Origin of the sequence: Nocardioides sp. InS609-2, from assembly GCF_023208195.1 — a bacterium.
Classification (GTDB): domain Bacteria; phylum Actinomycetota; class Actinomycetes; order Propionibacteriales; family Nocardioidaceae; genus Nocardioides.
Genome location: NZ_CP060034.1, coordinates 394,663 through 505,945, shown reverse-complemented (window position 1 = coordinate 505,945; position 111,283 = coordinate 394,663). Strand labels below are relative to the sequence as shown.

At 68.7% G+C, this 111,283-nt stretch carries 117 protein-coding genes, 1 tRNA gene and 2 pseudogenes (1 of these 120 cut by a window edge); 79 read left to right on the top strand and 41 right to left on the bottom strand.

The window, feature by feature from the left end:
- The 10 genes from H4Q84_RS02735 to H4Q84_RS02690 all read left to right on the top strand — a co-directional run.
- On the top strand, nt 1-774 hold the 3' portion of the coding sequence (locus H4Q84_RS02735; RefSeq protein WP_248581871.1) for an LLM class flavin-dependent oxidoreductase. Its footprint begins 309 nt before the window's first position; only the last 774 of its 1,083 coding nucleotides appear in the window; its start codon lies off the left edge, out of view; its stop codon occupies nt 772-774.
- The gene (locus H4Q84_RS02730; protein WP_248581870.1) at nt 771-1,376 is read left to right on the top strand and encodes an FMN reductase; all 606 of its coding nucleotides are present in this window, start codon (nt 771-773) and stop codon (nt 1,374-1,376) included. The genes H4Q84_RS02735 and H4Q84_RS02730 overlap by 4 nt, the downstream gene beginning before the upstream one ends.
- Before the next feature lie 651 nt (nt 1,377-2,027).
- Complete coding sequence (locus H4Q84_RS02725; protein WP_248581869.1) at nt 2,028-2,255, top strand: hypothetical protein; 228 nt, start codon at nt 2,028-2,030, stop codon at nt 2,253-2,255.
- Nucleotides 2,256-2,469: 214 nt separating this feature from the next.
- Nucleotides 2,470-3,306 carry a prolipoprotein diacylglyceryl transferase gene (locus H4Q84_RS02720; RefSeq protein WP_248581868.1) on the top strand — a complete coding sequence of 279 codons (837 nt, stop codon included), beginning with the start codon at nt 2,470-2,472 and terminating at the stop codon, nt 3,304-3,306.
- 2 nt (nt 3,307-3,308) lie between these two features.
- Nucleotides 3,309-3,503, top strand: a complete 195-nt coding sequence (locus H4Q84_RS02715) for a hypothetical protein (protein WP_248581867.1) — start codon at nt 3,309-3,311, stop codon at nt 3,501-3,503.
- Nucleotides 3,434-4,006 carry a response regulator transcription factor gene (locus tag H4Q84_RS02710; protein WP_349238401.1) on the top strand — a complete coding sequence of 191 codons (573 nt, stop codon included), beginning with the start codon at nt 3,434-3,436 and terminating at the stop codon, nt 4,004-4,006. The genes H4Q84_RS02715 and H4Q84_RS02710 overlap by 70 nt, the downstream gene beginning before the upstream one ends.
- Nucleotides 3,999-5,375, top strand: coding sequence for an ATP-binding protein (locus H4Q84_RS02705; protein ID WP_248581865.1), 1,377 nt, complete (start codon nt 3,999-4,001; stop codon nt 5,373-5,375). Before H4Q84_RS02710 ends, H4Q84_RS02705 begins: the two co-directional genes overlap by 8 nt.
- 816 nt (nt 5,376-6,191) lie before the next feature.
- Nucleotides 6,192-7,127, top strand: a complete 936-nt coding sequence (locus tag H4Q84_RS02700) for a cytochrome c biogenesis protein CcdA (RefSeq protein ID WP_248581864.1) — start codon at nt 6,192-6,194, stop codon at nt 7,125-7,127.
- The gene (locus H4Q84_RS02695) at nt 7,124-7,837 is read left to right on the top strand and encodes a redoxin domain-containing protein (RefSeq protein ID WP_248581863.1); all 714 of its coding nucleotides are present in this window, start codon (nt 7,124-7,126) and stop codon (nt 7,835-7,837) included. Before H4Q84_RS02700 ends, H4Q84_RS02695 begins: the two co-directional genes overlap by 4 nt.
- Nucleotides 7,834-8,115 (top strand): glutaredoxin family protein, encoded by a 282-nt coding sequence (locus H4Q84_RS02690; RefSeq protein WP_248581862.1) that lies wholly within the window; start codon nt 7,834-7,836, stop codon nt 8,113-8,115. The genes H4Q84_RS02695 and H4Q84_RS02690 overlap by 4 nt, the downstream gene beginning before the upstream one ends.
- A 36-nt stretch (nt 8,116-8,151) precedes the next feature.
- Here the strand turns inward: H4Q84_RS02690 and H4Q84_RS02685 are convergent, their stop codons facing one another.
- Complete coding sequence (locus H4Q84_RS02685; RefSeq protein ID WP_349238418.1) at nt 8,152-8,901, bottom strand: cytochrome c biogenesis protein CcdA; 750 nt, start codon at nt 8,899-8,901, stop codon at nt 8,152-8,154.
- Between the two features lie 244 nt (nt 8,902-9,145).
- Here H4Q84_RS02685 and H4Q84_RS02680 point away from each other — a divergent pair, with 244 nt between their 5' ends.
- On the top strand, nt 9,146-9,520 hold the full coding sequence (locus H4Q84_RS02680) for a BlaI/MecI/CopY family transcriptional regulator (RefSeq protein WP_248581861.1): 375 nt from the start codon (nt 9,146-9,148) through the stop codon (nt 9,518-9,520).
- Nucleotides 9,517-10,479 (top strand): M56 family metallopeptidase, encoded by a 963-nt coding sequence (locus H4Q84_RS02675; protein WP_248581860.1) that lies wholly within the window; start codon nt 9,517-9,519, stop codon nt 10,477-10,479. Before H4Q84_RS02680 ends, H4Q84_RS02675 begins: the two co-directional genes overlap by 4 nt.
- A 233-nt stretch (nt 10,480-10,712) precedes the next feature.
- Here H4Q84_RS02675 and H4Q84_RS02670 read toward each other — a convergent pair whose 3' ends face one another.
- The 3 genes from H4Q84_RS02670 to H4Q84_RS02660 form a co-directional block, all read right to left on the bottom strand.
- Nucleotides 10,713-10,886: a hypothetical protein gene (locus H4Q84_RS02670; RefSeq protein WP_248581859.1), complete on the bottom strand. Its 174-nt coding sequence runs from the start codon at nt 10,884-10,886 to the stop codon at nt 10,713-10,715.
- A 71-nt stretch (nt 10,887-10,957) separates the two neighbouring features.
- Nucleotides 10,958-11,182 (bottom strand): hypothetical protein, encoded by a 225-nt coding sequence (locus tag H4Q84_RS02665; RefSeq protein ID WP_248581858.1) that lies wholly within the window; start codon nt 11,180-11,182, stop codon nt 10,958-10,960.
- Between the two features lie 81 nt (nt 11,183-11,263).
- Complete coding sequence (locus tag H4Q84_RS02660) at nt 11,264-11,791, bottom strand: TlpA disulfide reductase family protein (RefSeq protein ID WP_248581857.1); 528 nt, start codon at nt 11,789-11,791, stop codon at nt 11,264-11,266.
- A 304-nt stretch (nt 11,792-12,095) separates the two neighbouring features.
- Here H4Q84_RS02660 and H4Q84_RS02655 point away from each other — a divergent pair, with 304 nt between their 5' ends.
- Nucleotides 12,096-12,698, top strand: a complete 603-nt coding sequence (locus H4Q84_RS02655; RefSeq protein WP_248581856.1) for a TlpA disulfide reductase family protein — start codon at nt 12,096-12,098, stop codon at nt 12,696-12,698.
- A gap of 118 nt (nt 12,699-12,816) precedes the next feature.
- Here H4Q84_RS02655 and H4Q84_RS02650 read toward each other — a convergent pair whose 3' ends face one another.
- Both H4Q84_RS02650 and H4Q84_RS02645 read right to left on the bottom strand, forming a co-directional pair.
- Complete coding sequence (locus H4Q84_RS02650) at nt 12,817-14,793, bottom strand: copper resistance protein CopC (RefSeq protein WP_248581855.1); 1,977 nt, start codon at nt 14,791-14,793, stop codon at nt 12,817-12,819.
- Nucleotides 14,794-15,089: 296 nt separating this feature from the next.
- Nucleotides 15,090-15,312 (bottom strand): annotated as a pseudogene (locus H4Q84_RS02645) (hypothetical protein); the annotation flags it as partial.
- A 77-nt stretch (nt 15,313-15,389) separates the two neighbouring features.
- Here H4Q84_RS02645 and H4Q84_RS02640 point away from each other — a divergent pair.
- Nucleotides 15,390-15,548 carry a hypothetical protein gene (locus H4Q84_RS02640; protein ID WP_248581854.1) on the top strand — a complete coding sequence of 53 codons (159 nt, stop codon included), beginning with the start codon at nt 15,390-15,392 and terminating at the stop codon, nt 15,546-15,548.
- 24 nt (nt 15,549-15,572) lie between these two features.
- Here H4Q84_RS02640 and H4Q84_RS02635 read toward each other — a convergent pair whose 3' ends face one another.
- Nucleotides 15,573-15,734: a hypothetical protein gene (locus H4Q84_RS02635; RefSeq protein ID WP_248581853.1), complete on the bottom strand. Its 162-nt coding sequence runs from the start codon at nt 15,732-15,734 to the stop codon at nt 15,573-15,575.
- 147 nt (nt 15,735-15,881) lie between these two features.
- On the opposite strand from H4Q84_RS02635, the gene cobA reads away from it, so the two are divergent.
- Together cobA and H4Q84_RS02625 are read left to right on the top strand one after the other, a co-directional pair.
- Complete coding sequence (gene cobA / locus H4Q84_RS02630; RefSeq protein ID WP_248581852.1) at nt 15,882-17,126, top strand: uroporphyrinogen-III C-methyltransferase; 1,245 nt, start codon at nt 15,882-15,884, stop codon at nt 17,124-17,126.
- A complete protein-coding gene (locus H4Q84_RS02625; protein ID WP_248581851.1) occupies nt 17,101-17,913 on the top strand; it encodes an RNA methyltransferase in 813 nt (270 codons plus the stop codon). The genes cobA and H4Q84_RS02625 overlap by 26 nt, the downstream gene beginning before the upstream one ends.
- Nucleotides 17,914-17,920: 7 nt before the next feature.
- Here the strand turns inward: H4Q84_RS02625 and H4Q84_RS02620 are convergent, their stop codons facing one another.
- Genes H4Q84_RS02620 through def form a run of 3 tightly spaced genes read right to left on the bottom strand, consistent with a single transcriptional unit; the run spans nt 17,921 to nt 20,145 of the window.
- Nucleotides 17,921-18,670 carry a hypothetical protein gene (locus H4Q84_RS02620; protein ID WP_248581850.1) on the bottom strand — a complete coding sequence of 250 codons (750 nt, stop codon included), beginning with the start codon at nt 18,668-18,670 and terminating at the stop codon, nt 17,921-17,923.
- Between the two features lie 54 nt (nt 18,671-18,724).
- Entirely contained in the window at nt 18,725-19,531 is an 807-nt protein-coding gene (locus H4Q84_RS02615; protein ID WP_248581849.1) for a TrmH family RNA methyltransferase, read from the bottom strand.
- Nucleotides 19,528-20,145 carry a peptide deformylase gene (gene def, locus H4Q84_RS02610; protein WP_248581848.1) on the bottom strand — a complete coding sequence of 206 codons (618 nt, stop codon included), beginning with the start codon at nt 20,143-20,145 and terminating at the stop codon, nt 19,528-19,530. The genes H4Q84_RS02615 and def overlap by 4 nt, the downstream gene beginning before the upstream one ends.
- Nucleotides 20,146-20,236: 91 nt before the next feature.
- Here def and H4Q84_RS02605 point away from each other — a divergent pair, with 91 nt between their 5' ends.
- Together H4Q84_RS02605 and H4Q84_RS02600 are read left to right on the top strand one after the other, a co-directional pair.
- Nucleotides 20,237-21,604, top strand: a complete 1,368-nt coding sequence (locus H4Q84_RS02605; protein ID WP_248581847.1) for an acyl-CoA dehydrogenase family protein — start codon at nt 20,237-20,239, stop codon at nt 21,602-21,604.
- Nucleotides 21,604-22,815: an acyl-CoA dehydrogenase family protein gene (locus H4Q84_RS02600; protein ID WP_248581846.1), complete on the top strand. Its 1,212-nt coding sequence runs from the start codon at nt 21,604-21,606 to the stop codon at nt 22,813-22,815. Before H4Q84_RS02605 ends, H4Q84_RS02600 begins: the two co-directional genes overlap by 1 nt.
- Before the next feature lie 95 nt (nt 22,816-22,910).
- Here the strand turns inward: H4Q84_RS02600 and H4Q84_RS02595 are convergent, their stop codons facing one another.
- Nucleotides 22,911-23,198: a YiaA/YiaB family inner membrane protein gene (locus tag H4Q84_RS02595; protein WP_248581845.1), complete on the bottom strand. Its 288-nt coding sequence runs from the start codon at nt 23,196-23,198 to the stop codon at nt 22,911-22,913.
- 97 nt (nt 23,199-23,295) lie between these two features.
- Between H4Q84_RS02595 and H4Q84_RS02590 the strand changes: the two genes are divergently transcribed.
- From H4Q84_RS02590 to H4Q84_RS02580, 3 genes are all read left to right on the top strand, one after another.
- Entirely contained in the window at nt 23,296-23,910 is a 615-nt protein-coding gene (locus H4Q84_RS02590) for a hypothetical protein (RefSeq protein ID WP_248581844.1), read from the top strand.
- A 61-nt stretch (nt 23,911-23,971) separates the two neighbouring features.
- Nucleotides 23,972-25,438, top strand: coding sequence for a S8 family peptidase (locus H4Q84_RS02585; protein WP_248581843.1), 1,467 nt, complete (start codon nt 23,972-23,974; stop codon nt 25,436-25,438).
- Nucleotides 25,439-25,509: 71 nt separating this feature from the next.
- Nucleotides 25,510-26,946, top strand: coding sequence for a GuaB1 family IMP dehydrogenase-related protein (locus H4Q84_RS02580; protein ID WP_248581842.1), 1,437 nt, complete (start codon nt 25,510-25,512; stop codon nt 26,944-26,946).
- A gap of 4 nt (nt 26,947-26,950) precedes the next feature.
- On the opposite strand, the gene H4Q84_RS02575 is transcribed toward H4Q84_RS02580, so the two are convergent.
- Nucleotides 26,951-27,529: a LysR substrate-binding domain-containing protein gene (locus H4Q84_RS02575; protein WP_248581841.1), complete on the bottom strand. Its 579-nt coding sequence runs from the start codon at nt 27,527-27,529 to the stop codon at nt 26,951-26,953.
- A gap of 104 nt (nt 27,530-27,633) precedes the next feature.
- Between H4Q84_RS02575 and H4Q84_RS02570 the strand changes: the two genes are divergently transcribed.
- The 5 genes from H4Q84_RS02570 to H4Q84_RS02550 all read left to right on the top strand — a co-directional run bounded on the left by H4Q84_RS02570 (nt 27,634) and on the right by H4Q84_RS02550 (nt 32,464).
- A tRNA-Leu gene (locus H4Q84_RS02570) sits at nt 27,634-27,718 on the top strand.
- Nucleotides 27,719-27,778: 60 nt separating this feature from the next.
- Entirely contained in the window at nt 27,779-28,369 is a 591-nt protein-coding gene (locus H4Q84_RS02565; protein WP_248581840.1) for a class I SAM-dependent methyltransferase, read from the top strand.
- 100 nt (nt 28,370-28,469) lie between these two features.
- The gene (locus H4Q84_RS02560) at nt 28,470-29,228 is read left to right on the top strand and encodes a GAF and ANTAR domain-containing protein (protein ID WP_248581839.1); all 759 of its coding nucleotides are present in this window, start codon (nt 28,470-28,472) and stop codon (nt 29,226-29,228) included.
- 1,114 nt (nt 29,229-30,342) lie between these two features.
- Nucleotides 30,343-31,137 carry a hypothetical protein gene (locus H4Q84_RS02555; protein ID WP_248581838.1) on the top strand — a complete coding sequence of 265 codons (795 nt, stop codon included), beginning with the start codon at nt 30,343-30,345 and terminating at the stop codon, nt 31,135-31,137.
- Nucleotides 31,138-31,141: 4 nt separating this feature from the next.
- Nucleotides 31,142-32,464, top strand: coding sequence for a M20/M25/M40 family metallo-hydrolase (locus tag H4Q84_RS02550; RefSeq protein WP_248581837.1), 1,323 nt, complete (start codon nt 31,142-31,144; stop codon nt 32,462-32,464).
- Between the two features lie 197 nt (nt 32,465-32,661).
- Here the strand turns inward: H4Q84_RS02550 and H4Q84_RS02545 are convergent, their stop codons facing one another.
- Both H4Q84_RS02545 and H4Q84_RS02540 read right to left on the bottom strand, forming a co-directional pair.
- Nucleotides 32,662-32,889, bottom strand: coding sequence for a DUF5703 family protein (locus H4Q84_RS02545; RefSeq protein ID WP_248581836.1), 228 nt, complete (start codon nt 32,887-32,889; stop codon nt 32,662-32,664).
- A gap of 4 nt (nt 32,890-32,893) precedes the next feature.
- Complete coding sequence (locus tag H4Q84_RS02540; RefSeq protein WP_248581835.1) at nt 32,894-33,841, bottom strand: aldo/keto reductase; 948 nt, start codon at nt 33,839-33,841, stop codon at nt 32,894-32,896.
- 115 nt (nt 33,842-33,956) lie between these two features.
- Between H4Q84_RS02540 and H4Q84_RS02535 the strand changes: the two genes are divergently transcribed.
- Nucleotides 33,957-34,781, top strand: coding sequence for an undecaprenyl-diphosphate phosphatase (locus tag H4Q84_RS02535; RefSeq protein WP_248581834.1), 825 nt, complete (start codon nt 33,957-33,959; stop codon nt 34,779-34,781).
- A 4-nt stretch (nt 34,782-34,785) separates the two neighbouring features.
- On the opposite strand, the gene corA is transcribed toward H4Q84_RS02535, so the two are convergent.
- The gene (corA, locus tag H4Q84_RS02530) at nt 34,786-35,763 is read right to left on the bottom strand and encodes a magnesium/cobalt transporter CorA (protein ID WP_248581833.1); all 978 of its coding nucleotides are present in this window, start codon (nt 35,761-35,763) and stop codon (nt 34,786-34,788) included.
- Between the two features lie 45 nt (nt 35,764-35,808).
- On the opposite strand from corA, the gene H4Q84_RS02525 reads away from it, so the two are divergent.
- Genes H4Q84_RS02525 through mshC form a run of 4 tightly spaced genes read left to right on the top strand, consistent with a single transcriptional unit; the run spans nt 35,809 to nt 39,167 of the window.
- A complete protein-coding gene (locus H4Q84_RS02525) occupies nt 35,809-36,537 on the top strand; it encodes a histidine phosphatase family protein (protein ID WP_248581832.1) in 729 nt (242 codons plus the stop codon).
- A 10-nt stretch (nt 36,538-36,547) separates the two neighbouring features.
- A complete protein-coding gene (locus tag H4Q84_RS02520) occupies nt 36,548-37,123 on the top strand; it encodes a DUF3090 domain-containing protein (protein WP_248581831.1) in 576 nt (191 codons plus the stop codon).
- Between the two features lie 10 nt (nt 37,124-37,133).
- A complete protein-coding gene (locus H4Q84_RS02515; protein WP_248581830.1) occupies nt 37,134-37,904 on the top strand; it encodes an SCO1664 family protein in 771 nt (256 codons plus the stop codon).
- A gap of 27 nt (nt 37,905-37,931) precedes the next feature.
- Entirely contained in the window at nt 37,932-39,167 is a 1,236-nt protein-coding gene (gene mshC / locus H4Q84_RS02510; RefSeq protein ID WP_248581829.1) for a cysteine--1-D-myo-inosityl 2-amino-2-deoxy-alpha-D-glucopyranoside ligase, read from the top strand.
- 132 nt (nt 39,168-39,299) lie between these two features.
- Here the strand turns inward: mshC and H4Q84_RS02505 are convergent, their stop codons facing one another.
- Nucleotides 39,300-40,154 carry a PAC2 family protein gene (locus H4Q84_RS02505; RefSeq protein WP_248581828.1) on the bottom strand — a complete coding sequence of 285 codons (855 nt, stop codon included), beginning with the start codon at nt 40,152-40,154 and terminating at the stop codon, nt 39,300-39,302.
- Between the two features lie 138 nt (nt 40,155-40,292).
- Between H4Q84_RS02505 and metH the strand changes: the two genes are divergently transcribed.
- Nucleotides 40,293-44,015, top strand: coding sequence for a methionine synthase (gene metH / locus H4Q84_RS02500; protein ID WP_248581827.1), 3,723 nt, complete (start codon nt 40,293-40,295; stop codon nt 44,013-44,015).
- Nucleotides 44,015-44,665, top strand: coding sequence for an HAD family phosphatase (locus H4Q84_RS02495; protein WP_248581826.1), 651 nt, complete (start codon nt 44,015-44,017; stop codon nt 44,663-44,665). The genes metH and H4Q84_RS02495 overlap by 1 nt, the downstream gene beginning before the upstream one ends.
- A gap of 105 nt (nt 44,666-44,770) precedes the next feature.
- Here the strand turns inward: H4Q84_RS02495 and H4Q84_RS02490 are convergent, their stop codons facing one another.
- Nucleotides 44,771-45,715: a PD-(D/E)XK nuclease family protein gene (locus H4Q84_RS02490; RefSeq protein WP_248581825.1), complete on the bottom strand. Its 945-nt coding sequence runs from the start codon at nt 45,713-45,715 to the stop codon at nt 44,771-44,773.
- A 68-nt stretch (nt 45,716-45,783) separates the two neighbouring features.
- Here H4Q84_RS02490 and H4Q84_RS02485 point away from each other — a divergent pair, with 68 nt between their 5' ends.
- The 3 genes from H4Q84_RS02485 (at nt 45,784) to arc (ending at nt 49,793) form a co-directional block, all read left to right on the top strand.
- Nucleotides 45,784-46,929: a site-2 protease family protein gene (locus tag H4Q84_RS02485; RefSeq protein WP_248581824.1), complete on the top strand. Its 1,146-nt coding sequence runs from the start codon at nt 45,784-45,786 to the stop codon at nt 46,927-46,929.
- 10 nt (nt 46,930-46,939) lie between these two features.
- The gene (locus tag H4Q84_RS02480; protein ID WP_248581823.1) at nt 46,940-47,920 is read left to right on the top strand and encodes a tRNA (adenine-N1)-methyltransferase; all 981 of its coding nucleotides are present in this window, start codon (nt 46,940-46,942) and stop codon (nt 47,918-47,920) included.
- Between the two features lie 109 nt (nt 47,921-48,029).
- On the top strand, nt 48,030-49,793 hold the full coding sequence (arc, locus tag H4Q84_RS02475; RefSeq protein ID WP_248581822.1) for a proteasome ATPase: 1,764 nt from the start codon (nt 48,030-48,032) through the stop codon (nt 49,791-49,793).
- Nucleotides 49,794-50,277: 484 nt separating this feature from the next.
- Here arc and H4Q84_RS02470 read toward each other — a convergent pair whose 3' ends face one another.
- Nucleotides 50,278-50,904 (bottom strand): class I SAM-dependent methyltransferase, encoded by a 627-nt coding sequence (locus H4Q84_RS02470; protein WP_248581821.1) that lies wholly within the window; start codon nt 50,902-50,904, stop codon nt 50,278-50,280.
- 62 nt (nt 50,905-50,966) lie between these two features.
- On the opposite strand from H4Q84_RS02470, the gene dop reads away from it, so the two are divergent.
- The 15 genes from dop to H4Q84_RS02395 all read left to right on the top strand — a co-directional run bounded on the left by dop (nt 50,967) and on the right by H4Q84_RS02395 (nt 66,075).
- Nucleotides 50,967-52,475: a depupylase/deamidase Dop gene (gene dop / locus H4Q84_RS02465; RefSeq protein ID WP_282580303.1), complete on the top strand. Its 1,509-nt coding sequence runs from the start codon at nt 50,967-50,969 to the stop codon at nt 52,473-52,475.
- Nucleotides 52,476-52,519: 44 nt separating this feature from the next.
- Nucleotides 52,520-52,729: a ubiquitin-like protein Pup gene (locus H4Q84_RS02460; RefSeq protein WP_248581820.1), complete on the top strand. Its 210-nt coding sequence runs from the start codon at nt 52,520-52,522 to the stop codon at nt 52,727-52,729.
- The gene (gene prcB / locus H4Q84_RS02455; protein ID WP_248581819.1) at nt 52,729-53,559 is read left to right on the top strand and encodes a proteasome subunit beta; all 831 of its coding nucleotides are present in this window, start codon (nt 52,729-52,731) and stop codon (nt 53,557-53,559) included. The genes H4Q84_RS02460 and prcB overlap by 1 nt, the downstream gene beginning before the upstream one ends.
- A 38-nt stretch (nt 53,560-53,597) precedes the next feature.
- Nucleotides 53,598-54,557 carry a proteasome subunit alpha gene (gene prcA, locus H4Q84_RS02450; RefSeq protein WP_248581818.1) on the top strand — a complete coding sequence of 320 codons (960 nt, stop codon included), beginning with the start codon at nt 53,598-53,600 and terminating at the stop codon, nt 54,555-54,557.
- The gene (locus H4Q84_RS02445) at nt 54,554-55,096 is read left to right on the top strand and encodes an NUDIX hydrolase (RefSeq protein ID WP_248581817.1); all 543 of its coding nucleotides are present in this window, start codon (nt 54,554-54,556) and stop codon (nt 55,094-55,096) included. Before prcA ends, H4Q84_RS02445 begins: the two co-directional genes overlap by 4 nt.
- Nucleotides 55,097-55,497: 401 nt before the next feature.
- On the top strand, nt 55,498-56,235 hold the full coding sequence (locus H4Q84_RS02440; protein WP_248581816.1) for a hypothetical protein: 738 nt from the start codon (nt 55,498-55,500) through the stop codon (nt 56,233-56,235).
- 94 nt (nt 56,236-56,329) lie between these two features.
- The gene (gene pafA, locus H4Q84_RS02435; protein ID WP_248581815.1) at nt 56,330-57,691 is read left to right on the top strand and encodes a Pup--protein ligase; all 1,362 of its coding nucleotides are present in this window, start codon (nt 56,330-56,332) and stop codon (nt 57,689-57,691) included.
- Nucleotides 57,692-57,778: 87 nt separating this feature from the next.
- On the top strand, nt 57,779-58,732 hold the full coding sequence (locus tag H4Q84_RS02430; RefSeq protein ID WP_248581814.1) for an FKBP-type peptidyl-prolyl cis-trans isomerase: 954 nt from the start codon (nt 57,779-57,781) through the stop codon (nt 58,730-58,732).
- Between the two features lie 48 nt (nt 58,733-58,780).
- Nucleotides 58,781-59,755, top strand: coding sequence for a WYL domain-containing protein (locus H4Q84_RS02425; protein WP_248581813.1), 975 nt, complete (start codon nt 58,781-58,783; stop codon nt 59,753-59,755).
- The gene (locus H4Q84_RS02420; RefSeq protein WP_248581812.1) at nt 59,752-60,765 is read left to right on the top strand and encodes a WYL domain-containing protein; all 1,014 of its coding nucleotides are present in this window, start codon (nt 59,752-59,754) and stop codon (nt 60,763-60,765) included. Before H4Q84_RS02425 ends, H4Q84_RS02420 begins: the two co-directional genes overlap by 4 nt.
- 22 nt (nt 60,766-60,787) lie before the next feature.
- The gene (gene tatA / locus H4Q84_RS02415) at nt 60,788-61,063 is read left to right on the top strand and encodes a twin-arginine translocase TatA/TatE family subunit (RefSeq protein WP_248581811.1); all 276 of its coding nucleotides are present in this window, start codon (nt 60,788-60,790) and stop codon (nt 61,061-61,063) included.
- 23 nt (nt 61,064-61,086) lie between these two features.
- The gene (gene tatC / locus H4Q84_RS02410; RefSeq protein WP_248581810.1) at nt 61,087-61,929 is read left to right on the top strand and encodes a twin-arginine translocase subunit TatC; all 843 of its coding nucleotides are present in this window, start codon (nt 61,087-61,089) and stop codon (nt 61,927-61,929) included.
- A gap of 12 nt (nt 61,930-61,941) precedes the next feature.
- A complete protein-coding gene (locus tag H4Q84_RS02405) occupies nt 61,942-62,373 on the top strand; it encodes a hypothetical protein (RefSeq protein ID WP_248581809.1) in 432 nt (143 codons plus the stop codon).
- A gap of 19 nt (nt 62,374-62,392) precedes the next feature.
- Nucleotides 62,393-63,274, top strand: a complete 882-nt coding sequence (locus H4Q84_RS02400) for a diacylglycerol kinase (protein ID WP_248581808.1) — start codon at nt 62,393-62,395, stop codon at nt 63,272-63,274.
- On the top strand, nt 63,271-66,075 hold the full coding sequence (locus tag H4Q84_RS02395) for a DEAD/DEAH box helicase (RefSeq protein ID WP_248581807.1): 2,805 nt from the start codon (nt 63,271-63,273) through the stop codon (nt 66,073-66,075). Before H4Q84_RS02400 ends, H4Q84_RS02395 begins: the two co-directional genes overlap by 4 nt.
- On the opposite strand, the gene H4Q84_RS02390 is transcribed toward H4Q84_RS02395, so the two are convergent.
- Both H4Q84_RS02390 and H4Q84_RS02385 read right to left on the bottom strand, forming a co-directional pair.
- Nucleotides 66,065-66,721, bottom strand: a complete 657-nt coding sequence (locus tag H4Q84_RS02390) for an SDR family oxidoreductase (protein ID WP_248581806.1) — start codon at nt 66,719-66,721, stop codon at nt 66,065-66,067. The genes H4Q84_RS02395 and H4Q84_RS02390 overlap by 11 nt on opposite strands.
- 16 nt (nt 66,722-66,737) lie before the next feature.
- Nucleotides 66,738-67,682: a 5'-3' exonuclease gene (locus H4Q84_RS02385; protein ID WP_349238400.1), complete on the bottom strand. Its 945-nt coding sequence runs from the start codon at nt 67,680-67,682 to the stop codon at nt 66,738-66,740.
- 35 nt (nt 67,683-67,717) lie between these two features.
- Between H4Q84_RS02385 and H4Q84_RS02380 the strand changes: the two genes are divergently transcribed.
- A complete protein-coding gene (locus H4Q84_RS02380) occupies nt 67,718-68,170 on the top strand; it encodes an Lrp/AsnC family transcriptional regulator (protein WP_248581805.1) in 453 nt (150 codons plus the stop codon).
- A gap of 99 nt (nt 68,171-68,269) precedes the next feature.
- Here the strand turns inward: H4Q84_RS02380 and H4Q84_RS02375 are convergent, their stop codons facing one another.
- Together H4Q84_RS02375 and H4Q84_RS02370 are read right to left on the bottom strand one after the other, a co-directional pair.
- On the bottom strand, nt 68,270-69,217 hold the full coding sequence (locus H4Q84_RS02375; RefSeq protein ID WP_248581804.1) for a type IV toxin-antitoxin system AbiEi family antitoxin domain-containing protein: 948 nt from the start codon (nt 69,215-69,217) through the stop codon (nt 68,270-68,272).
- A 217-nt stretch (nt 69,218-69,434) separates the two neighbouring features.
- Nucleotides 69,435-70,904 (bottom strand): lysine 2,3-aminomutase, encoded by a 1,470-nt coding sequence (locus H4Q84_RS02370; RefSeq protein ID WP_248581803.1) that lies wholly within the window; start codon nt 70,902-70,904, stop codon nt 69,435-69,437.
- 153 nt (nt 70,905-71,057) lie between these two features.
- Here H4Q84_RS02370 and H4Q84_RS02365 point away from each other — a divergent pair, with 153 nt between their 5' ends.
- From H4Q84_RS02365 to H4Q84_RS02330, 8 genes are all read left to right on the top strand, one after another.
- The gene (locus H4Q84_RS02365) at nt 71,058-72,080 is read left to right on the top strand and encodes an L-erythro-3,5-diaminohexanoate dehydrogenase (RefSeq protein WP_248581802.1); all 1,023 of its coding nucleotides are present in this window, start codon (nt 71,058-71,060) and stop codon (nt 72,078-72,080) included.
- Complete coding sequence (locus tag H4Q84_RS02360; protein ID WP_248581801.1) at nt 72,077-73,591, top strand: amidohydrolase family protein; 1,515 nt, start codon at nt 72,077-72,079, stop codon at nt 73,589-73,591. Before H4Q84_RS02365 ends, H4Q84_RS02360 begins: the two co-directional genes overlap by 4 nt.
- A gap of 67 nt (nt 73,592-73,658) precedes the next feature.
- Nucleotides 73,659-75,233 carry a lysine 5,6-aminomutase subunit alpha gene (locus H4Q84_RS02355; RefSeq protein ID WP_248581800.1) on the top strand — a complete coding sequence of 525 codons (1,575 nt, stop codon included), beginning with the start codon at nt 73,659-73,661 and terminating at the stop codon, nt 75,231-75,233.
- Nucleotides 75,230-76,033: an OAM dimerization domain-containing protein gene (locus H4Q84_RS02350; RefSeq protein WP_248581799.1), complete on the top strand. Its 804-nt coding sequence runs from the start codon at nt 75,230-75,232 to the stop codon at nt 76,031-76,033. Before H4Q84_RS02355 ends, H4Q84_RS02350 begins: the two co-directional genes overlap by 4 nt.
- On the top strand, nt 76,033-76,428 hold the full coding sequence (locus H4Q84_RS02345; protein ID WP_248581798.1) for a hotdog domain-containing protein: 396 nt from the start codon (nt 76,033-76,035) through the stop codon (nt 76,426-76,428). Before H4Q84_RS02350 ends, H4Q84_RS02345 begins: the two co-directional genes overlap by 1 nt.
- Nucleotides 76,429-76,848: 420 nt before the next feature.
- Nucleotides 76,849-78,369: an apolipoprotein N-acyltransferase gene (lnt, locus tag H4Q84_RS02340; RefSeq protein ID WP_248581797.1), complete on the top strand. Its 1,521-nt coding sequence runs from the start codon at nt 76,849-76,851 to the stop codon at nt 78,367-78,369.
- 26 nt (nt 78,370-78,395) lie between these two features.
- Nucleotides 78,396-79,139: a polyprenol monophosphomannose synthase gene (locus H4Q84_RS02335; RefSeq protein WP_248583594.1), complete on the top strand. Its 744-nt coding sequence runs from the start codon at nt 78,396-78,398 to the stop codon at nt 79,137-79,139.
- Between the two features lie 7 nt (nt 79,140-79,146).
- Complete coding sequence (locus H4Q84_RS02330) at nt 79,147-79,632, top strand: FxsA family protein (RefSeq protein WP_248581796.1); 486 nt, start codon at nt 79,147-79,149, stop codon at nt 79,630-79,632.
- Between the two features lie 45 nt (nt 79,633-79,677).
- On the opposite strand, the gene H4Q84_RS02325 is transcribed toward H4Q84_RS02330, so the two are convergent.
- From H4Q84_RS02325 to H4Q84_RS02315, 3 genes are all read right to left on the bottom strand, one after another.
- Nucleotides 79,678-80,064, bottom strand: coding sequence for an RNA polymerase-binding protein RbpA (locus H4Q84_RS02325; RefSeq protein WP_248581795.1), 387 nt, complete (start codon nt 80,062-80,064; stop codon nt 79,678-79,680).
- A 178-nt stretch (nt 80,065-80,242) separates the two neighbouring features.
- Nucleotides 80,243-81,604: an MFS transporter gene (locus H4Q84_RS02320; RefSeq protein WP_248581794.1), complete on the bottom strand. Its 1,362-nt coding sequence runs from the start codon at nt 81,602-81,604 to the stop codon at nt 80,243-80,245.
- Nucleotides 81,601-82,401 carry a glycerophosphodiester phosphodiesterase gene (locus H4Q84_RS02315; RefSeq protein WP_248581793.1) on the bottom strand — a complete coding sequence of 267 codons (801 nt, stop codon included), beginning with the start codon at nt 82,399-82,401 and terminating at the stop codon, nt 81,601-81,603. Before H4Q84_RS02315 ends, H4Q84_RS02320 begins: the two co-directional genes overlap by 4 nt.
- A gap of 34 nt (nt 82,402-82,435) precedes the next feature.
- On the opposite strand from H4Q84_RS02315, the gene H4Q84_RS02310 reads away from it, so the two are divergent.
- Nucleotides 82,436-82,696 (top strand): zf-TFIIB domain-containing protein, encoded by a 261-nt coding sequence (locus tag H4Q84_RS02310; protein ID WP_248581792.1) that lies wholly within the window; start codon nt 82,436-82,438, stop codon nt 82,694-82,696.
- 147 nt (nt 82,697-82,843) lie between these two features.
- On the opposite strand, the gene H4Q84_RS02305 is transcribed toward H4Q84_RS02310, so the two are convergent.
- The gene (locus H4Q84_RS02305; protein ID WP_248581791.1) at nt 82,844-84,382 is read right to left on the bottom strand and encodes a UDP-N-acetylglucosamine 1-carboxyvinyltransferase; all 1,539 of its coding nucleotides are present in this window, start codon (nt 84,380-84,382) and stop codon (nt 82,844-82,846) included.
- A 92-nt stretch (nt 84,383-84,474) separates the two neighbouring features.
- On the opposite strand from H4Q84_RS02305, the gene H4Q84_RS02300 reads away from it, so the two are divergent.
- Both H4Q84_RS02300 and H4Q84_RS02295 read left to right on the top strand, forming a co-directional pair.
- Nucleotides 84,475-85,494 (top strand): zinc-dependent alcohol dehydrogenase family protein, encoded by a 1,020-nt coding sequence (locus tag H4Q84_RS02300; RefSeq protein ID WP_248581790.1) that lies wholly within the window; start codon nt 84,475-84,477, stop codon nt 85,492-85,494.
- Complete coding sequence (locus H4Q84_RS02295; protein ID WP_248581789.1) at nt 85,491-86,099, top strand: HAD-IA family hydrolase; 609 nt, start codon at nt 85,491-85,493, stop codon at nt 86,097-86,099. Before H4Q84_RS02300 ends, H4Q84_RS02295 begins: the two co-directional genes overlap by 4 nt.
- Before the next feature lie 6 nt (nt 86,100-86,105).
- Here the strand turns inward: H4Q84_RS02295 and H4Q84_RS02290 are convergent, their stop codons facing one another.
- The 4 genes from H4Q84_RS02290 to H4Q84_RS02275 all read right to left on the bottom strand — a co-directional run bounded on the left by H4Q84_RS02290 (nt 86,106) and on the right by H4Q84_RS02275 (nt 89,422).
- The gene (locus H4Q84_RS02290) at nt 86,106-86,588 is read right to left on the bottom strand and encodes a pyridoxamine 5'-phosphate oxidase family protein (RefSeq protein ID WP_248581788.1); all 483 of its coding nucleotides are present in this window, start codon (nt 86,586-86,588) and stop codon (nt 86,106-86,108) included.
- A 76-nt stretch (nt 86,589-86,664) separates the two neighbouring features.
- A complete protein-coding gene (locus tag H4Q84_RS02285; RefSeq protein ID WP_282580302.1) occupies nt 86,665-87,435 on the bottom strand; it encodes an amino acid ABC transporter ATP-binding protein in 771 nt (256 codons plus the stop codon).
- Nucleotides 87,432-88,919 carry an ABC transporter substrate-binding protein/permease gene (locus H4Q84_RS02280; protein WP_248581787.1) on the bottom strand — a complete coding sequence of 496 codons (1,488 nt, stop codon included), beginning with the start codon at nt 88,917-88,919 and terminating at the stop codon, nt 87,432-87,434. Before H4Q84_RS02280 ends, H4Q84_RS02285 begins: the two co-directional genes overlap by 4 nt.
- 71 nt (nt 88,920-88,990) lie before the next feature.
- Nucleotides 88,991-89,422, bottom strand: a complete 432-nt coding sequence (locus tag H4Q84_RS02275) for an SRPBCC family protein (protein ID WP_248581786.1) — start codon at nt 89,420-89,422, stop codon at nt 88,991-88,993.
- A gap of 102 nt (nt 89,423-89,524) precedes the next feature.
- Between H4Q84_RS02275 and H4Q84_RS02270 the strand changes: the two genes are divergently transcribed.
- The 7 genes from H4Q84_RS02270 to H4Q84_RS02240 all read left to right on the top strand — a co-directional run bounded on the left by H4Q84_RS02270 (nt 89,525) and on the right by H4Q84_RS02240 (nt 95,939).
- Entirely contained in the window at nt 89,525-89,872 is a 348-nt protein-coding gene (locus tag H4Q84_RS02270) for a YciI family protein (protein ID WP_248581785.1), read from the top strand.
- A 7-nt stretch (nt 89,873-89,879) separates the two neighbouring features.
- On the top strand, nt 89,880-91,157 hold the full coding sequence (locus H4Q84_RS02265; RefSeq protein ID WP_248581784.1) for a DUF6596 domain-containing protein: 1,278 nt from the start codon (nt 89,880-89,882) through the stop codon (nt 91,155-91,157).
- 73 nt (nt 91,158-91,230) lie between these two features.
- On the top strand, nt 91,231-91,680 hold the full coding sequence (locus H4Q84_RS02260; protein ID WP_248581783.1) for a helix-turn-helix transcriptional regulator: 450 nt from the start codon (nt 91,231-91,233) through the stop codon (nt 91,678-91,680).
- A gap of 5 nt (nt 91,681-91,685) precedes the next feature.
- The gene (locus H4Q84_RS02255) at nt 91,686-92,093 is read left to right on the top strand and encodes a VOC family protein (protein ID WP_248581782.1); all 408 of its coding nucleotides are present in this window, start codon (nt 91,686-91,688) and stop codon (nt 92,091-92,093) included.
- Nucleotides 92,093-92,731 carry a glyoxalase gene (locus H4Q84_RS02250; protein ID WP_248581781.1) on the top strand — a complete coding sequence of 213 codons (639 nt, stop codon included), beginning with the start codon at nt 92,093-92,095 and terminating at the stop codon, nt 92,729-92,731. The genes H4Q84_RS02255 and H4Q84_RS02250 overlap by 1 nt, the downstream gene beginning before the upstream one ends.
- A 2-nt stretch (nt 92,732-92,733) precedes the next feature.
- Nucleotides 92,734-95,121, top strand: coding sequence for an excinuclease ABC subunit UvrA (locus H4Q84_RS02245; RefSeq protein ID WP_248581780.1), 2,388 nt, complete (start codon nt 92,734-92,736; stop codon nt 95,119-95,121).
- 2 nt (nt 95,122-95,123) lie between these two features.
- Nucleotides 95,124-95,939 carry an aminoglycoside phosphotransferase family protein gene (locus tag H4Q84_RS02240; protein ID WP_248581779.1) on the top strand — a complete coding sequence of 272 codons (816 nt, stop codon included), beginning with the start codon at nt 95,124-95,126 and terminating at the stop codon, nt 95,937-95,939.
- Here H4Q84_RS02240 and H4Q84_RS02235 read toward each other — a convergent pair.
- Both H4Q84_RS02235 and H4Q84_RS02230 read right to left on the bottom strand, forming a co-directional pair.
- A complete protein-coding gene (locus H4Q84_RS02235) occupies nt 95,932-96,051 on the bottom strand; it encodes a cation transporter (RefSeq protein ID WP_248581778.1) in 120 nt (39 codons plus the stop codon). The genes H4Q84_RS02240 and H4Q84_RS02235 overlap by 8 nt on opposite strands.
- Nucleotides 96,052-96,110: 59 nt before the next feature.
- Nucleotides 96,111-96,443: a metal-sensitive transcriptional regulator gene (locus tag H4Q84_RS02230; protein WP_248581777.1), complete on the bottom strand. Its 333-nt coding sequence runs from the start codon at nt 96,441-96,443 to the stop codon at nt 96,111-96,113.
- 203 nt (nt 96,444-96,646) lie between these two features.
- Between H4Q84_RS02230 and H4Q84_RS02225 the strand changes: the two genes are divergently transcribed.
- The 4 genes from H4Q84_RS02225 (at nt 96,647) to H4Q84_RS02210 (ending at nt 100,427) form a co-directional block, all read left to right on the top strand.
- Entirely contained in the window at nt 96,647-98,050 is a 1,404-nt protein-coding gene (locus tag H4Q84_RS02225) for an MFS transporter (protein ID WP_248581776.1), read from the top strand.
- 92 nt (nt 98,051-98,142) lie between these two features.
- Nucleotides 98,143-98,310: a heavy metal-associated domain-containing protein gene (locus H4Q84_RS02220; RefSeq protein WP_248581775.1), complete on the top strand. Its 168-nt coding sequence runs from the start codon at nt 98,143-98,145 to the stop codon at nt 98,308-98,310.
- A gap of 464 nt (nt 98,311-98,774) precedes the next feature.
- Nucleotides 98,775-99,743: a GNAT family N-acetyltransferase gene (locus H4Q84_RS02215; protein WP_248581774.1), complete on the top strand. Its 969-nt coding sequence runs from the start codon at nt 98,775-98,777 to the stop codon at nt 99,741-99,743.
- Between the two features lie 39 nt (nt 99,744-99,782).
- The gene (locus H4Q84_RS02210; RefSeq protein WP_248581773.1) at nt 99,783-100,427 is read left to right on the top strand and encodes a GNAT family protein; all 645 of its coding nucleotides are present in this window, start codon (nt 99,783-99,785) and stop codon (nt 100,425-100,427) included.
- Nucleotides 100,428-100,607: 180 nt separating this feature from the next.
- Here H4Q84_RS02210 and H4Q84_RS02205 read toward each other — a convergent pair whose 3' ends face one another.
- The gene (locus H4Q84_RS02205; RefSeq protein WP_248581772.1) at nt 100,608-101,060 is read right to left on the bottom strand and encodes an Lrp/AsnC family transcriptional regulator; all 453 of its coding nucleotides are present in this window, start codon (nt 101,058-101,060) and stop codon (nt 100,608-100,610) included.
- A gap of 132 nt (nt 101,061-101,192) precedes the next feature.
- On the opposite strand from H4Q84_RS02205, the gene H4Q84_RS02200 reads away from it, so the two are divergent.
- Nucleotides 101,193-101,807 carry a LysE family translocator gene (locus H4Q84_RS02200; RefSeq protein ID WP_248581771.1) on the top strand — a complete coding sequence of 205 codons (615 nt, stop codon included), beginning with the start codon at nt 101,193-101,195 and terminating at the stop codon, nt 101,805-101,807.
- A 635-nt stretch (nt 101,808-102,442) separates the two neighbouring features.
- On the opposite strand, the gene H4Q84_RS02195 is transcribed toward H4Q84_RS02200, so the two are convergent.
- The 7 genes and pseudogenes from H4Q84_RS02195 to H4Q84_RS02165 form a co-directional block, all read right to left on the bottom strand.
- Nucleotides 102,443-103,861: an IS1380 family transposase gene (locus H4Q84_RS02195; protein ID WP_248583585.1), complete on the bottom strand. Its 1,419-nt coding sequence runs from the start codon at nt 103,859-103,861 to the stop codon at nt 102,443-102,445.
- A gap of 61 nt (nt 103,862-103,922) precedes the next feature.
- Entirely contained in the window at nt 103,923-104,261 is a 339-nt protein-coding gene (locus H4Q84_RS02190) for a hypothetical protein (RefSeq protein ID WP_248581770.1), read from the bottom strand.
- A 90-nt stretch (nt 104,262-104,351) separates the two neighbouring features.
- Entirely contained in the window at nt 104,352-104,702 is a 351-nt protein-coding gene (locus H4Q84_RS02185; RefSeq protein WP_248581769.1) for a PRC-barrel domain-containing protein, read from the bottom strand.
- 264 nt (nt 104,703-104,966) lie between these two features.
- The gene (locus H4Q84_RS02180; RefSeq protein ID WP_248583592.1) at nt 104,967-105,815 is read right to left on the bottom strand and encodes an RNA polymerase sigma factor; all 849 of its coding nucleotides are present in this window, start codon (nt 105,813-105,815) and stop codon (nt 104,967-104,969) included.
- A 1-nt stretch (nt 105,816) separates the two neighbouring features.
- On the bottom strand, nt 105,817-106,134 hold the full coding sequence (locus H4Q84_RS02175) for an antibiotic biosynthesis monooxygenase (RefSeq protein ID WP_248581768.1): 318 nt from the start codon (nt 106,132-106,134) through the stop codon (nt 105,817-105,819).
- Nucleotides 106,135-106,362: 228 nt separating this feature from the next.
- Nucleotides 106,363-106,500 (bottom strand): annotated as a pseudogene (locus H4Q84_RS02170) (IS3 family transposase); the annotation flags it as partial.
- A gap of 342 nt (nt 106,501-106,842) precedes the next feature.
- Complete coding sequence (locus tag H4Q84_RS02165; protein WP_248581767.1) at nt 106,843-107,262, bottom strand: ester cyclase; 420 nt, start codon at nt 107,260-107,262, stop codon at nt 106,843-106,845.
- 457 nt (nt 107,263-107,719) lie between these two features.
- Here H4Q84_RS02165 and H4Q84_RS02160 point away from each other — a divergent pair, with 457 nt between their 5' ends.
- Nucleotides 107,720-108,235, top strand: a complete 516-nt coding sequence (locus tag H4Q84_RS02160; RefSeq protein ID WP_248581766.1) for a putative immunity protein — start codon at nt 107,720-107,722, stop codon at nt 108,233-108,235.
- 244 nt (nt 108,236-108,479) lie between these two features.
- Here H4Q84_RS02160 and H4Q84_RS02155 read toward each other — a convergent pair whose 3' ends face one another.
- The gene (locus H4Q84_RS02155) at nt 108,480-109,118 is read right to left on the bottom strand and encodes a TetR/AcrR family transcriptional regulator (protein ID WP_248581765.1); all 639 of its coding nucleotides are present in this window, start codon (nt 109,116-109,118) and stop codon (nt 108,480-108,482) included.
- Between the two features lie 39 nt (nt 109,119-109,157).
- Between H4Q84_RS02155 and H4Q84_RS02150 the strand changes: the two genes are divergently transcribed.
- The 3 genes from H4Q84_RS02150 (at nt 109,158) to H4Q84_RS02140 (ending at nt 111,078) form a co-directional block, all read left to right on the top strand.
- The gene (locus H4Q84_RS02150) at nt 109,158-109,571 is read left to right on the top strand and encodes a nuclear transport factor 2 family protein (protein ID WP_248581764.1); all 414 of its coding nucleotides are present in this window, start codon (nt 109,158-109,160) and stop codon (nt 109,569-109,571) included.
- Nucleotides 109,568-110,419: an SDR family oxidoreductase gene (locus H4Q84_RS02145; RefSeq protein WP_248581763.1), complete on the top strand. Its 852-nt coding sequence runs from the start codon at nt 109,568-109,570 to the stop codon at nt 110,417-110,419. Before H4Q84_RS02150 ends, H4Q84_RS02145 begins: the two co-directional genes overlap by 4 nt.
- A gap of 260 nt (nt 110,420-110,679) precedes the next feature.
- Nucleotides 110,680-111,078, top strand: a complete 399-nt coding sequence (locus H4Q84_RS02140; protein ID WP_248581762.1) for a nuclear transport factor 2 family protein — start codon at nt 110,680-110,682, stop codon at nt 111,076-111,078.
- Nucleotides 111,079-111,283 lie beyond the last annotated feature (205 nt).

The window sequence follows — 111,283 nt, the reverse complement described above, 5'->3', positions numbered from 1 at the left end:
GGCCGTGTCGACCTGACGCTGGGCCGCGGCAACACCGGCCCGGTCTACCCGTGGTTCGGCAAGGACATTCGCGACGGCATCGAGCTCGCCGTCGAGAACTACGCCCTCCTCCACCGGCTCTGGCGTGAGGACGTCGTGACCTGGGAGGGCACGCACCGCACGCCGCTCCAGGGGTTCACGGCCACGCCGCGCCCGCTCGACGGCGTACCCCCGTTCGTCTGGCACGGCTCGATCCGCAGCCCCGAGATCGCGGAGCAGGCGGCGATCTACGGTGACGGCTTCTTCTCCAACCACATCTTCTGGCCGGCGTCGCACACCCGGCAGATGGTCGCGCTCTACCGCCGCCGCTTCGAGCACTACGGCCACGGCACCGCCGACCAGGCGATCGTGGGGCTCGGCGGCCAGGCGTTCATGCGCAGGAACAGCCAGGACGCCATCAACGAGTTCCGGCCCTACTTCGACAGCGCGCCCGTCTACGGACACGGCCCGGCCCTCGAGGACTTCGTGAAGGCGACTCCGCTCACCGTGGGCTCGCCGCAGCAGGTCGTCGAGCGCACGCTCGGTTTCCGCGAGTACGTCGGCGACTACCAGCGCCAGCTCTTCTTGATGGATCACGCCGGACTGCCTCTCAAGACCGTCCTGGAGCAGCTCGACCTGCTCGGCGAGATTCTCCCCGACCTGCGCGCCGGCTTCGTCGAGGGCCGCCCCGCTCACGTCCCCGACGCGCCCACCCACCCATCGCTCCTCAACGCCCGCCAGGAGGTCCTCGCATGACCACCCGCATCGCCGTCGTCACCGCCGGTCTCGGCAACCCGTCATCGACCCGGCTGCTCGCCGACCAGCTCGCCGCAGCGGCCTCGAAGTCCCTGCGGACTGCGGGGGAGCAGGTCGAGGTCGACGTCATCGACCTCCGGCCGCTGGCCCACGGGCTGGCCGACCGGATGGTCACCGGCTTCGCGACCGGTGAGCTCGAGGAGGCGCTCGAGTCCGTACGCCGCGCCAACGGGCTGATCGCCGTCACGCCGGTGTTCTCCGCGTCGTACTCCGGGCTCTTCAAGATGTTCTTCGACGTGCTCGAGCCCGACGCGCTGCACGGCATCCCGGTGCTGCTCGGCGCCACCGCCGGCACCGCCCGGCACAGCCTGGTGCTGGAGCACGCGATGCGGCCGCTGTTCGCCTATCTCAAGGCGATCGTGGCGCCGACCGCGGTGTTCGCGGCCACCGAGGACTTCGGTGGCACCCGTGCCACCGCGCTCAACGACCGGATCGAGGGGGCGGGTGCCGAGCTCGCCGCGCTGGTCAGGTCCGCGCCGGCCCGCGAGGTCGACGACCCCTATGCGGACGTCGTCGACTTCGCGACCCTGCTGGCCCGCTGACGCACGACGGCTCCGGTCGAGGAGGTCCGTCCGAGCTGCGGAACGCGCTGTGAAGCGGAGGCTGTTTCGTCCCGGCCGCGCTCGGTCGGCCGAGCTCACCCCGGCCGAGGTCGCACTGCATGAGCGGGGTGCAGCCCGGGCGGCCGCCGAGAAGCAGCTCGGCGCCACCGCGCCTCTGCCGGGCCGCCGCGGCTGGGGCGGACGCAAGCGGACGCCTCTGGCATGGCGGCCCGCCGCTCGTGATCGGCGGCAGGTGGGGCAGGCGTTGTGGGCCGAGGCGGACCGCAAGGAGTGCGGTCGCCGTGGCATCGAGGGTGATGTAGGTGTCGTCGAGGTTGATGTCGGTTTGTATCCAGGGACTGGCGGCAGCAACGAGGTCCCGCCCGGGGTGGAGGAACCGACTGCGGGATACCCCTCGGAAGCGCACAGCAATCGCACGGGTTCTTCACATCGGCTCGTCAGGATCGGGGTGTTCAGCAGAATTCGAGAACGACAACCCGCGATGCGATTCGCGCCTGGAGGAAGATTTAGATGGTAGTCCGTTCGATAGTGCAGGTTGTGGCAGGAGTCGCGGCGGGGGCAGTACTGGTCGGGGTCCCGACCTGGGCGGTGGCCGGCCAGCAGGACGACAGTCCGAGTTCGAGTTCGGACATGACGGCGATGATGAGCAGCCCGGAGTCACAGCACCAGATGATGGGCTCGATGTCGAAGATGATGGACGACCCGGAGATCCGCAAGCAGATGAGTTCCCTGATGTCGGACTCGATGGACGAGATGTCCGGGATGCAGGGCGGGATGTCTGGGCGCCGCAAGTCCGGGATGGGCCAGATGCGTGACATGGGCCGGAGTTCGATGTCCGGTCGGTCAGCCAACCATTAGGCGCGCATGGCGCCCAGTCAAACAAGGCGCGTTCGGCCCGCTCGCACCGGTCATCGCCGGAGCCGCCGTGGGAGTCTCCAGCGTCAGCGTGGTCGCCAACAGCCTGCGCCTGCGCCGGTTCCACCGACGCTGACCCCCGGCGCATGTAGCGGCTGTACCCGGGCGCAGCAACGACTTCTCCACCTCTACCCACCGACCCCAAAGGGAGCACCACGTGAGACCCGTCCTGTTCGAGATCTTCGGTCTCTCGATCAACAGCTACGGGGTCAGCAAAGCGCTGGCCGCACTCGTGGCGGGATACCTCCTGGCCCGGGAGTTCAGACGCTTGGGATGGGACCCCGACCGAGCCTGGAACATCGTGATCGTCGCGACCGTGTTGGGATTCGCCGGCGGCAAGCTGTACTACCTGGCCGAGCGTGCGAGTGACCTGACGCCTCATGACTTCCGCTCAGCGGGGTTCACCTGGTATGGCGGCCTGATCGCGGGTGTTGCGACCGCCGGCGCGATGGCTCGGCGCTACCGGCTGCCCCTGGGACAGTTCGCTGGCACTGCCGCGGCGCCGCTCTCGCTGGCCTACGGGATCGGACGGGTCGGTTGCTTTCTCGCCGGTGACGGCACCTACGGCAAGCCGTCGGATCTTCCCTGGGCCATGGCCTTCCCGAACGGCACGATGCCGACAACGGTGCCAGTCCATCCCACCGCGCTGTATGAGGCGGTGGTCGCCTTCGCGTTGGCCGGGGTGCTCTGGGGGTTGCGTAAGCGACTCGCACCCTTGGCGATCTTTGGGCTGTACGCCGTCATCTCCGGTCTGGCGCGGTTCCTTGTCGAGGAGATCCGGATCAACCCGGAGGTCCTGCTGCGCCTGACTCAGCCTCAGGTGTGGTCCCTGACGCTGGTCGTGATCGGTGTGGGGCTGCTCGTCAGCAACCGTCTGCGTAGGCCCGCCGACGACGCGACGTATGACGCCGGGAGAGCCGACACACGGCCGCCCCTGGGCCCGCCCGAGATCCAGGAACCTTTCCGATCCGTGCCTGTGACGAGAGAATCGTAGGCATGGCGAGCGGAACGATCATTGTCGTCGACGACGAGCCCAAGATCCGCGACCTGGTGCGCACCTACCTCGAGCGCGAGGGCTATCAGGTTTTCGACACGGAAGCGGGGATGACGCTGTCCGGATCGTGCAGCGGATCCATCCCGATCTTGTTGTGCTCGACCTCGGACTGCCCGACCTACCGGGGGAGGAGGTGATCCGGACCGTGCGCCGCGCGTCGGACGTGCCCGTCGTCATGTTGACGGCGCGGGCGAGCGAAGGAGACCGCATCGCTGGCCTGAAGCTCGGCGCGGACGACTACGTCACCAAGCCGTTCAGCCCCCGGGAGCTCGTTGCCCGGGTCGAGGCGGTCCTGCGCCGCTCGCGCGGCTTGCGGGCCGAACGGGCCACGACGTACGCCCAGGGACGGCTCGAGGTTGCCTCCGAGCGCCGTGAAGTGTCACTCGACGCTGCAGTCGTCGAACTGACGCGCAGTGAGTTCGACCTGCTCGTTGCGCTCGCCTCTCGGCCCGGGCGCGCCTGGTCGCGCCTCGAGCTCGTGAGCCGGATCCAAGGTGATGACTACGACGGCTACGAGCGCACCGTGGACGCGCATGTGAAGAATCTGCGTCGCAAGCTCGGCGACGACCCACGCCATCCGGTGTTCGTCATGACCGTTCCCGGCATCGGTTACAAGTTCGGTCAGGCCGCGGATGGCTGAGAGTCTGCGTCGACGGTTGACCTTGTCGTTCGTCGTCATCGCGCTGGGTTCGGCGCTGTTGACGGCGATTCTCGTCAACGCAGCGTTCGGAGGCCGGTTCGACACCTACCTCGGCCAGCAACGATCTGCTCGAGTGAGTCAGCTCGCCAACGCCTTCACCGCGGCCTACGAACCGGACCAAGGATGGCAGAAGGACAGGCTCGACCGGCTCGCGCCACTGGTCGCGATGTCGGGGGCCCAGGTTCGACTCGTCGACGCCTCGGGAAAGAGCGTCTGGTCGCTCCGGGACAGCCAGATGGGACCGGAGATGGTGCAGATGCACCGTGACATGGGCTCGGCCGGTGCCCTGAGCCCCCAGCAGCGAATTTCGTTGACGATGGGCGGACGCCGGATCGGTGACCTGTATGTGGCCTTGCCGGAAGGCACGGTTCCGTTGGCCGACCGGGAGTTCCGCAGATCCGTCAACTGGTTGCTTCTCCTGGGTGGACTGGCTGCTGGGTCGATCGGCGTCGGGGCGGGCGTGATCGCCTCCCGGCGTACCGTGCGACCGATCACAGAGCTCACCAGCGCTGCGCGCGACCTTCAGGCTGGTGACCGCCATCGACGGGCCGCTGTGGCGGGGAATGATGAGATCGCGCAGCTGGCCCGGGCCTTCAACGACCTCGTTGACTCCGTCGACCGAGAGGACGCCGTACGCCGGGCCTTCGCCGCCGACGTGGCACACGAGCTGCGCACCCCCCTGACGGTGTTGCGTAGCCAGCTCGAGGCAGTCCAAGACGGCGTCGTCGAGCCAACTCCGGCACTCTTCCGCTCCCTGCACGACGAGACGCTGCGCCTCGGTCGGCTCACCGCAGACCTGGAGACCATGACGTCAGCGGACAGCGTCGAATTCGACCTGCACCGTCGGCCCGTCGACTTGGCCGACGTCGTCGCGAGGGCGGGTGCCGCCCTGAGCCACCGGTTCGCCGAGGGGCAGCTGCGCCTGATCCTGAGTACCGATCCGGCAGCGGTCTCCGGCGATGAGGTCAGACTCCAGCAGGTCGTGACAAACCTGCTGACCAATACCTTGAAGTTCGTTCCTCCAGGGGGGTCCGTGACTGTCTCCACCCGAACAGTCGATGGTCGGGCCGAGCTTGACGTGCACGACGACGGGCCGGGAATCTCCCCCGACGACTTGGCCCACGTGTTCGAACGCTTCTACCGCGGACACCAGGTGCGCACCGGCGGGTCAGGCATCGGACTGGCCGTGGTCGCCGCTCTCGTGCACGCCCACGGAGGTGAGGTCACCGTCGTGAACCTCCCCGACGGGGGAGCATCCTTCCGGATTCGCCTCACGTCCATCGACTCTGACCAAGCGGCGATCAAGTGAACGGTCAACGGACTGCGGGGCCGTGCTCGTTGGACTCCGTGGAAGGACCCGGCGCCACTGACTACTATATTTTATAGTAGTGAGAAACCGACGGGCCTCTCGGCCCACTCGGCTCAGTGGCTGGAGAGGGGCACGCATGCTCGGATCGAAACTCCCCGAGGTCAGGATCACCTAGTGAGTGATCCGGGTGCGGAGCGCCGGCTTGGCCCGAGTCAGTGGAAGGCCCGTACGGCATCGGTCTTTTACAGCGGGCGCAGTCCTGGTCGCCGAAGGTCGCAAGTCCACCGATCTCGAGGAGCTCGTTGCCCAAGCCTTGGGCGGGGTGCTGTTCGATGTCTTCGGTTTGGCCGAGCAGTACCAGGCCGACTTGGACGTCCAGTACGGCGACCAGCTTGCCCAGCTCGCCGCGCGACGGGCGTCCCGTGGGTCAGTGGCTCAGGGCGTGGAGTCGGCGGGACGCCCGCGCGCCTGAGAGCCCCGGCTGCGGTGCGGGAGAGGTATTCTACTATGACGGATAGTATTGGTCAGTCCGGGCAGGACGACAGATGGGGACGAAGGGAATGGGCTGCATGGGAAACGGATCGGGAGCGTTCATGATGGGCTGGATGGTCTTGTGGGGCTTGGTGGCGTTGGCCTTGTTGGCTTTGTCGGTCGCAGGGACCGTGTGGCTGATCCGCGGTGCGCGTTCGGGCGACACCCGTCCGGCCGTTGGAGTCCCCACAGCTGAGGAACTCCTCCGGAGCCGGTACGCAGCGGGGGAGATCGAGGAGGACGAGTTCCTCCGCCGACTGTCGAGCCTCAGTCGGTAATCCAGCCGTGGGAGACCTGCTGTTCTCGACGACGATTCTCGCTGCCTTCCTGGGGGGCGTCGTCGCGCTTCTCGCCCCGTGTTGTGTGTCGGTCATGCTGCCGGCCTACTTCGCCTCCAGCTTCAAGAGCCGCACCCATATCCTGGCGATGACGCTCGTCTTCGCGGCCGGGGTCGCGACGGTCATCCTGCCGATCGGTCTCGGCGCGACCGCATTGAGCCGGCTCATCTCCGGACACCACACCCTGGTCTTCTCGGTGATGGGCGCGGCGATGATGCTGGGCGGCCTGGCGATGCTGGCCGGGCGCAAGTTCATGCTGCCAATGCCCGGGCTTCGCTCGCACGGAGGTACCGGCACCGGGTCGGTGTACACACTGGGGGTCTTCTCGGGAGCCGCGAGCTCGTGCTGTGCGCCGGTACTGGTGGGTGTGGCGGCGTTGTCTGCCGCGACTGCGTCGTTCGTTCCCAGCCTGATCGTGGGCGTGACCTATGTGTTCGGGATGGTGGCTCCGTTGGCGGCACTCGCCCTGGTGTGGGATCGACGCGACTGGGGCAGGAGCCGGCTGTTGACCGGACGCGAGGTCACCTTTGGTGTTGGCCGCTGGCGGCATCGCCTCCCGTTGGCCAGCCTGCTCTCAGGTGGCCTCCTGGTGGGCATGGGGGTCCTGACTGTCTTCCTGGCTGCCCGCGGACCCTCGATGCCGACCGACGGCTGGCAGGTGCGGTTCACCGCCTGGTTGGGGCACAGCGCCGCCACCGTCGAAGTTGCCCTGTCCTGGTTGCCGCCCTGGGTTCCGGGGCTTGCGATCATCGGGGTCCTGTCCTGGCTCATCTGGCACGCCGTACACCACCCCGCCGGCACCACCCGGCCCGACTCCGACAGCGCGCCCGTCGCGACCGGCCAGGCGGCCGGCGGGACCCCACCCATGGAGGATCGACAGTGACGCCGAAGAGCAACGCCCCCCACTCCGCCCAAGAGAAGCGCGCGGCGCGCGCCCAGGACGCGGTCACTGCGAAGGCCACTACCCGCAGGAGGCAGGCCCTGCTCCGAGTCGGTGTCACTCTGACTGTCCTGATCGTGATCGGCGTCCTGTTCACGATCTTCCGATCCGCCAACCAGAACCCAGAGGCCGGTGTGTCGGGCGGCTCGGGCAAGTACGTCTATCAGACCGGCAAGCCCGGAGTGGGGCAGGCGGCCATCGACTTCTCACTGCCCTCGACCCGGGGCGGGACGGCGGGCCTGTCCGATTTCAAGGGCAAGACTGTCCTGACCTATTGGCACGAGGGGCTGGGCTGCCAACCGTGCTGGGACCAGATCCGTGCCTTCGAGGACGACCCCGACGTGCTGAAGGCGGCGGGGATCGACGAGTTCGTCTCCATCACCTCTGGTCCGGTCGACGCGCTGGCGCAGAAAATGGCCGATGACGGACTGACCTCGACGACCCTGGCCGACACAGACCTAGCGGTGTCTCGGCAGTATCAGATGAACCAGTTCGGCATGATGGGCGACTCCCGTGACGGTCACTCCTTCGCGCTTATCGGGCCGGACGGGCAGATCCTCTGGCGAGCCGACTACGGCGGCGCCCCGAACTACACCATGTTCGTCCCCGTGGACACGCTGCTGGAACAGCTGAAGGCCGGCCTCCGATCGTGACCGTCGTGCCGGTGCGGGTCACGCTCCTGACCCAGCGTGCATGTACCTACTGCGAGCATGCCAAGGTGGTCCTCGCGCGCGTCGGCCAGGACTTCGACATCAGCATCGACGAGGTCAGCCTCCAGTCGGACGAAGGGCGTTCGTTGGCCAGCCGCCACGGGGTGATGTTCGCACCAGGGGTGCTGCTCGACGGGCGCGCCTTCAGCTACGGACGTCTCTCGGAGCGGAAGCTGCGCAAGGAACTCTCACGGTTCCGCGTGGCGCACGACCCGAGATGAGCCTTCCGGGTCGGACGCTCACCCCTCGGCGAACAGTCACAACGGAAGTGTCCAGCCCGCGATCAGTCCCTGCATCCGGGCGATCAGTGCCGTCCACAGGCCGGTCAGCTGGAGCAGGCCGAGCAGGATCAGGGTCGCGCCCCCGACCTGCGTGATGGCCTTGGCGTGCCGGCGAGCCCAGGCCACCGAGCCCATGAACCGGTGCACGGAGAACGCCGCAAGGATGAACGGTATCCCGAGCCCGGCGCTGTAGGCGAAGGACAGCAGCGCCCCGCGGCCCGCCCCGGCACTGCTGGTGGCCAGCGTCAGGACCGCGGCCAGGGTCGGGCCGATACAGGGGGTCCACCCCAGGCCGAACAGAACTCCCACCACCGGAGCGCCGGCCAGGCCGGCTCTGGGTCGATACCTGAGCCGAAGGGTGCGGCCCGCGAACGGGAGCCGCCAGAGCACGCCCGTGAAGATCAGACCGACTGCGATCGTCACCACGCCGAGGATGCGCACGAGCGTCTCCTGGTACTGGACCAGGATCGCCCCGAGAGAGCCGAACAGGGCGCCGTAGCTCGTGAAGACGGCGGCGAAGCCGGCAACGAAGAGCACAGCACCCCACACCGTCCGTCCTCGCGTCTTCCGCCGGCTACTAACCAGAGTGTCTCCGGGGGGCGCGTCCCGCGTGCTCGCGGTCTGCACCTCGCCACCCGCGAGGCCGGCCACGTAGGAGAGGTAGCCAGGGACCAGAGGCAGGCAGCAGGGCGAGAAGAAGGACAGGGCTCCTGCCGCGAGTGCCACCAGCCCAGCCAGCAGGAGCGGACCGTCGAGCACAACGTCCTGGGCGCCTTGTCCCACGGACTCTAGGACGGTCACAGCTGCCTGCCTCTTCTGGATTGCCACGCGCCGGGGGCATGGCGACGTGCGCGTGATCGATCACTTGATTCCCACGTAGCACCTGGTGCTCTACTATCCATCATAGGAGATATTGGTGGTGACCGTACCTGCAGATGGGCGGGGCCCGGACACTGAAGGGGACACGCCGATGCGTCAGCTCGGACAGCTGGAGGCCGTCGTGATGGCGCGGGTGTGGGCGACGGACAGGCCAGTGCTCGTGCGCGAGGTGCTCGAGCAGATCCAGCGCGAGCGGGACATCGCCTATACGACGGTGATGACCGTGATGGTCAACCTGCACCGCAAGGGCATCCTGAGCCGAGAGCAGGAAGGGCGCGCCTACCGCTACCGGGCAGTGCGGTCGCGTGAGGAGCACACGGCAGACCTGATGGAAGGGGTGCTCGCGACCAGTGGGGACAGGGCCGCCACCTTGATGCACTTCGTCCAGCAGATCGATGACGGGGAGCTGGAGGCCTTGCGAAAGGCGCTCGCTCCGCCGTCGTCCTCAAAGCGGTCGCGCCCGTGAGAGCGTCGGTCGCACTCCTGCTCTACGCGTTGACCATGGCCACGCTGGGTGGCGCCTGGCTACGTCGCGCACATTGGCCGGAGCGGGCCCCTCGTCTCGGCGTCCTGGCTTGGCAGTCGCTGAGCTGGTCGATTCTCGCCGCCGTGACGCTTGCTGGACTGGTGCTCGCCGTCCCCGTCTCGCCTGTCGGCCCGGATCTGGCCACCGTCCTGGACACCTGTGCCATGTTGCTGCGCCAGCAGTACTCGACCCCGGGCGGCGTCACTGCCGGCGTGGTCGGCGTGGTCCTGACCCTGGGGGTCACGGCCCGCGTCGCCCTGGTCCTGGCTCAGTCGTTCTGGGCCGCGCGAAACGTCCGGGTCCATCAGCACCAACGCCTGGGTCTGGTGGCCAGAGCGGACACCGTGCTGGGTGTACTCGTTCTCGACCACTCCGCCTGTGTGGCCTACTGCCTCCCCGGTGGGGGGCGCGGTCGAGTGGTCGTGACCACGGCGGCACTTGCCGTTCTCGACGACGCCCAGATCGCTGCGGTCCTTGCACATGAGCGGGCGCACCTGAGCGGGAGGCACCACTTGGTCAACCAGGTCGCCGCCGGGCTGCGGGCCGCTCTCCCGTTCGTCCCCACGTTGCGGTTCGCCAATGTCGAGATCGCGCAGTTGACCGAGATGATCGCGGACGACACCGCGGTACGACGTGGCGCGGACCGACTCGGGTTGGCGACGGCGCTGGTCCGGTTGGCCGAGTCCCAGGCGCCGGCGGGCGCACTTGGGGCGGGCGGCTCGACGGCGATCGCCCGGGTTCGACGGCTGGTCCGGGCCGACCGTCCAGTCGCCGGCCCCGAGAGGCTGCTCGCGCTGGTAGGCGTGGTTCTCCTCGCCACGGCCCCGCTGGCGGTTGCCGCGGCCCCGGCCGTTGCCGTCGCCTCGTCGGGCTACTGTCCGGTTTCGCTGGCTGGCTGACCGAGGGGTCGTGGGGCTCAGCTGACCCTCTCCCACGCAGGGTGTCGATCTCGGTGCGCAGGCGGCGCATCTCGTTCTCGTCGCGGGTGTCGGTCTCTGGGCAACAACCGGGTAGGCCCGCGTCATGGCGCCACCGCCTCGGCGCGTGGGCCGGATGGACATCACGTAGGTCAGTGCGACGGATGCGATCGCGACGCCTGCAGCGCCGCTGGTGCTCAGTTCTCAACTGCGGCTCAGCCGTCCGTGTTGACCGGCGGCCTTCCTGCACCTGCGGTCGGACCCGTCTCGAGGCGCTGTTGCTCACGGAACTGGGTCACCTCGGCGCGGAGGCGCGCGATCTCCGCGTTGCTGTCGGTGGCCCCCGTGGCCCGCTGCTGGGGCAGCATGGCGCAGTGTCCGCGTCGCATCGGCCGGATGCAGGCAAAGTAAGTGAGGCCAAGTGAGGCAGCGATGATCGCCAGGGGAAGCGCCCAGTCCATCAGCGGCGCCCCCTGGCCTCGAGGCCGGTGAAGGACTCGTGCGGCACCGGGTTCGGCTGCCCGGCGCGGAGCTGGTCCACCTCAGCGCGCAGCTGGGTGAGCTCGTCGGCCGCCGCTGGGGGGTGCGGGGGCTCGTTCTTGTTGCCGCGCATCATGAAGAACATCATCAGGCCCATGCCGATGGGACAGGCCAGCAGGGCCAATGGGTAGAGCAGTTCCGCCACGGACTTCACCTTTCGGGTCGGGAGGCCGGTCCAGCCCGGCACTAACTACTAAGACACATCGTAGACCACTTGGGGGCCACATCAACCTCGATTGGCTTCGGCTAGGACGTCGTCCACGAGATCGCGCAGGGTGAGGTAGGTGGTGCCCCCGATGACACGAGCCGCCACCTTGCCGTCCCGGTCGACGACCACCGTGCTGGGGATGGCATTGGCCGGCAGTATCGATCCGAGCGCCAGCAGCGCGGGCCCGGAGTCGGCGGTGGTGATGCTGGGGTAGGTGATCTTGAATCGGCGCTCGTAGGCGATCGCGGCTGCGTCGTTGTCCCGCACGTCGATTCCGACGAACTGGACCCCTTGGTTGCGGGTCTCCTCCCAGCCTCGACGCAGTCCTGGGGCCTCCTTGCGGCACGGGGGACACCACGACCCCCACACGTTGACCACCAGCAACGTGCCGGCGTGGTCACGGCTGTCGAAGCTCCCGCCATCCAGCGTGGCGCCCTGGAGGGTCGGCAGCGGCACGCGGTCGGCGACCGGGATCTGCTCGACCACCCCCTCGCCCGTGATGTAGCCGGGTCCTCCTCCTTGGTGGGTGTCGGAGCATGCGGACACAATGAGCGCCAACGTCGAGACGGCGACGAGGCGTCTCGTGGGGCGAAACGCCGTGGGCTGACGGGGGACCACGCGATTCCTCTCTTCGCGCCTTGACTGGGTGTGAGCGAGATGCGGGGTCGCGCCTGAATCGGAATCTACTAAGGCATATAGTAGAACGCGGGTGCCGGGCCGGTGAAGGGACATCAGGGTGCGGAATGGGGCGATGATGCTGGGCAGGGTCGACCTCGGCGGGCCTTGCCCGCGGGAGGCCGCCCGACCGGAGATGCAGTGGCTGCCAGGGCCACGGGGCTCCGTGTATCCCGTGATCGCTTTGATCATGCTCGCCGTGATGGTCCTGAGCGGGTGCGGGGGACCAGTCGTTGATGGGCCAACCAGCGCGTCGCCCCGCGGCACCACCGACTATCGGTGGGAACCGGTGAAGGTGGCAGGGCTGGAAGGATGCGGCGTGCTTGAGCGCCTAGCCGTTCACGGATCGACCAGCCCGGACGACGGGCTGGAGTCACTTCGGTTGCCTTGCCTCACCCGTGGCCCCGCGGTCGACCTGGCACAACTGCGCGGGAGACCGGTGCTGATCAACCTGTGGGCGTCTTGGTGCGGACCCTGCCGCAAAGAGATGCCGCTGCTGACCGCGGCATATGAGAAGCTCGGCGGTCAGGTGCAGTTCGTCGGGGTCGACACCGCCGACGCACCCGCGCCCGCAGCTAACTTTCTCGACGAGTTTGACGTCACGTATCCGCAGTTGGCGGATCCGAACTCGGTGCTGCTCGGGCGCCTGCGCATCCCTGGCATTCCGGTCACGCTCGTCCTAGGCCCCGACGGAGGCGTGCTTGAGAAGCACATCGGGCCCTTCGAGGACGACGATCTGATCCAGCTCCTCGAAAGCGTGATCGCCGAGAACAGCTGAACCAGTCGCAGGTCTCTCTGGCCGTGCAGTGCGCCGCGAGACCGGCGCGGGCCCCTGTGTGGCGCCGATGCGCCGATGCTCGGGACCGTCGCACGCGCCCCAGCGCCGACTGCCGGGCTCATTGCCGGTGGAGGTCGTGCTCGTCGTTGGGCTGGGGGTAGACCAGAGTGCGTGAGATCAGGTGATTGGGCGGCGCCAGGGCCTCGCGCACGATCCGGTCTCGTTCATCGAACGTCAGGCGAATGTAGGTGCCCTCGCCCGGGTAGCCCAGCGCCAGCGTGGTTTCGGTGCGGCTGCGGCTCAGCACCACCACCGTGGGCGCCACTCCGGAACCGTAAGGCCCGACGCCGAGGTACTTGCGGCCGCTCATCTTCAGAGGTTGCTCGATACCGAGCCCGGCGTTGGTGTCGCTCGTGACCTGCTCATGCACGACCAGTCGGGGAACTCCGCGCATCGCGCGGACCACCCGTTGCAGCAATGCGGGGCGTTGTCGGGCGGGCCACGCCACGGGGAGGGCGGTGGTGCCGCCCTCGAAGTGCTGGGAAGAGGCTTCAAGGGTCACCGTATGGTCCCCCCTTGTCCACGCCACGGGGGCGACAAAGCAGCCTGTCCCGCAGCGTCGGAACTCCAGCTTCACGGCCTCTTGGGTGGCCATGTCCGTGATGTTGCCGACCAGCTCGTAGTCTTCGTTGTCTTGTGGGGCGACCGCGCTGCTGATGTCGGGGGTGGTCAGGCGGACCAGCAGCTGCCCCGAGCTCGCAATGGCCCCTACGCCGATCCAGCCCGCGCGGCTGCCCACTCCCTCCACCGGGCCGACGGCCGGCGGCGGGAACGGCAGCGGCAGGTCGCTTGCTGCCGGCGGTGCTCGAGCCGTGAGTACCCCCGAGAACGCCAGGATCGCGGCGAGCAGCACCACCTCCACCCGGGCCGTGGCCGCGGGTTGGCGGCGATCGGGACGCCTGGCCAGGTGCCATCTGGCCCACAACGCCAGACCCGCCACCACGATCACAAAGGTGAGCTTGACCAGTAGCCAGCGTCCGTAGCCGGTGTCCCGAAGCGTGGGGACGAGGTCGTCGAGACCAATGAGGAGCAGTCCACTGATGGTCCCCGTGGCAAGGACCGCGAGGAACAGCGCGAGAGCAAGCCGGGCGTAGGCGCGGACCAGCGGTCCGGCCGACTGGCCGCGCCTGTTGCGCCACCGCGAAACCCGCAGCACATGGATCAACGCGCCGACCCAGACCGCCGCAGCCAGCAGGTGAACCGAGATCAACGTCGCCCCCCATCCCGGTGCCGCAGCCTGCGGGTGCGCCCGGAATCCCTCGGCCACCGCCACCCCAGCGGCCACGAGGCCCGCCGCCCACGCATCTCGTCGAACACCCGCGAGTGCTACCGCGACGACCAGCGCGACCACTTCCAGGCCGGCCAAGCGGCCCGGCCCTGAGGCCAGGAAGGGCGCGACCGACAGCGTGCCGAGACTCGTACGGAGCGAGCCGTCTCCCAGATACAGGACTGCGAGTCCGGCCGCCGCCGCAAGGCTCAGCCACAATCCCGGACGCACCCAAGGGGCTGGCTCTCCTCCGCGCTCGGGGGGCGAGGAGCCCGGCCGCCGGGTTCGCTTCGCGAGCCGGGTGCCGACGAGGCCGCCCAGGGCCAGGGCCAACCCGAGGAACAGCGCCCAGCGCAGCCCCGTGATCGCTGGCGCGCCGCGGGTCGCCACCGACCCGCCGCTACCCAGGCTCAGCCCGGCGGTCGAACCCACCGCGAACCGGAACCCGCCGATCATCGTGTCGCCGTCCGCGGCCGTCACCTGCCACCCCACCAGGTACTCGCCCTCTTCGAGGGTGCCGGCCACCGGAACGCTGACGGTCTGGCCGTTGGATCCCGAGGTTGCCGCACCCACCGGCACCTGGCCGCGGCCTGGCCCGGTCAGCGTCAGTGTGGACCGAGCCGGCACGACGGCCTGGTCGAACACCAGCAGGATCTGTTCGGGCGAGGTGGGGACAGCGCCGTCGACGGTGGGGCTGGTGAACAACAACGTGGCATGAGCCTGCGCCGCAGGCGCGGGAGCCGCGAGGATCGCCAGTCCGACCGCCACGATGAGGCCGAATGTCCGGGCCAGAACAACAACGCGTGCGCACCCCACCGCACCGCGCGTCCGCCTGCCGGACCCCACGCCAGCCAGGTCGGCGCGCGGTACCGGGGTGGCAGGGTCCGCTGAGACGGGGACCGTCGCCAGTGGGGAGGGGCTCAACGCGTCATCCTCGATCGGTCACTGAGGCCAGGGCGGCGATCCCTGGCGGGGGCAACGTCACACTACTATCCGGCATCGTAGAACAATGAACGAAGTTGAGGTCAACCAGCTGAGCCAACCGGGAACTAACCAACCGTGAGCTAGGCGCGCGCGGGCGTTCGCATGTTCCGGAACGAGGCGCCAGTGCGGTCCGCCGCGGCCATGGTCTGGGTCAATCGTCCAAGCGTCTTGGCGTCGTCGGCGGTGGTAGGTCCTTTCGATCCAGGTCACGATCGCGATCCGCAGGTGCTGGCGGGTGGCCCAGGTGCGTTGGTTGAGGACGTTCTTCTGCAGCAGCGCGAAGGACGACTCCATTGCGCTCGAGCTTCAGCCGAAGCTCGACCAGAGCACCTACCAGGACCCGGTTGTGCCACAGTGCGCGCCCGGCCTCGACCTCGGCCATGACCACCCCGGCGTCGCAGAGCCCGCACGCCGGCGGGCGACGTCTGGAGCATGGCGGTGGCTTCGTCGTACTCCACCCACAGATCGCGCCGCTCTCGCGAGACCAGGACCTCAGCGTCTCGCTCGAGCGGTTTGACTCCGCGGGTCAATCGGTCTGACTGTCGTTCGGCGTACCGGGTCGCTCACTCGATCACGCTGGCCCGGTTCGCCGAGGGCCGGCGGCCGCGCTGGGGTCGCGTCTTGATGCGTCCACTGCGGGTGTGCCAGTCGATGGTCGGCACGGGGACCCGGGCCAGGGCTACTGCGTCTGGCCAGGTGATCCACTCGCCGCCGTGGTTGCTCAACGTTCGATGTGCTTGGCTCGGTTCGTCTTCGCTCCAGAGGCCTGGCCCTTTCCCCGGTAGGCACACGGCTTGGGTGCGACAGGGCGCCTGATGCTCATGACTCGGACTGTCGCCAGGGCCTGGGGCGCGACGACGAACAATGGGTGCGTGACCGACCATCCGCCGTACCCCACCGGCCTTCGACTCAGCGGCAAGAAGGTCGTCGTTGTCGGCGGCGGCCACGTGGCCCAGCGACGGGTCCCGTCGCTGATCGCGGCGGGTGCGGTGGTGACGGTGGTGTCTCCCGAGGTCACGCCGGCACTCGAGGGCATGGCTGCCGAGATCACCCTCGTGCTGCGCCGTTTCGAGGCCGCCGACCTGGACGGCGCCTGGTACGTCATCGCCGCCACCAACGACCCGCACGCCAACGCCGCGATCACGGTGGCAGCCGACGCACGCCGCATCTTCTGCGTCCGGAGCGACGACGCCACCCTGGCCACCGCCTGGACGCCGGCCACCGGTCGGCACGGCTCGGTGACCGTGGCCGTGCTGGGCAACCGCGAGCCGAAACAGTCGGCTGCCCTGCGCGACGACATCCTCACCGCGCTGCGCGACGGCCAGCTGAGCGCGACCGGTGCCCTCGACACGACGGCAGGCGTCGTACTCGTCGGCGGCGGACCCGGCGATCCCGAGCTCGTCACCGTCGCCGCACGCCATGCGCTGGCCAGTGCCGACGTGGTGGTGGCCGACCGGCTGGCTCCCCGCGAGCTGCTCGACCAGCTGGCTCCCGAAGTCGAGCTGATCGACGTCGCCAAGCTGCCGCGCGGCCGGTCGGCGCGCCAAGAGCAGATCAACGAGCTGCTCATCGACCGCGCCCGCAAGGGCAAGCGGGTCATCCGTTTCAAGGGCGGCGACAACTTCGTGTTCGGCCGCGGCTACGAGGAGCTGCTGGCCTGCCAGGAGGCGGGCGTGCCGGTGACGGTGATCCCCGGTTTGTCGTCCGCGCTGACCGTGCCCGGTGTCGCACAGATCCCGGTCACCCATCGCGGCGTCGCCCACGACTTCACCGTCATCTCCGGCCACCTGCCGCCCGGTCACGCCGAGTCGCTCGTCGAGTGGCCCGCGGTCGCGCGACTTCGCGGCACGGTCGTGCTCCTGATGGCGGTCGAGAACGCCCCGGCCATCGCCGACGCCCTGCTAGAAGGTGGCCGGGACCCAGGCACGCCGGTTGCCGTGATCGTCGACGGCACGATGCCCTCGGAGCGCACCGTGCTTGCGACCCTCGGCACCCTGGCCGAGCGGATGGCGACCGAAAAGGTCGCGCCGCCGGCGATCATCGTGATCGGCGAAGTGGTGCGCGTCGCCCGTGCTGGATACTTTGCCGACGATGGCCACCCTCACCCCGATCACTGACGCCGCCGACCCGCGGCTGGCCGACTACCGCGACCTCCGAGACGTCGAGCTCCGCAAGCACATCGAGTCCGAGCACGGGTTGTTCCTGGCCGAGGGCGAGAAAGTCGTACGCCGCGCGGTGGAGGCGGGCCTGACCACGCGCTCGTTCCTGATGGCAGAGCGCTGGCTCGACGGCCTCGACGACGTGCTCGCCACCACCGACGCGCCGTGCTTCGTGCTCACCGAGGCGCTGGCCGAGGAGGTCACCGGCTTCCACGTGCACCGCGGCGCGCTGGCCTCACTCGAACGCCGCGCCCTCCCGTCGGTCGACGACGTGCTCGCCGGCGCGCGGTCCGTGCTGGTGCTCGAGGACATCGTCGACCACACCAACGTCGGCGCCATCTTCCGTTCGGGAGCGGCCCTCGGCTTCGACGCCGTACTCCTCGCGCCGCGCTGCGCAGACCCGCTCTACCGCCGGGCGATCAAGGTCGGGATGGGCGCGGTCTTCACGATGCCCTGGACCCGCCTCCCCGACTGGTATGACGCCTTGCCGGCGCTCAGGGACGCGGGCTTCACCACGGTGGCGCTGACCCTCGCGCCCGACGCGGTGCCCGTCGAGGACGCCGTGGCCGCTGTCGACCGGCTGGCCCTGGTCCTCGGCTCCGAGGGCCATGGCCTCAGCAGTCGCTGGGAGCAGAGCGCCGACCGCCGGGCGATCATCCCGATGCGCGCGGGCATCGACTCCCTCAACGTCGCCGCTGCGACCGCCGTCGCCTGCTACGTCGCCGCCCGCCGCTCCGCTGGGTGAGCTGCGGTCACTCCAAAAGCAGCAGGTCGTCGCGCAACGCTACGAACGCCAGCACCGGGATCACGAAGAACGCCGCGCGCAACACGAACATCACCACGGGTGACTCGCGGATCGGCCCGAGCAGCCCCCGTCGCAACGGCAGCAACACGGCCACCGCAAGCGCGACCGGTATGCCCACGAACAGCACGGGTGCGACGACGACCAGCAGGATGCCAGGAACCAGCCACCGGCGCTCGTCCCGGGCTGCCCAGTGCCCGGGACGAGCAGCTCTGTCGACGGCGTACACGAGCAGGACGCCGAACACCGCGGGCAGCGTCACGAAGAGCGCCGCAGCCAGCCAGGTGGGCTCGAGCAGCGTGAAGTCGCGGCCGGTCGGGTGGATGATCAGGGCACCCACGAGTGCGCCGGCCGTGACGCCCACGGTGACGGACCGGAACCACTCCGGGCCGATCAGCCACGGGCTGACCGCGACGTAGGCAGCCGCCCCGATCAGGCCCATCGCCGCGCCGAGCACCAGCAGGTTGTACGTGCCGCCGACCGTGAGCTCACCGACCACGAACTCGTCGTCGGTCAGCGTGCCCCGGAGGTTGTCGGGCGAGGTGAATCGCAGCAGCAGCATCGCCAGCCGGCTCCCGATGCCTCCGACCACTATCCCGAGCGGCACTCCCGCGACCACGATCACGCGCACCAGCTCCGCCAGCTCTTCGCCGTACGACGGAGCCTCACCGGCGTTGCGACCATGAACGATCGTGCTCACCAGTCCATTGGGCTCGCGTTCCGGCCGGCTCCGCAAGCCCACTCTGGGTGAAGCTCAGGAGGGGGTGCGCTGCCTCATCGCGGTGTACAGCACCAGCGAGCCGGCGGTCGCGGCGTTGAGCGAGCTGGCGCTGCCGGCCATCGGGATCTTGACGATCTCGTCGCAGGCCTCGAGCCAGCCCTGGCTGAGCCCGTGCGTCTCGTTGCCGACGACCAGCACCACCCGACCCGAGAGGTCGGACGTGTCGACGTCGACCGTGCCGGACTCGTCGGTGCCGACGATGCGGTAGCCGTGCTCCTGCGCCCACTCGACGACCGGCGCGTGGCCGGGAGACCGGACCACCGTCAGCGCGAAGAGTGATCCGGTGCTGGCCCGCACGCACTGCGGGTCGTAGGGGTCGGCCGCATGTCCGGTGATGACCAGACCGGCCGCACCGAACGCGTCGGCCGAGCGTGCCAGGGTGCCGATGTTGCCGGGGCTGGCGGGCCGGTCGAACACCACGACCGGGCCGTGCTGCGTATGGTGACCCAGGCGTTCCAGGTCGTCCTCGGGCATCTCCACGACGGCCACCAGCTCCGGTGACTCGTCCTTGCCGCCGAGCTCGGCCAGCAGTTCGGGAGCCACGAAGAACCGCTCGGCGTCGAGGGTCTCCCACAGGTTGTCCGCCCACGCCGAGGTCTGGCTGCGTCCGTCGTGGAGCAGCGTCCTCACTCGCCAGCCGTGCTCGACAGCGAGCGTGATCGGGCGGACGCCCTGCACCAGGAACTCACCGAGGCGGTGCCGCTTCGAGCGGTTGGTGAGCTGCGCCTCCCACTGCTGGAAGCGGGCGTTGCGGGTGGTGACGCGCTGCGGTGCGCTCACGCGTCTGCGCCGGTCTCGCCGACGGGCCACTCGGGCGGAAAGTCGTCAGCCGTCTTGTCCTGCGCCTTCTGGAGCTTCTTGCGGGCCTTGGCCGAGATGCGGTCGGCGAACACTGTTCCGTAGGTGTGGTCGGTCTCGTGCTGGAGGCAGCGCGCGAGCAGGCCCTCGCCCTCGAATGTCACGGGATCGCCGTCGAGCCCGAACCCGTCGACGCGGGCCGAGTCGGGCCGCGGGCACTCAACGAACGCACCCGGGAACGACAGGCAGCCCTCGTCGTCGTCGTCGAGTCGGCGGTCCTTGCCCTCGGGCAGGGTGATGACCGGGTTGCACACCACACCGATCCAGCGCTCGCCGTCGTCATCGGGGCAGTCGAAGACGAACATCGCTACGTCCTCGCCGATCTGGCACGCGGCCAGGCCGACCCCGTCGGCGGCGTACATCGTGGCGACCATGTCGGCGGCCAGCGACCTCAGCGCGTCGTCGTACGCCGTCACCTGCGCCTGCGGGCTGTGCATGACGGGGGTGCCCCAGCGGGTCATCGGGCGGACGGTGCCACCCTCGGGCAGCGGGCCGTACGGCGCCCGCAGGGTGGGTTCGGCGTTCTTGCGCGGCATGGGCGGCATCCTATGAGCCCCGACGCAGCAGTGAGCAGCGACACCGGGAGGCACGGTGGCGCTATGTGTAACTCAGAGTTACATTGAGCGCATGCCCAACCTCTTCAAGCTGCGTCCCCCTGGCCGCACCGGCGCTCGTTTCGGGCTCTCCTCGAGCGAGAGCCGTGATCCGATCGGCTTCGCCGTGGCCGCCCTCAACAGGCTGGCCCAGAGCGAGCTGATCGACCGCGTCGGCCTCCGCAAGCAGGCCGAGCAGGTCGTCTACTCCGCCACCCGCAACGGGTTCAGGACGGCCACCGCCGCGGGCCGGGCCTTCTCTCGGCAGGGCAAGCGCGGTGCCGACGGGGTCCGCGTGCCCGTGGCGAAGGCGACCGGCCTGTTCGACCTGACGCCGTCCGAGGACGAGCAGATGCTGGTCGGCGTGGTCACCGAGTTCGCTGCCGATGTCATCCGCCCGGCCGCGTCCGAAGCAAACGAGGCGTGTGCCGCGCCCGAAGAGCTCCTCGCCGCCAGCCTCGAGATCGGGCTGCCGATCCTGGGCGTGCCCGAAAGTCTGGGTGGCATCTCCGATGAGCGATCTGCCGTAGCCGGCGCGCTCGTCGCCGAGGCCCTGGCCCACGGCGACATGGGGCTCGCCGTCGCCACCCTCGCACCGGGCGCCGTCGCCACCGCGCTCGGCCTGTGGGGCACCGACGAGCAGCAGCAGACCTACCTGCCGGCCTTCACCGGCGACGACGTACCGGCCGCGGCCCTGGCGTTGTCCGAGCCCACCGTGCTCTTCGACGTCATGACGCCGGCGACCACCGCCACCCGCACCGACGACGGCTACTCGATCACCGGCGTGAAGTCGATGGTTCCTCGCGGTGCCGAAGCCGAGCTCTTCGTGGTCGGCGCGCTGCTCGACGGGCGGCCCACGCTCTTCCTCGTTGAGTCCGGCGGCGACAGCCTCCAGGTGGAGGCCGACCCGTCGATGGGAGTGCGCGCCGCCTCGCTCGCCACCCTTACGTTGACGGATGCCAAAGCCGAGGTGCTCGGCGCGACCGACGGCACGACGTACGCCGAGTGCGTGCGGCTCTCGCGCCTGGCCTGGTGCGCCCTCGCCGTCGGCACCGGCCAGGCCGTGCTCGACTACGTCACGCCCTACGTGAAGCAGCGCGAGGCGTTCGGCGAGCCCATCGCCCATCGACAGTCGGTGGCGTTCATGGTCGCCAACATCGCGATCGAGCTGCAGTCGATGCGGCTGCTCACCTGGCGTGCCGCCAGCCGGGCCGCGCAGGGCAAGGACATCGCCCGCGACGTGGCGCTGGCCCGCAACCTCTGCGCCAGCAAGGGCATGCAGATCGGCCTCGACGGCGTACAGCTGCTCGGCGGTCACGGCTTCGTCAAGGAGCACCCGGTCGAGCGCTGGTACCGCGACCTCCGGGCCATCGGATTCATGGAAGGCGGGGTGCTCCTCTGATGATCAACCTCGAGACCCCCAAGAAGCACCGCGGGCTGATCGACAACGCCCACCAGGTCGCGATGAACATGCTGCGCCCGATCTCCCGCAAGTACGACCATGCCGAGCACGAGTACCCCAAGGAGCTCGACATGCTCGCGGCGATGATCGACGGGCTCTCCGAGTCCGGGTCGTCCGAGGGCGCCGGCGCTTCCGGCGTACGCCGTGACGACAAGGCCGATGACGGCGCGGTGAAGAACGGCGCCAACCTCGCGTCGATGCTGTCGATCGCCGAGATGTGCTGGGGCGACACCGCGCTGTTGCTCTCGATGCCGCGCCAGGGGCTGGGCAACTCCGCCATCGCCTCGGTCGCCAACGACGAGCAGATCAAGCGCTTCGGCGGCACCTGGGCGGCGATGGCGATCACCGAGCCCGGCACCGGCTCCGACTCCGCCAACATCCGCACGACCGCCGTACGCGACGGTGACGAGTACGTCATCAACGGCGAGAAGATCTACGTCACCTCCGGCGAGCGTGCAGACAGCGTGGTCGTGTGGGCGACCCTCGACCGCTCTCAGGGCCGGGCCGCTATCAAGTCGTTCATCGTCGAGAAGGGCACCCCCGGCATGAACGTCGAGCGGCTCGAGCACAAGCTCGGCATCCGGGCCTCCGACACCGCGGCGATCACGTTCACCGACTGCAGGATTCCGGCCGGCAACCTGCTCGGCAGCCCCGACATCGACGACAAGCAGGGCTTCGCCGGCGCCATGGCGACGTTCGACAACACCCGTCCGTTGGTCGCCGGCATGGCAATCGGCTGTGCCAAGGCCGCCCTCGACCTGACGCACGACCTGCTCAAGGAGGCCGGCGTCGAGGTCGACTACGACCGGCCGGCCCAGGTGCAGAGCGCCGCGGCGGCAAAGTTCCTGCAGCTCGAGGCCGACTGGGAAGCCGCCCGGCTGCTCGCGATGCAGGCCGCGTGGATGGCCGACAACCGCAAGCCCAACTCGCTCGAAGCCTCGATGGCCAAGGCCAAGGCCGGCCGGGTCGGCTCCGACGTCACGCTCTCGTGCGTCGAGCTGTGCGGCTCAGTTGGCTACAGCGAGAGCGAGCTGCTCGAGAAGTGGGCGCGCGACTCCAAGATCCTCGACATCTTCGAGGGCACCCAGCAGATCCAGCAGCTGATCATCGCCCGACGGCTCCTCGGGCTCTCGTCCGCCGAGCTGAAGTAGCCCAGGGCATGACGATGGCCCACCCGCTGCTGCGGGTGGGCCTTCGTTGTTGCTGGTTGAGGAGGGACGATTTCCCGTCTCGAAACCAGGGTCGGTTACGAGACGACCTTGAACGGGTCGTGGTCGGCGAGGATCTTGTCGACGCGGGCCTGGTCGAGGCGTGACACGACGTACTGGTTCTCCTGGGCGTCACGCACGCACTTGGCGAGGGTGAAGGCCGAGGTCGTCAGGTAGAGGGTGCCGATGCCCAGGAACGCGCGGATCCACGGGTCGACGGGCAGGTAGATGATCGCGAAGACCATCGTCAGCAGGGCGATGCCGAAGGAGATGCCGGCCTGCATGTAGAAGGCGTTGGTGTTCCTGGACTGGTTCGGTGTGCTCATGGGTCAACCCTGTCCGCGATCCGGCGGGCCGTGACCCGGCCCGGTACGCACCCGCGGGTGAGTACACCTACCCAACTCCTCATGGTCGGATGGAGTCATGAAGCTGTACGCCGACACACCCGCGCGCCGCACCCGCCAGCTCCTCACCGACCTGCTGTTCCTGCTGTGGCTGGTCGGCTGGGTGTGGATCGGATCGACCGTCCACGACGGCACGATGGCGCTCGCCGCGCCGGGGCGGCAGGCGGCCGAGTCCGCGGCGTCGATGGCGTCCGGGCTGCGTGACGCCGGGGCAAGGCTGGACGACGTACCGCTGATCGGTGACGGGATCGCGGCGCCGTTCGACCAGGCATCGGGCGCGTCCGACGACCTGGCTGCTGCCGGACTCGCGGAGGTGCGTGCGGTGGAGAAGCTGGCGCTCTGGCTGGGAGTCTCGATCGCGCTCATCCCGATCCTGGTGGTCGGTGCGTTCTACCTGCCGAGACGCTGGCGGTTCGCCCGCGACGCCGGTGCCGGAGCACGCTTCATCGACGCCAGCGAGGACCTCGACCTGTTCGCCCTGCGGGCGCTGGCCAACCAGCCGATGCACGTCCTCGGGCGGATCAGCGACGACCCGGCCGGGGCGTGGCGCCGGGGCGAGCAGGGCGTCGTCCGCGCGCTGGCCGAGCTCGAGCTGCGTGACGTCGGGCTGCGGGTGCCGCCGATCTCGGCGTGACCTCCTTGCTACTGGCGCGTTGTGCGGGCGTCCGATCGCCCCGAGCGCAGGAGTTGAACACATGCGTAGAACAGCGCGACTGCTGGCCGCAGCTCTCACCACTGGTGTTGCCGCCGCCGCCCTGCTCGTCCCCGCCTCGCCGTCCGTCAGCGCCACCCAGACCGGCCTCCTCGGCTCGGCCCGCGCGCCGGTCCAGGGCTTCCTGGCCAGCCAGCTCGCCGACCTGACCAGCGGCAAGCTGACCGTGCTGGTGCACGGCCGCACCCTGCAGGATGCTCGCTCCGCGATCACCCGCACCGGGATGACAGAGACGACCAGCTTCGACAAGATCGCTGTCGTTGCGGCCCGCGGCACCAAGGCGCAGATCGCCGCCGCGCGACTGCAGCCCGGTGTGACTTACCTCGAGGGCAACCAGGAGATCGAGTTCACCCAGTTCACCTCGAACAAGGCGACCCGGGGCGATGAGGCCCTCGCCACGCTCAGCGGTGCTGACGGCACCGCGCTGGACGGCAAGGGCGTCAGCGTCGGCCTGATCGACTCCGGTGTCGACCCGACCCACCCCTACCTCCGGGACGCCGACGGCACCTCGGCCGTCGTCAGCAACCAGAAGGTGCTGTGCGACCCGCTCGAGGCCGCCTGCCAGGTGCTGACGGTTCCGAACTCGGTCGACACCGACACGCTGTCGGTCGGCGGCCATGGCACGCACGTCGCGGGCATCATCGCCGGTCGCCCGACCACGCTCGCGGACGGTCGCCAGCTCCACGGTGCCGCTCCCGGCGCCAACATCGTGTCGCTCTCCACCGGCGCGGCCCTGGTCATCCTCGGTGCCGACACCGCTCTCAACTGGGTGCTCGAGAACCACGCCGCACCGTGCGGCCCCGGTGTCTCGGCCGCCACGTGCCCGCCGATCAAGGTCACCAACAACTCCTACGGCCCAACCGGTGGTGGCGCGTTCGACCCGAACTCCGCGACCGTCAAGCTCCAGCGCGCTCTCGCCGCTGAGGGTGTCGCGACCGTGTGGGCCAACGGCAACGACGGTGGCGACGGCTCCGAGAGCTTCTCCAACCCGCCCGGCCAGGACCCGACCGGCGGCGTGATCTCGGTGGCGTCGTACAACGACCTCGAGACCGGCACCCGTGACGGTGAGGTCAGCGAGTTCTCCTCGCGCGGCCGGAGCGGCGACCGGTCGACGTACCCCGACATCTCGGCTCCCGGCGACACGATCACGTCGTCCTGCCGGATCTACCTGGTGATCTGCTCGACCGGGATGGACCCGATCGACGCGGGCAACTACAACACGATCAGCGGTACGTCCATGGCTGCGCCGCACATCGCCGGCATCGTCGCGCAACTCTTCCAGAAGTCGCCGGGCTCGACGCCCGGTCAGGTCGAGTCGGCGATGAAGTCGACGGCCTACAAGTACACCTTCGGCGCGCCGTACGAGTCCGGAAGCGGGGGAGTCACGACGTCCTTCGACAAGGGCACCGGACTGGTCGACGTGGTCGCTGCGGCGAACTCGCTGCCCTGACCCACGCCCGACCCGGCACCACGGTTGTGCAGCCACGGGCGCCTTCCTCCCTAGCGGGTAGGTTGGCGCCCGTGCGCTTTCTACATGACCAGGCTCCGCCCCATGACCTGACCTACGACGACGTCTTCATGGTGCCGCGGCACTCCGCGATCGCCAGCAGGTACGACGTCGACCTCGCGACCGCCGACGGCACCGGTGCCACGCTGCCGCTCGTCGTCGCCAACATGACCGCCATCGCCGGCAAGCGGATGGCAGAGACAATCGCGCGACGCGGTGGTCTGACGGTGATCCCGCAGGACATCCCGATCGCCGTCGTCTCCGACGTGGTGGCGTGGGTGAAGGGTCGGCACCTCGTCTTCGACACTCCCATCGAGCTGGCGCCCGACCAGACCGTGGCGGAGGCGCTGTCGCTAATGCCGAAGCGCTCCCACCACGCAGCCGTCGTCGTGGAGGACGGCCGCCCGATCGGCGTTGTGGCCGAGTCCGACTGCGCCGACGTCGACCGCTTCGCGCAGGTGCGCGACGTGATGAACCCGTCCTTCGTGCGCATCGACGACGACACCGACCCGCGGGAGGCGTTCGACCGCATCGACTCGGCCCGTACGCCGATGGCCGTGGCCGTCACGTCGGACGGCTCGCTCGCCGGAGTGCTCACGCGGCTGGGCGCCCTCCGGGCGACGCTGTACACGCCAGCCGTGGACGCCTCCGGTGGTCTGCGCATCGCGGCCGCGGTGGGCGTCACCGGAGACGTCGGGGTGAAGGCCAAGGCGCTCCTCGACGCAGGCGTCGACTGCCTGGTCGTCGACACGGCGCACGGTCACCAGGACCGGATGATCGACGCGCTCCGTGAGGTGCGCGCGCTCGACCCGGCCGTGCCCGTTGCTGCCGGCAACGTCGTCTCCGCCGAGGGCGCCGACGCCCTGATCGACGCCGGTGCCGACATCGTCAAGGTGGGCGTCGGGCCGGGCGCGATGTGCACCACCCGGATGATGACGGGTGTCGGACGGCCCCAGTTCTCCGCCGTACTCGAGTGCGCGGCGGCGGCGCGGGCCCGCGGCAAGCACGTGTGGGCCGACGGGGGAGTGCGGCACCCGCGCGACGTGGCGCTCGCCCTCGCCGCGGGCGCTTCGGCGGTGATGATCGGGTCGTGGTTCGCCGGCACCCACGAGTCACCTGGTGACCTGCTCCAGGATGCCGACGGGCGGCTGTTCAAGCAGAGCTTCGGGATGGCCTCGGCGCGAGCCGTGGCCAACAGGACCGCCGCCGAGTCGGCGTACGACCGGGCGCGCAAGGGGCTCTACGAGGAAGGCATCTCGTCGTCGCGGATGTACCTCGACCCGGCTCGCCCCGGCGTGGAAGACCTGATCGACGAGATCTGCTCGGGCGTGCGATCGGCATGCACGTACGCCGGCGCCGCGACATTGGAGGAGCTGCACGAGCGGGCCGTGGTCGGAGTGCAGAGTGCGGCCGGCTTCCACGAGGGCCGCCCGCTGTCGACGTCCTGGTAGCGGCTCAGCGCGAGCTGCGCGACGTACGACCCTTGGCGACGCCGACGAACGCCTGGGTCTCCGCGTCGTCCCGGTCCTTCTTCCACACGAGCGCCATCTGCGTGGACGGCAGGTCCGTCAGCAGCACGTGGGCGACGTCCTTGCGCTGGTAGAGCCGCGCGATCGACATCGGCAGCACGACCACGCCGGTGCCGCTGGCGGCCACCTCGACTGCGTCCTGCTGGCTCATCGGCGGGTAGTCGAGCTGGTCGACCGTCGGCGTGACGCCGGCAGGGGGACCGAGCACGAACTGCTCGTCGAGCAGCTCGGCGATCGTCAGCTCGTCGTACGCCGCGGCCGGGTGCTCCACCGAGACGACCGCCACCGGCAGTTCCTCGTAGAGGCGTACGACGTGCAGGTCGGCGTCGTCGATCGGGAGGCGTGCGATGACCATGTCGGCGGTGCCGTCGTCTATCACTCGGCGTTGCTCGGACTCCTCGATCATTGTCAGCGTGAGGCGGGTACGCGAGCGCTCGCGCCAGCGGGACGCCCACTTGTCGGGGGCCGCTCCCGTCACGAATGCCACCCGCAGACCGTCAGTCACGCCGCCACCGTATCCGTCGTCGTGAACCGGGCGCGGCGACCGTTCTCGGGCTCGCCCCCGATTCAGAACTCGGGGTGTTGCTTTGCTACTGTTCACCCGCACTCGTCCGGGTGGCGGAATTGGCAGACGCGCTAGCTTGAGGTGCTAGTGCCCGTATAGGGCGTGGGGGTTCAAGTCCCCCCTCGGACACTCAGAAGGCCCCGGCTCCACGGGGCCTTTTGTTCATTTCACAGGCGGGAGAATGGGCCGATGAGCGATCGACCACGCTGGTTCACCGACACCAAGGACGGCCACTCGCAGTGGTACGTCGAGCGGTTCCGCACCCTGGCCGCCGAGGGCGTTGACCTCGAGGGCGAGGCCCGGCTGGTCGACGCGATGCTGCAGCCCGGGTCCCGGGTGCTCGACGCGGGCTGCGGCACGGGCCGGCTGGCAGGCGCACTGCAGCGTCGCGGACACCAGGTCGTGGGCGTGGACGTCGACCCCGTCCTGATCGAGGCGGCAGAGGCCGATCACCCCGGACCGAGCTACCACGTGTCCGACCTCGCGAGCCTGTCGCTCGACGCGGAGCCCTTCGATCTCGTGGTCTCCGCGGGGAACGTGATGGTGTTCCTGGCTCCGGGGAGCGAGCGTGCCGTGCTTGAACGGCTGCGCAATCACGTGCGACCGGGTGGACGCCTGGTCTTCGGCTTCCGGCGCGACCCCGAGATCTACCCCTATGCACGATTCGACGAGGACGTCGAAGCCACCGGGCTGGTGCTGGAGCAGAGGTTTGCCACCTGGCACCTCGATCCCTTCACCGATGCCTCGGACTTCGCGGTGAGCGTCCTGCGCGTCTCCTAGGTCGGATGGTCCAGTTCCCTGTTGCGAACCGGCCGCGGCGTGGCACCATCTCACGATGGGAGGGTGCGTCCGGGCGCCTTGAGGCATTGGGAGCAGGCTCATGGCAGACGAGCATGGGCGCGACGCGACTGCGTCGGAACTCACAGCGAGTCTTGCTGCGCTGGGTCAGTTCGTCGTCTCCGAACAGTCCTTGCACGAGTCGTTGCAGCGGGTGGCCGAGCTGTCAGTGCGCGTGGTGTACGGCGCGGACGGCGCCGGCGTGACCTGGGTAGTCACGGGCAAGCCGAGCACCGTGACCGTCGCCGGAGACTTCGTACGTCGGATCGACGAGATCCAGTACGCCCTGGACGAGGGACCCTGCCTCCAGGCCTTTCGGACCCAGCAGCTGGTGCTGATCGAGAGCCTCGAACTCGAGAAGCGCTGGCCGCGGTTCACGGCTGCGGCACTCGGTCACGGACTGAGGGGAGTCGTCGCGGTCCCGTTGACCGCCCACGGTGCCCAGCTGGGTGCCCTGAACATCTACGCACTGCAGGCGTGGGCCTTCGACGAGGCGTCGGCCGGGACGGCGGCGTTGTTCGGCGAGCAGGCCGCGATCGTGCTGGCGAACGCCGAGGCGTTCACCCGGGCTCGGACGGCCGCTGTCAATCTCAGGGAGGCGCTCACGTCACGGGCCGTCATCGACATGGCCAAGGGCATCGTGATGGCGCAGCGCGGCTGCGATCCGGATGAGGCGTTCGACCACCTGAGGCAGCTGTCGCAGACGCAGCATCGGAAGCTGCGAGACGCCAGCGACCTTGTGGACGAGATGTCGTGTGGCAGTCGGGAGGCAAGCAGCCAGCCGGCAAGTGAGTTGGATTGACAGCACCGCGCGGGTTCTCGTGTCCCGCGGAAGTGGCTATGCTGACCGTGGCTGAAACCACAGCCGCCCATGGCGCTCGCTGACGAGTGCCGCAGCCAGCGCTGAGCATCTGCGCATCGGTTGGGCTCCGCGTGCATCCCGCAAGCTCGGACGCGAGACGGGTAGAGCGATGAGTGCCGATGCTGCTGCTGCGCCACACCTGATGTGGCCGCTCCGCCACGACCGCGGTCGCTCGACCGTCCTGTCGTTGTCTGGCGAGGGTGATCTCTCCACGCGCTTCCAGCTGCAGGTCGCGCTGACGCGCGCAGTCTCGAGTAGTGATGAGGACGTCCTGATCATTGACCTCAGCCGGCTCGAGTTCTGTGACGTGAGCTGCGCCCGACTGATCTGCGACGCGAGTCGAGCCGGCCACGTTGTGGTGACCGGGATGTCGGCCAGCGTGGGCAGGATGTTCGACCTACTCGACCCCGGCCGCAGGCTTTCCCGCAGCGGCGCCGTACACGACAACCTTCACCTCGTGGTCCCCGCCCAGCGTCGAGGCCTCAGCACCTCGACCACCTCGACCAGCCCCTCCCAAGACACCGTTGGAGCTCGCCCCGAGAGCACCGGTGAAGTCCGCCTATCCCACCCTGATCTGGCGGACTTCATCGGCCTCAACCCCCCAAGAGGGCGGGCTTCATCGGCACAACGAGGAGAAGCACCCCTGGTGTGACGTCCGTCGCGGTTAGTCTCAACCGCATGTCTGTCGTCGCGGGCCGACGTCGCAGGCGCCGCACCGCTTCGTCGCACCAGATGCCGCTGCCGACCCACGTGGGTGTGGTGATGGATGGCAACCGGATTCTTCCCGTGGCAGACCGCCAAGGCGTAGTTCTTCTTCAGCCCGAAGATGTGGCCCGCGTTCACCGCCGACGACTTCGGGCAGGCGCTGCGGCACTTCTCGGCGCGGCGCACCCGCACCGACTGAAGTTGCTGCCCGCGTGACCCGGGAGGGTGATGCGATGCCTTCCGCGACAGTGACTCTGCAGCAGCCGGCCCGAACGGCGCACGCCAGCGAGTGGGGTAGGGAGAAGGTCGTCGGTGCCACCAGGTGACGTGGTCATGATGGACTGACCTCATGATGATCAGACCCGCCGAGCTGGCGGCCATCGTGCGAGGCGAGATCGACCTGGCGTTCCGGCGCTGGGCACGGCCGAGGCTCAAGGTCGGCACCCAGATGCGCACCAGCGTGGGCCTGGTGGAGGTGACGTCGGTCGACGAGGTGGAGCCGGAGTCGCTGACCGAGGACGACGCTCGCCGAGCCGGGGCTGCGTCGCTGGCTGAGCTGTTCGGTGCCCTGGCGGCGCGCCCGGACGACCTGGTCTTCCGGGTCGGGCTGCGACACGGCGGTCGGGACCCGCGTGAGGTGCTGCGCGAGACGGTGCCTGACGATGAGGAGATCGCGACCCTGAAGGCGTGGCTGGATCGGCTCGACGCGTCGTCCTCCGAAGGTCCGTGGACCCGCACGACTCTGGACCTCATCGACCTGAACCCGGGTCGCCGCGCGCCGGAGTTGGCCGAGCAGGTCGGTCGGCAGACCGCGAACTTCAAGCGCGACGTACGCAAGCTCAAGGAGCGCGGGCTGACCCAGTCGCTCGACATCGGCTACCGGCTGTCACCGCGAGGAATCGCCGTGGTCGACCACGGCCGGCCGCCTCGAGACCGGCCCGCTCCGCCGACGGGCACTCCACTGCCGCGCACCGGGGCGCCCGCATCCCGCGCGCTGACCGCTGCCGGGCTCACCACGCTCGAGTCACTGACGGGCGTCACCGAGCGCGACGTGGCGGACCTGCACGGGGTAGGGCCATTCGCGATGGACCGGCTGCGGGAGGCCCTCGCCAGGGCGGGTCTGTCATTTCGTCGTGTTGGATGAACCCATGACGACGCCTGAGGGGACCACGCAGTCCGCGCCCGACCCGGCCGGGGAAGTGGTGGACATCTGCCACCGGCTGATCCGGATGGACACGTCCAACTACGGCGACGCCGAGGGGCCCGGTGAGCGGCAGGCTGCGGAGTACGTCGCGGGGTTGCTCGACGAGGTCGGGATCTCCGCCAAGCTGCACGAGCGCGACAAGGGCCGTACCTCGCTCGTCGCTCGCTGGGGATCCGGCGACGGCGCGCCGCTGCTGCTGCACGGCCACCTGGACGTCGTACCGGCTGCTGCGGAGGACTGGCAGGTGCACCCGTTCTCGGGTGAGGTGCGCGACGGCTACGTCTGGGGACGCGGCGCGGTCGACATGAAGGACTTCGACGCGATGCTGCTTTCGGTCGTGAGGGCCAGGGCGCGTGCGGGCCGGGTGCCCGACCGGCCGATCGTGCTGGCGTTCACCGCCGATGAGGAGGCCGGGGGCCACAACGGCGCCGAGGCACTGATCGAGGACCTGGCCGACGAACTGGCGGACTGTACTGAGGCGGTCGGCGAGGTGGGCGGCTTCAGCACCACCGTGCGTGGCAAACGCGTCTACCTGATCGAGGCCGCCGAGAAGGGCATGGCCTGGATGAAGCTGACCGCACGCGGCCGGGCGGGCCACGGCTCCATGATCAACCGCGACAACGCCGTGACCGAGCTCGCCGGCGCGGTCGCGCGGATCGGCGCCTACCAGTGGCCGGTGCGGCTCACCCCCACCATGGAGGTGCTGCTGGCGTCGGTGGCGTCGCTCGCCGGAACGACCGCCACGCCCGAGAACGCCGAGGCGCTGATCGAGGAGTTCGGCGACGCCTCCCGGATGCTCGGCGCGGTCATCCGCAACACCGCCAACCCGACCCAGCTCGACGCCGGCTACAAGGTCAACGTCATCCCGACCGAGGCCAGCGCGCACGTCGACGGCCGGTTCCTGCCGGGCTACGAGGACGAGTTCTTCGCGACCCTGGCCGAGCTGTGCGGCGAGAACATCTCGATCGACTTCCTCTCGCACCAGCCGCCCTGGGAGACGCCGTACGACGGCAGCCTGGTCGATGCGATGACCCGCTCGATCATCGCCGAAGACCCCGACGCCATCGTTGCGCCGTACACGATGAGCGGTGGCACCGACGCCAAGCACTTCAACAAGCTGGGCATGCGGTCCTACGGGTTCGCGCCGCTGCGGCTGCCGTCAGATCTCGACTTCACCGCGCTGTTCCACGGCGTCGACGAGCGGGTGCCCGTAGATGCGCTGGAGTTCGGCGCACGGGTCTTCGACCGGTTCCTCGACGACGTCTGAGGGTTGCGGTTTGGCCACAAACCGCATGCCTGATCCCGCTCGACTTGCGGTTTGGGACCAAACCGCAGCATGCAGTCGTCAGGGCCAGGGTGCTCGGCACCCTCCAGGATTGGTCACAAACCGCATGCTCTGAACCGTTTCGGTTGCGGTTTGGGACCAAACCGCAACCGCGCCGCAACTCCTGAGGCAGATGTGACTCACATCGACAGCGTCAGCCGCTGCCGGATGATCTTGCGTCGCAACACCACGCGCCGGGTGCCGTCGGGGCCGATGCGCACGCGGTCGAGTTCCCAGCCACCGTGCTCGGCCCGTTCTCCGAGCAACTTGGTCACGACGCCGCGCGGGAACTCACGGGAGAACGTCACCTTCTGGAACTCCCACTCCACCCCACGGGTCGTGGGCGGGCGGCGGTGGGCGCGGCTCATGGCCTCATTCTCCAGAGACGTCGTCGAGTGCGTCGACGATCTCGGTGGGCAGGACCAGCTCCTCCGCTCCCAGGGCGCCTGACAGTTGGCTGGCGGTGCGGGCACCGACGATGGGCGCGGTGACCCCTGGTCGGTCCCGCACCCACACCAGCGCGACCTCGAGTGGGCTCCAACCGAGTCCTTCGGCGGCGCGACAGACCGCTTCGACGATGCTGCGGCCACGCTCGTCGAGGTAGTTGCCGACGAAGTTCGCGAAGTGCGGCGAGGCGCCGCGCGAGTCAGACGGCGTGCCGTTGCGGTACTTGCCGGTGAGCACGCCGCGTCCCAACGGCGACCAGGGGAGTACGCCGAGGCCCAGGGCCGCAGCGGCGGGGACGACCTCGTGCTCGATGGCCCGGTTGAGCAGGGAGTACTCCACCTGCGTCGACGCCAGCGGAGTGCGCCCCGGCACCGCGCGCTGCCAGGTGGCCGCCTGCGCAGTCTGCCAGCCGGAGTAGTTCGAGATCCCGACGTACGACGCGCGGCCGGTGGCCACCGCGAGGTCGAGCGCGCTCAGCGTCTCCTCGACCGGCGTCTCGTCGGTCCAGACGTGCACCTGCCACAGGTCCACGTGGTCGACCTTGAGCCGACGCAGCGACGCGTCGAGGCAGGTGAGCAGATGGCCCCGCGAGGTGTCGGTGACCCGCTCGCCGGTGCGCCGGGAGATGCCGGCCTTGGTGGCCAGCACGATCTCGTCGCGGGCGACCACGTCGCCGATGAGGGTGCCGATCAGCTCCTCCGACGCGCCGTCGCCGTAGCCCGCCGCGGTGTCGACCAGGGTGCCGCCCGCCTCGGCGAAGGAGATCAGCTGGTCGCGGGCCTCGTGCTCGTCGGTGTCACGTCCCCAGGTCATCGTGCCGAGGCCGAGCCGGGAGACCTTGAGCCCTGTCGAGCCCATTGAGCGCTGTTGCATGGCGCCACGCTAGCGACCCGTTCGCCGACCACCGAGCACCCGGCCCGGCGCCACGCCGATGCCCGCGCGCTGCCGATTCGTCAGACCGGGCGGGAGCCCCCGTAGGCTTTGCGCCGTGTTCGATCTCCTCAAGGCCGTGGTGCTCGGTGTCATCCAGGGCCTGACCGAGTTCCTGCCCATCTCCAGCAGCGCCCACCTGCGGATCTTCCCCGAGCTCTTCGGCTGGGGCGACCCGGGCGCGGCGTTCACGGCAGTGATCCAGATCGGCACCGAGCTGGCCGTGCTCATCTACTTCCGCAAGGACATCTGGCGGATCGGGTCGACGTGGGTGGTCTCGCTCTTCAAGCCGGAGTACCGCGGCCACTTCGACGCCCGGATGGGCTGGTTCATCATCATCGGCTCGCTGCCGATCGTCGTACTCGGTGTGCTCCTCAAGGACGTCATCGAGCGCGACTTCCGCAACCTTTGGATCATCGGCTGCACGCTGATCGTGCTCGGCATCGTGCTCGGCATCGCCGACCGCACGAGCGCCGACGACAAGCAGATGAAGGACCTGACGCTGCGCGACGCGATCCTGATGGGCGCGGCCCAGGCGCTGGCGCTCATCCCCGGCGTGTCCCGCAGCGGCGCGACGATCTCGATGGGCCGGTTCCTCGGCTTCGAGCGCGAGGCGGCGACCCGCTACGCGTTCCTACTGGCGATCCCCGCGGTCGTCGGGGCGGGGCTCTTCGAGCTCAAGGAGATCCCGAACGGCGACAACACCTATGGCTGGGGACCGACCATCGTCGCGACGGTCGTGTCGTTCGTCGTGGGCTACGCGGCGATCGCCTGGCTGCTGCGCTACGTCTCGACGAAGTCCTACACGCCGTTCGTCCTCTACCGGATCGCGCTCGGCGCGGCCACGCTGATCCTGCTGGCGACCGGCGTGCTGACGGCCTGAGCCGTTACAACCACCCGGAGCGCTTGAACAGCCAGAGCAGGCCGGCGGAGCTACCCAGCATCAGGGCGACGGCGAACGCGTAGCCGTAGGTCCAGTGCAGCTCGGGCATATGGTCGAAGTTCATGCCGTAGACGCCCGCGATGAGTGTCGGCACGACGATCAGCGCGGCGCCCGCCGAGATCTTGCGCATGTCGTCGTTCTGCTGCACCGAGATCTGCGCGAGGTGCGCGTCGAAGGCAGTCGACAGCAGCAGGTCGAGCGCGTCGATCGTGTCGGAGACCCGCGAGAGGTGGTCGCCAACGTCACGGAAGTACGGACCAGCCTCGGGGTCCATGCCGCGCACCATGCCGCCGGTGAAGCGGCCGATCGGGTCACGCAGCGGCAGTACGGCGCGCCGTACCTCTGCGAGCTCGCGCTTCAGCACGTAGATGCGGGCGGCGTCCTTTGTGCGGTCGGTGCTGAACACGGACTCCTCGACCTCGTCGACGTCCTCGGTGAGGCACTCGGCGACCTCTTCGTAGTGGTCGACCACCTGGTCGCACACCGCGTAGACGACCGCCGACGGACCGTGCATCAGCACCTTCTGCCGTTGTTCCAGCCCCAGCCGGGCGGCGTGGAGGTCACCGCCCGTGCCGTGCCGCACGGAGACCACGAAGTCGTCACCGACGAACAGGCTGATCTCGCCGGTCTCGACGGCGTCGTCCTCGTCGACGTACCAGAGCGTCTTGAGGATGAGGAACAGGCTGTCGTCGTAGCGCTCGAGCTTGGGCCGCTGGTGGGCGTTCAGCGCGTCCTCGACCGAAAGCGGGTGGAGGTCGAACGCCGCAGCGACTTCCTGCATCTCGTCGGCGGTGGGCTCGTGCAGGCCGACCCACACGAAGTCTCCCGGGCTGATGCGCTCGCGCATTGCGGCCAGGTCGGCGATCTCGCAGTCGACCGGGACCCGGACTCCGTCGCGGTACAGGGCGTTGTCGACGATCACAGCACGCAGGCTAGCCCCCGTGCTCTCCCGGCTACAGTCGCCGCCATGGCAACCGTGATCCTCGTCCGACACGGCCGTACGACGGCCAACGCCAGCGGGGTGCTGGCGGGCCGCACGCCCGGCGTACTCCTCGACGAGGCCGGCGAGGAGCAGGCGCGCACGACTGGCGAGCGGCTGGCCGCCGTGCCGTTGCGGGCGGTGGTGACCAGCCCACTCGAGCGCTGCCGCCAGACGGCTGCCGCGATCGTGAAGGCCCACCCGGACGCGTTGAAGGCCAGCCGCGAGTCGAAGCTGACCGAGTGTGACTACGGGGACTGGCAGGGCCGCGCCCTGAAGGACCTCGTCAAGGAACCGCTGTGGAAGCTCGTCCAGCAGCAGCCCTCGGCCGCGGCCTTCCCGGGTGGCGAGTCGATGCGAGCCATGCAGGACCGGGCCGTAGCCGCCGTACGACGTCGCGACGCGCAGATCCGTGACGAGCACGGGGACGACGCCGTCTGGGTCGCCGTGAGCCATGGCGACATCATCAAGTCGATCCTGGCCGACGCCCTCGGCACGCACCTCGACCAGTTCCAGCGGATCGTCGTCGACCCCGCGTCGGTCAGCATCATCAGGTACACCGACGCCCGGCCCTACGTCCTGGCCAGCAACACCCACGCCGGAGACCTCTCGTGGCTCAAGCCACCGAAGCCAACGAAGCGCTCCCGGCGCAAGGTGAGCACAGACGCCACCGTCGGTGGGGGAGCGGGCCCGACCCCGGCTGGGACACAGTCATAGGGTGGGCGACATGCCTGTCGTGCACTCCTTCGACCCACCCGACCGCTTCGTCGTGGGCACGGTCGGCCTGCCCGGCCAGCGCACGTTCTTCCTGCAGGCGCGCACCGGACCGAAGCTGGTCACAGTCGCCCTCGAGAAGCAGCAGGTCGCCGCGCTCGTCGAACGCGTCGACGAGCTGCTCGACGAGCTGATGACGACCGAGGACACCCAGGGGCTCATCCCCGCGGTCGCGCCGCTCGACCTCGACGACGACCACCCGCTCGAGCAGCCGATCGAGGAGGAGTTCCGCGCCGGCACCATGACGCTGTCGTGGGACCCCAACGACGAGCGGATCGTGATCGAGGTCTTCCCCTACACCGAGGCCGCCGTCGTCTCGCCCGAGCAACTCGACGAGGACCTGGAGGAGCCCGAGCCCGAGGAGATCTTCCTGGTCCGGCTGGGCGCCGGCATGGCCCGTGCGTTCGTGCAGCGCTCGGCCCGGGTCATCGAGGCCGGCCGCCCGCCATGTCCGTTCTGCGGCAACCCTCTCGACCCCGACGGACACCTGTGCGTGCGCGCCAACGGCTTCCGTCGACGCGACCCCTAGACCCGACGCCATGGCAGAGCTGACGGTGGGCGTCGAGGACCTGCTCGAGGGTGACCTCAAGCTGCACGGTCGGGTGATGCCCGCCTCCAACGCAACGTTCATCGGCGCGCTGGGCGACCTCAAGATCGTCTACAAGCCGATCGCGGGGGAGCGACCCCTGTGGGACTTCCCCGACGGCACGCTGGCCGCCCGTGAAGTGGCGGCGTATGCCGTCTCCGAGGTGCTCGGCTGGGGCGTCGTACCGCCCACGGTGCTGCGCGACGGTCCGCACGGCCCCGGCATGGTGCAGGCGTGGATGGAGCCCGACCCGGAGCAGACCTCCGTCGACATCGTCCGCACTGGACGCCAACCCGACGGCTACCTGCACGTGTTCGACGGCGTCGACGAGCGCGACCGGGCGGTTTCACTGGTGCACGAGGACTCCGCTGCGCTGCGTCGAATGGCCGTCTTCGACATCCTGGTCAACAACGCCGACCGCAAGGGCGGGCACGTGCTCCCAATGGCCGACGGACACCGGTACGGCGTCGACCACGGCGTGAGCTTCCACGTTGAGCCCAAGCTGCGCACAGTGCTGTGGGGTTGGCTCGGCGAGCCGCTTTCGGACGACGACGTCAACGGCGTCGCCATGGTGCTGTCGCAGGTGCGCGACAGCGCACTAGGTCAGCTGCTCGATGACGACGAGGTCGACGCCCTCGAGGCGCGATGCCGCAGGCTCCTCGCCGACCCGGTGATGCCCGCGCCGCACGGGCACGGACCGGCCATCCCCTGGCCACCGTTCTGACACCGAGCGCTGGGTAGGCTGCCCGCCATGCGTGCCTGGTCAACCCCCGATGTCCCCACCCTCCCCGAGACCGGTCCGCCGGTGCGGATCCACGACACGGCCACGGGGACGCTCGTCGAGACCAGCCCGGAGGGGCCGGCTCGGCTCTACGTCTGCGGGATCACGCCGTACGACGCCACCCACATCGGGCACGCCGCTACGTACGTCGGGTTCGACCTGCTCAACCGTGCCTGGCGGGTCGCCGGGCACGAGGTCAGCTACGTGCAGAACGTCACCGACGTCGACGACCCGCTGCTCGAGCGTGCCCTGAAGGTCAACCTCGACTGGGTGGCGCTCGCCGAGCGCGAGACCGAGCTCTTCCGCCAGGACATGGAGGCGCTGCGGGTGCTCCCGCCTGCGCACTACGTCGGCGCGGTCGAGTCGATCCCGCTCGTGATCGCGCTGATCCAGCGGCTGGAGGAGGCCGGTTCGATCTACCGGGTCGACGACGACCTCTACTTCTCCGTGACGTCGGACCCGCGGTTCGGTGAGATCTCGCGCATGGAGCGCGACGAGATGCTCCTCGTCTTCGCCGAGCGCGGTGGAGACCCCGACCGCGAGGGCAAGCGCGACCCCCTCGACTGCGTGGTCTGGCGGGGCGAGCGACCCGACGAGCCGGCCTGGGACAGCCCCTTCGGGCCGGGCCGCCCCGGCTGGCACATCGAGTGCACGGCCATCGCGCAGGAGTACCTCGGTGAGGCGTTCGACGTACAGGGTGGCGGCTCCGATCTCGTCTTCCCGCACCACGAGATGAGTGCTGGTGAGGGCCAGGTGGCCAGTGGCTCCGACTTCGCGCTGGCCTACGCCCACGCCGGGATGGTCGGCTACGACGGCGAGAAGATGTCGAAGTCGCGCGGCAACCTGGTCTTCGTGTCCGCCCTGCGCAACAGCGATATCGACCCGATGGCGATCCGGCTGGTGCTGCTGAGCCACCACTACCGCGACGATTGGGAGTGGACCGACAACGGGCTCTTCGACGCCGTCGACACGCTCGAGCGCTGGCGCTCGGCGCTGGCCCTGGGCGCGGGGGCTCCCGCTGGTCCTGTGGTCGCCGCCGTAGTGGCCGCGCTGGCCGACGACCTCGACGCCCCGACCGCCGTGGCGGTGGTGGAGCGGTGGGTCGACGCGACGCTGGGTACGTCGGGGCTCGCGGACACATCAGACAAGACCGCGGCGAGCGTCGTACGCGATCTGCTCGATGCGTCGTTGGGGCTGGCGCTCTGACGGATGTTGCTTGCGGTTTGGGACCAAACGTCGTGCATCCGCGCCCGGGACTTGCGGTTTGGGACCAATCCGCAACCATCCGGATCCGAAGTCTGCGGTTTGTGACCAAACCGCAGCCAGACGAGCCGGGGACTACTCCGGCTCTTCTCCGCGGCTCCGCTTGAGGTAGCGCTCGAACTCCCGGGCGATTGCCTCGCCGGACGCCTCGGGTAGGTCGGTGGTGTCGCGGGTCTCCTCGAGGGCCTGGACGTACTCCGCGATGTCCTCGTCCTCCTCGGCGAGTTCGTCGACACCGCGCTCCCACGCCCGGGACTCCTCGGGCAGGTCGCCGAGCGGGATGCTGGCGCCGAGCAGTTCCTCGATCTGGCCGATCAGGGCGAGCGTTGCCTTCGGGCACGGCGGCTGCGCGACGTAGTGGGGTACGGCGGCCCAGTAGGACACCGAAGGGATGTCGAGCCGCACGCAGGCGTCCTGGAAGACCCCGACGATGCCGGTGGGGCCTTCGTAGGTGGACTGCTCGAGCTTGAGGCGGTCGACCAGCTCGGGCTCGGTCGCCGTACCCGTCACCGGGATCGGCCGGGTGTGCGGGGTGTCGGCGAGCAGGGCACCGAGGGTGACGACCATCTCGCCACCTAGGTCGTCGCAGGCGGCGAGCAGCTCGGCGCAGAACTGTCGCCAGCGCATGTTGGGTTCGATGCCGCGGATCAGGATGACGTCGCGGTCGAGGTTGGGCGGCGACGCGACCGCGATCTGGGTGGTCGGCCAGATCAGCCGGCGGTAGCCGTTGTCGTCGGTGGAGACCAGCGGCCGGTTGACCTGGAAGTCGTAGAACTCCTCCGGATCGATAGCGCCCACCACCTTCGCGCCCCACACGTCGAAGAGGTGGCCAACCACCTGGGAGGCGGACTCCGCGGCGTCGTTCCAGCCCTCGAAGGCGGCAATCACCACGGGGTTCACCAGGTCGGTGAGGTCATCGATCTCGATCACCCCGTAACCCTAGTGCGGACGTGGATTTCGTCGCGGTCTTTGGGCGGTGTCACGATGCGGGAACGCCGTCCGTTCCCTGGACTGCCTCCCTAGGCTGGGATGACCCGCACCCTTTGCGGCCGCCCGAGAGGATGCCCCGTGACCGACCACCGTCCCGATGCCACCGAGCAGCTGACCGCTCTGTTGAACGAGCGCGTGCTGGTCATCGACGGTGCGATGGGTACGGCGATCCAGCGGGACCGCCCCGACGAGGAGGGCTATCGCGGGGAGCGGTTCGCCGACTGGCCGAGCGACCTGGTAGGCAACAACGACCTGCTGACGCTCACCCAGCCCGACATCATCCGGAGCATCCACGAGGAGTACCTCGAGGCCGGCGCCGACATCATCGAGACCAACACGTTCAACGCGACCGCGATCTCGCTCTCCGACTACGGGATGGCTGAGCTGTCCTACGAGCTCAACCTCGAGTCGGCCAGGCTGGCGCGTGTCGCCTGCGAAGCAGTGTCCACGCCCGACCACCCGCGCTTCGTAGCTGGAGCACTCGGCCCGACGACCCGCACGGCGTCGATCTCGCCCGACGTCAACGATCCCGGCGCCCGTAACGTGAGTTACGACCAGCTCGTGGCGGCGTACATGGAGGCGGCCCGCGGGCTTGTCGACGGCGGCTCGGACCTGCTGATCATCGAGACGATCTTCGACACCCTCAACGCCAAGGCGGCGATCTTCGCCGTCGAGCAGCTCTTCGAGGACCTCGGCCGCCGCTGGCCGGTCATCATCTCGGGAACGATCACCGACGCGTCCGGCCGCACGCTCTCTGGCCAGGTCACGGAGGCCTTCTGGGACTCCATCCGCCACGCCCGACCTCTCGCCGTCGGTCTCAACTGCGCGCTGGGCGCCAAGGACATGCGGCCCTACCTCGCGGAGCTGTCTCGCCTGGCCGACTCCTTCATCTCCTGCTATCCCAACGCGGGCCTTCCCAATGCCTTCGGTGAGTACGACGAGGCGCCTGAGGAGACCGCGGCGGTGCTCTCCGAGTTCGCCGACGCCGGCTTCCTCAACCTCGTCGGCGGCTGCTGCGGCACGACTCCCGAGCACATTGCGGCCATCGCCAACGCGATGGCCGGCAAGGAGCGGCGTACACCGGTAGAGACCGCGCCGGTGATGCGGCTCTCGGGTCTCGAGCCGCTGAACATCACCGAGGAGAGCCTGTTCGTCAACATCGGCGAGCGCACCAACATCACCGGCTCCGCGCGCTTCCGGAAGCTCATCAAGGACGGCGACTACGACGCGGCCCTCTCGGTGGCCGTCCAGCAGGTCGAGAACGGCGCACAGGTCATCGACGTCAACATGGACGAGGGCATGATCGACGGCGTCGCGGCGATGGATCGCTTCACCAAGCTGATCGCCTCCGAGCCCGACATCAGCCGGGTGCCGGTGATGGTCGACTCCTCCAAGTGGGAGGTCATCGAGGCCGGCCTCAAGAATGTCCAGGGCAAGCCGATCGTCAACTCGATCTCCATGAAGGAGGGCGAGGACAAGTTCCGCGAGCAGGCCCGGCTGTGCCGCAAGTACGGCGCTGCCGCCGTGGTCATGGCCTTCGACGAGGACGGTCAGGCCGACAACCTCGAGCGCCGCAAGGCCATCTGCCAGCGTGCCTACAACATCCTGGTCGACGAGGTCGGCTTCCCGCGCGAGGACATCATCTTCGACCCGAACGTCTTCGCGCTCGCGACCGGCATCGAGGAGCACGCGGTGTACGGCCTGGACTTCATCGAGGCCACCCGCTGGATCAAGGAGAACCTCCCCGGCGCCAAGGTCAGTGGCGGCATCTCCAACGTGAGCTTCTCGTTCCGGGGCAACAACCCGGTGCGCGAGGCGATCCACGCCGTCTTCCTCTTCCACGCGATCCGCGCGGGTCTCGACATGGGCATCGTCAACGCCGGCGCGCTCGTGGTCTACGACCAGGTCGAGCCCGAGCTCCGCGAGCGCATCGAGGACGTCGTACTCAACCGGCGACCCGACGCCGCCGAGCGGCTCCTCGAGATCGCCGAGACCCACAACCGCGTGGGAGAGGTCGACGAGGCCACCGAGGCCGAGTGGCGCTCGCTGCCCATCGGTGAGCGGATCACGCACGCCCTCGTCAAGGGCATCGACGCCCACGTCACCGACGACACCGAGATCCTGCGTCAGGAGATCGCCGACCGCGGTGGCCGCCCGATCGAGGTCATCGAGGGCCCGCTCATGGACGGCATGAACGTCGTCGGCGACCTCTTCGGTGCCGGCAAGATGTTCCTCCCGCAGGTGGTCAAGAGCGCCCGGGTCATGAAGAAGGCCGTCGCCTATCTCATCCCGTTCATCGAGCAGGAGAAGCTCGACAACCCGGAGTTCGCCACGGTGAAGGACACCAACGGCACCATCGTGATGGCGACCGTCAAGGGCGACGTCCACGACATCGGCAAGAACATCGTCGGCGTCGTACTCCAGTGCAACAACTACGAGGTCATCGACCTCGGCGTGATGGTGCCGGCGCAGAAGATCCTCGACACCGCCGCCGAGGTGGGCGCCGACATTATCGGCCTGTCCGGACTGATCACGCCCTCGCTCGACGAGATGGTCAACTTCGCCACCGAGATGCAGCGCCAGGGGCTCACCATCCCCCTGCTCATCGGTGGCGCCACCACCTCGCGTGCCCACACGGCAGTGAAGGTCGACCCGAAGTACGACGGCCCGGTGGTCTGGGTCAAGGACGCCTCCCGCTCCGTGCCCACCGCGGCGGCCCTGCTGCACGACACCGGCCGCGAGAAGCTGATGGCCGACGTCAAGGCCGACTACGACTCGCTACGCACCCGCCACGCCACGAAGCACGACCGGCCGATGGCCACCCTCGAACAGGCCAGGGCCAACGCAACGCCGGTCGAGTGGGAGGGCTACGAGCCTCCGGTGCCTGTCCAGATGGGCGTGCACGTGCTCGAGGACTACGACATCGGCGAGCTGCGCGACTACATCGACTGGCAGCCGTTCTTCAACGCCTGGGAGATGAAGGGCAAGTTCCCCGACATCCTCAACAACCCGGCGACGGGCGAGGTCGCCCGCAAGCTGTACGACGACGCGCAGGAGATGCTCGACAAGATCGTCGGCGAGAAGTGGCTCACCGCCAACGGGGTCTACGGGTTCTTCCCAGCCAGCGCGGTGGGTGACGACGTGGAGGTGTACGCCGACGACACACGCGCCGAGGTCCGCACCACGCTGCACCACCTCCGCCAGCAGGGACAGCACCGCGAGGGGGTGCCCAACCGGGCGCTCTCCGACTACGTGGCCCCGCGTGACACCGGCCTGGCCGACCACGTCGGCGGATTCGCGGTGACGGCCGGAATCGGCATCGAGGAGCGCATCAAGGCGTTCAAGGCCGACATGGACGACTACTCCGCGATCCTGCTCGAGTCGCTGGCCGACCGGCTGGCCGAGGCGTTCGCCGAGCGCCTCCACCAGCGGGTGCGCACGGACTTCTGGGGGCACCAGCCGGCAGAGTCGCTAAGCAACGAGGACTTGATTGCCGAGCGCTACAACGGCATCCGCCCGGCACCGGGCTACCCGGCCTGTCCCGACCACACCGAGAAGGCACTGCTCTGGGACCTGCTCGACGTGGAGAAGAACACCTGCATCCAGCTGACCGAGTCCATGGCCATGTGGCCGGGCGCCGCCGTCTCCGGTTGGTACTTCTCGCATCCGAAGTCGCAGTACTTCGTCGTCGGACGCCTCGCCCGCGACCAGGTCGCGGAGTACGCCGACCGCAAGGGCTGGACGCTCAAGGAGACGGAGCGCTGGCTCTCACCCAACCTCGGTTACGACCCGGAGGACTGATGAAGGCCGCCCTCTGGGACATGGACGGCACTCTTGTCGACACCGAGCCCTACTGGATCGAGACGGAGTTCGCCCTCGCCGACAAGTACGGCGGCACGTGGAGCGAGGAGCATGCCCTCAACCTCGTGGGCAACGACCTGCTCGACTCCGGTCTGTACATGCGCCAGCACATGGGCATCGACCTGGAGCCGGCCGAGATCGTCGAGGAACTCCTCGACGGTGTGGTCGCCCGGGTCGAGGAGTCGGTGCCGTGGCGCCCCGGAGCGCTCGAGCTCCTCGAGGATTTGGCCTCGCAGTCGGTGCCGTGCGCTCTGGTCACGATGTCCTACCGGCGTTTCGTGGCGCCGATCCTGGCCACCCTGCCCGCGGACACATTTGCGACCATCGTGACCGGCGACTCGGTCTCACACGGCAAGCCCCATCCAGCGCCGTACCTCAAGGCCGCCGCCGAGCTCGGCCTCGACACCGCCGACTGCTTGGCGATCGAGGACTCCAACACCGGCGCCCGGTCGGCGGAGTCCGCCGGCTGCGTGGTGCTGTGCGTACCCAACCACGTCCCTCTGCTCGACGGTGACCGACGGGTCTTCGCTCACACCCTGGCCGGCATGACTACCAACGGGTTGCGGGCGGCGTACGCGTCGATCGGCTGATTCTGAGCCTGCGGTTTGGTCACAAACCGCAAGATTCGCGGCCTGGAACCTGCGGTTTGGGACCAAACCGCAGCATCATCCTCGTGACGATGGTCCGACGACCCGTCAGAGCTGCCCGGTGACACCTTCGTCGCTGTGGACGTCACCGGCCGGATCAGCCTCGGGCGCCGGCACCCTCGGCTCCCGCACCGGGAGCGGCGGGGGAGTGCCGCCGTACGCCGGACAGATCGCCTGGTGGCTGCACCACGAGCACAGCCGGCTGGGGCTGGGCTGCCAGTCGCCCGTCTCCTCGGCCAGCCGGATCGCACGCCAGACGGCCTCGACCTTGCGCTCGGTGGCCAGCAGGTCAGCTTCATCGGGGACGTAGCGCAGGATCTCGCCGTTGCCGAGGTAGACCAGCTGGAGCATGGAGGGTACGACGCCGCGGGTGCGCCAGATGACGAGCGCGTAGAACCTCATCTGGAAGAGCGCCTTGGCCTCGAACTTCTCCCCAGGGCTGCGGCCGGTCTTGTAGTCGACCACCCGGATCATCCCGTTGGGCGCGACGTCTAACCGGTCGACGAACCCGCGCAGCAACAGCTTGGACTCGAGCACGGCCTCGACGTAGAGCTCGCGCTCGGCTGGCTCGAGGCATCGGGGGTCTTCGAGGGCGAAGTACTTCTCCAGCACCTTCTCGCACGAGGCCAGCCACGAGTCGAAGTCGACCCCTACGCCACCTGAGCCCTCGTCGACCGGGGCGAACAGGTCGGACAGCAGCGGCTCCTGCTCGAGCACCTGATGCCACGCTGCGGGCAGCATCGTGCGTGCCTGGTCGGGGGTGCGCTCGACCGCCGGCAGGTCGAAGAGGTCTTCAAGCACCTTGTGCACGACCGTGCCACGGACGGCGTCGGGCGAGATCTCCTCGGGCAGCTTGTCGATGGTGCGGAACCGATAGAGCAGCGGGCAGGTCATGAAGTCGCCCGCGCGGCTGGGGGAGAGCGCCCCGAGCACGTCGACGCCGTCGACCGGCGTCGAGCGGAGCTCGGCCGGTGAAGGATCGGTGCTGGTCATGACTTCACCCTAAGTGTGGTCACCGACAGCCTGCGGGCACGGTGGGCCGGACCGGCTACTGTCGGAGCGTGTCCGAGAATGCCGCCGAACCTGTTCCGCCCCGGCCTCCCGGGACGATCAGGGTCGGCTCCATCGGCGGAGTCGACGTGCTCGTCACGACGTCGTGGTTCCTCGTGGCCGCTCTCATCTCCTACCTGGTGGCACCCCGCATCGAGCAGGTCGAGCCTGGCCTCGGCGTCTGGAAGTACGTCGCCGGCGTGGTCTTCGCGATGGTGCTCTACGGCTCCGTGCTACTCCACGAGGTCTCGCACGCGCTGATGGCCCGGCGCTACGGCTACCCGGTCGCCTCCATCACCCTTCACTTCCTCGGCGGGATGACCGCCATCGAGGGCGAGTCGCGACGCCCGCGCCACGAGTTCTTCATCGCGGTGGTGGGCCCGATCACCTCCCTGGTCGTCGGCGGGGCTGCCCTCGCGCTCTGGTTCGTCACCCCCGACGGCCTGTTGCGCGTCGCCGTCGAGGGCCTGGCCGGCGCCAACCTGCTCGTCGGTGTGCTCAACCTCGTGCCCGGGCTGCCGCTCGACGGGGGCCGGGTGCTCAAGTCGGCGGTCTGGGGTGCCACCGGCAACCCGCATCGCGGCACCATCGTCGCCGGCTGGGGCGGCCGGGTCACCGCGATCGCCGTGCTGGCCTGGCCCCTGGTGCTCATGAGCGTCTTCGCGGTCGACCCCGACCTTGTCGACTACCTGCTGGTCTTCGTGCTGGCGATGTTCCTCTGGACCGGCGCCACAGCCGCGATGACGCACGCGCGCCTCCGGCAGCGTCTCCCGAGCCTGGTCGCGCGGCCCCTCGCGCGTCGTACACTCACCGTGCCCGAGGACCTCCCGCTGGCCGAAGCAGTACGACGTGCACAGGAGGCACACGCCGGCAGCATCGTCACGGTGACGTCGTCCGGCACACCCCTCGGCATCGTCAACGAGGCCGCCCTGCTCGCCACCCCCGAGGAGCGCCGCCCGTGGCTAACGACGTCGATGGTGGCCCGCAGTATCGAGCAAGGCCTCACACTGCCTGCTGACATCGCGGGCGAGGAGCTCGTGGTGGCCCTCAGCCGGCGGCCCGCCGAGGAGTACCTGCTCGTCGAGTCCGACGGCACCATCCACGGTGTGCTCACGACCGCCGACGTCGATCGCGCGTTCAGGGAGGGCGGGCACTAGGGTTCCGCGCATGTCTGAGCCGACCCTTCCCGACAGCAGTGACGACGTACCGGCCGAGGCCTGGTCCGGCGTCCACCGCGGCGTCCTGCGCGAGGGCGAGTGGGTGCGTCTGGTCGACCAGAAGGGCCGACGCCACAACTTCGAGCTGGTCGCCGGCAAGCGCTTCTTCTCCAACCGTGGCCACCTCGAGCACGATGAGCTGATCGGCCGCGAAGAGGGCTTCACCGTCGCCTCGTCGGCTGGTGGCGAGTACCTCGTGTTCCGGCCGCTGCTCTCGGAGTTCGTGGTGTCCATGCCGCGCGGTGCAGCCGTGGTCTACCCCAAGGATGCCGCCCAGATCGTGTCGATGGCCGACATCTTCCCTGGAGCCCGCGTGGTCGAGGCCGGCGTGGGCTCGGGCGCCCTGACGTGCTCGCTGCTGCGCGCGGTCGGTCCGTTCGGCCAGGTCCTGTCGTTCGAACGCCGCGAGGAGTTCGCCGACGTCGCGCGCGCCAATGTGAACCAGTTCTTCGCATCCTCCGCGGGCGAGCCGCATCCTGCCTGGGAGCTGCGGATCGGCGACCTCACCGAGGAGCTGCCCGGTGTCGAGCACAAGGTCGACCGGATCATCCTCGACATGCTCGCGCCCTGGGAGTGCGTCGACGCCGTCGCGGGCGCCCTGACACCGGGCGGCATCGTCTGTGCGTACGTCGCTACGACCACCCAGCTGTCACGCATCGTCGAGACCCTGCGCGCGCATGGCGGCTTCACCGAGCCGCACGCGTGGGAGTCGCTCGTGCGCGACTGGCACGTCGAAGGCCTGGCAGTCCGTCCCGGCCACAAGATGATCGGCCACACGGCCTTCATCGTGACCGCACGCCGGATGGCGTCGGGGGAGCGCGCGATGCTGAAGAAGCGCCGCCCGGCGCCGGGTGCGTACGGCGTGGACTACGACGGCCCGCGTCCCGCCGACCTGCCTCCGCAGGTCGCCGAGGAGCAGTTGGACGACTGAGGCCGGCGTGCGCGTCGTACGTCTGGGGCAAATCGTGACCAACACGGCAAGATTTCCCCTTCCGTAGTCGGCATCAGTGGGTAGTGTCCGAAGGACAGGAGGTGCCCAGATGTCTACTTCGGACAGCGACAACACCCGCCCAGGTGGGCCGAGCCGCGACGCGGACGAGCTCATGAGCCAGGTGCGGTTCCTGGAATCCGAGGTCACCGATCTGCGGCGTCGGCTGACCGACTCACCCGGACACTCCCGCAGCCTCGAGCTGCGCCTGGCCGACACCCAGCGCTCGCTATCGGCGGTGACGAGCCAGAACGAGCGCCTTGCCTCGACGCTGCGCGAGGCCCGTGACCAGATCACCAAGCTCAAGGAAGAGGTCGACCGGCTCGCCCAGCCGCCGGCCGGCTTCGGCACGTTTCTCCAGCGCAACGACGACGACTCGGTCGACGTGTTCACCGGCGGTCGCAAGCTGCGCGTCAACGTCAGCCCGGGCGTCGAGGTCGAGCACCTGGTCCGCGGTCAGGAGGTCATGCTCAACGAGGCCCTCAACGTCGTGGCCGGCTTCGACTTCGAGCAGGTCGGCGAGGTCGTGATGTTCAAGGAGCTGCTGGCCGACGGCGAGCGAGCCCTGGTCATCGCCAACGCCGACGAGGAGCGCGTCGTACGTCTTGCCGCGCCCCTGCTCGAGGCCACCCTGCGCGCCGGTGACTCACTGCTGCTCGACTCACGCGCCGGCTACGTCTACGAGAAGGTTCCGAAGTCCGAGGTCGAGGAGCTCGTGCTCGAAGAGGTCCCTGACATCGACTACAACGCGATCGGCGGCCTGGTCGCCCAGATCGACGCGATCCGCGACGCCGTCGAGCTGCCCTACCTGCACCCCGAGCTCTTCAAGGAGCACCAGCTCAAGCCGCCCAAGGGCGTGCTGCTCTACGGCCCTCCAGGCTGCGGCAAGACGCTGATCGCCAAAGCGGTCGCCAACTCGTTGGCCAAGAAGGTCGCCGCCAAGACCGGTGCCGAGGGCAAGTCCTACTTCCTCAACATCAAGGGCCCCGAGCTGCTCAACAAGTACGTCGGCGAGACCGAGCGCCATATCCGGCTGGTGTTCCAGCGGGCACGCGAGAAGGCCAGCGAGGGCACCCCGGTCATCGTGTTCTTCGACGAGATGGACTCGCTGTTCCGCACCCGCGGGTCGGGTGTCTCCTCCGATGTAGAGAACACCATCGTCCCGCAGCTGTTGAGCGAGATCGACGGCGTCGAGCTGCTCGAGAACGTGCTGGTCATCGGCGCGTCCAACCGCGAGGACATGATCGACCCGGCCATCCTGCGACCCGGCCGCCTCGACGTGAAGATCAAGATCGAGCGCCCGGACGCCGAGTCCGCGCGCGACATCTTCTCCAAGTACCTCCTTACCAGCCTGCCGCTGCACGCCGACGATCTGACCGAGTTCGGCGGTGACCGCGACGCATGCGTGGCCGGGATGATCCAGGCGACCGTCGAGCGGATGTACACCGAGACCGAGGAGAACCGCTTCCTCGAGGTCACCTACGCCAACGGCGACAAGGAAGTCCTCTACTTCAAGGACTTCAACTCCGGCGCGATGATCCAGAACATCGTCGACCGGGCCAAGAAGATGGCGATCAAGGACCTTCTCGACCACGATCAGAAGGGGCTGCGGATCTCGCACCTCCTCCAGGCCTGCGTCGACGAGTTCAAGGAGAACGAGGACCTCCCCAACACCACCAACCCCGACGACTGGGCCCGTATCTCCGGCAAGAAGGGCGAGCGGATCGTCTTCATCCGCACGCTCATCACTGGCAAGCAGGGCACCGAGCCGGGCCGCTCGATCGACACCGTGGCCAACACCGGTCAATACCTCTAAGGGGCCTCCCTTGGCCGACGGACCCGACCACACGACATCGAGGCCGCGCTCGCTGCCCGACGCGAGCTGGGTGTGCAGTACGACGCCGCGCTGGCCGACTCGTTCGCCGACCGGGTCGAGCGCGAGATCGAGCGCGCGTCAACGCCGCGGCGTCGTCGTACCGTCAGGGCCAGCGGGCCTCGGAGGCGGCCGGTCCTCGGCAGTTCGCGCTCGGCATCGTCTCTCCGGTGGCCGCGATCCCCATCACGATCGTGATGGTCAACTGGGCGCACGCCTGGCAGGCGCGGCAGTCCTGAAGGGTTCCCACTGCTGCGGTTTGGTCCCAAACCGCAGGTTTCGGCTCCACGACTTGCGGTTTGGGACCAATCCGCAGTGTTTTCACCCAACGGAGAGAGCCTTCATATGAAGTTCCTGGTCATTCTCGTCGTCATCGTCGTCGTGGTGATGGTCTTGGTGCCGATGATCCGCAAGCGCCGCTGACACCTCAGGCAGGTCTCGTCGCCCGGCCGAGGTAGCCATAGGTCCACGGTCTCGACACTCGGGGACCCCCGAGGTACTCCGCTCGCACGGCGGTGACGTCGAGGCCGGCCGCGCCGAGCAGGGAAGTCATGTCCCTGGTGAGGTGACAGCCGCCGAAGACGCGCTTCTGCATCGGCTCCAGCCGCCGCTGCCAGCGGACGACGCCGTCGTCGGGCGCGAGGCCGTGCTCGAGGAAGTGGAAGGTCCCGCCGGGCACGAGCACGCGCCGTACCTCCGCGAGGGCGGCTCTGACGTCAGGGATCGTGCACAGCGTGAGGGTTGACAAGACGCGGTCGTAGCTGCCGTCGGGGGTGTCCAGTCGCTGGCCATCGAGACCGGTGCGCTCGATGGGCACGCGGCTGCGCGATCGACGGGTGTCCGACAGGTCCCAGGCCTCGTCGGAGGGCTCGACAGCGCTGACCGACTGCACCGCGGCTGGGTAGTGGTCGATGTTGAGGCCGCTGCCGAACCCAATCTCCAGGACCCGTCCGTGCAGCCCGACGCACGCCTGGGCACGCAACTTGCCGATCTCGGCAGACGAGCTCGTCCGGTCGACGAACCGGGGGAGCATCCGGTCGTTCCACAGTCCCACGAGACCTCCTCGCCACAGAGATGCCTGACAGCACGACTGTAGGGCCGCGTAGGCTCGGTCTCATGAGTGTGCGGCGCGTGATGGGCACCGAGGTGGAGTACGGCATCTCGGTGCAGGGGCAACCCCTGGCCAACCCCATGGTCGCGTCCAGCCAGATCGTGAACGCCTACGCGTCGTCCACGATCAAGGCCCGACGCGCCCGGTGGGACTTCGAGGAGGAGTCGCCGCTGCGCGACGCCCGCGGGTTCGACCTCTCTCGACAGGTCGCCGACCCCAGCCAGTTGACCGACGAGGACCTCGGCCTCGCCAACGTCATCCTGACGAACGGCGCGCGCCTGTACGTCGACCACGCGCACCCCGAGTACTCCACCCCCGAGTGCACGACACCGCTCGATATCGTCAAGTGGGACAAGGCGGGGGAGCAGGTCATGCTCGACGCCTCCATCCGGGCCAGCCAGTTGCCCGGCGGAGCGCCGATCCTGCTCTACAAGAACAACACCGACAACAAGGGCGCCTCCTACGGCGCCCACGAGAACTACCTGATGCGGCGCTCGACGCCGTTCAACGAGATCGTGCGCAACTTGACGCCGTTCTTCGTGAGCAGGCAGGTCGTCTGCGGTGCCGGCCGGGTCGGCATCGGCCAGGACGGCCGGGAGCACGGCTACCAGATCAGCCAGCGCGCCGACTACTTCGAGGTCGAGGTCGGCCTCGAGACCACGCTCAAGCGGCCGATCATCAACACCCGCGACGAGCCGCACGCCGACCCGGAGAAGTACCGCCGTCTCCACGTGATCATCGGCGACGCCAACCTGGCCGAGGTGTCGACGTACCTGAAGGTCGGCACCACCTCGCTCGTGCTCGCGATGATCGAGGACAGGTTCATCAGCTCCGATCTGGCCGTTGAGGGACCGGTCGCGGCGCTGCGGGCGGTTTCGCACGACCCCACGCTGAAGCAGCTCATCGGCCTGCACGACGGCCGCCAGCTCACCGCCGTACAACTGCAGATGGAGTATCTCGACCTGGCGAAGAAGTACGTCGAGGACCGGCTGGGTTCGGATGCCGACGCCCAGACCGTCGACGTCCTCGCTCGTTGGGAGTCTGTGCTCGACCGCCTCGAGCGGGACCCGATGCTGTGCGCCGGCGAGCTCGACTGGGTGGCGAAGCTGAAGCTGCTCGAGCAGTACCGCCAGCGCGACGGCCTCGACTGGGACGACGCGAAGCTGCACCTCATCGACTTGCAGTACAGCGACATCCGGCCCGAGAAGGGTCTCTACCACCGTCTCGCGGCTGCCGGCCGTATCGAGCGGCTGCTCGACGACGTCGTCATCGAGCAGGCCATGCACGACCCGCCGGAGGACACCCGGGCGTGGTTTCGCGGCCGCTGTCTCGAGAAGTACGCCGACCACGTGGCCGCCGCGTCCTGGGACTCCGTCATCTTCGACCTGCCGGGCCGCGAGTCCCTGCAGCGCGTGCCGACGATCGACCCGCTGCGCGGCAGTCGCGCATCGGTCGGCGCCCTGATCGACCGGTGCGACACCGCGGAGCAGCTGTTCGACGCCCTGACCAGGTAGCAGAGGTAGCACGTCGAGTCGGTGCCGCCCTATAGGGTCGTGACATGGCCCAGGAGCACAAGCAGCCACGCAAGTCCACCGAGACGCAGCGCGCCGACGGCGAGGTCGAAGAGGCCGTCGTCGAGAGCGATGTCGCCGAGCGCAAGGAGGCACTGGACGACGACGTCGACGCGATCCTCGACGAGATCGACGACGTGCTGGAAGTCAACGCCGAGGACTTCGTGAAGTCGTTCATCCAGAAGGGCGGGCAGTGATGCTCGAACCCCGACTGCCGGCCGCCTTCCTCGTGCCCGGCTCGTCGTCGTTCGCCGACTTCCTCGGCCAACAGGCGCCCGACCTGCTGCCCTCGCGCAGGGCTCTCCCTGCGGGCAGCGCGGCCGACCTCGCTCCGCACGGCACGACCATCGTCGCCGCGACGTACCCCGGCGGCATCGTGATGGCCGGCGACCGGCGCGCCACGATGGGCAACATCATCGCCCAGCGCGACATCCAGAAGGTCTTCCCCGCCGACGAGTACTCAGCGGTCGGCATCGCCGGCGCCGCCGGGCTTGCCGTCGAGATGGTGCGGCTGTTCCAGACCGAGCTCGAGCACTACGAGAAGATCGAGGGCACGACCCTGTCGATGGACGGCAAGGCCAACCGGTTGGCCGCCCTCATCCGGGCCAACCTCGGCATGGCCATGCAGGGCCTGGCCGTCGTACCCCTCTTCGCGGGCTACGACACGAACCGTAGCCAGGGCCGCATCTTCAGCTACGACGTCACCGGCGGGCGCTACGAGGAGACCGCGTTCCACTCGGTCGGTTCCGGCTCGCTCTTCGCGCGCGGCTCGCTCAAGAAGCTCTACCGCGACGACCTCGACGAGGAGGGCTGCGTCACGGCGGTCGTGCAGGCCCTCTACGACGCGGCAGACGACGACTCCGCCACCGGTGGTCCCGACCTGACCCGCCGCATCTTCCCCGTGGTCTACGCCATCACCGCGGACGGCGGTCGACGGCTGTCCGAGACCGAGGTCTCGGCGATCGCTGACCGGGTGATCGGTGCCCGGATGGATCGACCCGACGGCCCCGCCGCCGCCCTGACCTGAATCTCGACAGGCTCGATCACCGAAGAAGGAACCACTCCATGAGCATGCCGTTCTACGTCTCGCCCGAACAGCTGATGAAGGACCGGGCCGACTTCGCGCGCAAGGGCATCGGCCGCGGACGCTCGGTCGCCGTCGTGCAGTACGACGACGGCGTGCTGTTCGTCTCCGAGAACCCCTCGCAGGCGCTGCACAAGGTGTCCGAGATCTACGACCGCATCGCGTTCGCCGCGGTCGGTCGCTACAACGAGTTCGAGAACCTGCGCATCGCCGGCGTGCGGCTGGCCGACATGCGCGGCTACGCCTACGACCGGCGTGACGTGACCGGTCGCGGGCTTGCCAACGCCTATGCGCAGACGCTCGGCACGATCTTCTCCTCGGGTGGTGAGAAGCCCTACGAGGTCGAGCTGTTCGTGGCCGAGATCGGTGACGACGCGGCCGACGACCAGATCTACCGGCTGACGTACGACGGCCAGGTCGCCGACGAGCACGGGTTCGCCGTGATGGGCGGCGCCGCCGACACCGTGGCTGCGCACCTCAAGGAGCACTATGCCGAAGGGTCCTCGCTCACCGACGCGCTCGCCGCAGCTGTCGCAGCACTCGGGCACACGGTCGACGACCGCGGCGAGGCAACCGACCGGGTGATCCCGGTCCACGACCTCGAGGTGGCGATCCTCGACCGTACCCGCACTCAGCCGCGCAAGTTCGTCCGCATCCGCCAGCCCCGGCTCACCGAGCTGCTCGGGGAGCGCGGCCCGGAGACCCCGGCCGACCCCGATGCGTCCGACACCGGCGCCGGCACCACGCCGTCCGCCGGGGCGCCCGACGACCCGGCCGATCCGACCGACCAGGTCAGCGGCGCCGTACCCCCGCTGGAGAACCCGGTCACCGGCGAGCCTCCGGTGGCCCCGCCCATCGCGCCGCCGCCGTCCGAGCCGGTCGACCCCGCCCAGCCCATAGTTCCCGTGGAGCCGAAGCCCACCGACCCTGGCGAGCAGTGACGGTCCCCTCCGACGCCGAGCGCGCATGGGAGACAACCGGAGAGGAGGTCGCGTACGACGGCTTCTTCCGCGTCCTGCGGCGCGGGGTGCGCCTGCCCGACGGCACCGAGGGCTCATGGGACCTGCTCGACATGGCCGCGACCGTGGCCGTGCTCGCCCTGACGCCTGAGGGCGACCTGGTGATGGTGCGCCAGTTCCGCCCGGGGCCTGCTCGCGTCGTGATGTCGCTGCCCGGTGGTCTGGTCGATGCGGGCGAGGAGGTGGTCGACGCCGCGCGCCGCGAGCTGCGCGAGGAGACCGGCTACACCGCCGGATCCGTCGAGGTCGTCGCGTCCGCGCACAACTACAGCAGCACCCGCCCGATGTACGCCGCCATCGCGCGTGACTGCGTGCTGGCGCACGAGCAGGACCTCGACGAGTTCGAGGACTGCGAGGTGGTGGTCGTCGATGTCGCGACCGTCCGTGGCCTCCTCCGGGGCGGTGGGCTCGGGGCCATCGCGCAGACGTACCTAGCCATGGATGCCGCCGGGTTGCTGTAGCCCTGGGGCTGGTGGTGGCGCGCCGTCATGCTGACCCGGTTTGGTCCCAAACCGCATGTTCGGGCGCCGTCTGGCTGTGGTTTGGGACCAATCCACAGCCGTGAGGCTGTGGACAACTGGGTTATCCACAGACGTCCTCGTCGAGCGCTGCCTCGAGGCGCGCTTCCGGGCAGGCTCGTCCCATGGATGACGACGAACCCATTCGAGGAGAGGTCCGGCTGGCCGACTGCCGCCGCGTGAGCCACGGTCTGTTCCTCAAGATCCGCGACGGCCTCAGCGACCACGACGAGTTCCGACGCGAGCTTCGGGCTTTCCTACTGGTCCTGCCGCCGGAAGCGGTGTTCACGCACGTCACGGCGGCTAGGCTACTCAGCTGGCGACTCCCCGCGCTGCCTGAGCAGGTGCCGGTGTTCGCGTCGGTCCAAGGGCATCGCCGCCCAAGGAGACCGGGCCTGATCTGCTCGCGCCTGGTGCGCGAGCCGGAAGCGTGCCTGGTCGAGGGGCTTCCGGTCGACACTCCCGAAGAGATCCTGCTGCGGGCTGCGCGCGATCTGGGCACCGTCGACCTTGTCATCATGATCGACTCGGCCCTCGAGCGAGGTGATCTCGACCCAGCCGCGATGGAACGCATGCTCGAAAGCGGTCGTCCGGGCGTCGGCCCGCTCCGCGCGGCGTACGGCCTGGCCACCGCTCGATGCGAGTCCGCCGGCGAAACGTTGTTGCGCCTGTTCCACACGGCGATGGACATCCCGGTCGAGCCCCAGGTCACGCTGCGCGACGGCGTGGGGCGGAAGATCGGCCGCGCGGACCTGCTGCTCACCGGCACGACCTTGGTCCACGAGTACGACGGCGCCGGCCACCGAGACAAGATCCAGCACCGGGTCGATCTCCGGCGGGAGCGCGGCTGGGCGGGGACGCCGTACGTCCGGCGTGGATTCACCCTCGACGACCTGCTGAACCATCCCGCCGTCGTCATGCACGAGCTTGACCGGACCCTTGATCGGCCGCATCTCATTAAGCGATTGAGGAAGTGGCGAAGGATGGTCGACAACTCTCTGTACGCCGAACCGGGCCGAGCCAGGATCGTGAACAGGTGGCGAAGGCAAATGGGGGTCGTCGATTGGTCAGGAACCGCATGATCCCGGCCTCACAACTTGCGGTTTGGGACCAAACCGCGTGCCCAGGGCACGCGAACCTCGCCCCCGCCCAACCCTCACCGCCTAGGGTGTGGGTGTGGACCGGCGGATCTTCGGCATCGAGAACGAGTACGGCGTCACGTGCACGTTCCGGGGCCAGCGCAGACTGAGCCCCGACGAGGTGGCGCGCTACCTGTTCCGCAAGGTCGTCAGCTGGGGGCGCAGCAGCAACGTCTTCCTCCGCAACGGCGCCCGGCTCTACCTCGACGTCGGCAGCCACCCCGAGTACGCCACGCCCGAGTGTGACGACATCGTCGAGCTGGTCACCCACGACAAGGCCGGCGAGCGGGTCCTAGAGGGGCTGTTGCTCGACGCCGAGCAACGGCTGCGCGACGAGGGCATCGCCGGCGACATCTACCTGTTCAAGAACAACACCGACTCTGCGGGCAACTCCTACGGCTGCCACGAGAACTACCTGGTCGGGCGGGCCGGCGAGTTCTCCCGGCTGGCCGACGTGCTCATCCCGTTCCTGGTGACCCGCCAGATCATCGTCGGGGCCGGCAAGGTGACCCAGACTCCGCGCGGGGCGACGTACTCCGTGAGCCAGCGGGCCGAGCACATCTGGGAGGGCGTGAGCAGCGCCACCACGCGCAGCCGGCCGATCATCAACACCCGCGACGAGCCGCACGCCGACGCCGAGAAGTACCGCCGCCTGCACGTGATCGTCGGCGACTCCAACATGAGTGAGACGACCACCATGCTCAAGGTGGCCAGCTGCGATCTGGTCCTCCGGATGATCGAGGAGGGCGTGGTGATGCGCGACCTCACGATGGAGAACCCGATCCGCGCCATCCGCGAGATCAGCCACGACATGACGGGTCGCCGCAAGGTGCGGCTGGCCAACGGCCGCGAGGCGAGCGCGCTCGAGATCCAGGGCGAGTACCTCTCGAAGGCCCGAGACTTCGTCGACCGGCGCGGCATCGCCACCCCGTTGATCGAGCAGACTCTCGACCTGTGGGAGCGGTGCCTGAAGGCGGTGGAGTCGGAGGACCTGGGACTGGTCGACCGTGAGATCGACTGGGTCATCAAGTGGAAGCTGATCGACCGCTACCGCGCCAAGCACGGCCTGCCGCTCGGCCACCCCCGCATCGCCCAGATCGACCTGACCTACCACGACATCCACCGCGACCGCGGGCTCTACTACCTGCTGGAGAAGCGCGGAGCCGTCGCCCGGGTCACCAGCGACCTGAAGATCTTCGAGGCCAAGTCGGTCCCGCCTCAGAACACCCGCGCCCGCCTGCGCGGCGAGTTCATCCGGCGCGCCCAGGAGCGCCGCCGCGACTTCACCGTCGACTGGGTGCATCTCAAGCTCAACGACCAGGCGCAGCGCACCGTGCTGTGCAAGGACCCGTTCCGCGCCCACGACGAGAGGGTCCAGCGCCTCATCGACGGCATGTGACCCTGCTGCCCACCCGGATGCAGGGGATTCTCAGGCGCCCCGGATAAGGTGACGGCGCACTCCGTCCACAATCAAAGGTGTAGCTCCGTGTCTCGTCGTGTTCTGGCTCTTCCGGCCGCCCTTCTCATCGCCGCCCTCTCGCTCAGCGCGTGCGGCAACGACTCCGGGGAGAAGTCCAGCTCGGACTCCGGTTCGAGCGCCGGTCTCTCGAGCGTCAAGATCACCGGCGACGAGGGCCAGGCACCCGAGGTCAAGTTCGACGGCAAGCTCGACCCGTCCAAGACCGAGACCGAGGTCATCACCGAGGGTGACGGCGACGAGATCGCCTCGGGCGACAACGTCCTCACCCACGTCTGGATCGGCAACGGCTTCACCCAGAAGCAGGCCTTCACGACGTACGACGCGGGCAAGCCCGAGGTCCTCAACGTGAGCGACGACCTCAGCCCGGCGATCAAGGCCGGCCTCGAGGGTCAGAAGGTCGGCTCCCGGGTCGCGGTCATCGCGCCGCCGAAGGATGCTTTCGGTGAAGAGGGTCGTCCCGAGCTCGGCCTCGGTAACCAGGACAGCGTGCTGTTCGTGATGGACCTGGTCGACAAGATCGCCACCGAGCCCCAGGGCGAGGAGAAGCCGGTCGCCAAGTGGGCCCCGGGAATCACCGAGGACGGCGCCAAGGTCACCGCGCTCGACTTCTCGAAGGCGACCGAGCCCGGCAAGAACCTCCTGGTCACCAAGACCATCAAGGGCGACGGCGCCGTGGTCAAGAAGGGCCAGACGCTCTACGTCAACTACTTCGGCCAGACCTACAAGAGTGACGCGGCCTTCGACGAGTCCTACAGCACCGGCGCACCCGCGTCGTTCCCGATCGGTGTCGGTCAGGTCATCAAGGGCTGGGACGACGCCCTGGTCGGCCAGACCGTCGGATCGCGGATGATCCTCGCCATCCCGCCGGAGCTCGGCTACGGCACCGAGGGCAACAAGGACGCCGGCATCAAGGGCACCGACACGCTCTATTTCGTGGTCGACATCCTCGCGGCTGTCTGAGCCGCCTGAACCGTCCCGGACAGTGATGTCCGGGGGAGGGGAACCGCCGTGGTGGCCCGCAAGAGTGAGCGGTTGATGAACCTGCTCATCATGCTGCTGGTGCAACGCCGCTACGTCTCGAAGGAGCGGATCCGCGAGTTCCTCTACCCCGGAGAGTCGCTCGACGCGTTCGAGAAGAAGTTCGAGCGCGACAAGGAAGAGCTTCGCTCTCTCGGGGTGCCCATCGAGGTGGGCACGCTCGACGCCTACTTCGACGACGAGGTCGGCTACCGCATCCGTCCCGACCAGTTCGCCCTGCCCGAGATCAGTCTGGAGGCCGATGAGGCAGCCGTGATCGGCCTGGCCGGCAAGGTGTGGGAGCACGCGCGCCTCGCCGAGGCCGCGACGGACGCCGTACGCAAGCTGACCGCGAGCGGGGTGCCGCTCGACCTCTCGGCCCTCGACCTCGTGCAGCCGCGCATCGGCGCCGACGAGCCGGCGTTCGACGTGTTCTGGGAGGCCACTCAGGAGCGGTCGGCGGTGGAGTTCGACTACCGCCGCCCCGGCGCGGTGGAGGCGACCAGACGCCACCTTCAGCCGTGGGGTGTCGTGCGCTACTCCGGGCGCTGGTACGCCGTCGGGTTCGACGTCGACCGCCAGCATGAGCGGGTCTTCCGGCTCTCCCGCATCGTGGGCGCCGCGACCATCACGGGTCTGCCCGGGGCGTACGACGTCCCGGCCGGCACCGACATCCGGGAGATGGCCCGCCGGCTTGCCCCGGCCCCCGAACGCGCCCACATCTCGCTGCTGGCCAGGGCCGACACGGGCCACGGCCTGCGCCGTGATGCCGCGTCGGTCGAGGAGGGCGTTACGGGGCCTGACGACGACACCCGCTGGGACCGGCTCACGCTCGAGGGCAACATCACCGTGCTGGCGGACGAGGTGCTCACCTACGGCGACCACATCTACGTCGAGAGCCCGCCACGGTTGCGCGAGGCCGTCGTCGACCGGCTCACCCGGCTCGTGGAGGCGGGTGCCCGATGAACCCGACGATCGCGGCCCCTGCCCAGGGCGGAGCCAAGGACCAGGTCAACCGGCTGCTTACCCTCGTGCCCTACCTGCACGGCCGCGACGGCGTACGCCTCGACGAGGCCGCCTCGGCGCTCGGCGTCCCTCCCAAGCAGCTGATGAAGGACCTCAAGGTCCTGCTGATGTGCGGCCTGCCGGGTGGCTACCCGGACGACCTGATCGACGTCGACCTCGACGCGCTCGAGGGCCAGGAAGCCGACGGGGTCATCCGGGTCTCCAACGCCGACTACCTCGCCCGACCGCTGCGACTGACGCCCACCGAGGCGACCGCGCTGATCGTGGCGCTGCGCGCCGTCCGCGGCGGGGCCGCCACCGACACCCGCGAGGTCGTCGACCGCACCCTGGGCAAGTTGGAGGCCGCTGCCGCAGAGGGCAGCGGGGCCGGCCGGATCGAGGTCGACGAGCAACCGTCGGCCGAGGCAGACGTGCTTCGCCAGCTGCGCGACGCCGTCGAGCGTGGCCGGCAGGTGCACCTGACCTACTGGGTGCCCACGCGTGACGAGGCCACCGAACGACTCGTCGACCCCCGAAGCCTGGTCACGTCTCCGGGCGCGAGCTACCTCGACGGCTGGTGCCACGCGGCTGAGGCGCCCCGGCTGTTCCGCCTGGACCGCATCCACGACCTCGCCGTACTCGACTCTCCGGTCGAGGCCCACGACGACGACCCGAAGGACATCACCGACGGGTTCTTCCGGGGCTCCGACGACGCCGTACTGGTCACCGTCGAGCTCGGCCCGCGCGCCCAGTGGGTGCCCGAGTACTACCCGGTGGAGGCGGTGCGGCCACTTCCGGGCGGCTCATCCGAAATCCAGATGCTCGTTGCTGACGAACGTTGGTTGGAGCGGCTGCTCCTGCGGCTCGCGCCGTACGCCCGCGTCATCTCGCCCGCAAGGGTGGGTGGCGAGGTCACAGCCACTGCACAGCGTGCCCTCAGGCTCTACGCGCATGACACCGGCGTAGACTGATTTCTGCACCAAGCCCGCAACCGTGAGGACCCCCATGTACGCGTTCATCGCCGGTCTCGGCCCCACCGAGCTGCTGATCATCCTGGCCGTCCTGGTCCTGCTCTTCGGTGCGTCCAAGCTGCCCGAGCTCGCCCGCGGCAGCGGTCGCGCCCTGCGGATCTTCAAGGCAGAGACCAAGGGTCTGGTCGACGGTGACGACGATGACGACGTCAAGACCGCCGAGCAGCGCGAGCTCGAGGCCCGCCGGGCCGAGAGCGAGCGCATCGCCCGCGAGCACCGCGACGACACCACCGCCTGACGACCGAGCTCGCCACCACACCCGTGAAGATTCGCGGTCTACTCAGCCTGCTCAGCGGCGCACCGACGCACCCCATCGGTGCAGACGGCCGGATGGCCCTCACCGATCACTTCCGTGAGCTTCGCGCCCGGTTGATCCGCTCCGCGCTCCTCCTGGTCGTCATCTTCGGCGTGTCGCTCTTCTTCTACAACGACCTGCTCAAGCTGGTGCTCGCCCCCTACAACGACGCTCGCATCGCCCTGGGCCAGAAGGTCGAGACGACGGCCTACATCAAGGGCGCCACCGGCCCGCTGCTGCTGCAGCTCAAACTCTGTGGCGTCGCGGCCATCGTCGCCTCCAGCCCCTACTGGCTCTCCCAGATCTGGGGTTTCATCGTCCCTGGCCTGCGCGCGCAGGAGAAGAAGTGGTCGCGGGTCTTCGTCGCGATCGCCGGGCCGCTGTTCCTTGCCGGCGTCGCTGTCGGCTACTACGTGCTCCCGCGCGGCCTCGAGGTGCTGATCGGGTTCACCCCGGTACAGCTCGAGAACCTCGTCGAGTTCGGTGAGTACTTCTCCTTCCTGACCCGGATGCTGCTCGTCTTCGGCGTCGCCTTCGAGATCCCGCTCTTCGTGGTGATGCTCAACCTCGCCGGCGTGGTGAGCGGCAAGCAGATCGGCCGCTACCGGCCGTGGATCATCATCGGCACGTTCATCTTTGCTGCCGTGGCGACGCCGTCCACCGACCCGTTCTCCATGCTGGCGCTCGCGATCCCGATGCTGGTCCTATTCGCTCTCGCCGAGATCATCGCCCGCGTCATCGACCGGGTGCGCCGCCGCGGCGAAGGGGACACCGACCAGTGGGACGACGACGAGGCCTCGCCCATCTGAGAGGCTGAGGTGGTGCAGCCACAGCCGATTGTCGCCGTCGACCCGTTCGACCTGCCCGACTGGCTGGGCACCGACGACGTCACCTGGTCGGCCGACGCCGGCCTGCGCACCGGTCACCACGTGCGCGGCATCCTGACGTCTCCGGGCCACGACGACCACACCCTGGTTTGCGACCTGCTGGCCGTCGACGAGGCCTATCCCGCGCCGGTCACCTGTGACCGCAGCCGGGCCGCCGCCCACCAAGCCTGGCAGCACGGCCAGGTGCTCATGGGTGAGTACGACGCCCGGCTGGTGCTCGCCGTACCCGGCACCGGGTTCGGTGCAGACCTGGTGCTCGACACCATCAGCCGGCTGGCCAAGGCGGTCGGCGCCACTCCAGAGCGGTTCGCCGCCCACCTGCGCATCGGGTCGCAGGAGCCGCGCCGCGCACGCCCCACTGGGTAGCGGCGGATAGGGTCGTGCCGTGCCCGGCCCCTCCCGCGAGATCGCGCTCATCACCAACCCGTCGGCCGGCAAGGGCCGCGGCGAGCGCATCCGCGACGTCGCGGTGTCCCGGCTGCGTGACGCGGGCTTCGTGGTGCGCAACCTGCAGGGCGCCGATGCCGACGAGGCCCTCGACCTGGCCCATGCCTGCGTGCGTGACGGCGTCGAGGCGCTGGTCGTGTGTGGCGGCGACGGCATGGTGCACCTCGGCGTCCAGGCCGTGGCCGGCACCGGCATCCCGCTCGGCATCATCCCGTCCGGCACCGGCAACGACGTGGCTCGCTACTTCGACATCCCGCGCAAGGATCCGGCGGCTGCCGCCGACCGCGTCATCGCCTCCCGCACCCGCACCGTCGACCTCGCGCGGTGCGGCTCGAAGTACTTCGTGACCGTGCTCGCCGCGGGCTTCGACGCCGTCGTCAACGAGCGGGCCAACGACATGACCTGGCCGCGCGGCCAGATGCGCTACAACCTGGCCACCCTGGCGGAGCTGCGCACCTTCGCCGCGCTGCCCTACACGATCGACCTCGACGGCGAGGTCGTCCAGCGCGAGGCGACGCTGGTCGCGGTCGGCAACGGGCCGTCGTACGGCGGAGGACTGCGGATCACCGAGGGCGCCGTCCTCGACGACGGCCTGCTCGACGTCGTGATCATCAAGAAGCTCAGCAAACCGGCGCTGGTGCGCGCCTACCCCCGGCTCTTCAAGGGCACCCACGTCACGCTGCCGCAGTACGAGCACCACCGGGTCCGCAAGGTCAGCGTGGCTGCGCCCGGCATCGTGGCGTACGCCGACGGCGAGCGCTTCGGCGCGCTGCCGCTGACCATCGAGAGCGCACCCGGCGCGTTGAAGGTGCTGGCATGACCGAGCGCGAGGAGACCGAGCTGAGCCCGTCGGAGAAGTACGCCGCGTTCCAGCGCGATCGAAGGCATCCGGTGCTGGTCGACTTTGCGGGGCAGTACGCCTTCCCGCTCGACGACTTCCAGGTCGCCGCCTGCCGCGAGATCGAGGACGGCCGCGGCGTGCTCGTGGCCGCGCCGACCGGCTCGGGCAAGACGGTGGTGGGCGAGTTCGCTGTTCACCTGGCCATCGCGAGCGGCCGCAAGTGCTTCTACACGACACCGATCAAGGCGCTGTCGAACCAGAAGTACAACGACCTCGTCGCACGCTACGGAGCCGACCAGGTGGGGCTGCTGACCGGCGACAACGTCGTCAACGGCGAAGCCCCGATCGTCGTCATGACGACCGAGGTGCTGCGCAACATGCTGTACGCCGGCTCCCGGACGCTGCTGGGACTCGGCTTCGTCGTGATGGACGAGGTGCACTACCTCGCCGACCGGATGCGCGGCGCTGTCTGGGAAGAGGTGATCATCCACCTGCCCGAGTCGGTGAGCGTCGTCTCCCTGTCGGCGACGGTCTCCAACGCCGAGGAGTTCGGCGAGTGGCTCGAGACGGTGCGCGGCGACACCACCACGATCGTGGAGGAGAAGCGGCCGGTGCCGCTGTTCCAGCACGTCATGGTCGGCCGCCGGCTGCTCGACCTCTTCGCCTCCTCCGACGTCGACGCCTCCGCCGGCTTCGTCAAGGAGGGTGCGCCCGTCAACAGCGAGCTGGTGCGCATCGCGCGGGACGACTGGGCCAGCACCCGGATGAAGGACCGCCGCACGGCCCGCGACAAGCGTCCCGGCCGCGGCGGGCCCAAGCAGGTCGGCAACGGCCGGCGGGTGTGGATCCCAAGCCGCGTCGACGTGATCGAGCGGCTCGACCGCGAGCGGCTGCTGCCGGCGATCGTGTTCATCTTCAGCCGGGTCGGCTGCGACGCCGCTGTCACGCAGTGCCTCAACGCCAACGTGCGGCTGACCTCTACCGAGGAACGCGACGCGATCTACCAGTACGTCGAGGATCGCTGCCGCCACCTCGACGACGATGACCTCCACGTGCTCGGCTACCACGAGTTCCTCGACGGACTCACCCGCGGCGTCGCCGCGCACCACGCGGGCATGCTGCCTGCGTTCAAGCAGTGCGTCGAGGAGCTCTACGTGCGCGGCCTCTGCAAGGTCGTCTTCGCCACCGAGACCCTCGCACTTGGCATCAACATGCCGGCCCGCACCGTGGTCATCGAGAAGCTCTCGAAGTGGAACGGCGAGGCACACGCCGACATCACGCCGGGGGAGTACACCCAGCTGACCGGCCGGGCCGGGCGTCGCGGGCTCGACGTGGAGGGTCACGGAGTCGTCCTGTGGCAGCCGGGGATGAACCCGCGCGAGGTGGCCGGTCTGGCGTCGACCCGGACCTATCCGCTGCGGTCCTCGTTCCGGCCGTCGTACAACATGGCGGTGAACCTGGTGAACCAGTTCGGCCGGGAGCGGGCACGCGCGACGCTTGAGCTTTCGTTCGCCCAGTTCCAGGCCGACAAGGCGGTCGTCGGGCTGGCCCGGCAGCTACGCAAGAGCGAGGACGCCCTCGACGGCTACGCCGAGGCGGCGACGTGCCACCTCGGCGACTTCATGGAGTACGCCGCGCTGCGTCGGCGCATCACCGACGTCGAGAAGGGCGCCGCTCGCAACCGGCGCACCGACCGACGTGGCGAGGCCGCGGCCTCGTTGGCCAGGCTGCGGCCCGGCGACGTGATCGAGGTGCCGGCCGGCAAGTTCGCCGGCTTCGCCGTGGTGATCGACCCCGGTGTCAGCGGTGACGGCGACCCGCGGCCGCAGGTCGTGACGGTTGACCGGCAGGCTCGGCGGCTCGCAATGACCGACTTCCCGGTGCCGGTGGAGTCGCTGACCCGGCTGAAGGTCCCCAAGTCGTTCAGCGGACGGAACCCGCAGATGCGGCGCGAGCTGAGTGACCTCCTGCGAAGCCGCACGCGTGACCTCACGCCGCCGTCACGCCAGCGCGCCAACCGCCGCGACACCCCGGTGGACGACGCGACCGAGCGCGAGATCGCGTCGCTGCGCAAGCAGCTCAAGGAACACCCGTGCCACCAGTGCCCCGATCGCGAGGACCACTCGCGCTGGTCGGAGCGGTGGTTCAAGCTGGAACGCGACGCGCAGACGCTCAAGCGCCGGGTCGAGCAGCGCACCAACACCGTGGCCCGTACGTTCGACCGGGTCTGCTCGGTGCTGACGACGCTGGAGTACCTCGCCGGTGACCAGGTCACCGATCGTGGCCGGCACCTGATGCGCATCTACACCGACATGGACCTCGTGGCCGCCGAGTCGCTGCGCCACGGACTCTGGGACGACCTCAGCGCCTCCGAGCTGGCGTCGGTGCTCTCGGTGCTGGTCTTCGAGGCACGGCGTGCTGACGACTCGTCGGTGCCGCGGCTGCCCGGTGGTCGTGTCAAGGACGTCATCGGCGAGATGGTGCGCCTGTGGGGCGATCTGGACGCGCTCGAGCGAGAGCACAAGCTCGACTTCCTGCGCGAGCCCGACCTGGGCTTCGCGTGGGCTGCCTACCGGTGGGCCGAGGGAGACGACCTCGACGACGTGCTGGGCGGCACGTCGCTGGCCGCCGGTGACTTCGTGCGCTGGATGAAGCAGCTGCTCGACCTCACCGGCCAGGTGGCAGACGCCGCGGGTGACTCACCGCTGCGCGGGGTCGCGCGCCAGGCCGTACACCGGCTGAAGCGGGGAATCGTGGCCTACTCCTCGCTCACCGACTGAGGGCGCTCACGGCCTCGGCGACGGGGGTCGCGCCGCCGACGAGGTCCCACTGGGCGCCGATGCCGGCACCGGTGTCGAGTACGGCCGCCACGACGGCCGCCACGTCGGCGCGCGGGATCTCGCCGCGCCCGGTCCGGTCGGCCAGCTGGACGAGGCCGGTGGGCTCGTCGTCGGTGAGTCGTCCGGGGCGGATGATCGTCCAGTCGAGCCCGCTGTCACGCAGGGCGGTGTCGGCGTCGCGCTTCGCCTCGACGTACGCCTTCCAGACCGGCTCCACGTCGGCCACGGGCTCGTCGACGCCGATGGCGGAGATCTGTACGACGCGGCTGATGCCGGCCTGCTGGGCACCCTCGATCGTCTTGAGCGCGCCACCGAGGTCGACGGTGCGCTTGCGCTCGATGTCGCCGTCGGGGCCACCGCCGGCAGCGAACACCACCGCGTGACAGCGCTCGAACGCGCGGGCGAACGCGATTGCGTCGCCCTTCTCGATGTCGAGCAGCTCGACCTCGGCGCCCAGGCCCTCGAGCTCGGCGCGGTAGGCGTCGCGGCGGACCAGCGCCACGGGCTGGTGACCGGCGGCGACCAGGAGCGGGTGGAGGTGACGGGCCACGTTGCCGTGGCCCCCGATGATGGCGATGCGGCTCATGGCTCCACCGTACGGACTAGTCCTGAGCCGGCCCCTGGAGTGCTTCCACCAGCCGGACGGCTGCGCTGCCGAGGTCCCAGCGCTTGTCGAGCGCCACCACGGCGTCGGGGTCCTTCGGGGTGCGGGGGAGCGTGGCGTCGTACTCGCCGAGGTCGAGGTCGCGCACGACGGTCACCACCTGCGGGGCGACCGCGAGGTAGTCGGCGGCGGCCTTGATCTTGCCGCGCGGGCCGGGCGCCAGGTCGGAGTCGGGGTCGCCGGCTGCCGCGACGACGCCGTCGATGTCGGTGAAGCGGTTGAGCAGCGTGGCGGCCGTCTTGTCGCCGACGCCGGCGACACCGGGCAGGCCATCGGAGTTGTCGCCGCGCAACGTCGCGAAGTCGGCGTACTGGTTGGCGTCGACGTCGTACTTGTCGCGGATGACCTGGTTGGTGACCTTCTCGTGCCGGCCGACGCCGCGGGCCGTGTAGAGGACGCGCACCTCCGCCTCGTCGTCGACGAGCTGGAAGAGGTCGCGGTCGCCGGTGACGATGTCGACGGGCATGCCGGCGTTGGTCGCGAGGGTGCCGATCACGTCGTCGGCCTCGTGGTGGTCGGCGCCGACGACGCAGATGCCGTACGCCGCGAGGACGTCGAGGATGATCGGGATCTGGGTCTCGAGCGGGTCGGGCACCTCCTCGACGTCGGGGTTGTCGCCGGGGGTCACCACCACGACGCGGTGGGCCTTGTACGTCGGGATCAGGTCGACGCGCCACTGCGGGCGCCAGTCGTTGTCCCAGCAGCAGACCAGGTGGGTGGGCTGGTATTCGCCGACCAGCCGGCTGATGAAGTCCATCAGCCCGCGCACCGCGTTGACCGGGGTGCCGTCCGGGGCGCGCATCGAGTCGGGCACGCCGAAGAAGGCCCGGAAGTACAGCGATGCGGTGTCGAGGAGCATAAGACGGGGCGGGGGTGAGGTCACGGCGCGATCCTGCCACGTACCACTACCCTCACGGCATGAGCACGAGCGAGGTCGAAGCCACCGATCGGCAGATCCTGGGCCTGCTGGCCGCAGACGGCCGGATGTCGTTCACCGACCTCGGCAAGGCGACCGGTCTGTCCACCTCCGCCGTGCACCAGCGCGTGAAGCGGCTCGAGACGCGCGGCCTGATCACGGGGTACGCCGCCCAGGTCGACCACTACGAGATCGGCCTGCCGCTGACGGCGTTCATCTCGATCCGCCCCATCGACCCCTCGCAGCCCGACGACTCCCCGGAGCGCCTGCGCGACATCCCCGGCATCGAGTCTTGCTGGTCGGTGGCTGGGGAGGAGTCGTACATCCTCAAGGTGCGCGTCGGCACCCCGCTGGACCTCGAGGAGCTGCTGGCCAGGATCCGCGCCGCCGCCAACGTGGCCACGCGGACTACGATCGTGCTCTCCACGCCGTACGAGAACCGCCCGGTCACCTGAGCGTGTCGCTTCGGAATCCCCGGTTGACCGGGGACTCCTGAACTTGTCGGGGAATGCATGGGCCGACAAGTTCATGGGTTGCCTGCCAAGTCATCTCGATCAGGCTGCTACGGGACGGAACAGCCGGCGGATGCGAGCGGCGACGTCCGACGGTCGGTACAGGTCTGCCCACACGATCCTGATGCACCGCCAGCCGGTGAGCTCGCAAATCATCGACTCGCGCTCCTTCTCCCGCAGCACGCACTCGGTCACGTCCTCGTCGTCGGCGAGATAGCGCTGGTACTTCACTTTCCCGTCGAACTCGAGGAAGACGCCCAGCTCGGGCCAGGCCAGGTCCACACGGGCGATCTCGCTGCCATCTGGCCCCAAGATCGGATAGTTGGGCACGGGAGCAGGAAGGCCCTGGGTCCAGCACAGGTATCGCGCCCTGCTCTCGCCGACCGACTCCGAGCGGCCATCCACCAGGCGAAGCACGAGTTCTGCCCGCAATGTGTGGGGCCAGTGCGTCATCTGCTGGTAGCGCGTCCGAAGCGCGTCAAGGGTGGTGTGTCGGTTGTGTAGCAGCCAGTCGATCTCGACGACAGCATGCTCGACGTTCGTCAACGTGATGATCTCAAGGGCAGCCCGCACCGGAACAACGGTCGGCACACCGTTCCGCTCCGTGACGTCTTGGGGGAGGAGTACGCCGCGATGCTGCTGGATGCCAGCTTCTTTGCGCCCGGTGCGGCGGTCGCGCCGCGTCAGGTGGACGATGTCGAACGGTTGGTCCCAGAGCGGCGCGCCGTACGCGTTGAGTGCGCTGAGGTGGCTCAGCACAGCACCGGTCCTGGCCTGGCGCAGGCCGGCCCGGCAGAGGACGGCGTACCTGTCGGCCTCGCTCAGCCGGTCCCAGGCGACTCCGAACACGTACGCCCCGCGACGAACCCGGACCCACATCCCTCTGCGGACGTACGACGCGATGGCGTGGTCGTGGTAGCCCAGCTCGACCGCCTCCTTGCGGAGGAAGACACCGTGTAGCTCGATCAAGGCATGAAGGCGTGGATCCATGCGGGACAGCGTGCCGGAGGAGCCCCACGCTTCGCCGAGGTACTCCTGACGCCTGTGGAGAACGCCTTGATCTGCCGGCCTGTGGACGCATTCGGGGCGCTCCGGGCCGGAACGACGCTGACTGGGCGGTCACTTCCTGAACTTGTCGGCCCGTGCACGGGGTGACAAGTTCAGGAATCCCCGGCCGACCGGGGATTCCTCGCCCAAACGCCCCGCCTCAGTAAGCCTGCAGTGCGGCCGTACGCCGGGAGGCCTCGGCCACCTCAGCAGCCTTGAGGGCGGACTCGTCGAGGCGCCCGTGCTCCGCCCACCACTGCTGACCCTCGAGGGGGAGGGTGTGGATGGGGTCGTAGTACTCGTAGGTGCGCGAGAGCGCCTCGGCGTCGGTGGCCTCGATGGAGGTGCGGTAGTTCTTGGTCCAGTAGGAGATGCCGCGCTCCGTGTCGTAGTCGGTGAGCTGGTGCACCCAGCGCTTGCCGACGAACGGCACGTCGCACACGATGCGCGGCGTCGCGAAGCCCGGCAGGTAGCCCATGATGTGGTGCTGCAGGCGCTGCGCGTCGGCAACCGAGACCCGCCAGTGCTCCGAGAACGGGATCATGTCGCACATGTAGAAGTAGTACGGCATGATCTGCGCTCCATCGAGCAGACGGAAGCACAGGTCGAGCAGCGCGTGCGGCTCGGCGTTGACGCCGTTGAGCAGCACGCCCTGGTTGCGTACGTCGCGCAGGCCGGCCTCCAGCATCGCGCTGGACGCCTCGGCGACGATCGGAGTGATGGAGTTCGCGTGGTTGGCGTGGGTGTGCATCGCCAGTGAGACGCCGCGCGAGCGGGCGATCGCGGCGACCCGGGCGACGCCCTCGACGACGTCGGGCTGCAGCCAGTGCTGAGGCAGGCCGATCAGGGCCTTGGTGGCGAGCCGGATGTCACGGATGTTCTCGATCTCCAGCAGACGGGTGAGGAAGTCCTCGAGCCGCGGCCAGGGCATGTTGGCCACGTCGCCACCGGACACGACGACGTCGCGCACCTGCGGCGTCCGACGCAGGTAGTCGAACATCGCGTCGAGCCGGTCGACGGGCTTGGCGGTGAACTTGAGCTTCTCGATGACCGGCGTCGAGTTGCCGACGAGGTCCATCCGCGTGCAGTGGCCGCAGTACTGCGGGCAGGTCGGCAACAGCTCCGCCAGCACCTTGGTCGGGTAGCGGTGCGTGAGCCCCTCGGCGACCCACATGTCGTGCTCGTGCAGCGAGTCGCGGGTGGCGTGCGGGTGCGACGCCCAGTCGGTACGACGGTCGCTGAGCACCGGGATCATGTAGTGCCGCACCGGGTCGGCGTACAGCTCGTCGGTCAGCGAGCCGGGTCCGCCGGGCGTGGCCAGCGGCATCATCGTGTTCATCATCTGTGGCGGCACGAGCATCGACATCGTGGCCCGCTCGGCCTGGTCGCGCTCGAGGTCGGTGTAGAAGCTCTCGTCGACCAGGTCGCCCATCAGCTCACGGAGTTGCTTGACGTTCTTCACGCAGTGCGCGCGCTGCCACTGGACCGACGCCCACTGCTCCGCGGTGACGTCGCGCCACCCGGGGAACCGGGTCCAGTCGGGTTCGACCAGCTCGACCCGTGTGTAGGGGTAGGGCTGCGTGGACTCCTGCCAAAGATCTGTTGGGTCGATGGCCGTCTCGATGCTCATGCGATGCTCCCGGGGATGCTCGGTCGGGGTGGTCGGCGCGGGGTTTGTGTGCCGCGCCACGTCTCTGTCAGAGTAGACGACAGATCCTCCGGTGCGCACATCAACGCACCGGAACATTTCCTGTCATTGTCCTGAACGAGTGGAGGAACAGCTGTGCGGAGCGATCCCACCGGACTGCATCGGGTGCTCGACGACGGCGTGGTGCTGCCCCAGGCGGCGCAGCGCCTCGACACCCGCCGCGAGCTGTGGCCCGACGAGGTCCGCATCCGGGTCGAGAAGCTCAACCTCGATGCCGCGTCGTACCGACAGCTCGAGCGGACGTACGCCGACGGTGACGCCATCCGCGCTGCCGTCCTCGAGATCGTGGCGACCCGCGGCAAGATGCAGAACCCCGAAACCGGGTCCGGCGGCATGCTCGTCGGCGTCGTCGAGGAGGTCGGGCCCGAGTCACCCCTCGGCCTCAATGTGGGCGACCGCGTCACCACCCTCGTCTCTCTGACCCTCACCCCGCTCGTCATCGAGGACGCGCTCCGCGACTGGGACGGCCTCTCCGAGCAGGTCCCGTGCGACGGGTACGCCGTGCTGTTCGGCCGCTCGATCGCGGCCGTGATCCCCGACGACCTGCCCCGCGATCTTGCCCTGTCGGTCATGGACGTCTGCGGCGCGCCCGCACTCACGGCTCGCGTGGTGAAGCAGTACGACGACGCGGTGGTCGCCGTCATCGGCGCGGCCGGGAAGTCTGGCTCTCTGAGCCTGGCGGCCGCGAAGGACGCTGGCGCGGCCCGCACCATCGGAGTGGTTCCGCACGAGCGCGAGGCCACCCTGCTGGAGGACGCCGGGATTGCTGACGCCGTCACCATCGCCGACGCCCGCGACCCGATCGCCCTGCGCGACGCCGTGCTCGCCTCCGGTGGCCCGGCCGACGTCACCGTCGTCTGCGTCGACGTACCCGGCTGCGAAGGTGGCGCGATCCTGACCACCGCCGACCGCGGCACCGTGATCTTCTTCTCCATGGCCACGTCGTTCTCGGCGGCGGCTCTCGGCGCCGAGGGCGTCGCGGCCGACGTCACGATGCTGGTCGGCAACGGCTACGTGCCCGGTCACGCGGCGTACGCCATGGACCTGCTCCGCAGCAACGACGGCGTCCGCGGTCTCTTCGAGGGCCGACTCGGATGAGGACCCTCCTGCGCAACGGCCGCGTGCTGGGCACGCCCGCCACGTCGGTGGCCGTCGACGGCGACACCATCGCCTGGGTCGGCGACGACGCCGAAGCCTGGGCAGACGCCGACGAGGTCGTCGACCTCGACGGGGCTCTCATCACGCCCGCGTTCGTCGACTCCCACATCCACACCGTCCGCACCGGCTTCGCCCTCACCCAGCTCGACCTCACCCTCGCCACCAGCCGCGACCACGCCCTCGACCTGCTCTCGTCGTACGCCGCGGGGCACCCGAACGACCTCCTGGTCGGCAACGGCTGGGACGAGTCGCGCTGGCCGGTCGCCGAGCCGCCAACCGCCGACGAGATCGAGCGGGCGGTGCCGGGGCGCGAGGTCTACCTGACGCGCGTCGACGGCCACTCGGCCCTCGTCTCCCACACCTTCGCTGCCACGATCCGCGACCTCGAGGCGGCCGTCGGCTGGACCCCCGACGGCCGGGTCGAGCGCGACGCCCACCACGTCGTCCGCGACGCCCTCGCAGACCGCACCACCGACGAGCAGCGTCTCGCCGCGGCCCGCGCCGCGTGCGGCGAGCTGGCCCGGCACGGCTTCGCCGGCCTCCACGAGAACGCCGCGCCGCACATCGGTCCCGAGTCCGAGATCGCGCTCGTGCGCCAGGCCGCAGAGGAGCGCGGCCTGATCGCCACGCTCTACTGGGGCCAGGTGGGCGTGGTCGAGAAGGCGCGAGCCCTCGGCGTACGCGGCCTCGCCGGTGACCTCAACGCCGACGGCGCACTCGGGTCGCGCACCGCGGCCCTGACCTCGCCCTACGACGACGCGCACACGCTCTGCGGCCACGGCTACCTCACGGCCGAGCAGATCGCCGACCACGTGGTGGAGTGCAGCAACGCCGGCCTGCAGGCCGGCTTCCACTGCATCGGCGACGCAGCCCTGGACGCCATCGCCGACGGCTTCGAGCTCGCCGCCCGCACCCTCGGCGTCGAGACGCTGGCCGCCCACCGGCACCGTCTCGAGCACGTCGAGATGCCGTCCGCGCGAGTCATCGAGGTGCTCGGCCGCCTCGGCGTCCTCGCCAGCGTGCAGCCGATGTTCGACGCCCTGTGGGGCGGTTCCGACGGCATGTACGCCGACCGGCTGGGGGAGCGGTGGCGCGGCACGAACCCGCTCCGCGACCTGGCCGCAGTCACGCGACTCTCGTTCGGCTCCGACTCCCCGGTCACCTCGCTCGGCGCGTGGGCCGCTGTCCGCGCTGCCTGCCACCACCACGACGAGCAGCAGAGCCTCGACGTGGCGACGGCCTTCGTCGCGCACACAGCCGGTGGCTGGTTCGCCGGTGGCGACGACGCGTCCGGAAGTATCGAGGTCGGCAAGCGTGCCGACCTGGCCGCCTGGGACGTCCCCGGCGACCTCGACCCCGACGGCTGGCCGGTGCTCCATCCCGACCTCCCACTGCCTGCCGCACGGCGTACTCTCGCCGCCGGCGCCACGATCTGGAAGGTGGACTCATGAACACCCCACGGAGATCTCAGCTCTCTCCACTGGGCTCCCCCCGCGCGCAACTCCGCAGGGACCCCGCATGAGCGGCAAGCTCAAGCTCGACCCGGCGCAGGTGCGCGAGGCGCGTGCCCTGGCCCGCACAGTCGGCCGCCCGATCGTCAACACCGCCAAGTTGCACACGACCGTCTCGGTCGAGCGGGCGACGCTGCGGCTCGCCGGGCTCGAGGGCGCCGACGCCGACGGCATCCCGTGGGTCAACCGCCTCGCCGACGCCGTACGCGCCGATCTCCACGACGACGGCGGCCTCTCCCACGGCATCGCGCTCCCGGTCTGGGACGCGCTGCTCCGCGGCGAGGCCGACGACCTCGCCACCCTGGCGCAGAAGGCCGGCGCCGGCTCGGTGCGCTTCCGGCTGCCCGAGGGCAAGGACTACACCCGAGCCCGTACGGCGTCGCGCAAGGCCGTGGGGGCCGGCATCCGCCGGATCGACGCCCGCCGCAAGGAGCGCGAGCGGATGATCGCCCGCATCGGCGACGCGCCCCGCAAGCCGTGGATCTACCTGATCGTCGCCACCGGCGACATCTACGAGGACATCCCGCAGGCCCAGGCCGCAGCTCGTGAGGGCGCCGACATCATCGCGGTGATCCGCAGCACCGGGCAGAGCCTGCTCGACTACGTGCCCGAGGGCGCCACCCGCGAGGGCTTCGCTGGCACCTACGCCACGCAGGAGAACTTCCGGCTGATGCGCGAAGCGCTGGACGTGACGAGCAAGGAGCTCGGTCGTTACGTGCGGCTGACCAACTACGCGTCCGGTCTCTGCATGCCCGAGATCGCCGCGCTGGCCGGTCTCCAGCGGCTCGACATGATGCTGAACGACTCGATGTACGGGATCCTCTTCCGCGACATCAACCCGATCCGCACGTTCGTGGACCAACGCTTCAGCCGGCAGATCCACGCCCGCGCCGGCATCATCATCAACACCGGCGAGGACAACTACCTCACCACCGCCGACGCCGTCGACGCCGCGCACACGGTCACCACGAGCCAGCTCCTGAACGAGTACTTCGCCAAGGAGGCCGGCCTCGAGGACTGGCAGCTCGGCCTGGGCCACGCGTTCGAGATCGACCCCGAGGTGCCCGACTCGTTCCGCCTCGAGCTCGCTCACGCGATGCTGGCGCGCGACCTGTTCCCGAAGGCACCGCTCAAGTGGATGCCGCCCACGCGGCACATGACCGGCGACGTCTTCCGTGGCTACCTGCTCGACGGCTTCTTCAACCTCGTCGGGGCGCTCACCGACCAGGGCATCCTGCTTGTCGGCATGATGACCGAGGCCGTGGTGACGCCGTGGATCTCCGACCGCGACCTGGCCCTGCAGAACGTCCGCTACGTGATGAACGCAGCCGGCAACCTGCACGAGGACTTCAACCCCGACCCGAAGGGCTTCATCGGCAGCCGCGCCCGTGAGGTGCTGGGGGAGTCAATTGGGCTCCTCAAGGACATCAAGGGCCACGAGAACGGCCTGCTCGACGCCATTGCCGACGGCACCTTCGGCCTGATGAAGCGCCCCGCCCACAAGGGTCGCGGCCTCGAGGGCGTCGCCAAGAAGTCGAAGGTCTACTACAACCCGGCCATCGAGATCCTGGAGGAGAAGTGAGCGACCCCAAGACCCCGGGTCTCGGCACGGCCGAGGCGCAACCTCCTGAGTCCACGGGGGGACGCCACATCATCCGCCCGTACGGCGACACGACGGGTGACGGCATGGTGCAGGTCTCCTTCACCCTGCCGATGGCGCATTCCAAGATCGCCGAGGGTGCGGCCGCCCAGCTCGCCAACAAGATGGGCATCGACCCCGCGCTGGTGGTGCACGCCAAGCCGATGGGGCCCGACTTCACGTTCTTCGTCGTCTACGGCCGGGTCAACCACCTGGTCGACACCTCCATCGTCGAGGTGATCGAGCGCGACTACCCGCTGCTGACGCCCAAGGAGGCCAACGCCGCCATCAAGCGCGCGATGCGTCGCCGCCTGGTCGTCGTCGGTGGCTGTATCGGCACCGACGCCCACACCGTCGGCATCGACGCGATCCTCAACATCAAGGGCTTCGCCGGCGAGAAGGGGCTCGAGTACTACCGCGAGCTCAAGGTGGTCAACCTCGGTGCCCAGGTGAGCGTGCCGCAGCTCGTCGAGGCCGCCCGGGAGGAGAAGGCCGACGCCGTACTCGTCTCGCAGGTCGTCACCCAGCGCGACGCCCACCTGCTCAACACCCGCGAGATGTCCGCGGCGTTCCGCGAGGCCTACCCGTCGGCGGCTCGGCCGCTGCTGGTGGTCGGTGGGCCGCGCTTCGACGAGACGATGGCCGACGAGCTCGGCGTCGACCGGGTCTTCGGCCGCGGTACGACGCCCGGCGAGGTCGCGTCGTTCATCGTGCACCGGCTGACCCAACGAAAGGCCTCCTGATGCCCGCAACCGTCGGAGAACGCGTCGTCCACCGCCGCTACGTGCCGTACTCCCATGCCCACTACGCCGGCAACCTCGTCGATGGCGCCTATTCGCTGGGCCTCTTCGGCGACGTCGCCACCGAGATGTGCATCCGCACGGACGGCGACGAGGGCCTGTTCGCGTCGTACTCCGACGTGCAGTTCCGAGCGCCCGTGATCGCCGGCGACGTCCTCGAGATCACCTGCGAGCTGGTCAAGGCCGGCACCCGCTCGCGCGTCATGGAGTTCGCCGTGCACGTCGTGGCGCGCGGCGCCGCCACCGAAACGGCACCGGGTGCCGCAGACATGCTCGACGAACCCCTGCTGGCGACGTCCGCGACCGGGACCGTGGTCGTCCCGGCGAAGTCCTCCTGAGGGCCCGGTCCGGTGCTCTGGACCAGTTGATCGGCGTGTCGTCGGAGACACGCCGCGAGGTCTGAAACTGGCCCGAAATGACCGGCGCGGGAGAGCGCTTCGCTGACCTGCGAAGACGCGCGTCTGTGCAGGTCAGGGACCGGTTGACAGTGCCGGGGTCCAGGATCCAAGGTGCCTGGGTCCGCCTGTGCAGATCGTGGCTTGCGGACCGACGTCCGAGTGGCCGAGTCGGTGGGTGTGGAGCCAGCGCTCGCCCGACCCGGTTCACGGAGGTCGGTCCCGCACCGCGAAGGCGGCGACGGAAGGGACTCCAGCTCCGTAGACAACAGCGCGTCGTCGGCATCCAGTCGGCTCCGGGTTGGTCCGAAGGGCTCGGGTCCCTTCCGTCGGCCTGTAACCGCTGACGGGTAGCGTTGCCACGTGCTGCTACGGAGTCTCGCCGCGCTGCTCGCCGGCGTCCTCCTGGCCCTAGCGTTCGAGCCCGTCGGGATCGCTCTCCTCATCCCGCTCTCGATCGCGGTCCTCGTGTGCTGTCTCCACGGGCTGCGCGCCCGGAGCGCCTGGCTGCCCGGCCTGCTCTTCGGCGGCGGCTTCTGCTTCGTCCTGATGTACTGGATGCGCGCCGTCGGACCCGACGCCTGGCTGTCGCTGGCCGCTCTGGAGACGGCGTTCTTCGCGCCGCTCGGCTCCTTGATGGCGCGGTTGATGCGGCTGCGCCGGTGGCCGCTGTGGACGGCGTCCGCCTGGGTCGCCATCGAGACCATCCGCGGTTCCTGGCCGTTCAGCGGCATGCCCTGGGGCCGCCTCTCCTACGCCGTCGCCGGTACGCCGTGGGCCGAGGCTGTGCCCTGGCTCGGGTTCTCCGGTGTGAGCCTGCTGCTGGCCGCCTCCGGGACCACGCTGGGCTGGCTGGTGCTCGGAGGGTGGCGGCAGCGGCGTACGGCCGTCCTGGCCGTCGCTACGGTGCTCCTGCCGGTCGCTGCGGGGGCTGTGGCGCCGTACACGACGGAGGAGAGCGGGTCGGTGACCGTGGCGGTCGTGCAGGGCAACGTCCCGGGCACGGGCAACGACCTGGTGGCCGTCCACCGTGAGGTCACCCGCAACCACGTGGACGCGACCATCGACCTGGCGGCGCGAGTGCAGGCAGGTGACGTCGAGCGACCCGACTTCGTCATCTGGCCCGAGAACTCCACGGCGGTCGACCCGTTCCTCGACGCGGAGGTCAACGCAGGCATCGAGTCAGCCGTGGCGGCGATCGGGGTGCCGGTGCTTGTCGGGGTCATCGCCGACGCGCCGGATCCCGACGCGGTGCTCAACCAGGGCATCGTGTGGGATCCCGTCACCGGGGGAGGGGACCGCTACACCAAGCGCCACCCGGTGCCGTTCGGCGAGTACATCCCGTGGCGCGACACGGTCTTCAAGAGCAACTTCGGCCAGCTCCGGCTCATCTCGCGGGACATGGCCCAGGGCACGCGGCTCGAGCCGCTGCGCATCGACGGGGCTCTGGTCGCCGACGCCATCTGCTTCGACGTGGCCTACGACGACGGCATCCACGCCCAGCTCCAGCACGGCGGTGAGCTGGTCACGGTGCAGACCAGCAACGCGAGCTTCATGGGCACCTACCAGATCGAGCAGCAGTTCGAGATCACCCGGCTCCGGGCGATGGAGACCGGGCGGTACGTCGCCGTGGCGGCGGTCAACGGCGTCTCCGGCATCATCGACCCCGATGGCACCGTGCTCGACTCCGCAGCGGCCCGCACGCAAGAGGTCCTGGTGCGCGACGTCGAGCTGCGCACCGGGCTGACACCCGCCGTACGCATGGGGTCCTGGCCCGGGCGGATCTGCCTGGCGCTGGCCCTGGTCGGCCTGGTTCTTGCCCTTCGGGCCCCGCGCGTCGCATATCCTCGCCGGACCGACCAGCCAGCCGAGGATGACGCGTGACGCCACCAGCCGACCACCGCACCGTGATGGTCATACCGACCTACAACGAGGCGGAGAACCTCGAGTGGATCGTCGACCGGTTGCGTACGGCGCAGCCCGGGGTCGACGTGATGATCGTCGATGACAACTCTCCTGACGGCACCGGCAGGATCGCCGACACGCTGGCCGCGAACCACGATGCGATATCCGTGGTTCACCGCAGCTCGAAGGAGGGGCTGGGCGCGGCGTACCTCCACGGCTTCCAGGTCGCTCTCGACGCCGGCTACGACGTGATCGGCGAGATGGACGCCGACGGGTCGCACCAGCCCGAGCAGCTGCACCGGCTCGTGGAGGCGCTGGCCGACGCTGACCTCGTCATCGGCTCCCGCTACGTGCTGGGCGGCTCGATCGTCAACTGGCCGAGGTCGCGCGAGCTGCTGTCCCGTGGCGGCAACCTGTACGTCCGGTTGCTGATAGGCATGCCTGTGCGTGACGCCACGGCCGGGTTCCGGCTCTTCCGGCGAGCGACTCTGGAGGCGATCGACCTGGCCTCGGTGAGGTCGACCGGCTACGTGTTCCAGACCGACATGACGCACCGGGTGCTGGTGGCCGGTCTGCGGGTGCGCGAGGTGCCGATCGAGTTCATCGAGCGGGTGCGCGGCAACTCCAAGATGACCGGTCAGGTCGCCGGTGAGTCGCTGAGGAAGATCACCCTGTGGGGGCTCGAGGAACGGCGCGCAGCGGTACGGCGGCGGCTCGTGGGTCGCCGGGTTTCACGCCGTGCTTCATGATGGAGTCGTGACTCGACGCCGCAGCTTCCCGATGTGGGTGCTCTTCATCGCGCTGGTGGTCGTGCCTCTGGCAGAGATCTACGTGCTGATCCAGGTCGGCCAGGTCATCGGCCCGTGGTGGACCATCCTGCTGCTCATCGCCGACAGCATCCTCGGCGGCTGGCTGATCCGCCGTGAAGGTGGCCGCGCCTGGCGCGCCCTCCGGTCTGCGCTCGACTCGGGCCGGATGCCCGCGCGTGAGCTCGCCGACGGTGCGCTGATCGTCTTTGGCGGCGCGCTGATGTTGAGCCCGGGGTTCGTCACCGACATCCTCGGCATCCTGCTCATCTTGCCGATCACGCGTCCCGTGGCGCGGAGGCTGCTCACCACCGTCATCTCCCGGCGGCTGCTTGCGGGCGTCGTACCCGCGGGTGGCTGGGGCCCCGGCAACCAGCCCCGGACAGCACAAGGCCCCGGACCAGTGGTCCGGGGCGATGTGGTGGACGACGAGTGACCTGCTCGATCTGATCTCGGGAACCAGACCCGCAGGTTCACATCGTCAGGCCGACTTGATCCGCTTCTTCGCGTTGGCGCGGTGCAGGTGGGCGGGACCGATCTCTCCGCCACGCAGCAGGTCGAGACGCTCCTTGAGGATGTCTTCGAGCTCCTTCTCGGACCGGCGCTCGAGCAGCATGTCCCAGTGGGTTCGGGCCGGCTTCTCGACCTTGACCTCCTTGGTGATGCCGTCGACGCTCAGGCCTTCGCCACCGCAGCGCGGGCATTCCCACACCGCGGGGATGTCGGCCTCGACCGACATCGTGATCTCGAAGACGTGTCCCAGCTGGCAGCGGTAGCCGACCTGCTGGCGGGCCGCGAACTCGATGCCGCGTTCGTCCTCGAAACTTTGCCCGCCGAGCCTCGCGCCACGCAATGTGCGCTCCGCCATTGAGCCACCTCCAGATTAGTTGCTTCCCGGGTACGGGAATGAGACGGCCCAGGTGAGGGTCCATGACGCCACATCGGTTGGCGACGTCATCCGTCGTTTGCCTTCAACGGTAGTGGGCCGGGCAAGATTCTGCCGATTCCGGCTGTCGGGAGTGCGTCAGATCACCCTCAGGCGATTGTCAGACAACGGCTGGGACGTCGTTTCCGGCCTCGCGGATGCCGCGCTCGGTGTCGACCCGCGTCAGCAGCAGCCCGCCGACGACGAAGAACACGATCAACGCGAAGATCGCGGGCCGGTAGGAGTCGGTGAACTGGTAGACGAGTCCGAAGACCAGGGTCCCGAACCACGACGTACCGCGGTCCATCGCGTGGTAGAAGCTGAAGTACTCGGCTTCCTTGCCCCGGGGGATCAGCAGCGAGAAGTAGGACCGGGCGAGTGCCTGGGTGCCACCGAGCACCACGCCGATGGCGACGCCAAGGAGCAGGAACGGCACCAGCTGTCCCTCGGGCAGCACGAGTGCCGCCGTCACGATGGCACTCCAGATGCCGAGCCCCACCACGATCATTCGCTTCGCGCCCACGCGTCCGGCCAGCCGACCGAACAGGAGCGCACCACCGACCGCGACGAACTGCACCAGCAAGTACGTCGCCAGCACGGTGCCCAGCTCGAAGCCCAGCTCGTCGGTGCCGTAGAGCGAAGCCTGCGAGATGACGGTCTGGATGCCGTCGTTGAAGAAGAGGTAGGCCAACAGGAAGGTCAGCGCAACCGGGTAGTTGCGCATGTCCTTCAACGTCGCCCAGAGCTGGCCGAAGCTCCGCGCGACGATGCCGCCCTCCACCACCTCGACGTCGTGGGGAGGGTGGTTCCGCAGGCCACGGAACGGAATGAAGGTGAAGGCCGCCCACCAGACGGCCGCCGACAGCATGCTGATGCGGGCCGCCATGCCCTCCGTGACGCCGAACGTGTCGTGGAACGACACCAGGACGAAGTTGAGGGCGAGGAGCAGGCCGCCCCCGGCGTACCCGTAGGCCCAGCCACGGGTGGAGACGCGGTCACGCTCGTTCTCGGTCGAGATGATCGGCAGGATCGCGTCGTTGAAGACGGCCGAGGCGGCAAAGCACAGGTTCGCGACGAGGAAGGACAAGGTGCCCAGCTGCCAGTTGTCGCCGGTGACGAAGAAGAGCACGCTCGTGGCCGCGGCGCCGGCCCAGCCGAAGCCGGCCAGCAGGTCCTTCTTGCGCGATGTCCGGTCGGCGACCGCACCCAGCAGCGGCAGCAGGATCGCGGAGAGGATCGTGGAGGCCGTCACGATGAAAGCAGGGAGCGCTCCGGGCGCGATGTCGATGCCGAGCACCGAGATCCGGTTGTTGACGGCGGCTTCCTCGGCGATCGCCTTGATGTACGGCCCGAAGAGCACGCCGGCCACGGTGGTGGCGAAGGCACTGTTGGCCCAGTCGTAGAAATACCAGGCCCTCTGCTCGCGGGCCCGGTTGAGCGGCTCCAGGTTGGCGATGCCCTGCGCCTGTGCGTCGTCGCTCATTCCGGTTCCCTCCATCGCCCGCCCTCGCGGAGCACGTCCCTGAGTATGTCGGTGCGATCGGTCATCAGACCATCGACACCACGCTCGAGCAGGGCCCGCATCTCTGCCGGGTCGTCGATGGTCCAGACGTGCACGTGCAGGCCAGCGGCGTGGGCGCGCCGTACGACGCCGCGCGTCGTGACCGTCAGGGGCCCCCGCCGGTGCGGGATCTGGAGGGCGTCGGGGCGGCCTCGCGTGAGCCGGCGGGCCAGCCGTGCACTGGGGGAGAGGAGGTAGGCAACAACCTCGAGCGGGTGGGCCGAGGTGGCCACCCTGCCGCGACTCAGCCGTCGGAAGTCATTGATCGACCGTCGTGAGAACGACCCGACGAGCACCCGGTCCCAGGCTTGGTGCTCGTCGATGAGGGCGACCAGGGCCGGGACCGCACCGGCGGCCTTGAGGTCGATGTTGAACCGCACCTCCGGGAACGACTCCATCAGCCGGGCCAGCGTGGGGATGGCTTCCCGGCCCCCGATCTGCGCGCGCTGCACCTCGGCGTACGTCATGTCGGCGAGCACGCCGCGGACATCGGTCACCCGGTCGAGGACCGTGTCGTGGAAGGCCAGCAGCACCCCGTCGCTCGTCACGTGTACGTCGGTCTCGAGGTAGCGGTAGCCGAGCCCGACCGCGTGGCTGAACGCCGCGAGGGTGTTCTCCAGGTGCACGATCTCAGGGTGGTACGCCCCGCCGCGGTGAGCGAACGCCAGCACCGGTCCGGGGTCGTCGAGGAAGGGGCGGCCAGTCGGGCGGTCGATCACGCCGAGCAGTATCCACCAGGAGTACGGTCAGGACATGGAATCCATGACCTGCCCTCGATGTGGCAACGAGATGGTGGAGCGCCCTGTCGGAGCGACCCAGGTCAGCCAGTGCCCCGAGGGGCACGGCGTCTTCCTCGATCGTGCCGATCTCGGCACCCTGGCCGAGGCCGAGTCCGACTGGCACCGCAACTCCGCCCAGCACACCACGCCCCTGCCCCGGATCACCCCCGACATGATCGCGCCCCCGGCCGCCGCGAAGCGGGCGAGGGCGTGGGTGGAGACGCTGTTCAACTAGTGGCTGACTCGCTCGTCGTTTGGCCAGCGCAGCGGGCGTCGACGCGGGGGAGCCACGACTTGTCAGGCATTTCCTGAACTTGTCGGCCCGTGCATTGCCTGACAAGTTCAGGAATCCCCGGTCGACCGGGGATTCCTAAGCCCGCGGTCAGATATCCCTGAACGTCTCGATATTGGCGCCGAGCAGGTTCAGCCGCTCGGCGAGGTCCTCGTAGCCACGGGAGATGACGTACGTCGAGCGCAGCACGGACGTGCCCTTCGCTGCAAGCATCGCGAGCAGCAGGACCACGGCTGGGCGCAGGGCCGGCGGACACATCATCTCGGTGCCGCTGAAGTGCGTCGGGCCCTCGATCATCACCCGGTGCGGGTCGAGCAGCTTGACGTTGCCGCCGAGCTTGTTGAGGTCGACGAGATAAATCGCGCGGTTCTCGTAGACCCAGTCGTGCAGCAGGGTCTGACCGTCGGCGACAGCCGCGATGACGGCGAAGAACGGCAGGTTGTCGATGTTGAGACCCGGGAACGGCATCGGGTGGATCTTGTCGAGCGGCGCGCGCAGGTCTGACGGCAGCGTGGTGATGTCGACCAGGCGGGTGTGAGCGTTGAGGGCGACGTACTCCTCGGTGCGGTGGTACTTGAAGCCCATCTCCTCGAGCAGCGCCAGCTCGATCTCGAGAAATTCGATCGGCACCCGGGTGATCGTGATCGACGACTTGGTGACGATTGCGGCGGCCAGCAGCGACATCGCCTCGATGGGGTCCTCGCTGGGGGCGTAGTCGACGTCGACGTCGACCCTCTCGCGGCCGGTGACGGTCAAGGTGGTGCTGCCGATGCCCTCGACCTCGACGCCGAGCTTCTGCAGGTAGAAGCACAGGTCCTGGACCATGTAGTTGGACGACGCGTTGCGGATCACGGTCGTGCCGGGGTGCAGGGCGGCGGCCATCAGCGCGTTCTCGGTGACGGTGTCACCGCGCTCGGTAAGCACGATCGGACGCCGCGGCTCGATGGCCCGGTTGACGGTGGCGTGGTAAGCGCCGTCGGTGGCCTTGATCTCCAGACCGAACGGACGCAGCGCAGCCATGTGCGGCTCGACGGTGCGGGTGCCGAGGTCGCAGCCGCCGGCGTACGGCAGGTCAAAGGTGTCGGCACGGTGTAGCAGCGGGCCGAGGAACATGATGACCGAGCGAGTACGACGCGCAGCGGCCTCGTCGATGTGGGTCAGGTCGAACTCGGCCGGCGGGATGATCTCGAGGTCGTTCTGCTCGTTGAGCCAGCGGGTCTGCACGCCGAGCGAGGCAAGCACCTCGAGCAGCCGGTTGACCTCCTCGATGCGGGCGACCTTGCGCAACGTCGTCTTGCCGCGGTTGAGCAGGGAGGCGCAGAGCAGGGCGACGCCGGCGTTCTTGGACGTCTTCACCTCGATGCTGCCCGACAGTGTGGTGGGCCCGGTGACGCGCAGGTGGGTCGGACCGGCGCCCAGGGCGACGATCTCGGAGTCGAGGGCCGCTCCGATGCGCGCCAGCATCTCGAGGGAAAGGTTCTGATGACCCTTCTCGATGCGGTTGATGGCGCTCTGCGAGGTGGACAGCAGGTCGGCGAGCTGGGCCTGGGTGAGACCGCGGTGCTTGCGGGCGTCGCGGATCAGGTTGCCGATGCGGCCCAGGTAGTCGCGTTGAAGGAGATCAGCCATGCCGGTCAAGGTATCTCAGATATGAGATAGAGCAAGATCGGCACGCCCGGCCGCGATGTCGGCGTACCCACGCCCCGTGCAAGGATCGACGGATGCGAGCCACGACCATCCACGCTGCCCGTGACATCCGCCTGACCGACCTCGAGACGCCGTCCGTCGGCGCCCCCACCGATGCCGTCATCAAGGTCACGGCGGGGTGCATCTGCGGCTCCGATCTGTGGCCCTACCGGGGCGAGAACCCCATCGAGGCCGGGTCCACGATCGGCCACGAGTGCGTCGGTGTCGTCGAGGAGGTCGGGTCGGCGGTGACGTCGTTCATGCCCGGCGACTTCGTAGTCGTGCCTTTCTGCCACAGCGACAACACCTGCGCCCACTGCCGGGCCGGCATCACCTCGGCCTGCGAGAACCAGGGCTGGACCGTCAGCGGTCAGGCCGAGTACTCCCTGGTCACCCAGGCCGAGGGCACCATGTTCAAGGCCGAGGCGCCCGGGGACGACGAGGACCTGCTCAAGTCGCTGCTCTCGCTCTCCGACGTGATGCCGACCGGCTGGCACGCGGCCGTGTCCGCCGGCGTACGACGCGGCGGCACCGCCGTGGTCGTCGGTGACGGCGCCGTCGGCCTGTGCGGTGTGCTCGCCGCTTCGATGATGGGCGCCGAGAAGGTCATCGCCATGTCGCGCCACGAGTCCCGCCAGAAGATCGCCACCGCCTTCGGCGCCACCCACATCGTCGCGGAGCGCGGCCAGGAGGGCGAGGCGGCGATCCTCGAGATCACCGAGGGCGTCGGCGCCGACGCGGTGCTCGAGTGCGTGGGCACCGACCAGTCGATGCAGACCGCGTTCGCCATCGCCCGCCCCGGGTCCCGCGTCGGGTTCGTCGGAGTGCCGCACGGCGTGGAACTGCCTGTGCGCCGGATGTTCCAGAAGAACGTCGGCCTCTTCGGCGGTGTCGCACCGGTGCGCGCCTACCTCGACGTGCTGCTGCCGAAGGTGCTCGACGGTTCGATCAACCCCGGCCTGGTCTTCGACTCGGTGCGCTCGCTCGACGAGGTGGCCGACGGCTACCGCGACATGGATGAGCGGCGCGCGGTCAAGGTCATGCTTCTCCCGTGAGCCCGGTGCGGGCAGTCGTCCTCGACATCGGCTCGGTGCTCGAGGTCGTCGACGACAGCGTCTTCCCGGCGCCGTTCCTGGCGCGCCACGGGTTCGCACCCGACTCGTTCGAGGTGTGCGTCCGGGCGCTGCCCGGCGACGGTATGACGGGCCGGGTCTCGGAGTCCGAGGTCCGCTCCCACTGGCAGACCGAGCTTTGTCTGAGTGATGCGCAGGCCGGCGAGCTGTTGACCGACTTCTGGCGATGGTACGTCGGCACGCTTGACCAGCCGTTGTACGACTGGTTCGCCGGGCTGCGCGACCGCGGCCTCACCGTTGGCATCCTCAGCAACTCCGCACCGGGCGCACGTGAGGCCGAGCGCTTGTACGGCTTCGAGGACATCACCGACGACATCGTCTACTCCCACGAGGTCGGGCTGGCCAAGCCCGACCCGGCGATCTACGAGCTGACGGCGCGACGGCTGGGCGTGCAACCCGAGGAGATCGCGTTCCTCGACGACCACGCGCCGCACGTCGAGGCGTCGCGGGCGGCCGGCTGGCACGGCGTACTGCATGAGGACACTGCTGCGTCGATCGCCCAGCTCGAGGCGCTCATCCAGGACTGAGAGCCGTCAGACGTCGACGACGGCGTTGTCGCCGAGGTCGGGCTCGCCGTCGGTGAGCAGTCCCTTCACGAGCGTGACGGCGGCGGCCACCTTGCCGGGGGACTCCCAGTACTCCGCGGTGCTTCCGTCGACGCGCAGGAGCACGTTGTCGGGGTCGTCGGGTCCGCCGGACATGAAGATGCCGGCGGAGGCGTCCCACAGCTCCTTGAGCTTTGCCCTGTCATCGGAGAGCCGGGCGGTGCCGCTCAGCGAGACCCAGCCCTTGTCGGCGGCGTACGCGACGTTGACGTCGGGTCGCGCGCTGATGGCGGCGATCTTCTCGCTGCTCTTCTGGGTGATGAACCAGACGGTGCCGGCGTCCTCGAAGTCCTGGGTGCCCATCGGCATCGAGACCAGCCGCCCCTCGGCGTCCTGGTAGGTCAGGGTGGCGATCCGGGTGTCCTTCATGATCGCGGCGACCAGCTCGCGCCGGTCCTGCTCGGTGCCCATGATGACTCCTCTGCGTCGATGGTGCGGTGCTCTCGACGCTGGCACACACCTGGTGACGCGACTACCTCCCGAGGGGTCAGATGGGGTCGAGGATGCGCTGGAGGAACTGCCGGGTGCGCGCTTCCTGCGGGTCGCCGATCACCTGCGCGGCCGGGCCGCGCTCGGCGATGACGCCGTTGTCGAGGAAGAGCACCTGGTCGGACACCTGCTGCGCGAAGCGGATCTCGTGCGTGACCACGACCATGGTCCAGCCCTCGGCCGCGAGGTCCTTCATCACACCCAGGACCTCGCCGACAAGCTCGGGGTCGAGCGACGAGGTGGGCTCGTCGAAGAGCATCAGCTTCGGCTTGAGCGCCAGCGCCCGGGCGATGCCGACGCGCTGCTGCTGGCCGCCCGAGAGCTGGCTGGGAAACGCGTCCTCCCGGTCAGCCAGGCCGACCTGCTCGAGCAGGGCCCGTGCCTCTGGCACGACTTCCGCCTCAGGACGACCCTGTGCATGGATCGGACCCTCGGACAGGTTCTCGAGCACGGTGCGGTGCGGGAAGAGGTGGTGCGACTGGAACACCATCGCGCTCTGACGCCGCAGCTGGGCGAAGTCGCGCTCGGCCTCCCGACGACCACGGACCTGGCTGAAGTCGACCTCGACGTCATCGATGCGTACGACGCCACTGTCGGGCACCTCCAGGGTGTTGAGAGACCGCAGCACGGTCGTCTTGCCGGAGCCCGAGGGACCGAGCAGCACGGTGACCGTGCCCGAGTCGACAGTGAAGTCGATGTCGCGCAGCACGTCCTGGTCGCCGAACGACTTGCGCAGGTCGGTGACCGACAGCAGGGGAGTGGGGCTCATACGGTGTGCCTCTCGAGTCGGGTCTCCAGGCGGCTCTGGCCGTAGGCCAGCACAGCGCAGACGACCCAATAGAACAACGCTGCCAGGGAGTAGAGCGCCATGAATTCGGTGGTGGCACCGGCGTAGTTCTGGGCCACGCGGAACATCTCCGGCACCAGGATCACCGAGGCGAGCGAGGTGTCTTTGACCAGCGAGATGAACGTGTTCGACAGCGGGGGTACGGCGGTGCGCGCGGCCTGGGGCAGCACGATCCTCCGCATCGTCAGGGCGTAGCTCATGCCCACGGTGGCCGCAGCCTCGGACTGACCGCGCGGCACGGAGAGGATCGATGACCGGATGATCTCGGCGGCGTACGCCGCGACATTGAGCGACAGCGCGAACGCCGCTGCGGTGAAGCTGTCGAGCTTGATGCCGATCTGGGGGAGTCCGAAGAAGACGATGAACAGCTGAACGAGCAGCGGAGTGCCCCGGACGATCGAGATGAACGCTCGGGCCGGCCAGTGCAGCCAGGGCCGGGTGGAGAGCCGGGCCAGGGCGACCAGCAGCGCGAGCACGAGGCCGATCGCCATGCTGAGGAGCGACAGCGTGATCGTGTACTGCGCCAGTGCCTTGAGCATCGGCCCGGCCGCGTCCTGTAGGACGTCCCACGCACCCTTGTTGCTGGCCCGGCCGGAGAGGTCGGCCTCGCCGCCGCCGTCCTCGGCGGAGACGTCGGCCTTGAAGTAGCTCTCGGAGATCTCGGTCAGCGTGCCGTCTGCGGCCATCTCCTCGAGCGCGGCGTCGGCCTGGTCGCGCAGCTCGGTGTCGTCCTGGGTGAACGTGAGCGCCTGCTTGCTGACCTCGTCGCCTGCGTCGCCGGCGATCTTGATGTCCGTAGACCCGCTCGCGGCGAGGAAGTCGAGGATCGCGATGTTGTCGTTGACGATCACGTCGACCCGGCCCTGGGTGAGCAGCTCGGCCGCCTGCGCAAGGCTCTCGACCGAGCGCACCTTGGCCCCGGCCTCGGTGGCGATCTCCGCAAAGCTGGTCGTCGACGACTGTGCGGCCGTCTTGCCCTTGAGGTCGTCGAGCGAGGTGATCGAGTCCTCGTCGGCGGCCGTGACGATGACGGCGCGCGAGTAGGTGTACGGCTCGGAGAAGAGGTAGCGAGCCGAACGCTCGGGGTTGATCGTCACCTGGTTGGCGATGACATCGATGCGGTCGGCGTCGAGCGCCGGGAAGATCGCGTCGAACTGGGCCTCGACGAACTCCAGCCGCCAGCCGGCGCGCTTCGCGACCTCCTTGATCACCTCGATGTCATAGCCGGTCAGCTCGTCGGTGTCGGGGTCGTGGAAGCTGAACGGCGGGTAGATCCCTTCGGTGCCGACGCGGATGACCGGGCCGTCGGTCGAGGGGTTGTCCTCTGCGCCTGCCGGCGCCGTCGTACCGAGGAGCAGGCCGACCCAGAGAAAGAGCAACGCGAGGATGCGCCATCGACGGTTCACACGACCACCATTTCTGACTTAAGTGTCTTTGGTTTGTGTGGTTAGGGAATCAGGACACTAGTCCATCGCCTTCACGTCAGGCCGTCGAGCGACTTCTTCAGGGAGGCCTGCGCGTTGTCGCCCAGCTTCTTCAGGAACGGCGCAAGGAGCGGCGCCAGCAGTTTGGACGCGCCGGAGAACGTGAACTCGGCGGAGTAGTCGACCCTGGTGCCCGTGCCGTCGGGGGTGATGCGCATCGTGTCGATGCTCTCGGTCGACTTGTTGCGGCCGACCAGGCGGACGACGGGGGGAGTGTCCTCCTCGAGCGTGTAGTCGAGGGTGACGGTGGTGCCCATGAACTTCGACTCGTTGCGGTATACGGAGCCCACCTCGCCGCCGCCGCTGATGCGCTTGCACGCGACGGTGCCGTGGTCCCACTCCGTGGCGTTCTCGAAGTCGGCCAGGTAGGCGAAGACGGTCTCGGGGGAGGTGCTGGTCGTCACGGAACGCTCGATGGTGGGCATGGTCGCCACGCTAGCGTGCGCGGGCATGTCCACCTCGGGATCGGCTGTTCGTTCCATACTCGAGGGACCACCGAGGTCTCCGAGACGCCTAAGGAGCGATCCATGCCGCAGTACCTCGCGCTGACCTACACCGCCGACGTCGACTGGTTTGCCCCTGAGCAGGCTGCCGAGCTCGCCGAGTACCGCGAGTTCGCGGTCGAGAACGCCCACAACATCCGCGCTAGCGCCGTACTCCACCCGACCAGTACCGCCACGGTCGTGCGGGTCGAGGGAGCGCGCGGGGGAGCGGTCGTGACGACCGACGGGCCGTACGCCGAGACCAAGGAGGCGCTGACCGGTTACTACCTGATCGAGGCTGCCGACCTGGATGAGGCAGTGGCGATCTCGGCCAGCCTGCCCGCGGCGTGGGGCGGTGCCGTCGAGGTGCGTCCCGTCATCGCATCCAGGTAGGTCGTCTGTGGGCGAGGAGGCAGAGAAGGCACGCCAGGCGGTCGCTGAGACGATCCGGGTCGAAGGGGCGCGCATCCTGGCGACACTGATCCGGACCGTCGGCGACGTGCAGGTCGCCGAGGACGCCGTGCAGGAGGCGAGCGTCGCGGCCCTCGGCGCGTGGACCGTCACGGGAGTGCCGCCGCAACCCCGTGCCTGGCTCACCGTGACCGCACGACGTAAGGCGATCGACATCCTGCGCCGCGACCGCCTGCGTCCGGGCAAGGAACAGGACGGGTTCCGCATGATCGAGCTCGCGAGGCCGGACCTCCCGACGGACGAGGTCGTCCAGGACGACGTCCTGCGGTTGATCTTCACCTGCTGCCATCCGGCGCTGTCGCCGCCGACTCGCGTCGCGCTGGCGCTGCGCACGCTGTGTGGCCTCTCACCAGCACAGATCGGCAGCGTGCTGCTCACCACCGAGGTCGCGACCATCAAGCGACTCACCCGGGCTCGACAGAAGATCGCCGCAGCGCACATCCCGTACCGCGTCCCGGCCGACGACGAGCTCGCCGAGCGGCTGCCCGCGGTGTGCGGGGTGGTCCACACCCTCTACACGGCCGGCCATGCGCCCCTGGACGGCAGCCTCGCGTACGACGTCGACGTGTGCGCCGAGGCGGTCAGGCTCGCCGAGCTCCTGCACGAGCTGCTGCCGGAGCAGCCGATGCCTGCCGGCGTACTCGCGTTGCTGCTGCTCACCGAGGCTCGACGGCCGACCCGGCTCGACGAGACTGGTGAGGTCGTGACGCTTGACCGCCAGGACCGGGCCCGGTGGGACGCCGCGTCGATCGAGCGCGGTGTCGAGCTGCTCAACTGCTCGTTGCGCCGCACCGGGGGACAGGCCGACGCCTACCAGCTACAGGCCGCGATCGCCGCCGAGCATGCCCGGGCTGAGGTGTACGACGAGACCGACTGGGCGGAGGTCGTGCGGCTCTACGACCTGCTCGTGTCGGTCGCCCCCAGCCCCGCAGCCGGTCTCGGCCGGGTCGTGGCAACTGCCGAGGCATCGGGCCCTGCGGCCGGCCTCGCGCTTCTGGAAGAGGTTCCGCCGAGCCCCCGATGGCACGCGGTCCGTGCCGAGCTGCTCGCCCGGGAGGGCCGACACGCTGAGGCCGCGAGCGAGCTGACCGCATCACTCGACGGGCTGGCGTCCGAGCCCGAACGACGCCATCGCGAGCAGCGACGTGACCGGTTTCTCCAGCTGGCTGCCGGCGAGGCCTCGCCCAGCGGTCAGGACGGTCGATGACGGTCCCGGTCGCGACCGAAGCGCACTGTGTGGCGCTGGTGACCTCACCCGTCGTCGTGGCACGATCATGCAGGTGACCACCAGCCCCGCTGAGGCGCAGCACCTTCGCGATCTCGCCCTTCTGCGCCGGGTTCGCGACCGGATCGACCGGGATTACGCGCAGCCGCTGGACGTCGAGGCGCTCGCCCGCGGCGTACACATGTCGGCGGGGCACCTCAGTCGCGAGTTCCGCCGGGCGTACGGCGAGCCGCCGTACTCCTACCTGATGACTCGGCGCATCGAGCGCGCGATGGCGCTGTTGCGGCGTGGCGACCTCAGCGTCACCGACGTCTGCTTCGCGGTCGGCTGCCAGTCGCTCGGCACGTTCAGCACCCGCTTCACCCAGCTGGTCGGTGTGCCGCCCAGCGTCTACCGGCGCGACGCGGCACGCACGACAGAGGGGATGCCGCCCTGCGTGGCGAAGAAGGTCACCAAACCGATCAGGAATCGAGAAGCGTCCTCCCCGGGGCCGCACCTAGCGTGATGGCCATGAACATCACCATCAACGCGAGCTACCTCCCACACAACGACCCGGACGCCTCCCTGGCCTTCTACCGCGACCTCCTCGGCTTCGAGGTCCGCGGCGACGTCGGCTACGAGGGGATGCGCTGGATCACCGTCGGACCCGTCGGCCAGCCCGGCACGTCCATCGTCCTCCACCCGCCGGCCGCGGACCCCGGCATCACCGACGAGGAGGGCCGCCTCATCGCCGAGATGATGGCCAAGGGCACCTTCGCCAGCATCAACCTCGCCACGCCCGACCTCGACAGCACCTTCGAGCGGGTTGAGGCCAGCGCCGAGGTCGTCCAGGAGCCGACCGAGCAGCCGTACGGCATCCGGGACTGCGCCATCCGCGACCCCGCGGGCAACATGGTCCGGATCCAGGAGCTGCGCTGATGGCCGCCCTGGACTCGGTCACCCTCGAGGTGTCCGACGCCCCGGCCGCCGAGGCGTTCTACGCGGCTGCCTTCGGCCTGGGCGACAAGCTGCACGTCCGTGCCGGGGAGACACCCACGACCGGCTTCCGTGGTTTCACCCTGTCGCTCGTGGTGGGCCAGCCCAGCACGGTCGACAGCCTCGTCGGCAGCGCCCTCGACGGGGGCGCCACCGTGCTGAAGCCGGTGAGCAAGAGCTTCTGGGGGTACGGCGGCGTCGTACAGGCTCCGGACGGGGCGATCTGGAAGGTCGCGACCTCGTCGAAGAAGGACACCGGTCCCGCCACCCGGCAGGTCGACGACCTCGTCCTGCTGCTGGGAGTCGCGGACGTGAAGGCGAGCAAGCGGTTCTACGTCGAGCACGGACTGACCGTGGCCAAGAGCTTCGGCAGCAAGTACGTCGAGTTCGACGCCTCGTCGTCGCCCGTCAAGCTAGCTCTCTACCAACGACGCGCCGCGGCCAAGGACGCCGGTGTCCCGCCGGAGGGCACCGGGTCGCACCGGATCGCCATCGGCAGTGACGCCGGGCCGTTCGCCGATCCGGACGGGTTCGCGTGGGAGGCTGCTCGCATGCGACACGGGGACAGGGAGACAACCTGAGCATGGCCAAGAAGACGGACACGCAGTCGGCCGGGATGCCCTTGGCCGACAGCCACGACCTGATCCGCGTGCAGGGCGCGCGTGAGAACAACCTCAAGGACGTCAACGTCGAGCTCCCGAAGCGCCGGCTCTCGGTGTTCACCGGCGTCTCGGGCTCGGGCAAGAGCTCGCTGGTGTTCGCCACGATCGCCGCGGAGTCGCAGCGGATGATCAACGAGACCTACAGCGCCTTCGTGCAAGGGTTCATGCCGAACCTGGCCCGCCCGGAGGTCGACCTGCTCGAAGGGCTGACGACGGCGATCATCGTCGACCAGGAGCGGATGGGTGCCAACCCCCGCTCCACGGTCGGCACCGCCACCGACGCCAACGCCATGCTCCGGATCCTGTTCAGCCGGCTGGGCAAGCCGTACATCGGGCCTCCCACGGCGTTCTCGTTCAACGTCCCGACGCGAAAGGCGAGCGGGGTGATGAGCACGGAGAAGGCCGGTGGCCGGGTCGCGAAGGCTGTGGTGCAGAACGCGGTCTACCTGGGCGGCATGTGTCCGCGCTGCGAGGGCATGGGCTCGGTCTCCGACTTCGACCTCACCGCGTTGTACGACGAGAACAAGTCGCTGGCCGACGGTGCACTGACCGTGCCGGGCTACTCGATGGACGGCTGGTACGGCCGGCTGTTCGAGGGCGTCGGCCTGCCGATGGACAAGCCGATCGCCAAGTTCACCAAGAAGCAGCTCGAGACGATGCTGTACTCCGAGCCGACCAAGATCAAGGTCGAGGGCATCAACCTGACCTTCGAAGGTCTGATCCCGAAGATCCAGAAGTCGATGCTCTCCAAGGACGTCGAGGCCATGCAGCCTCACGTACGACGCTTCGTGGAGCGCGCCATCGCGTTCCAGTCCTGCCCCGAGTGCGACGGCACCCGGCTCAGCCCGGAGGCCAGGTCCGCGAAGATCCACGGCAAGAACATCGCCGACCTCTGCGAGCTGCAGATCAGCGACCTGGCCGAGTGGGTCCGGGCACTCGAGGAGCCGTCAGTTGCGCCGTTGCTCAAGGGACTGCAGCACCTGCTGGACTCGTTCGCCGAGATCGGCCTGGGCTACCTCTCGCTGGACCGGCCGGCCGGCACGCTGTCCGGGGGAGAGGCCCAGCGCACCAAGATGATCCGCCACCTGGGGTCGTCGCTCACCGATGTGACGTACGTGTTCGACGAGCCCACGATCGGCCTGCACCCCCACGACATCGAGCGGATGAACGAGCTGCTGCTGCAGCTGCGCGACAAGGGCAACACAGTGCTCGTCGTCGAGCACAAGCCCGAGACCATCGCCATCGCCGACCACGTCGTCGACCTCGGCCCCGGTGCCGGCACCGAGGGCGGCAGCGTCTGCTTCGAGGGGACGGTGGAGGGGCTGCGGGGGAGTGACACCATCACCGGCCGCCACCTCGACGACCGGGCCACCGTCAAGGATTCGGTGCGTACGTCGTCCGGCAAGCTCGAGGTGCGCGATGCCTCGACGCACAACCTCCAGGACGTCGACGTCGACGTCCCACTCGGCGTGCTCTGCGTCGTCACGGGTGTCGCGGGTTCGGGCAAGAGCTCGCTGATCCACGGCTCGATCGCCGGCCGCGACGGCGTGGTCGTCATCGACCAGGGTGCGATCAAGGGGTCTCGCCGCAGCAACCCCGCGACGTACACAGGTCTGCTCGAGCCGATCCGCAAGGCCTTCGCGAAGGCCAACGACGTGAAGCCGGCGCTGTTCAGCTCCAACTCGGAAGGCGCCTGTCCCACGTGCAACGGCGCGGGCGTGATCTTCACCGAGCTGGGCGTCATGGCCACCGTCGAGTCCACGTGCGAGGAGTGTGAGGGCAGGCGGTTCCAGGCGTCGGTGCTGGAGTACACGTTGGGAGGACAGAACATCGCCGAGGTGCTGGCGATGTCGATGACGGAGGCGGAGGTGTTCTTCGGTGACGGCGAGGCAGCCACTCCGGCCGCCCACAAGATCCTGGAGCGGCTCGTGGACGTCGGGCTCGGCTACCTCACCCTCGGCCAGCCGCTCACCACGCTGTCCGGCGGCGAGCGACAGCGCGTCAAGCTGGCCACCCAGATGGCCGACAAGGGAGACGTCTACGTCCTCGACGAGCCGACCACCGGCCTGCACCTCGCCGACGTCGAGAACCTGCTCGGCCTGCTGGACCGGCTCGTCGACTCCGGCAAGTCGGTCATCGTGATCGAGCACCACCAGGCGGTGATGGCGCACGCCGACTGGATCATCGACCTGGGCCCGGGGGCTGGTCACGACGGCGGCAAGGTCGTGTTCGAGGGCACGCCCGCAGACCTGACAGCCGACCGATCAACCCTCACGGGCGAGCACCTCGCGGCGTACGTCGGCTCGTGACAGTGCAGACGCAGACCCACGACCTGACCTTCACGACCAGCGAGGTTCGCAAGAGGTACGTCAGCTGGGACCGCGGGGAGGCGGACCGGGAGTGGGCCTGCCTGACGCTCCTCGCCCAGCACGCGCCCGGCGTGGCACCGAAGCCCCTGCGCAAGGAGACATCCGACGGCGGCCCGGTGGTCGTCATGGAACGGATTCCGGGGGAGCCGTTGGGCGGCGCGCCTCTCACATCGGCCCAGACGGCATCACTCGGGCGGGCACTGCGCAGGCTGTACGACGTACCACTCGAGGCGGTGCGCGACTCCGGGCTCCAGGAGCGGATCTACGGGCCGACGACCCATGCTGCGATGGTGGCGGAGTGGCTGGGCGACTCGTCCGACCTGACCCAGTGCCGTGACGCGGAGCAGGTGCAGTGGGCCGTCGACGCGGCATCCGCGTGGCTGGCTGATCCGGACAGTCTTCCGGAGCCGCAGCTGGTGGCGCTGGGCATCTCCGACCTGAACCCCGCGAACGTCCTCTGGGACGGCGACATCTGTCGTCTGGTCGACTTCGAGGACGGCGGGCTCACCGACCCGGCGTACGAGCTCGCCGACCACGTCGAGCACATCGCGGGTCGCCTCGCCGGAGTCTTCGACCGCGACGCACTGGTCGACGCGGTCGGGCTCGCACCGGAGGAACGCGAGCGCATGCGCGCGTACCGCCCGCTCTGGGCAGCCTTCTGGCTGGCCATGCTGCTGCCGGGCAACGGTGGCTTCCGGCGGAACCCGTCCGGCACCACCGAGGCTCAGGCGAAGCACCTGATGGAACTGCTCACCTGACGGCTGCTGGTGACGGTGACGGCACCGGTTCCAGGACGACCGCGACCCTCTCGACGCCGGGGATCTCCTGGACCTCTTCAGTCACCGAGGCGACGCAGTGGCCACAGGTCATGCGGTGAGGGTGTAGGTGCGAGTCTCGCTCATGGCGAGCTCGGCTTCTCTTGGTCGGTGTCAGGACCGGACGAGTCGTGCGATGGCGTCGGAGGCTTCCTTGAGCTTGACCTCCGCCTCGGCATCGCCCTCGCGGGCGGCGTCGACCACGCAGTGGGCCATGTGCTCACCGAGGAGGCCCAGGGCGACCGACTGTAAGGCCTTCGTCATGGCCGATACCTGGGTGAGGATGTCGATGCAGTACTTCTCCTCATCGACCATCCGCTGGAGCCCGCGCGCCTGGCCCTCGATGCGGCGCAGCCGCTTGAGGTAGTCGTCCTTGCTGTGGATGTAGCCATGCTCATGGTGCGTGAGCGTGATCTCGCGGTGGGTGTCGGTCTCGTGACTGCTCATCCCGATGTCTCCTCTGGCTGTTGAGCCATGCTGCTCAGCGTACCCCCTGAGGGTATTTGGTCTCAGATGTCGTCCGCTGTTGATACAGTACCCCCCTAGGGTATATGTATTGCGATGCTCGGCCCGCACGAGCGGACCTGCGAACGGATCCATCGAAGGAGACTCACCATGTCCGGTTCCTCTGCGCCTCCAGCCCCACGGCGGTGCTCGCGGTGATCGCCACGGGCCAGTTCATGGTCATCATGGACACCTCGATCATCGGCGTGGCCTTGCCCCAGATGCAGGCCGACCTCGGTTTCTCCCAGGAGAACCTCTCCTGGGTGTTCAACGCCTATGTCGTGGCTCTCGGCGGTCTGCTGCTGTTGGGTGGCAAGCTCGCCGACCTGTTCGGCGCGCGGCGCGTCTTCACCACCGGTTGGGCGGTCCTGCTCGTCGGGTCCGTGGTCGCCGGCGTGGCCGGCTCGGTCGAGGTCGAACTGGTCGGCCGGGCGGTCCAGGGCGCCGGATCCGCGCTGATCGCACCCTCGGCCCTGACGCTGCTGATGATGCTCTTCGGGCACAACCCCCGCGAGCTGACCAAGGCGTTCGCCTTCTATGGGGCTGCGGCACCGGCGGGCGGCACGGCCGGCATCTTCCTCGGCGGCGTGATCACCGAGTACGCGAGCTGGCCCTGGGTCTTCTACATCAACATCCCCATCGCCCTCGTGCTGCTCGCCGTCACCCCGGCGCTGATGCCGGCGGGTGGAGCCGGCGCCCGGTCCAGCATCGACCTCGCCGGTGCCGCCGCGATCACCGCTGGACTCGGCGCCGCGGTCTACTCGATCGTCCAGGCCCCCGAGGTCGGCTGGGACACGACCCGGACGTGGCTGGTGCTTGCCCTTGCCGCGGTCCTGCTGGCCTCCTTCGTCGTCCTCCAGGTCAAGCGCCGGGACCCCCTGGTCCCGTTGCGCATCTTCCGGACGCCCAACCTGGCTGCTGCCAACGTTGTGCAGCTACTGCTCGTTGTCGCTTGGATCCCCATGTGGTTCTTCTTGAACCTCGACCTGCAGCAGGTGCTTGGCTATTCCGCGTTCCCGAGCGGCGCCGCCCTGTTGCCGATGACGGCCCTGATCATGGTCGGGATGGTCGTGCTGGCGCCCCGGGCGCTGGGAAGGTTCGGGCCGAAGACGGCTACCGTCGCCGGCCTGGTCATCCTGGCGGCCGGCATGGGCTGGCTGGCCCGGGTCCGCCCGGACGGGTCCTTCGCGACCGACGTCCTGCCGGCGTCCCTGGTTGCCGCGCTCGGCATGTCCTTGGCCTTCATCCCGTCCCTGGGTACGGCGATCTCCTCGGCCCGCCCCGAGGAGGGTGGGTTGGCCTCAGGCATCGTCAACACCAGCTACCAGGTGGGCTCGGCTCTCGGCCTGGCAGCGATGACCGCCATCGCCGCCAAACAGGGCGCCGACCAGCTGGGCGACCTGGGCGCACTCACCAACGGCTTCTCCTCGGCCTTCATCGGTGCCGCCGTGGTAGCCGTGCTGGCCGCCGCCGCAGCTGCGACGTTCCTGCGCGCAGCCCCGTCCGCCAGCCAGGACGAACCCGCCCCTATCGACGCTCACACTGTTTGAACCGTCGAAACCCTGACTTCCGGGGCCGCCCGGCACCGGAACCGAGAAAGGAAACAACGAAGATGTGCACCACTACCCACACCGTCCAGGGCATGACACGTGCCAGCTGCACGGGCAAGGTCACCGCGGCCGTTGCCGACGTAGCCGGAGTCGAAGCCACGGACGTCGACCTGGACATCGGCATCCTGACCGTCACTGGCGACTACGACAGCGAGCAGGTACGCGGCGCGATCAACGCTGCCGGCTACCAGGTCGTCTGACCAACGATTCGTCCCGGGCCGGAAGCCTGTTCGGCCCGGGACTGACCTGACCACTCGACACCACCAGCGACCGACCCATTACGGCGCGGTTGCCCTTTGACAGCGTTCCGCCTGCTTGGGCCCCGACGCTGAACCTCGACACCCCACGATGGAGAACCCAAGACGAGCTCGCCTCAGCGATCTGCGAGTGGATCCCAGCGCCGCGACCGAGCGACATAGGCACCACACCAACCGTGTCCGGAGAACCGGGTCAGGCTCCCTCTATCCGGACCCCTTCGGGATCTCCCAAGCGTCGGCCAACTCGGAGTGTTTGAGATTCCGTCCGCGCCCGCCATAGTGGGTGAACTTCATGATCAGGGGGGTCCCACTCTGGTCGGGTGAAGTCATCTCTGACCTGGCTGGTCTTCTGCGGCTGGTGACATGAGCGAGGCGCCAAACTCGGAAGAGCCGCTTATGGGCCCGAAATGCGCTTGCGCGAATCACGGGTCGGCACGTTGGCGGTGCAAAACCATGTCCCTCGTCGCTGTGGTGTGGGGTTGGATCCCTGTATGTCGATCACGCTGCAGCCCGAGACTCCGGACTCGTTGGGCGAGCTCGTTGAGGCGGTGGCGGTCTGGCAGCACGACGGCGGGCCGGTCCAGCTTCATCCGGGTGACCTCGGGTGGAACTGGAGCCTGGGCGTGCAGGAGTTGGCCGAGGCCGTCCGGGTGTGGGCCCGTGACGGGCAGATCCTGGCCGTTGGCATGGTGGACGACGCCACGGGGTTGATCCGCATGGCCCTCGCACCGAGCGTCGACGAAGACGACGCGTTCGCCGCCCAGCTACTGGCCGATCTGTCCGATCCAGGGCAGGGTGTGCTGCCCGACGGCGCCGGGGCCGTTGAGGCCCGATTCGGCGCTGCCTTTCGAGATCTCCTACGCCGCAGCGGTTGGGAGGCCGATGAGCCGTGGACCCCGTTGTCTCGCGACCTGACTGAGCAAGTGGAGGACTGCGGCCTCAGGGTCGAGGTCATCGACGCGCACAACGTTCAGGCTCGGATCGTTCAGGATCGGATCGCGGTGCAGCAGGCAATGTTCCCCAACTCGACGTTCACCCTGGAGCGCTGGCGCACGATGGCCGCAGGCTCGCCGTACCGTCAGGCTCGGTGCCTGGTCGGTTACGACGGCGATGGCGATGCGGTCGCCACGGTGACGGTGTGGTCGGCCGGGGAAGGGCGTCCGGGTTTGCTTGAACCACTGGGCGTCCATCGGGATCACCGTGGCCACGGATACGGCCCCGCCATCACTGTGGCGGCGGCCGCCGCATTGCAGGAGATGGGGTCGTCCAGCGCGACCGTGTGTACCCCGAGCAGCAACGTCGGTGGCGTGGCGACGTACGTCTCGGCCGGCTTCCAGAAGCTCCCGGACGTCACCGACTTCCGCCGCCCAAATTGACCGTGCCACCCGCAACCGTGAAGGCAGAGTGACTGCACCATGATGAGTTATCCCCTCCTGGATGTGCGCGTCAGCACGCCCACGCTGGAGCTGCGGGGTGCCACGGACGAGCTGTTGGACCAGCTCGCGGATGTCGTGCGCGCGGGCAAGGCACACGCCGATCCTGCGCCGTACGACGACCCGATCTCGTTCTACGAGCCCGATCCTGACCTGCGTGTGGCCAAGTGGCTGCGAGCGATCTGGCGGGGCCGAGGCAAGGTCGAGGCTGATGCCTGGCGGCTGTACCTCGTGGTCGTGGTCGATGGTCAGCCGGTCGGGATGCAGAACCTCTACGGGGTGAACTTCTCCACCTTCGGAACGGTCACGACCTTCTCCTGGCTGTCTGCCGATCATCGCGGCCAGGGGCTCGGACACGAGATGCGGGCAGCGATCCTGCACCTCGCGTTCGACGGGCTCGGGGCGAACGAAGCGAGCAGCGACGCCTTCGTGGACAACCATGGCTCCAACGCGATCTCGCGAGATCTCGGCTACGAGCCCAATGGTTCAGACTGGGCGACACGACAAGGCGAACCCGCCCTGCTGAACCGGTGGCGACTGACCAGAGGCAACTGGGAACAGCGGCGCAGAAACAACATCCGGCTCCACAACATCGAGGCGTGTCGGACGTCCTTGCCCCTGTCGTGACGCAATCAGAACGTCCGCAGCTCGGGTTGAGCGGGCAGATGGTCACGGCGACCTGACTGAGCGGCCGGGATCGCGGAGGCGATCCATCTGTCGGTCCGGCACCGGTGCGAAGGTTCGGCCGCGAGGCGAGATGTTCACGCAGGAGCGAAGCAAAACGGCTCGCGAACGTCGGTCCGGTGCCTATGTGGGTAGCGGACGGTCGGTGACAACGCGCTTCATGACGATGGTCGAGTTCAGGCGCTGCACCCCGGGGAGAGCGGCCAGTACATCGTCTTCGAGTTCCTGGTACGCGGCGAGGTCGGCGGTCACGATACGCAGCAGGTAGTCGGGGTCCCCGAAAAGTCGTTGCGCCAGGAGCACGTGGGGGATCTCGCTGACGGCCTTCTCGAAGCCCAGCAGGGTCTCGCGGTCTTCTTGGCGCATGGTGACGAAGACGAGTGCCTCGAAGCCGAGGCCGAGCGCGGCCGGATCGACCACGGCGCGATAGCCCGTGATGATGCCGTCGCGCTCCAGGGCCCGGAGCCGGCGGTGGCACGGGGACACGCTCAACTGGACACGTTCGGCCAGCTCGGTCAGCGTCAGTCGTCCGTCGTGCTGCAGCAAAGCAAGGATCTTCCGATCGATCGCATCCATGCGCCAGATTATTCCACTGATACCCCTTGCACGGCCGGAATTAGGAACCCCCTTCGGCTCGATCGCGCCTAACGTTGCCGCAGGTTCCAACCTCGACCAGGGAAGTGATTGCATGCCTCTCCATGCCTCTCCATGCCTCTCCATGCCGTTCTCGCCTTCTGGGCCGTGGCCGCAGTCTTGATCGCGATCCCAGGGCCCGACTGGGCCTTTGCCATCAACGCCGGCTTGCGCCGCCACATCGCTGCGGCCGCGGGCGGCATCGTGCTCGGCTACCTGGCCATGACCTTGGTGGCCGCCGCAGGACTCGGTCTACTCATCGCCACCACACCGACCGCGCTGGCTGTACTCACCGTGGCCGGCGCCCTCTACCTGGTCTGGCTTGGCTCCGCGACCCTCAGCCACCCCGCCGACATCACCAGACCAGGCGCCCCGTCGACGTCCACCGACCGTCGCACGCTGCTCCAGGGCGCGACCGTCAGTGGCCTCAACCCCAAAGCACTGCTGATCTTCGTCGCCCTGCTGCCACAGTTCACGAGCACCCACGCCCCCTGGCCAATCCCGGTCCAGCTGGCCGTTCTCGGCCTCGTCTTCACCCTCACCTGTGGCGCCTTCTACCTCGTCCTCAGCGCAGCAGCCACCCAACTGCTGCACGCCGGACCAGCCGCCGCACGCACCGTCTCCCGCATCTCCGGCGCCTCGATGATTCTCCTCGGGACCGCCCTCATCCTCGAGCGATTCATCACGTAACAGCACCGCTGCGGGGACGGGCGACTCCATCCCCCCCGGTAGATCCGCCTGCCTCTAGCAGCCCAGCCGCAAGGGGATCCCTCGGTGGGGCACGCGAAGTACCGAGTCCGTGAGGCTCACGAGCTGGTCGACTCGGTTCTTCCCCGCTGGGGGGATGGGATACCGGGTCAGTACCTCGATCAAGACGGGTGTTGCGCGCTGCCGCACCTAGTACGAACCTGGAGTGCTCCCATGGCTGCGCGCGATGGTGATGCAGCTGAAGTCGTCGGGGCCACCCACCCGCTTGCACTTGTCGAGGGCCGTGTTGGCGGCGATGACGGCCGGGTTCGAGCACTGGATGGCGACTGCTGAGGACCAACGCTGACGCTGACTGCACGGCGTTCGTCCTGGTGTTTGTGCAGGTCAAGTACCAGGTCGGCGTCGTCGACGGGTATCGGGGCGGCGCGCCTGTGTGGTGATTCATCTGATGCGATACGCAGACTAGCCCCGGTCTTTCATGGAGGTAGTCGGACGGCTGCGCGTCGAGGTTGACGACGTGTGCGTTGCCTGGGCTGGTTCCGGGGTTGACCTGTAGGCCGACTGTCGCTGTCGGGTGCGGTTCTCCGGGTCCTCGGGTTGTGGGTGGGCGGGGATGTTCAGGCTGGTGGTGGGATCGCTGCGATGTTGGCGAATGTCGCGACGATCGCTGCCGCCCAGGGCCAGGTGTCGGGGATCCGGAGTTGTCGCCGTCTTCCGGTGTGGACCAGGCGTGCTGGTGCGTGCAGGAGTCGGTAGCGCAACGCTTTCGGCTCACAGCCGGCGAGCACAGCAGCCTCGCCGGTGAAGGCCAGAAGTCTGGTCCAGGCGGTGAGGTCGGCAGCGATCATGGTCGCTGTCAGCCAGGCCTGGTTGATCGCGAACTCACGTGAGGGGAATCTGCCCAGGCCGGTGTCCTTGGCGATCCGGATCCGGTCCTCGACGCGGGCGTGAGCACGGTGACGGGCTTCGAGGAACGCCAGCTGTCCGGTGGTGGTGTTGGTCGCGATCACTTGGTAGCGCCACCCGTCGGCTTCTTCGAACAGCGACAGCTGCGCACCGGGGTGGGGTCGTTCGCGGCGCACGATGAGCCGCATCCCGGGCGGCCATGCCGTCAGGTCAAGGAGGTCGGTGAGCTCGGCGACGTCACCACCTTCGCGGACCCCACCATCAGCATCGGACGCGGGTGTCCACACGTGCTTGGGGACGACCTTGATGGCTTCGCGGATCTTCTCGGTGACTGCGTAGCCGACGCTGTACTCCAAGCGACGTCCCCGCACGCGGCCTTGTTCGGTGAGCCAGGCCAGGAGCTTGTGGGAGGCACCCGCGCCATCGCTGCGGATCAGCAGGTTCTTGCGTTGTGCGGCGGGGACCTGGGCGATTGCCGCGGTGAGGACTTCGATGTGATCGGTCGCGGTGTTCGACCCCGCCTTCCCGGTCCGCAACGTGGCGGCGAGGAACTCGCCTGTGTTGTCGCACCACACCCCGATTGGGTGGTACCCGAACGTCCGTTTGAACGTCGCCGATGCCAACTCTTTCTCGGAGTGGGTGATCACGACCGTGGCATCGACATCGAGCACGACCACCTCGCCGAGGTCGGTGCCGGCGACCTTCGAGGCAGGGAACCCTTCGGGTGAGGCGTTCATGAGGGCCCAGACGTGGCGCCGTGTCCTGGCTCTGGCCACGGCGATTTTCTTGACCTGCCCGGGGTTGATCTCATCCAAAGCCCGCCAGACCGTGGCCTGCGAGGCCACCGCACCGAGCACGGGTTCCTGGTGGCGCAGGACCTCGATGTCAGCGATCGCTTCACCGCCGTCGGCGATCATCACCGCGACATCGACCAGGACCCGGCCGCGGTCATGGGCAGGGGTGAACGAACGTCGTGCCAGGGCCTTCGAGAGCTGTCCAGTCAGCCCGGTCCGATCACCTACGAGACGCAGCCCGACGCTTCCCGCGTGGGCCACCACGCCGACACCGCCCCCAGTTACTGACAGACCCCTCGACCACGAACTACGCTTCACCTGCAGAGTGCCTTCCAGTTGGAGAACTTGTTCCGTCGCAAGACCAAGTTTCCCCTGCTGGGCAGGCACTTCTGTGTTTCTACGCGCCGATCAAGCCGCCGACCCGTGAATGATCCGGGCTAGTACTTAAGATCAGGACTTCCTGTAGATCTTTCGTGCAGACAAGCTCGGTCTTCGCCGCCAAGTCATGGAGCGCCTTAAAGTGCCTGACGTCGTCGAACCCGCCCACTGCTTCGGTGGCAGCCTTGGCAGCCGACTCGCGGTTCTCGATTCGCTGTTCCAAGTTTCGACCTATGCGATGGAAGTAGTCGACAGAGGCTTCAATCTCGCTCAGCTCAGACAGCAGATCCGCGTAGACGACGCGTCGTTCAGAGCGGATCTCCCGCCTGCGCTCCTCCATCTGCTGGATGCGTAACAACTCAAATTGCCTGTTGGCTTGCAACCGCGCGCTCAAGTCGACGCGGACGGCCCGGAACCGCGTAGGTCCGGAACGTCCGACGGCTGGGCGTCAGCCCCTGGAGTAGGGACCGTAGTAGTCGCCGTGCTCGCCGCGACTGTCGTCGGACCAGGCGTCCTTGTCATAGTCGGGCGCGGACTTGATCTGGTCCTTGGTCATGTCGACCCTGACCAGCTTGTTCTCGTGGTCGACGCCGGTGACGGCGCCGGCGGGGATCAGTCGCTTCTTGCCGAAGATCCAGAAGCCGGTGTCCACGACGACGTGCGAACCACTCGCGTCGTTGGACGCCTCGTCGATCTTGCCGATGGAGCCGTCGGTGGCCTCGACGTCATAGCCGACGAAGTCGCCGCCCTCGGAGCTCCAGCTCGTGTCGCGGTAGTTCCAGACGTTGTCGTTGGTCATTGAACTCACCTTCCTGTGCGTCATCGGTTGCCGGACGTCTTCGACCGTACGTTCGCCGCGCGGCGCATGCCTCACCCCTAAGGATGGGGCGCAGGGGGCGCCTATCGCGCAGCGTTCGCGCTCTACCTCAGGGTCTCTGACGGGTTGATCACCAAGCAGCACATCCTCGAGGACAGCCTCGCCGTCAAGCGAGCGTTCGAAACGGCCCCCTGAGACCCGGAAGGGGGCCGCTTCGGTCCGCAGTTGAGCCCGCGACGTGATGGATTACCCAGTCCCGAGCAGGTCCGGGCACGCCTGCCGCAGTCGCTGCAGGACGGCGTCCGGCGCCAGGTACTCCGGGTCCGTGCGGTACACCTCGGCCCGTGCCTCCGCCAGGTCGAGCTGATCGGCGGCGCGTTGGAGCGTGGTCGCCGGGACGGGTCCGGTGACCCCCGGGTGCGACGTCCAGACCGACCGGCCCGGATCGAGGATGCCGTAGCGGATGCTGGATTCCACCTGGCGGCTGCACCGACAGGGGTTTTCTGCCCGTACAAGGCCGCAGCGGCCCGCGATGATCGATCGCATGGTCCGCCGGGCGCGCGCAAGTCGCTGCCGGAAGGCCGCCGGTGTGATTCCCAGCGCAGCACCGCCGTCCGTGTCCGGCAGGCCGATCAGATCACCGAGCAGGTAGGTGATGCGTAGGTTCCTGCTCAGGCAGAGCAGCATCCCGTACGTGCATGCGATGCGAACCTCTCCGCACAGCTCCTCGTACTGCGCTTGGTCCGCGACGTCGGGCTCGATCTCGCTGAGGTTTCGATCCAGCCACTCGGCGAAGGCCTGCGGCCCCCGCACGCTGTCCTCGACAGCCCGACGACGGCTCTGCAGCAGGTGTCGCGACGCGATCGTATAGACCCAGGTCGTCACCTTCGCCCGGCCTTCGTAGGCGCTCAGGTGGGTCACCACCTTGAGCAGGATCTCCTGCGTCACGTCTTCGGCGTCCTGGGGGGAGGAGAAGAACCGCAGGGCGAGCCTGTACACGACGTGCTGCAGGTGTCCGCACAGCTCATTTAGGGCTGCGGCGTCACCGCCGACCGCCTGCGCGGTGAGGGCGCGCAGGCGGTCGTCTGACGGCATTTCAGGCACGTACTGTCTCCGCGCTGCCTGCGTGGAATGCCACGGCACCATGCTCCATGCTGACGACCTGGTCGATGAGCTCGAACACAGCCGTGCACTCGGGCACCTGCATGACGGCGGCCTGGGCGACCTCGGCGGCGGGGCGGTCCGTCCATTCGACGATGTCGAGCCACGTGTGCTCGTCCAGCCGAACGAGCCTCAGGTCGATGAACCCTGGGATCCGCTCCCGCAGAGCGTCGGCCATCGCCGGCCGACGGGCAAGCATGGTGTCGATGTCCTGCTGCCGGACAGTGAAGCGGGCGAGCTCGATAGCGGTCATGTCGCGTCCTTTCGATGACGGGGGCCCGGATGGCCCCCTCACGAACATGAGAGGTGGGAAGTGGCACGACTGTGACACGCGGCCAGTTGGGGGATCATGAGGAACGCGTAGAGGGAGCGGCCCATGGTCGGTTGTTGAGTTCGTGCCATGCGAGGGCATCGGCCAAGACGCGACGCGCGAGGGGAGGGGTGTGCCCCCGGTTTGGTTGACACTTGGGGTTGATGGTTCCTACGACGCGTCTGCGGCTACGTAGATCATCTCAAACTCGACTGGGGTGAGCGTGCCAAGGGCGCGTTGACGACGGCGTGGGTTGTACTTGGTCGCGATCCACTTGACGATCGCGAGGCGCAGTTCCTCGCGGGGTGTCCCCACGCTTCGCGTCGAGGCCGCCGAAACTGCGCACCGGAATCGGTCGTTTTCGGCGGACCGCCCCGGGCCCGGTCGTCAACCATGTGACCGTCGGCGATAAGTGGCGGTGTTCTGCGGTCGCTAGGTGGCAGGCCTGGAGTGTGTGTCGGTTGGGGATCCGCCACCGGGACGCGAACTCCCTCAGCGTGCCCCTTATCACCCAGTTAGACGCGGCTGCGTTGGGCAATCAGGGGGTTGGGGAACGTGGAGCCTCTCTTGCCCGCGTCTCCAAAGCCACTCGGCATCACGACTCCTCGATGTCCTATGCCCGCACCGAGGCATCCGCTTCGAGGACCTTGCTCAGGGGGCGATGGCGTGAAGTTGGTGGAGCATGGTCAGGTCGTCGCGGACAACCCAGTGCTCGGCCAAACGGCCATCGGCGACGCGGCAAATGTGGATGTGCTCAACGGAGAAGCGCGCCGGCTCCGGGATCGTCGCCCCGCGGAACTGCGGGCCCCCGTATGTCCCCGACCACGTGATCCGGACAGCGACGCGGTCGTCCTCGGCGATCATGTCGACGACGTCCCACTGTGAGTCGGGCACGGCGGTCATGACCCCACGGATCGCCGCGGTGAAGCGGTCCCGACCCCGCTCGGGCTCGGCTTCTGGCTGATTGTTGATCATCTCGTCAGCCACGAACGCCTCGAAGTCGATCGAGCCGCGGTTCCAGCCTTCGTAGAACCGCAGAACCACATCCTTGTTGGCCTGAAGCATCGCCATCTCGGCCCCCTCACTCGCGGCGAGCATTCTTCGAAGTACTCGGCCTGCTGGGACCCTCACCGACTTGTCTCCGCAGACAGGCTCAAGCGCGAAGCGCAGGGTGAACAGCGTCCCGGCTCTCGCTTGATCCCCAGGATGACATGGTGCGGGGCGGTCTCGCCCGCCGCAACCACCGCGTCTTTCCGGCTCCCCACTGCTATGGCCGCCGGGTCCGCGCGGGCGGCCGTGCTCCGTGCGGCCAAGCGGGACCAGCCCGCCATCCTCTCTTGCTCGGTTGCCAGGATCAGCGTCCACGTGGGTCACAGTCTTACCCCGCATGTGGGGCCGCTGACCCCTTGCGCTCACTCACGCCAAGGCGAGGACGTGGGTGGGATCCGTTCGAGGTCTGGAGATGACCTGGCGCTGGGGCGGCGCTACGGTTGACCACGCAGTCGGAGCCCTCGAGGAGCACGTTGTCATGATCCTCCCGGAGGTCCGCGACCCTCGCTTCATCACGTTTCGCCGGGGTGGAACGCTCACAGATCCGCATCATCACCTACTTGCTCAGTGGGCGGCGACCTGCGCAGAGCACGTCCTGTACCTCTTCGAGATGGTCCGGCCTGACGACCCGCGACCGCGGGAGTCGATCGAGCACGCCCGCGCCTGGGTTCGCGGGGAGGTCACGATGATGGAGGCCCGCGCGGCGGGAGGCCACGCCATGGGAGCGGCCCAAGACATGAAAGGGCCGGCCCGGCACGCGGCCTACGCCGCTGGTCAGGCGGGGGCCGTAGCCCACGTCGCCGCTCACGAACTCGGGGCAGCCGCCTACGCCATCAAAGCTGTCCGTGCCGCTGCGCCGGCAGTCGACCGCGAACTCGCAGGGCAGCGCGAGTGTCGCTGGCAGCGTGAACATCTTCCGGAGGCTATCCGCGAACTCGTGCTCGACGACCAGGAACTCCGAAACGAGATCTGCTGGTCGGTGTTCGGCTGCTGAGCAAGCGCCGGAGACGGAGCCGTACCGCCAAGGACCGGTCCCGCCCGAATCGTGCGCAAGCCGGATGTGTCTTTCCCCCGCGTTAGTGCACCCAGATAGAGGCGCGACCGTGGGGCACCGATCTGCACCCCGTAAGCCGGTCACCTCGATCGCGAACGGCCCTGAGCGCACAGGACCGACGTCGGTGACCGCTCGAGTTGACGCCTCACGCGAGCGGCAGAGCCGAGACGCTTGCGCAGCGGACCTAGAGCATGGCGGTGATCATGAGGTTACCGACGTAACGCGCGAAGCGGGCGGGCGACCAGCCACGCCCCATCACCAGCAGTTCGTAGATCTCGAGCGAGCTGCATATCCAGAGGAGGTCGGTGGCTTCGGACACGGTCACGCCCTCGCGCAAGTGCCCCCGCGCCTTGAGGAACCGAGCATGGTGCCGCATCCGAGCGAGCCGCTCGGTCTCCGCGGTCTCAAGCACCGCCGCGATCTCGTGGTCCGTCAGCGCGAGGTGGCGCATCAGGATCCGGATGGGGGTCACGACGGACGCCACCTCGGCGGAGAGGCGTCCCCACTCGCGCATGATCGTCCGGGGATCGCTCTCCCGGTCGCGCATCTCGTCTGACCGCTCGTAGGCGCCCGTGTCCCCTCGGCCCTCTAGTCCGCGCTCGTAGATTTCCCGCACCAGCCGTGACTTGCTGCCGAAGGACTTGTAGATGGTTTCGACGGAGACAACGGCTTCCTGGGCGATCGAGGCGATCGTCGCCGTGCCGTAGCCATCTTCGAGGAACTGCCGCTCGGCGGCGGCGAGTATGGCCGTGCGCGTGTGGAGCGCACGTGCTCTGCGGCCAGTGGAGTCATAGCGGCGGGTGGCCTTGACATGAATCACCATTTCGTTACATGCTACTGTAGTAGATAGTGAGGAGGCAACATGAGCACCGTGATCGACCGGCTTGTGGGGGCGGTCAATGGATACGATCTCGAGGATTTGGTCTCGTGCTTCGCCGACGACTACGTCAACGAGACACCCGTCCACCCGCAGCGAGGCTTCAGGGGCAGCGACCAGGTGCGGACGAACTGGACGGAGATCTTCGCCGGCGTCGCCGACATGCAAGCGGCAGTCCTGCGCCGGGCAGAGAGTGATGACCAGGTCTGGACGGAATGGGACATGTCCGGATCCCGCTGCGAGGACGGCGGGCCGTTTCTCATGCGTGGAGTCGTCATCTTCGGGATCACGGGCGACGTGATCTCGTCCGCGCGCTTCTATCTCGAGCCAGCCGAGGAGGCCAGCGGGGACGTGGACGCGCACACGCGGCGCGTGGTGACCGGAATGGAACCGTCATGATTCTCGTCGTCGGTGCGACCGGACGCCTCGGTGGCAGCATCGCTCGAGCGTTGCTTGACAGTGGAAAGGCCGTGCGTGTGCTGGTCCGCGACGGTTCCAGCTTCGACGACGCGCGGGCTGAAACCGTACGCGGCGACCTAAGGGACCCCGATTCGCTCCGGAAGGCCTGCAAGGGTGTCGATGTCGTGGTGACCACGGCGAACGCGATTGCACCTCGCCAAGCAGAGGACACGATCGAGTCCGTTGATCGGCTCGGCAACCGCAACCTGATCGCCGCCGCCACGTCAGAAGGCGTGCGGCACTTCGTGTTCGTGTCCGTGCTCGGCGCGAGCGTGGATCACGTCGTGCCGTTCGTGCGAGCGAAGGGCGAAACCGAACAAGCGCTGAAAGTGAGCGAGCTTTCGTGGACGATCCTGCAACCCGACCCGTTCATGGACGTCTGGTTCCCCTTCATCATCGGGCCGGCGCTCGAGGGTGGTGCGGTGACCCTGGTCGGGGAGGGCAAGCAGCGGCACTCGTTGGTCGCCATGCAGGACGTGGTGGGTTACGCGGTGGCCGCGGTCGAGCGGGAGGAAGCCGCGAACCGTGTGCTCGCGATAGGCGGTGAACCTGTCACGTGGCGCGACGTCGTTGACGCGTTCTCCGAGGTGCTCGGGCAGGTGATCCCAGTCCAGACCGTTCCGCCAGGCGAACCAGTGCCGGGGCTGCCCGACTTCGTGGCCGAGCTGCTCGCGTCGCTGGAGCTCTACGAGTCGCCGCTCGACATGAGCGAATTCTCGCGAACCTTCGGAGTGAAGACCACATCGCTGCACGACTTCGTCCGAGAGTTCGTGGCTGCGGGAGCCTGACGCGCGCGACCCAGTACGGATCCCAACCGGCCGCAACTGAGGCTGGGCGTCGGTCGGAGCGTGTCATGCGTTCTTAGCCGAGGCTCAGCGGCTCACACACGCCCGCCTGGAGTGTGATTCCTCCTCGTGGACGCTCGCGGGCCTATACGACGTGAGAGCCAGGTGCGTCATAGCACCGCCTGCGGGAGCAGTGGCAAGACGCGCATCGCCGCGACTCTCCTTTCCGTGCCAGTGAGGTCAATGTGGAGGAGCATGGAGGGATGAGGCAGCGCGAGGAGTTCGTCATCTGGGTTGACACGGTGCTCAGGGACGCAGAGGTGGCAGTCCACAACGGCGACGCATCCCCGCGGCGTGCCATCTGGTCCCGGAACGACCCGGTCACTGTGCTCGGCGCTTGGAAGAACGCCAGCGGGCAGGCGGAGCTCGATGAACTTTTTGCGCATCTCGCGGAGAGCTTCTCGGACTGCACCTCGTACGAGTTTGAGCTGCTGGAGGCCGAGGTGTTCGGTGATGTCGCCTACACCGCTGGGTTCGAGCACACCTCGGCGTCGGTCAACGGAGTGCCGAGCACCTACACCCTGCGAGCCACGCAGATCTACCGGCGTGAAGACGGCGAGTGGAAGGTGGCGCACCGACACGGCAGCGCGCCGCCAGGCTGATCGGCAGAACTCTCAACACGCTTTGCGCTGGGTCTGGCCCACTCCATGTTCTCCGAGCCGCACCACGAGTGGCCGGTCGGAGGCCATCTATCGCCGCGAGATGCGCAACGAACGCCGCCGCGCCCCCGAGCCTATTGCGGAGGACTCGCGAATCCAGCAGCTAACGCGCCGCGTGCGGTGGCCACGCAATCGCAGGACATCGCCT

Coding starts and splice junctions, on each gene's coding strand:
- H4Q84_RS02205 (WP_248581772.1), bottom strand. CDS start 101,060: ATGGATGCGATCGATCGGAAGATCCTTGCTTTGCTGCAGCACGACGGA.
- H4Q84_RS02215 (WP_248581774.1), top strand. CDS start 98,775: ATGCGCTTGCGCGAATCACGGGTCGGCACGTTGGCGGTGCAAAACCAT.
- H4Q84_RS02375 (WP_248581804.1), bottom strand. CDS start 69,217: ATGGATCCACGCCTTCATGCCTTGATCGAGCTACACGGTGTCTTCCTC.
- H4Q84_RS02370 (WP_248581803.1), bottom strand. CDS start 70,904: ATGAGCATCGAGACGGCCATCGACCCAACAGATCTTTGGCAGGAGTCC.
- dop (WP_282580303.1), top strand. CDS start 50,967: ATGAGTGTGCGGCGCGTGATGGGCACCGAGGTGGAGTACGGCATCTCG.
- H4Q84_RS02460 (WP_248581820.1), top strand. CDS start 52,520: ATGGCCCAGGAGCACAAGCAGCCACGCAAGTCCACCGAGACGCAGCGC.
- H4Q84_RS02420 (WP_248581812.1), top strand. CDS start 59,752: ATGAACCCGACGATCGCGGCCCCTGCCCAGGGCGGAGCCAAGGACCAG.
- H4Q84_RS02600 (WP_248581846.1), top strand. CDS start 21,604: ATGATCAACCTCGAGACCCCCAAGAAGCACCGCGGGCTGATCGACAAC.
- H4Q84_RS02725 (WP_248581869.1), top strand. CDS start 2,028: ATGACGGCGATGATGAGCAGCCCGGAGTCACAGCACCAGATGATGGGC.
- H4Q84_RS02730 (WP_248581870.1), top strand. CDS start 771: ATGACCACCCGCATCGCCGTCGTCACCGCCGGTCTCGGCAACCCGTCA.
- H4Q84_RS02705 (WP_248581865.1), top strand. CDS start 3,999: ATGGCTGAGAGTCTGCGTCGACGGTTGACCTTGTCGTTCGTCGTCATC.
- H4Q84_RS02185 (WP_248581769.1), bottom strand. CDS start 104,702: ATGACCAACGACAACGTCTGGAACTACCGCGACACGAGCTGGAGCTCC.
- H4Q84_RS02335 (WP_248583594.1), top strand. CDS start 78,396: ATGGTCATACCGACCTACAACGAGGCGGAGAACCTCGAGTGGATCGTC.
- prcA (WP_248581818.1), top strand. CDS start 53,598: ATGAGCATGCCGTTCTACGTCTCGCCCGAACAGCTGATGAAGGACCGG.
- H4Q84_RS02680 (WP_248581861.1), top strand. CDS start 9,146: ATGCGTCAGCTCGGACAGCTGGAGGCCGTCGTGATGGCGCGGGTGTGG.
- H4Q84_RS02595 (WP_248581845.1), bottom strand. CDS start 23,198: ATGAGCACACCGAACCAGTCCAGGAACACCAACGCCTTCTACATGCAG.
- H4Q84_RS02360 (WP_248581801.1), top strand. CDS start 72,077: ATGAGGACCCTCCTGCGCAACGGCCGCGTGCTGGGCACGCCCGCCACG.
- H4Q84_RS02210 (WP_248581773.1), top strand. CDS start 99,783: ATGATGAGTTATCCCCTCCTGGATGTGCGCGTCAGCACGCCCACGCTG.
- H4Q84_RS02220 (WP_248581775.1), top strand. CDS start 98,143: ATGACACGTGCCAGCTGCACGGGCAAGGTCACCGCGGCCGTTGCCGAC.
- H4Q84_RS02520 (WP_248581831.1), top strand. CDS start 36,548: ATGCCTGTCGTGCACTCCTTCGACCCACCCGACCGCTTCGTCGTGGGC.
- def (WP_248581848.1), bottom strand. CDS start 20,145: ATGCCGCGCAAGAACGCCGAACCCACCCTGCGGGCGCCGTACGGCCCG.
- H4Q84_RS02490 (WP_248581825.1), bottom strand. CDS start 45,715: ATGACCAGCACCGATCCTTCACCGGCCGAGCTCCGCTCGACGCCGGTC.
- mshC (WP_248581829.1), top strand. CDS start 37,932: ATGCGTGCCTGGTCAACCCCCGATGTCCCCACCCTCCCCGAGACCGGT.
- H4Q84_RS02590 (WP_248581844.1), top strand. CDS start 23,296: ATGAAGCTGTACGCCGACACACCCGCGCGCCGCACCCGCCAGCTCCTC.
- H4Q84_RS02380 (WP_248581805.1), top strand. CDS start 67,718: ATGAGCACGAGCGAGGTCGAAGCCACCGATCGGCAGATCCTGGGCCTG.
- H4Q84_RS02285 (WP_282580302.1), bottom strand. CDS start 87,435: ATGAGCCCCACTCCCCTGCTGTCGGTCACCGACCTGCGCAAGTCGTTC.
- H4Q84_RS02345 (WP_248581798.1), top strand. CDS start 76,033: ATGCCCGCAACCGTCGGAGAACGCGTCGTCCACCGCCGCTACGTGCCG.
- H4Q84_RS02270 (WP_248581785.1), top strand. CDS start 89,525: ATGCCGCAGTACCTCGCGCTGACCTACACCGCCGACGTCGACTGGTTT.
- H4Q84_RS02390 (WP_248581806.1), bottom strand. CDS start 66,721: ATGAGCCGCATCGCCATCATCGGGGGCCACGGCAACGTGGCCCGTCAC.
- H4Q84_RS02565 (WP_248581840.1), top strand. CDS start 27,779: ATGAGCGATCGACCACGCTGGTTCACCGACACCAAGGACGGCCACTCG.
- H4Q84_RS02165 (WP_248581767.1), bottom strand. CDS start 107,262: ATGGCGATGCTTCAGGCCAACAAGGATGTGGTTCTGCGGTTCTACGAA.
- H4Q84_RS02300 (WP_248581790.1), top strand. CDS start 84,475: ATGCGAGCCACGACCATCCACGCTGCCCGTGACATCCGCCTGACCGAC.
- H4Q84_RS02230 (WP_248581777.1), bottom strand. CDS start 96,443: ATGAGCAGTCACGAGACCGACACCCACCGCGAGATCACGCTCACGCAC.
- H4Q84_RS02235 (WP_248581778.1), bottom strand. CDS start 96,051: ATGACCTGTGGCCACTGCGTCGCCTCGGTGACTGAAGAGGTCCAGGAG.
- H4Q84_RS02715 (WP_248581867.1), top strand. CDS start 3,309: ATGGCGAGCGGAACGATCATTGTCGTCGACGACGAGCCCAAGATCCGC.
- H4Q84_RS02670 (WP_248581859.1), bottom strand. CDS start 10,886: ATGCGACGCGGACACTGCGCCATGCTGCCCCAGCAGCGGGCCACGGGG.
- prcB (WP_248581819.1), top strand. CDS start 52,729: ATGCTCGAACCCCGACTGCCGGCCGCCTTCCTCGTGCCCGGCTCGTCG.
- H4Q84_RS02160 (WP_248581766.1), top strand. CDS start 107,720: ATGATCCTCCCGGAGGTCCGCGACCCTCGCTTCATCACGTTTCGCCGG.
- H4Q84_RS02150 (WP_248581764.1), top strand. CDS start 109,158: ATGAGCACCGTGATCGACCGGCTTGTGGGGGCGGTCAATGGATACGAT.
- H4Q84_RS02640 (WP_248581854.1), top strand. CDS start 15,390: ATGACCACCCCGGCGTCGCAGAGCCCGCACGCCGGCGGGCGACGTCTG.
- H4Q84_RS02140 (WP_248581762.1), top strand. CDS start 110,680: ATGAGGCAGCGCGAGGAGTTCGTCATCTGGGTTGACACGGTGCTCAGG.
- H4Q84_RS02495 (WP_248581826.1), top strand. CDS start 44,015: ATGAAGGCCGCCCTCTGGGACATGGACGGCACTCTTGTCGACACCGAG.
- H4Q84_RS02525 (WP_248581832.1), top strand. CDS start 35,809: ATGGCAACCGTGATCCTCGTCCGACACGGCCGTACGACGGCCAACGCC.
- H4Q84_RS02545 (WP_248581836.1), bottom strand. CDS start 32,889: ATGAGCCGCGCCCACCGCCGCCCGCCCACGACCCGTGGGGTGGAGTGG.
- H4Q84_RS02155 (WP_248581765.1), bottom strand. CDS start 109,118: ATGGTGATTCATGTCAAGGCCACCCGCCGCTATGACTCCACTGGCCGC.
- H4Q84_RS02200 (WP_248581771.1), top strand. CDS start 101,193: ATGCCTCTCCATGCCGTTCTCGCCTTCTGGGCCGTGGCCGCAGTCTTG.
- H4Q84_RS02355 (WP_248581800.1), top strand. CDS start 73,659: ATGAGCGGCAAGCTCAAGCTCGACCCGGCGCAGGTGCGCGAGGCGCGT.
- H4Q84_RS02290 (WP_248581788.1), bottom strand. CDS start 86,588: ATGGGCACCGAGCAGGACCGGCGCGAGCTGGTCGCCGCGATCATGAAG.
- H4Q84_RS02275 (WP_248581786.1), bottom strand. CDS start 89,422: ATGCCCACCATCGAGCGTTCCGTGACGACCAGCACCTCCCCCGAGACC.
- H4Q84_RS02255 (WP_248581782.1), top strand. CDS start 91,686: ATGAACATCACCATCAACGCGAGCTACCTCCCACACAACGACCCGGAC.
- H4Q84_RS02555 (WP_248581838.1), top strand. CDS start 30,343: ATGATGATCAGACCCGCCGAGCTGGCGGCCATCGTGCGAGGCGAGATC.
- H4Q84_RS02395 (WP_248581807.1), top strand. CDS start 63,271: ATGACCGAGCGCGAGGAGACCGAGCTGAGCCCGTCGGAGAAGTACGCC.
- H4Q84_RS02310 (WP_248581792.1), top strand. CDS start 82,436: ATGGAATCCATGACCTGCCCTCGATGTGGCAACGAGATGGTGGAGCGC.
- arc (WP_248581822.1), top strand. CDS start 48,030: ATGTCTACTTCGGACAGCGACAACACCCGCCCAGGTGGGCCGAGCCGC.
- H4Q84_RS02480 (WP_248581823.1), top strand. CDS start 46,940: ATGTCTGAGCCGACCCTTCCCGACAGCAGTGACGACGTACCGGCCGAG.
- H4Q84_RS02560 (WP_248581839.1), top strand. CDS start 28,470: ATGGCAGACGAGCATGGGCGCGACGCGACTGCGTCGGAACTCACAGCG.
- H4Q84_RS02180 (WP_248583592.1), bottom strand. CDS start 105,815: ATGCCGTCAGACGACCGCCTGCGCGCCCTCACCGCGCAGGCGGTCGGC.
- H4Q84_RS02515 (WP_248581830.1), top strand. CDS start 37,134: ATGGCAGAGCTGACGGTGGGCGTCGAGGACCTGCTCGAGGGTGACCTC.
- H4Q84_RS02250 (WP_248581781.1), top strand. CDS start 92,093: ATGGCCGCCCTGGACTCGGTCACCCTCGAGGTGTCCGACGCCCCGGCC.
- H4Q84_RS02550 (WP_248581837.1), top strand. CDS start 31,142: ATGACGACGCCTGAGGGGACCACGCAGTCCGCGCCCGACCCGGCCGGG.
- H4Q84_RS02325 (WP_248581795.1), bottom strand. CDS start 80,064: ATGGCGGAGCGCACATTGCGTGGCGCGAGGCTCGGCGGGCAAAGTTTC.
- H4Q84_RS02245 (WP_248581780.1), top strand. CDS start 92,734: ATGGCCAAGAAGACGGACACGCAGTCGGCCGGGATGCCCTTGGCCGAC.
- H4Q84_RS02305 (WP_248581791.1), bottom strand. CDS start 84,382: ATGGCTGATCTCCTTCAACGCGACTACCTGGGCCGCATCGGCAACCTG.
- H4Q84_RS02625 (WP_248581851.1), top strand. CDS start 17,101: ATGGCCACCCTCACCCCGATCACTGACGCCGCCGACCCGCGGCTGGCC.
- H4Q84_RS02605 (WP_248581847.1), top strand. CDS start 20,237: ATGCCCAACCTCTTCAAGCTGCGTCCCCCTGGCCGCACCGGCGCTCGT.
- H4Q84_RS02175 (WP_248581768.1), bottom strand. CDS start 106,134: ATGACCGCTATCGAGCTCGCCCGCTTCACTGTCCGGCAGCAGGACATC.
- H4Q84_RS02540 (WP_248581835.1), bottom strand. CDS start 33,841: ATGCAACAGCGCTCAATGGGCTCGACAGGGCTCAAGGTCTCCCGGCTC.
- H4Q84_RS02320 (WP_248581794.1), bottom strand. CDS start 81,604: ATGAGCGACGACGCACAGGCGCAGGGCATCGCCAACCTGGAGCCGCTC.
- H4Q84_RS02585 (WP_248581843.1), top strand. CDS start 23,972: ATGCGTAGAACAGCGCGACTGCTGGCCGCAGCTCTCACCACTGGTGTT.
- H4Q84_RS02145 (WP_248581763.1), top strand. CDS start 109,568: ATGATTCTCGTCGTCGGTGCGACCGGACGCCTCGGTGGCAGCATCGCT.